Genomic DNA, 113623 nt, shown 5'->3' with positions numbered 1-113623 from the left:
AATTACCATTCGGGATCTTTGACTCTGATCCCAACAACGGTTTGATCGGCCCCGCGCAGAGGGCCGCGAACCAACGGGCGCTCGCCCATGGCGACGTACCTGCTGACTTCACTGGCAACGTCCCTCTGACCGCACAGCAACAACTTGGACGACCTGCAATGGCAGGTGGATCAGATGCGAGACCGCGGCTATACAGATTCCGAGATTGCAACTGTCTTGAGTAAAGGCAGCACCGCGCTCGGTGGCCCCGCCTCGGGCTTGCAATCTGCGGGCGCCCTTGCGAACACCGGTGTGCATCATGCTGGTTCGCTCCCGAGCGCTGCGCAGGCCGCTCGGTCGGCGGCAGTGGGTACTGTTTTAAGCAGATTATCGGTGGCAGTTGAGGTTGCCTCGGGTGTCATCAAGTGGCGCGAAGGCGCGCCACATGGCGAAACTGTGGGAAATTCCGGTGGCGCAATCGCATTGGGATGGGCAGGCGGCAAAGGTGGCGCCGCACTCGGCGGGTTTCTCGGCGGCCCGATAGGTGCCGCAGTCGGGGGCGGAATCGGTGCAATCGGAGGATCGCTACTCGGGGCATACTTGGGTACCCGGGCAGGCCGATCATTTGATTGAAGCCTTAGACAATGATCGATCGCTCCAAGAGAAGGGACTGAGACCGTGCATTACCTGCTGATCGCTGCCATTGCATTCTGCCTAGCCTCGGGGGTGCTGTCGGCGCTTGATGCCGCAGCAGGCAATCCGATGCGGGGCGCGATAACCTTGGCCGTTTCGTTGACGGCTGCGAGTGGGATGGTGTTCCTCGTGACTGACAATTCGACCACCCGGATCGGCGCTGTCGCGGGCACTGCGGCGGTCCTCGTTTTGCGTTTTCTCCCGAAGAGTTCCATATACCGACGACACACCGTTCCTCAAGCGGAACCGGCACCATGACCACCTTTTATGCGATTTGTGCGATTGCTGCAGGGGCTGTGGCGTTGATCGTATCTACGCCCTACGTGATGTACCGCAGTCATGCGAGAACGATTTACTGGAGTTCGTCGATCCTTACCATCGTTTTCGCTTGGCTCACCGCTCCACAGCGGTCGATTCTCGGACCTGTCCTCTTGTGCGGTTTCGCTGCTGTGTTCGTGGCGTGGTGGTGGACCCCCTTCCTCACGCGAAGGCATCCCACCGGATTCAACGATGTTTTCGGTGCTTGGCTGACACGGGCGCTCTACCGCGAGCAGAAGGATGCACCTCCGGTAAACAGGTACGACAAATTGCACTACAAAGACACTGACCGCCAAGCACGAGATACCGATTCTGACGGAAATCAGGTCAACACCTGAGCCGGCGCGTAGAGCGCTTTGTCCTTGATACCACCCTCGCGCGTACCCGAACAGCTTGTAGTGAGATGCCGTGGGAAACAGTACTTTCCACATGGCGGCGTACACCTGCCCGGTTTGCGCAAGCTGTACAGTAACCAGGATGATCGATGGCTCGAAGCTGCTCTTCGCGCAGCCCAATTCAGTAGCTGTCAGCGCCATCGCGAGCGGTAGTCCTCTTCCCCTAGTCCCTGCAGCTCATCCCATTTTTCGAGCATCCGCCTCGTCTGGATAGTTAATGATATCTAATATATTGAATGGAGTTCAGTAGTGGATCTGGTCAAGATTTCGCGGTGTGTCGACTCGCCCGTGCTTGCGGAGATTGACGACTTGACACCACTTGAACGTATGGCGCTTCCGAATTATTGGTTGGATGCACTAAATGGTGACGTTGCAGCTCGAATTTCTGGGATATTGGACCAATGGGACGTATTTGGGCGACCGATATTGGGCGACACTTACAGAAACATTAAAGATAATCTATCTGATGTGCGGTTGCTCAGGTCTGAAAATAGGTTCTTTCTTCTATATAAAATTAAAATGGCATACGGGGCCGATCTCTACTATTTGGGTACGCCACCGGTAGTGGATGGTGATGAACTTTCAGGGTATTGGAATAAATTCCCCTCCAGTCTAAAGAATTTCTATTCAAATTTGCACAACGGTTGGTACTATATTGCCGGTAAGACTGTCGGGCCACTGCCTCTTGAAGATATGTTTCGAATTGACAGCTTTGAATGGTCTATTCTGGACGGGCTGTCCCCTGAAGAGTACCCAGATCCGGCTCGTTGCATCGCGACATTCAGATCGGGCGGCGGCGGTTATCTTTGCTTGTACTTTGGTGAGGAATCGACAAGGGGTGTTGTGTGGTCATTGACGGAACCCCCTGAACTGGTCGATTACTCCACTTACCTTGATATCTGGACCAACGTCGGACTCGGTGCCTAGAGCCTGCGCCTTGGATAGCCAGACTGGAGACAGTCTAAGCAATTTGTGTGCGGTCTTGCCCCACGTGGCACGTGCCTCGGATCCAGTCTCCAAAGAGCAGATGATCAATTTGTCTGACCAAAAGGGATCTCGAGGTCATGATCGGTTTCGGGGGTACCTCACGCATCGACTCGTTTTCCTGCACCATTGCCGACGAATCGCTGATTGCGCTGGCGTTAAGGGTCGTACGGGGGCAGGCCGATATCTGGGCCTCTCGTGTCACCGTGCTCTACCACCGGACCGAATCATCGCCTCAGCGCAACGTACCCGGCGACGCGATCGTGGGCAGTTCGGGCTCGGTGGAGCATCGGCGACTACCGGCACCTTCAGAATCGGTCGAAAGGTGAGGTGGAGGTGGGATGGGAAACATACTTCCATTCAGGAGTTACGTTCGATCGCAGCAAACTCCCCCAATCTGCGGTGGTGGAGGAACTGCCCATTGGCACGTTGGTTCGGTTGGGGGACAAGCCAATGGAGGTCGCTGCCGCCGACATCGTGGCGGTGCGGGCGGCGATGGGTTACCCGGTGTAGCGCCAGAGCCTGTTCCAATTGGTCGATCGTCTTCGAACAGGAGTGACGTTGTCTGCCTTATCTTTACGTCGTGATCCGACCTCCGGGTTGACCTTGAAAGTCATGGCGCGAAAGGGACCGCCGGAAGCCGAATCGGTCACCGCGGCGCTGGCAGCGCGGTCACTGCAGTTCCTTCGAGAGCTTGACCCAGTCTTTGACGTCGACATGTACCGCGCCGTGAGGAATGACCTTCCCGACGGCGTTACGGTCGAGCAGGCTCTGGCATCGAATGGTGGACGGATCCTCACGCTTCAGGCAGAGGACTCCCTCGAGGCCGCAATGATCGAGAGCAGAAAGTCTCCTGATGCCGCAGGCGGGATTTACCCACTCTCATTCGGGCATCAACTCAGGTTGTTCACCGACAACGGAAACATCGAAATTCTCATCGGATTCGGGGGTACGGCAGGAGCAGGTTCCTTACTTTGCACCTTCATCTGGCCGTACCCAGGGGGCTTCGCCGATGAATCTCTGATCTCACTGTCATTGAAACTCGTCCAGGGCATGGCCGATATCTGGGACGCTCCCACGGCCGTGCTCTACCGGGATGCGGAGCTCACACCTCAGTACAACGTGCCCGGCGACGCAACGGTGGGCACGTTGCACCTACTTCGGCCCTGAGATGCCGATCAACGAAACGCAGATCCCACCCACTGTCGAAGCTTTTCCGTACAAGAAAGGAACGATCGTCATCCAGCGTGATCCACGCGCCCCGTTGGTTGCCGACGGAAGCCGAAGCATCCGTGCAGCAGTCGGCCTGCTGACCGAACGACCGGAGGTTCGCCTACCGAAAGGCTCGCGCCGGCTGTGACACCAGAAGTTACGGCCAAGCTCACGTCCGCAGGTGATGGTGTTCTTAAGAACAAGCTGCTCAGATAATGGAGGATGCGTTCGACGAGGTCATCGGGATGGAGAACATCAACATCATCGTATTTGGAGGGGAGTGAAAGTGCCTACGTCATCACTGCGCCGCAATCCTACGGCGGGCTTGACAGTGAAGGTCGTTCCACGAAAGGGTTCGCCTGAAAGCGAGGCCGTCACGGCCGCGCTCGTTGCACGTTCGCTACGATTGCTTCGCGACATCGATCCTGTCTTCGACGTCGACTTGTACCAAACAGTAGGCGATGCACTCCCCGACGGCGCCGGAGTCGAGCAGGCCTTGGCGTCGAATCTCCGTCAGATCCTTGTACCTCCGACGGAAAAATCGATCGAAGCCGCATTGATCGATTGCAGACGATCCCCCGATGCCACCGGCGGTATGTATCCCCTCTCATTGGGACGACATATGACCCTGTATTCACCCGCTGGAGACGTCAAAGTCGTTGTCAGTTTCGGGGGCACCTCAGGGTCCGGCGCATTCGCATGTGCCTTTGCCGACGAATCACTGATTTCGCTGGCATTGAAGCTCGTACAGGGACTAGCCGACATCTGGGACTCGCGTGTCACCGTGCTCTACCGCCGAACCGAATCATCGCCTCAGTTCAACGTACCGGGTGACGCGATCGTGGGCAGTTGCACCTACTTCGGTCCTGAGTTGCCGATCAAGGAAACGCAGCTCCCGCCCAGCGTGGAGGCGTTTCCCTACCAGGACGGCACAATCGTCATCCAGAAGAATCTGTCCACGCCGTTAACCGTCGAGGACATCCGAAGCATCCGCGCAGCAGCAGGACTGCCGACCGAACGACCGGAGATTCCTCTACCCAAAGGTTTCAGACGGCTGTGAGCCCTACGTTGGGCGCACTCGGGGCTGCCTGCAGGTAGGGATGGCGCGGACCGACCAGCCTGCCCGCAATTACCGCGCCGCGATCCCGATCCGGCTACGCACCAGCTGATCGACGCTCCGGGTGGAGTGCCACCGCGCGGCATACCCGCCATCGACGGCACAGTTCAACCTGCCGAGCATGATCAACCCTCTGTTCCGTCCGTGAATGAAACCTGCACGCCCGGATCCCGCGATTCCGGAACCCTCGCAACCCACTTTCCCGGCGTTCCCGATCGTGGCGAGTGGGAATCATTCTCGCCCGGTGGGATTGGCGATCCGGGGTCGAACCCGAGACCCGAGAACTCCACCCCGGAGGCTCCCTCGCCAGGTCGTGCCGAGGAACCGAGTGTGCCGACTCTGCCTGATGTCGGTCAGGTGCCGGTGAATCCGGATGCCCCCGGCGCTCCGCAGCAACCCGGACCACAACTGTTCAATGACAATGATTTGCCGAGAACGACTATGACGATCGCAGAGTTGCTGGAAAGGAAAGGTCGATGAATTCGGATCGTGGCGCGACAGTGATCGGGTATTGGGGCCCTCGGACGCAACCGGTAGAAGGCATTGCAGCGGAGGTGTTCTCGTTTCTTCATAGTCTGAGGAACATTGATCCAGCACTTGGACAAGCTTGGGTGTTTTCGCCCGAGACTGCCTTCGAGTCGACCGATCTAAGCGTGGAAGGCCTAGCGAAAATCTTCCGGGCAGCGAAGGATGTCGAAGGGCAATCCGTTGCTGCCTTCGACCTTGGCTACATCGTGAGTTTGTTGCACCCGGACAGATATCAGTTCTTGAGAATCCAATTCTCTCTCGGCCGGAATGTTCCGAGGGTTCCGAATCTCGTCAACGTCACCCTCCCCCCGGAGAAACAAGCAATCGGGGAGGCGTCGCAGTTGCTGACTGCACGCGTCGGGGACGCGATCATGAAAGCGATCATCGAGCATTGGTCGCCGGAGTCTGCGCGGTGGGGGACGCGGGAGTACCGCAATGCGCAGGGAAATGAGGTCAGCGAAATCGAAGTCGGTTGGGAGACATACATCCAGTCCGGGATCGATCTTGATCACAGCAAACTGCCCGTCGTCGCCGTACTGGAGGAACTCCCCAACGGAACGCTGATTCGGTTGGGCGAGAAACCGTTAGACGTCAACTTCGACGACATCCTGGCCGTGCGGGAAGCACTGGGTTACCCGGTCTAAGACGCCGCGTGACCGCCGACCCTTGCTCATGTCGCGACACGTAGTCGGACGGAGACTATTACGCAGTGGTTGGAAAGGACGGGGCGATGAGCATAGTCGGGCGATGGCCGACCGTGATCGGATATTGGGGCACGCGGGTGCAGTCGAGTCAGGAAGTGGCGCAGACGATGCGGGCCTTCCTCGACGATCTGGAAGAGATCGACCCGGAGTTGGCGTTGCCGTGGGTGTACACCAAAAAACTGGACAAAGGCCCCGCGGATCTCAGTGTGGACGGGTTGGTGAAAATCTTCGAGCATTCCCGCTCGAAGGAGATGGGGTATTCGGACACCCCCGGACCGGGGTACAGCATCGGTTTGTCGCCCGAGGACGGGACCGCGCGGCGGATTATCGCCGGGGTCGGCGGCTTAGAAACCAGCGCCCCCAACAGTGTCCGGGTGTCGTTGCCGACGGAGACGCAGCTCACCGACAGCACCCGGCAGCTGCTCGACCCGGATATCGGAGACGCGATCGTGAGAGTGATCGTCAAGCATTGGGATCCGGATCGGGCTCGGTGGAGCATCGGCGACTACCGGCACCTTCAGAATCGGTCGAAAGGTGAGGTGGAGGTGGGATGGGAAACATACTTCCATTCAGGAGTTACGTTCGATCGCAGCAAACTCCCCCAATCTGCGGTGGTGGAGGAACTGCCCATTGGCACGTTGGTTCGGTTGGGGGACAAGCCAATGGAGGTCGCTGCCGCCGACATCGTGGCGGTGCGGGCGGCGTTGGGTTACCCGGTGTAGGCCCCGCAACGGGTCTGGAATTCACCATTGCATCAGACGGCGAGAAATGTGTTAACCGGATGGCCTGCTTCGCCTTTCGATAGTATTGCCAGATGGCATCCCGAATCGACTTGCTCGCGTGGCTCCTCGATTCGGATCCAGCGATTCGGTGGCAGGTGGAGCGCGACCTGGTGAACGAAGCGCCCACTGTGTGGGCGGCGACGCGCGCGTCGATCGCCACCGAAGGATTTGGTGCACGCCTGCTTTCATTGCAGGACCGAGACGGCCAATGGGCGGGTGGGGCGTTCTTCCCGGCTGAATTCGACTTTGCGGGACCCGAAGCAGCAGAACAAAGTTCGCAACCCTGGACGGCAACAACCTGGACGCTCAACTCATTGCGTGAGTGGGGCCTCGACGCCAGTGTTCTGCGGGAGCGTCGTACTGCAGAACTGCTCGCGGAGAACTGTCGCTGGGAGTACGAGGGCCGGCCGTACTGGGACGGTGAGGTCGATTGCTGCATCAACGCCTGGACGGTGGCAAACGGTGTGTGGCTCGGCATGCCCGTTGATGAACTGGCTGATTGGTTTGTGCGGCATCAACTTCCGGATGGTGGGTGGAACTGTGAGTGGATCGAAGGTTCGACCCGATCGTCGTTCCATTCGACGCTTAATTCACTCAAAGGGCTTCTCGCGTACGAGATCGCGACCGGGGGAACAATTGAGACGCGCGCGGCTCGACGATCCGGTGAGGAATTCTTGCTGCAGCGCGGTCTGTTCCGGAGACTCTCGACCGGGGAACCGGTGGGGGACTGGATCGGCCGGTTCGCGTACCCGTTCCGGTGGCGTTACAACGTGCTCAACGCAGCCGACTACTTCCGCGAAGCGTCGTTGTCGGATGGAAATGAGCCTGATCCGCGAATGGCGGACGCGATCGAGATGATCCGGGCCGCTCGAGCCTCGGATGGGACGTGGCTCCAGGCCGGTCGCCAACCGGGGCGGGTGTGGTTCGAGGTCGACACAAAGGCGGGGGAGCCGTCGAGGTGGCTGACTTTATCCGGCATCCGAGTGCTCGCCTGGTGGGATCAATCCTCCCCTCTAGGTTCTGCATAACAAAAGAGTCACAGCGAAATTCATTCAACCTTAAAGGTTATCGAAAGGTGATCTTCGACCTTCCAGTCGAAATATCCAGTACAGATGAAGAACATATTAACGACAGGATTGCCCTCAGTGCGGTGAAGGTTAATCATCTGAACAGGTGAGAAGATGTTCGGTGAAATTACCTACCCGATTGGATAGGCGGGTCACCGACGTTGGTAATCGCATAAGGTGCTCGCGATTGTCTTGGTTAGGGAGCTAAGTCCCGAGCTGGAAACGGCATTTCTGCTCCGAAAGTGGCGCTCACCTGCGGCTACGTTCCCCATTTTGCAGGACTTAAACCACTTTCGGCGAGATTTAGTCTCGCAATTGTAGGTTGTGGAGCGTCCGCAATGTTTAGGCAAAGTCCCATCTTTTCCCAGAACAATGCTCTACTAAACGTGAAAACCGGATGTTCCCCCGATTTTGCTGAGAAGGTGCAACTATGGGGCGTAGCGTAACTGTCGCAGCGAACCGGAACATCGCGAATTGCTGCTCTAACCAATGACTTTGTTCAGGTCCGAATAATGCTCGGAGGTCGTCGATGTCGATGGAAATGGTGTTAGCCGAAGCAGTGATAGATAGTGGGGACACGGCGTGGGTGCTGATCTCCGCGGGTCTGGTTCTCTTCATGGTTCCCGGACTCGCCTTCTTCTACGCCGGTCTGGTGCGTGGTAGCAGTGCGCTCGTCATGTTGCAGCAGAACCTCGTCCCACTCGGACTCGTCTCGATTACCTGGGTCGTGTTCGGATACAGCTTCGCGTTCAGTGGAGACTGGGGTTCCGGCTTCCTCGGTGACCTCAAATTGTTCGGCTTGCAGGACATACACACAGCCGCCGCCCCGGGCTTCCACCTGATCGAAGGTGCAGTCGCGGTACCGACTCTGGCGTTCGTGGTCTATCAGATGATGTTCGCGATCATCACGCCCGCGCTGATCACCGGTGCGACCGCAAACCGGCTCAAGCCCTTGGGCTGGGCCGTTCTGCTCGTGCTGTGGTCGATCATCGTCTACCCCCCGATTGCGCACTGGCTCTTCAATCCCGAAGGCTGGTTGGCGCTCCGCGGAGCTCAGGACTGGGCCGGCGGAATTGTCGTCCACGCATCCGCCGGCGCCGCCGCCCTGGCAATCTTGCTGGTGGTCGGTAAACGTCCGGGATGGCCCAACGCCGAGGCAGTCCCGCACTCGGTGCCTCTGGCGTTGATCGGCGCAGGCATCCTGTGGTTCGGCTGGTTCGGATTCAACGCAGGCGACGGATTGGCCGCCGATGGTGTTGCGGCACAAGCCTTGATGAACACTCACATCGCCGCAGCGGGCGGTATGGTCGTCTGGCTCGTCATCGAAAGGTACACCGAGGGCAAGGCCACGGCGATCGGCGGAATCACCGGCGCGGTAGCCGGTCTCGCGACCGTCACCCCTTGCGCCGGCTTCGTCAGCACCTTCTCCGCGTTGGCGATCGGCGCGCTTGCCGGACTGGTCTGCCACTTCGCGCTCGCGCTCAAGTCGATCTTCAAGTTCGACGACGCGCTCGACGTCATCGCGGTCCACTTCATCGGCGGCATCCTCGGTTCACTCCTTCTCGGTTTGTTCGGCGAAAAAGCCATCAATTCGATCGGCCGCGACGGACTCTTCTTCGGCGGCGGGGCAGGACTACTCGGCGAGCAGGCGCTGGCGTTGATCGTCGTCATCGCTTTCTCGTTCGTGGTGACCTGGCTGATCGCCACGGGCATCGAGAAGACCATCGGTCTCAAGCTGGCCCCAAAAGACCAGGTGGACATCGACCGTCGTCAGCAAGGCATGGACGCATACCGCTACAACGCCGCATTCGTCGACGCAGGTGGTGCGCCGCAGACCAGCGGGTTCGACTCGGGGGTCCTGGTCGAGGGGGCAAAACTTGTTCCGAACCTCGGCGCCCCGAAGCACGAACTCATCACCGCGGTATTGCAGACCATCGAGTCCGAGAAGCTACGGGAGGCGCTGCTGGCCGCCGGAGCGGAGTCGATAGTCGTATCGGAAGCGCATGTCTCCGCGAGTGACTCGGCCTCGCTCAAGTTCCGCGGACAACGCAACGACGTCGTGTTCACCGAGCGGTTGCGTGTCGAGGTGCTGGTCGCCTCGGAACATGCACAGGCGGTTCTGGACGCGATCAACGAGTACTCGGGCGGCAGGAGGAGCGGTTTCGTCCAGCAAGCGGCCGAACCTCTCACCGAAGCGACGGAACAGGGGAGCTGACATGTATTCGACGACAGGGAGTTACCGCATGATCGACAAGGAGCGTTCAGAATGCATCTGACACCGCGAGAACTCGACAAGCTGACAATCCTCATGTTGGCGGATGTCGCACTGAGGCGAAAGGCAAAGGGGCTCAAACTCAATCACCCGGAGTCCGTCGCAGTTATCACTGCAGCCGCCCTGGAGGGAGCTCGGGAGGGCAAGACTCTCGAGGAGGTCATGGCCGACGCATCGCACGCCTTGACGGTCGACGACGTGATGGACGGTGTCGCGGAGATGATTCCACGTGTGCAGGTCGAGGCGGTGTTCCTCGACGGTAGCCGGCTCGTCACCGTGCACTCTCCGATCCAGTAGCCCGACCGAGATGTCAGGAGCACTCCAAGATGGCAAGCAAATCGACGAAGAAGGATTCCGGCGGCGAGAAGAAAGTGCCGGTCGGCGGATACGTGTTGCGGGACGAGCCGATCGAACTCAACGAGGGCCGTCCACGTTTGAAGTTGCGAGTCCGAAACACCGGTGACCGTCCCATCCAGGTGGGTTCGCACTACCACTTCATGGAAGTCAATCGCGCGTTGTCCTTCGATCGTGAACAGTCCTTCGGCTGGCGCCTCGACATTCCCGCGGGCACGGCGGTCAGGTTCGAGCCGGGCGACGAGAAGGAAGTGACGTTGGTGCCGTTCGGCGGCAAGCAACGAGTGCAAGGCTTCAACGGACTTGTCGACGGTTGGGCGCCGACCCACGCCGCCTACCGGCCTCGGCTTCCCGGAGCCGTCCAGCGTGCCGAAGAACTCGGCTTTCTGTCCGAACCTCAAACCGACTGATTCTCGTTCACGGCGGACGAAGGAGAGCAACACCCATGACAAGCATTTCGAGACAAGAGTATTCGGGTCTGTTCGGGGTCACCACGGGTGACCAGATCAGACTGGGCAATACCGACCTGTACATCGAGGTCGAGGAAGATCTTCGAACGATCGGCGACGAGTCGATCTACGGCGGCGGCAAGACGCTGCGCGACGGCATGGGCCAGGATCCGGAGTCATGCAGCATCGACGGTGCCCTCGACCTCGTGATCACCAACGTGGTCATCGTCGATGCAACCATCGGCGTCGTCAAGGCAGACGTGGGAATCAAGGACGGCAAGATCGTTGGCTGGGGCAAGGCGGGAAACTCCAGCACGATGGAAGGTGTCACTCCGGGGCTGACCACCGGTCCGGCGACCGACGCGATTTCCGGTGAGCAGATGATCCTCACTGCCGCCGGCATCGATCCACACGTTCACCTCGTGTCACCACAGCAGGCGTACCACGCACTCAGTGGGGGAGTGACGACGCTGATCGGTGGTGGTATCGGCCCGACCGACGGAACCAACGGCACCACCATCACTTCCGGTATCTGGAACATGGAGATGATGCTCAAGGCCAACGAGGGTTTGCCGGTCAACGTCTGCATGTTGGGCAAGGGGAACTCGTCCGGGCATCAGTCGCTGGTCGAACAGATCAAGGCCGGTGCGGCCGGTCTGAAGGTCCACGAGGACTGGGGCGCGACACCGGCCACAATTCGTGAGTCTCTGCGGGTGGCAGACGAAATGGACGTTCAGGTCGCCATTCACACGGATACCCTCAACGAGGCCGGATACGTCGAGGACACCATCGCGGCCTTCGAAGGCCGTACGATTCACACCTATCACAGCGAGGGTGCGGGCGGCGGTCACGCACCCGACATCCTGCGAGTGACGGGCGAGGACAACGTACTTCCGGCGTCGACCAATCCGACGTTGCCGTACGGCATCAACACTCAGGCCGAGCTCTTCGACATGATCATGGTCTGTCACAACCTCAATCCCAAAGTGCCCTCGGATGTTTCGTTTGCCGAGTCCCGCGTTCGCGCCGAGACGATCGGTGCCGAGAACGTACTGCAGGACATGGGCGTCATCTCGATGTTCTCGAGTGACTCACAGGCGATGGGCCGGGTTGGAGAAAACTGGCTACGCGCGATCCAAACAGCGGACTGCATGAAGCGGTCCCGCGGAAAGCTGCCCGAGGATTCACCGACGCACGACAACTTCCGCGTGTTGCGCTACGTCGCGAAGGTCACGATCAATCCCGCGTTGACGTTTGGTCTTTCGCATGTGGTCGGGTCGATCGGTGTCGGGAAGATGGCGGATCTTGTTCTCTGGGAGCCCGCATTTTTCGGTGCGAAGCCGAAGACGATCATCAAGAACGGTCTGATCAGTTGGCATGCCATGGGAGATCCGAATGCTTCACTCCCGACACCACAACCGGTGATCTACCGGCCGATGTTCGGTGGATTCGGCAAGGCGTTGCCGCAGAGTTCGGTCTCGTTCGTCTCGCGAGCGGCACTCGACGACGGCATCAAGGACCGGCTCGGTCTCGAACGTCAGGTTGTTGCTGTCGAGGGGACCAGAACAGTCACCAAGCGTGATCTGGTTCGCAACTCGGCCACTCCGGAAATCAAGGTGGACCCGGAGACCTTCGCGGTGACTGCGGACGGCGTCCACGCATACGTCGAACCTGCCGAATCCATTCGCTTGAACCAACTTTACTTCTTCAGTTAGGGGTCTCCAGTGTCGGGAACAATCACACACACGCACGGCGCCGATGCGACGCCACACACGCACGGCGAGATGACCGCGCCGAGCGGAAAGCCGACGCGAGTCGACGCGCTGCTCGGGAAGGAGACCGACGAGGAGTGGGCCGGTCGACTCGACAATGCGGTAGTCGACGTCTTGTCGCTCGATCAGTGGGAAGCGCAGAAGAGTCGGTTACGACGCACCACGATCGGTGGCCGTGAATTGGCCGTCTCGCTCGATCGGGGTATTCAGTTGCAGGACGGCGACATTCTGCTGTGGGACGAGCAGGCGAACACCGTCGTCGTGGCGAGGATCAACCTCAAGGACGTGTTGGAGATCGACCTGAGCGCACTGGTCGAGGTGACGCCCGAGAAGATGATTCAGACGTGCTTGGAGTTGGGACATGCCGTGGGTAACCAGCACTGGCCTGCGGTGGTGAAGGGAATGAAGGTCTACGTTCCGTTGACGGTCGACAAGGCGGTCATGGGCTCGGTGATGCGGACACATGCTTTCGAGGGCATCGAGTACACCTTCATCCCGGGCGCCGAGGTAATTCCCTACATCGCTCCACACGAGGCACGCCGTTTGTTCGGTGCGGCCGCGCGTGAGGGCGAGGGGCATACCCATGACCCTCTCGTCTGAGGGATCCGGGCTCAGCATCAACCGCGCGATGCGGATGATGCAGTTTTCCGATTCCATGTTCCCGGTCGGTTCCTTCTCGTTCTCCAACGGTTTGGAATCGGCCGTGGCGCAGGGAATTGTCACGGGTGGTCCGTCGCTGCGGGAGTTTGTGCTCTCGGCCGCCCATCAGGGCGCGACGTGCGACGGTATCGCCGTACTCGCGGCGCACCGGGGTGCGGCAGCCGGTGATTTCTCGGCGATCCTCGCCGCTGATCATGCAGTGATCGAACGCAAACTCAACGAAGAAGCACGCACGATGAGTACACGCATGGGTAAGAAGTTGGCCGAACTCGGCGGGCGCTTGGCCGGTGAGACCCTGTTCAACAAGTGGTTGGCCGCGATCGCATCGGGGGAGACACCGGGTACCTACCCCGTCGGCCTCGGAATTGCTTTCGCGGAGATGGGTTCTCCGGAAGAGGACGCTTTCACGGTCAATCAGTACGGTGTCGCGATGACGTTGCTCGGCGCTGCCCTTCGTATCGTCCGAGTCGATCACCTTGCGACGCAAGAGATTCTGTTCGAGGTCAATCAGACTGCCGGCCATGAGTACGCCGCAGTGCGTGATTACGGACTCGACGACATGTCCAATTTCGCCCCGATGATCGACATTCTGGCTGCGGTGCACGTCAAGGCGCACGTCCGAATGTTCATGAACTAGAAGGAGAACGATGAAGAAGACAACGCGCATCGGAATCGGCGGACCCGTGGGTTCGGGTAAGACCGCGCTCATCGAGGCGATCACACCGGAGTTCATCAAGCGGGGCACCAGCGTTCTGATCATCACCAACGACGTGGTCACCACCGAAGATGCCAAGCATGTGCGCAAGGCTCTCAAAGGTGTTCTCGTGGAAGAACGTATCGTCGGCGTCGAGACGGGTGCCTGCCCACACACCGCCGTCCGCGAAGACCCGAGTATGAATCTCGCGGCCGTCGAGGACATGGAGAAGACGTTCCCGGACACCGATGTGGTCTTCATCGAAAGTGGTGGCGACAACCTCACACTGACGTTCAGTCCGGCTCTGGTCGACTTCTTCATCTATGTCATCGATGTGGCCGCAGGCGACAAGATTCCGCGCAAGAACGGTCCGGGAATCTCGCAGTCCGACATCCTGGTCATCAACAAGACCGATCTCGCACCGTACGTCAACGCCGATCTCGGAGTCATGGATCGCGACTCCAAGGGGATGCGCGGCGACAAGCCGTTCGTCTTTACCAATTGCATGACCGGGGAAGGCATCAAGGAAGTGGTGGACCTCATCGTGCACGGAGTCCTCTTCGACGAAGAGGAAGTGGGAGCGAGCGCACCGTGAGCGCAACGTCCGTCCCGGGAGCATCGCGGTCGCTCCCGGGGCCGATCCCGACCATCCCGGAACTCGACCAGTACCAGGACCAGCCGGAGCAGGCCCCGGCCGGCAAGGTCGGGAAGACCGGCGTTCTCGAGATGCGATTTGTCGACCGTGGCGACAAGACGATTCTGCGGGACATGTACCGCAAGACACCGCTGCTCGTTCAGCAGGCGCTGTACTGGGACGAAGCGTTGCCGACCATGCCGTGCGTCTACATGATCTCGACGTCCGGCAGTGTGTTGCAAGGCGATCGACTGTTCCTGACCATCGAGATGGAACCGGGTTCCCTCGCGCACGTGACCACTCAGTCGGCCACCAAGGTTCACCGGATGGATGCCAATCACGCGTCGCAACTCCAGAAAGTGGTGCTCGCGGAGAATTCGTATCTCGAACTGATGCCCGGGGTGACGATCCCACACCGCAACGCGAGGTACTACGCGCGCACCGACATCACGGTGGATCCGACTGCAACGCTGTTGTTCTCGGAGATCGTGATGCCGGGTCGCAAGTATCACGACGGCGGAGAGATGTTCGTCTACGACCTGTACTCCACCTTGATCAAGGCGAAGCGCCCGGACGGGAAGAATCTCTTCACCGAGAAGTTGGTGATCGAACCGGCACGCTTCCCCGTGCGATACGGCGGAATCATGGGCGACCACGACGTCTTCGGCAATGTCATCCTACTGACACCGAAGGAGCACGCCGACGCCATTCTCGAGGAGATAGTTCCGGGCCGTGACGGCAAGGTCGTCTCCGGGGCGAGCCGGCTACCGAACGACGCCGGTCTCATCTTCAAAGTCCTCGGTCCGGAGAGCGAACCCGTCAAGGCGAAGGTCCGTGATTTCTGGTCTCTGGTACGAAAGGCAGTTCTGGACACCACCATTCCGCCCGTCCCGCTCTGGGGATGACGCGGATTGCCTGATAGGGATCGAGGAACGCGCGATGACCACCATCACCAAACCGTGGGACGACGTCGCGGACAAGAACGTCGTGCTCAGATTCATCGACACGAATCTCAAAGGCTCCGGGCAGGTGATGTTCCAGGGCAATGCGCTGACGGGCCTGCTGTTTCTGGTCGGTATCTTCTGGGGCGCGATAGGCGCGGACACGATCACCGTCGCGATCGGTGCCATGGTGGGTCTGGTGGTATCCACCGTCACCGGCATGATGCTGCACTCCGACGACGATTCGATGCGTATCGGCCTGTACGGATACAACGGAATTCTTGTGGGAGCTGCCTTTCCGACGTTCCTTGCCGGCGGCGTGATGCTGTGGATCTACCTCGTGGTGGGAGCTGCCGCGTCGACGATCGCGTTCCTGGCCGTTGCCAATGTCTTCAAGACGTGGGGCGTACCGGCGCTGACCTTTCCGTTCAACCTCGTCAACTGGTTCTTCCTTCTTGCGGCGTTCCAGTTCCTGCGGATCGAAACGTCAGACCTCAGCGCGGGTCAGTTTCCCCAGCACATCGGGGACGCGTCAGTTCATGCCGACATCACTTTCAGCTTCCTGTGGGACACGCTGTTCCGCAACGTCTCCCAGATCTTTCTGATCAACAACACCGTCACCGGCATTATCTTCGTGATCGCGCTGCTGGTCGCGTCGCGTTGGGCGGCGTTGTTCGCGCTCATCGGTTCCGCGATAGCGATGGGTTCGGTACTGGCGCTGGGCGCAAACACCGTCGACATCGGCAATGGTCTCTACGGGCTCAGTTCGGTGCTGACGGCAATTGCTCTCGGATCGGTGTTCTACAACCCGTCGTGGCGTGTGTTCGTCTACACCGTCTTCGGAGTACTGGTGACTGTTGTCATCCACGGCACGCTGGTGTCTGCCTTTGCTCCGATCAGCCTGCCGGCCGGAACGGGCCCGTTCGTCTTCGCGACGTGGCTGTTCCTGCTGCCGAAGAAGAAGTTCGTTCCCATCCAGCACGACACCATCGAGGGCGGAGCGGCCGAGGGCAAGGATTCGATCGCAAAGGCGAACGGATAGGGCTCGAACGCGCAGAAGTTCCTAGATCGTTCCGCTATGGCACCCTCGCGAACCGGTATCGCTCGAGTATTGTCTGGCCTTCGGTAGTCGGGCATGGTCGAAGCATGACCGTGCAGGTAGTTGTGATGGGTGTGGCCGGTGCGGGAAAGAGCACCGTGGCAGTGGGTCTCGCCACGTCTCTCGGAGCAGACTTCGTCGACGGTGACGATCTGCATCCCGAGTCCAATGTCGCCAAGATGCGTTCGGGGACACCGTTGACCGACGAAGATCGCGTGCCGTGGCTCGACGCGATCGCGGCCTGGTTGTCCGGGCGTGCCGATGCGGGACGAACAGGCGTCGTTGCCTGTTCGGCTCTGCGGAAGGACTATCGGGACCGGTTGCGCCCGGACGGTCTCGACGTGCAGTTCGTCCACCTGGACGGTGAATTCGAGACTATCTCCGCACGTATGCGTTCCCGCGCCGGGCACTTCATGCCGGAGAGTCTGCTCATCTCCCAGTTCGAGGTTCTCGAACCGCTTACGGACGACGAGCGCGGCATCACGCTGAATGTCGTCTCCGAACCGAGCACACTGGTGGGCGAGGCAGTCGACTACATCCATACATCTCAGAGGAGCGTCACAGCGTGAGTAGCACCGCAAGCCCCGGCCCGTTCGACATTTCCGGGAAGGTCGCGCTGGTGACGGGTTCGAGCCGAGGCATCGGCTCGGCCCTCGCGACTGGTCTCGCCGAGGCGGGTGCGGTGGTGGTGCTCAACAGCCGAAATTCCGACGTGCTCGAAGCCGAGCGTCGACGCATCGCCGACGCGACCGGCGCAACGGTGCACGCATACGCGTTCGACGTCACCGATTCGGCCGCCGTCCGGGATGCGGCGACACGCATCGAGGCGGAGGTCGGCCCGGTCGAGATCGTTGTCAACAACACCGGCGTGCAGCACCGCGCCCCGCTTCTCGAGTTCGGCGACGACGACTTCCGGCGTGTCATGGACACCAACCTGACCAGTGCGTTCTACGTCGGACGTGAATTCGCCCGCGGCATGGTCGAGCGCGGACACGGGAAGATCGTCAACATCTGCTCGGTGCAGAGCGAACTCGGCCGAGCGGGAATCGCACCGTACGCAGCCAGCAAGGGCGGGCTCAAGATGCTCACCCGCGGGATGTGCGCCGACTGGGCACCCTTCGGTTTGCAGATCAACGCGATCGCACCGGGATACTTCGACACCGAACTGACCTCTGCGCTGGTCAACGATCCGGAGTTCACCGCGTGGCTCGCCAAGCGGACACCCGCCGGACGTTGGGGCCGTACGGAGGAGCTGATCGGGTCGCTACTGTTCTTGGCCTCCCCGGCTTCGGATTTCGTCAACGGTCAGATCCTCTACGTCGACGGCGGAATGACGGCCGTCGTCTGATTGTCCGCTGTTAGATCGTCCGCTACTCGAACAGAAAGCACCCACATGACAGACGCCAGCGCCCCTCGCATCCACCTCGGTCCCGTCGAGGATCCTCACGTCGCCGACGGAATACGCCGAGCCGGTGGAGTTCTCGTTCCACTGGCAGACGCCGAGGGCGTCGTGTGGGTACACGGGCCGGAGACGTTCCCGTCGTCGCTACCCGATTCGGTTCGCTGGGTGCAGTTGCCGTTCGCCGGCATCGAGCCCTGGTTCGACGCCAAGGTGATCGACGACAAGCGGGTCTGGACGTCTGCTGCCGGAGCGTACGCGGGCAATGTTGCCGAACATACGATGATGCTTCTCCTCGCCGGAGTTCGTTCTCTCCCCGAACAATTGGCGGCGCAGTCGTGGCGCAAGGAAGAGTTCGACCCGCGGGTGGGCACTTTGCAGGGCTCGACAGTGGCGATCATCGGTTGCGGCGGAATCGGCCGTGCGTTGATCCCGTACCTCGCCGCGTCCAAAGTCAAGGTCATCGCGATCACCCGCTCCGGGACCCCTGTCGAGGGTGCTTCCGAAACGCTCTCGGCCGACCGCACCGGCGAAATCTGGTCCAAGGCAGATCACTTCGTGATCGCAGCACCGTCGACATCCGCGACGCGGCATCTGGTCGGCAAGGCCGAACTGGACCAGATGTCGGAGTCGAGCTGGATCGTGAACATCGCGCGTGGCACCCTCGTCGACACGGACGCATTGGTCGACGCACTGGAAGCCGGTTCGATCGGCGGGGCGGCACTGGACGTCACCGATCCCGAGCCGTTGCCGGACGGGCATCGGTTGTGGAAGCTGCCCAACGCGATCATCACTCCACACGTCGCCAACCCGGCTACGACGCTCACCCGCGTCCTGGCAGATCACGTTGCAGCCAACGTCGCCCGATTCGCCGCAGGTGAGGACCTCGCCGCCGTGATCGATCCGTCGGCGGGCTACTGACCGCTCGCGTTGGTTCCCTTCACGTAATCGGCAACGACGGTGCGCAGAACATCGCGCACCGCCTCGGCCGGTTTGGAGAGGGGCTGATTGGCCGGGGTGCCAAGGGAGACATGCACTTCGATGCCCGGCTCGATGCGTCGTAGCTCGAGCGCTTCGACGTCCATGACCCTGCGGGCCACCGACCACGGCAGAACCGTCGCGCCCAATCCGGTGCGTACGGCCTCGGACAGCGTCATCACCGATTCCACTTCGGCCACGACGTTCGGTTGCTGCTCTGCACGGTCGAAAGCCTGCTCCACCACCTTGCGGATGGTGTGCATCCGACCCGGAAGCAATAGTGGCAGTTCGGCGATCTCGGGCAGGGAGATGTCGGATCCCGATTCGCCTGCCAGTCCGGTACCGAACGGCGCAACCACCACCAGCTCCTCGGTGAGCAAGCGTTCGAACGTCACACCCTTGATCGGGCCGGCGTCGTACAACAACGCCAGATCCATGCGACCGGTCATCATCGCTTCGCTGAGCACGCCACCGAAGTTCTCGTTGATGTGCAACAAGATATTCGGGTGCTGCTCGCGCACACGGGCCAAGAGCGGCAAGGCGATTGCCGTCGCGGTGCTGTACGGGGCGAGGCCGACCGAGACGCCACCCGCCAGCGCCCGTCCGACCACGGACACCTCGGCCTGGGCACTCTCCACCTGACGCAGAATCACCTGAGCATGCCGATAGAGTGCGTGCCCCGCATCGGTCGGCTCGACACCCTGTTTGCTGCGGATCAGAAGTTGCTGACCGAACTGCGTTTCCAGCGACGTCATCTGTTGGCTCAGGGCGGGTTGTGCGATGTGCAGGATGTCGGCGGCTCGGGTGATGCTGCCGGCATCGACAATTCGTACGAACGAGTAGAGCCTTCTCGTGTCCATGCTGTGCAAACTACCAGCTCAACGGACATATCGAATTCCGATCACCCCAACGCGAAACGGTATTAACAACCCTTTGGCGTTCCTGAGTAGCGTCCCAGAAACACCGAAGTCGACACACAGAACTTCGACAGTCGGACCAACCACGGGCAACGGCGCCCGTACGAACAAGTAAACGAACCGGAAGGACCGAAATGGCAACCAGCATCGATCTTGTCGCCGATCTCGGCGAAGGTTTCGGCACGTGGACCATGGGCGCCGACGATGCTCTGCTCGACACGCTGACTTCGGCCAACATCGCTTGCGGATTCCATGCAGGCGATCCACGAACCATGGATGCGACCGTGCGGGGGTGCGTATCGCGCGGTATCGGCATCGGCGCGCATCCGAGTTTTCCGGACCTCGCCGGATTCGGACGTCGCGCGATGGATCTCAGTGAGAACGAGGTCCGAACCGACGTGCTGTTCCAACTCGGCGCCCTTCACGCCTTTGCGGTCGCGAGCGGAACGTCGTTGTCGCACATCGCTCCCCACGGCAAGCTCGGGAATCTTGTTGCCGTACGCCAGGATTACGCGCGCGCCGTCGTCGATGCGGTCGCGGCCTTCGATCCGTCGTTGATCGTGCTCGCCCAGGACGGGGCGTTGGCCGACGAGGCGACTGCCCGCGGATTGAGCGTCGGCATCGTCGGAATCGCGGATCGCGCATACAACTCCGACGGAACTCTCGTGCCCCGCAGCGAGCCGGGAGCGGGGATTCACGACGTCGACGTTCTGGTCGAGCGGACCGTTCGGATGGTGGTCGAGGAAGTCGTCGAAGCTGTGGACGGCACGTTGATCCCGGTTGTCGCCGATACGGTCCTCGTGCACGGTGACAACCCCGGTGCCGTCGCGAACGCGAAGGCGATTCGCGCCGCGCTCGAGGCCGCCGGTGTCACCATTGCGCCGCTGACCCGGGTCGTGGCGTCACGGCGGGCCCGTGATGTCGGGTGTTCCGCGTGAAGACCTACGTCGCCGACTGCGGTGACGCCGCCGTTCGCGTCAGTGTCAGCGGCGGGACCGCCGAGCAGAACTGGAACACCGTTCGATCGATCGCTGCACGTTTCGATCTCGGTGCCGACGGCATCGTCAGCGTCATCCCGACATACGACGCCCTGCTGGTCGAGTTCGACAACCTCCTCACGGACCACGACGCCGTCCGCGGCCTGGTTCGCGAAGCAACGACTATCCCCCGACCGCTGGAAGGTGAACCTAGGACGTTCGAGATCCCCGTCGTCTACGGGGGCGAACACGGCCCGGACCTGGGTGATACAGCGCGGTTTCTCGGCGTCACCGAAGCCGAAGTGGTGCGCCTTCACTCCGCAGCCCCGTTGGTCATGCGTTGCTACGGCTCACCCGGCGGCGCCCCGATGCTCGACGGCCCGGCGTTCGGCCTTCCCATCCCGCGCCGATCGAGCCCGCGACCGCACGTCGCGGCCGGTTCCGTTGCGGTGGCCGGACGTCAGGCAGTCGTTTCGGCCAGGCCTGCGCCCGGCGGTTGGGCAGTGATCGGCCGGACCCCGCTCATCTTGGTCGATCCGGCGTCGGAGCAGATTTCTGCCTACCGCCCGGGCGATCTGTTCGTCTTCCGTGCGATCGACGCCGATCGCTGGGACGACTTCGACGGACGCTCGCTCCTGCCCGTAGGGGGTGATCCCCATGGCTGAGACCGTCACCGTCCTGACTCCCGGAATCAGCTCCGTCCAGGATTTGGGGCGTGGATCGGCGTCACAGTTCGGTCAGGCGACGGGCGGCGCAGCCGACCAGATCAGCGCGGAGATCGCCAACGCGTTGGTGGGTAGTAGGCGCGAGGCCCCGCTACTGGAGTTGACGGCCCTCGACTTTTCAGCGTCGGCGTCCACGGATCTGCTGATCGCCGTCACGGGTGCACCCGCAACAGTGACGGTGGACGGACATCGGCAACCGCAGTGGGAACCGATCGTCTGGCGAGCCGGTCAGCGGCTTGCCGTCACCGGAATTCACGACGGATTGCGCGTCTACGTCGCCGTCCACGGAGAGCTGACGGCCGACTACCTCCTGGGCAGCTGCGCTCCCGACCAGGTCCTCGGATTCGGCCGTCACTTGACCGCGGGGGAGATGCTGGTCGTCGACACCGACTGCCCGCCGATCGACCACCCGGTCTTCCGGCTACCGCTGTTCCGGTTGTTGCCCGACCGACCGTCCTTCGGCAACGTGTGGACGCTCGACGTGACCGACGGCCCCGACATCGACGACTTCGGGGAGAGTCCAGCCGCGCTGTTCGGCACCGAATTCGTGGTGGGCGATCAGAGTAATCACATCGGGCTTCGGCTGGCATCTACCGATGAGCAGCCGCTCCCACAGCGCACCGGCACCGGCGAGGTCCTCTCGCGCGGCGTCCCCATCGGTGCCGTCGAAGTACCCGCTGGCAACGAACTTCTGGTCCTGCATCGAGGTAGAGGCGTCACCGCCGGTTATCCGGTGCTGGCAGTCGTCACCACCGTTTCACTCTCACAGCTGGGACAGGCCCAACCCGGGCACCGCGTCCGATTCCGGAACTGCAGCGTCGCAACGGCGGTTGCAGAGCACCGCGAACAGCAGCACCGCATCGCCTTGCTGAGGCGGCGTGTGGAGAACGTATTCACCACCCTCCGGATACCTCTTCACACCTCGGAAGCCCGAGTACCGAGCCACGTCGGCACCACACGCCCCGCGAGCGCTCCGCGCCGCGCGTCTATTTTGGAGACAGCATGACCAACACCATCGAAGCGGTAGACGGCCAGGTAGCCGACCCGCGCAAGGTCCGGAAAGTCGTCGCAGCGGGCTGCGTCGGCATCTTCGTCGAGCTCTACGACAACGGTGTCTTCGCGTTCATGGCGACGGCACTGGCCATCGTGTTCTTCGACGTATCAAAGTCGAGCGACGCGCTGATGCTGGTGTTCGCCGGTTACGCGGTCTCGTTCTTCGTTCGACCCCTCGGCGCGGTGGTCTGCGGCATCCTCGGCGACCGGATCGGTCGACAGAAGATGTTGGTGTTCGTCATCATGCTGATCAGCGTGGCGACCGCCGGTATCGGCTTGCTGCCCACCTACGCGGCCATCGGTATCGCGGCACCGGCACTGCTGATCTTTCTGCGGATCGTGCAGGGATTCTCCGTCGGTGGTGAAGCTGCCGGCGCCATGACGTTCCTCGCCGAACACGCCCCGGAAGGCAAGCGCGGCTTGATCACGAGCTACGCGCAGATCGCGTCGTTCCTCGCACTGCTGACCGGAACGATGATCGCGTTTGCCATGTCGCCGTGGCTCAACGCCGACGCGATCAACGGCGGCGGACTCGCATCGTGGGCGTGGCGCATCCCGTTCCTCATGGCCATTCCGATGGGAATCATCGGCTGGTACATCCGCCGCGCGATCTCCGATACCCCGAACTTCGAGCGGCTCAAGGAATCCGGCGGTTTGTCGCGCAATCCGCTCAAGGAAGCATTCTCCACTCCCGAACACCGTCGCGCCATGATCCTCGCCCTGTTCATCCCCTTGATGAATGGTTCCGGCTACTACGTTCTGTTCTCGTACATGCCCACGTTCCTCAAAGGCGATCAGATCGGATTCTCGACCGGGACAGCGCTTCTCGTCACCGCATCCAGCCTGGTCGCGATCTGCTTCGCGATTCCGTTCATGGGTGCTCTCTCCGACCGGATCGGTCGCAAGAAGGTCATCGCCGGTGCAGCTGCGGCAATGGCGATCGGAGCGATCCCCTGCTATGCCATGATCGTGACCGGCAACGTCGGCCTCGCCGTTCTCGGTGCCTGCCTCATGGCAGTGATCTTCGCCGGGCACACAGCCGTCATCCACATCCTGATCGTCGAACTGTTCCCCACGCGGGTTCGCTACTCCGCCTACGGTTTGGGTTACAACATCTCGTCCGCACTCTTCGGTGGTACCGCACCGTTGTTGATGACCTGGTTGATCCCCGAATTCGGTATCTACGTTCCCGCCTTCTACGCGGTCATCACTGCAATCGGCACGCTGATCGCGGTCAGCACCATCACCGATCGCGCCCACGTTCCGCTACGCGACACTCTGTGACTTCTCGCGTGAGTCACTCCTGATCCGGCCCGGTGGCCGCCTGCAGTCCGCGGCGGCCGCCGGGTCATACCAATTTCTTCCTGTAGGAGCACACAATGCCTTTCTCCGATTACCGCACAGCTCTCGTCACCGGCGCCAACACCGGAATGGGTGCCGCCGTCACCGAGATGTTCACCAAGCGCGGACTGACGGTCTACGGCGTCGCCCGCAATGCCGACAAGCTCGGTGAGGTTGCCGATCGCACCGGAATGATCCCTCTGCCCGTGGACATCACCGACACCGCCGCGCTCGCCGAAGCTGTCGGCGGACTGGAGATCGACATCCTCGTCAACAACGCGGGGGTGTCCGCAACCGGAAACATTCTCGACGCCGAAGAAGCATCGGTCGACGCGATGGTGGACGTGAATCTTCGTGCGGTGCTGCACCTGTGCCGCATTCTGCTGCCGGGAATGGTGGAGCGCGATCTAGGTCATGTCGTCAACATCAGCTCCATCGCCGGCCTGTACAACTTCTACGGCCACACTGCCTACCACGCGACCAAGGCTGCGGTGCACCAGATTTCGCGCCAGCTGCGAAACGACTGCATCGGCAAGCGGATTCGAGTGACCGAGATCTGCCCCGGCCGGGTCGAGACCGAGATCTTCGGTCGCAACCTCGGCGGCACGCCCGAAGCCATGAAGGAAGCGTGGGAGACCTTCTACGAAGGCTACGAATCCATCACTACCAAGGACATCGCGGATACCATCGAGTTCGCGATCGACGCCCCTGGTCACGTCAATCTTGGTCTCATCGAGGTGCTCCCCACCTTCCAGGTGCCCGGTGGCCTCGACTTCATCCGTCGCAACGACTGAGAGAGCGCATCATGAGTTTTGTACTACCGGAAACGACGCTCGGAGTGGTGGCCCATGCGGCAGGTGACCTGCGGGTCGAGCATGTTGCGTTGACTGCGCCGACCGCCGAGCAGGCAGTGATCGAGATCGCTTATGGCGGTGTGTGTGGATCAGATCTGCACTACTGGACGCACGGCGCGGCGGGGGAGTCGATTCTGAAGGCGCCGATGCTGCTCGGTCACGAGGTGGTCGGCACGGTCGTGACGGCCGCGGCGGACGGAACGGGGCCGGCAGTTGGAACTTCCGTGGCCGTACACCCCGCAACGCCCGGTGGGACCGCGCCTCGGTTCCCGAGCGATCGGCCCAACCTCTCGCCCTGCTGCACATACCTGGGAAGTGCAGCGCAGTACCCACACACCGAGGGCGCCTTCGTGAAATACGCAGTGCTCCCGACACGCATGCTCCGGGAACTGCCCGAGGGGTTGGACCTGCGGACTGCGTCGGTAGCCGAACCGGCAAGCGTTGCCTGGCACGCTGTTTCGCGAGCGGGAGACGTACGCGGGAAGAAGGCGCTGGTCGTCGGCTGCGGACCCATCGGCGCACTGGTCGTGGCTGTGCTCAAACGAGCAGGCGCGCAGTCGATCACCGCGGTCGACGTGCACGACGTTCCGCTGCAGATCGCGTCGACGCTCGGTGCGGATCGGGTTCTCGAGGCCACCGACGCCGAGGCAGTCGCCGCATCCGATGCCGACGTGGTCGTCGAGTGCACCGGCAATCATCGCGGGCTCGAATCCGCTATTCGCGGGGCGACGCGCGGTGGACGGGTGGTCATGCTCGGGCTTCTTCCGTCCGGACCTCAACCGGTACACATTTCGCTGGCGATCACGCGAGAGTTGGAGTTGGTGGGCTCATTCCGCTTCAACGACGAAATCGACGAGGTGCTGCTCGCCCTCGCCGACGGTTCGCTTGCTGTCGATGCTGTTCTCACACACGAATATCCGGTCGAGGAAGCTCTGGAAGCCTTCGCAGTCGCCAAGGATGCTTCGGTGTCGGGGAAGGTGCTGTTGCGGTTCTGAGTCCTTCGACCCTGTGCGCCTTTATTAACCGCGGGCGGTTAATAAAGGCGCACAGCAGGTTATTCGACCACCAGGCCCTTGGCTTCCAGCAGAGCAGTCAGATTGCTCACCTCGAGTGGGGTCCCTCCCCGCTTGTAACGCTCGATGTACCCGGCTTCGGCTTCGTCACGGGCACGCGAAAGTTCGATTGCCTCGGCAACCTCCTCGCGGCGGACCACGACAACGCCGTCGCAGTCACCCTTGACGACGTCACCGGGATAAATGACCTGTTCTCCGAAGACCAGGGGATGGTTGATCGGGCCGAGAGATTCCTTGACGGTTCCCTCGATGTACACGTGCTTGGAGAAGACGGGGAATCCGAGTTCGCGGATCTCCCGGGTATCGCGCACTCCGCCGTCGGTGACCAGTGCGGTAATGCCGCGCGCAACACAGGCATTGGCCAGAACATCGCCGAACTGGCCGGCGGCTTGATCACCTGAAGAGACGATCAGGACGTCACCCGGCTGTGCGTAGCTGATCGCAACCTGCAGCATGAGGTTGTCACGGGGATGGCACTTGACTGTGAAGGCGGAGCCGCAGAACTTCATGTCGCGGTCGATCGGTTTGATCGCCGGATGCAGCGACCCCTTACGTCCCTGTGCCTCGTGAATCGTGGCCGCGGAGAACGTCCCCAGTTCGGCAATCAGGTCCTTGTCCGCGCGATCAATTTTCGTCTTGACGTGAATCATCTTGTACTCCAGAAAGTATGAAAGATCAGGAAAGGCGTTCGACTGCCGCGGCGATCTGTGCCGCGGCCTTTTCGAGGACGGCCTCGGAGGTGGCGAAGGAGATACGGAAGTACGGCGATGCGCCGTAAGCCGAACCCTGAATGGTGGCAACCGACGCCTCGTCGAGGAGATAGAGGACGAGATCCTGGTCGGACTCGATCACGGTGCCATCCGGGGTCTGCTTGCCGATCAAGCCGGCACAGTTGACGAACAGGTAGAACGCACCCTGCGGCACGACGGGCTCGAGCCCGGGGACAACACTGAGGAGGTGAGCCGAGAGGTCGCGTCGTCGTCGGTAACTTCGTACGGATTCGGTGAGGAAACTCTGGTCGCCGGTAAGGGCTTCCACGGCTGCGGCCTGGCTGATCGAGGACGGGCAGGAAGAACTTTGACCCTGCAGTTTGTTGACGGCGCCGATCAATCCGGAATTTCCGAGTCCGTATCCGAGTCGCCACCCGGTCATGGCATGAGACTTGGAGACTCCGTTGGTGACCAGTACCTGATCACGGAGGTGCGGAGCGACCTGCAGCAGACTCGGGATCGGAGCGTCGCCGAAGTTGATCTCGTCGTATATCTCGTCGACCAACACACTGACATGGGAATTGGCCTCTATCACTTCGGCGAGGGCCTGCAGCTGCTCGCGGGTGTACACAGATCCGGTGGGGTTGCCCGGGGCATTGAGGATGACCCACTTGGTGTTCGAAGTGATTGCAGCGGATAGTGCTTCGGCTGTGAGAAGAAAGTTGTCGGACTCCTCGCACTGAACGATCACCGGAGTTCCGTCGTGAGCGAGGACCATATCCGGGTACGAAACCCAGTAAGGGGCGGGAACGATAACCTCGACGCCGGCTTCGACCGTCGCCATGAGAGCGAGGAAGATGACCTGTTTCGCGCCGCCGCCGACGGTGATCTGGTTGTCCGCGTACTGGATTCCGGTTCGCGAAGCCGCGCGTGCTGCGATTGCCTCGCGTAGAACCGGGATGCCGTTGACTGCGGTGTACTTGGTCTGACCCGTGTTGATCGCAGTGATCGCCGCAGACTTGATGTTGTCGGGTGTGTCGAAATCGGGCTCCCCGACGGTCAGGTCGAGTATTTCACGGCCCTGGGCCTTCAGCTCGCGCACTCGTTGTGCGGCAGCCACACTCGGCGACTCCCTGATTCTGTCGACGCGCGCAGCCGGAACGAAAGTCGCCATGATGGTCTGCTCCTGGGTCCGGGGTGAGCGTGGATTCCCGTCGTCGACGAGCCACAGTTCTCACTCGGTGATCCGTTCGACCATAGGGTCCTACCAGGGCATCTGACCAAGACCGAACCGTTGTGGCCCGATAAGCAAACGTGATGGAGCGGCGACGGAATCAGACCGACAGAACGCGCAGATCCTCGAGACCGTCCACGACGGGAACGCGCCACGACGCAAGCTCTTCCGGTCCCTGCTCGTCCCACAGCTCGAACAGTTCCGAATCGGTCGATGCGATGGTGCGCTCCACCATTTCGATCAGCCAGGTGAGCCGTTCACTGGTCAGAGCCGAGGTGAAGGAGTCGAGATCGAGGTCTTGGGTGGCAGGGTCACGCTTGCGGTCGGCACGCACGATCAGTACCAATTCGAGCAAGGCGACGGCGATTTGACCGCCGTCGACCTCGAGGTAGTCGTCTTCGAATGCCCACTTCACCGATTCGAAGGTGAAATCACCGTGCCCGATGGACGCGATCAAATCCCCTGCACCGTCGTTCTCGAACGGTCCCGATCCCCACGCGCCCACTGTCTACTCTTTTCCGATTGCCGTGTCAGCGCGCTTCGAGCGCGATCTTCGCTCCGAATCCTAGAAGAACTGTTCCGGTTATGCGCTCGAGTGCCTGTCGCACTCGGGGCTTTTCGAAGGTGCTACGCGCTCGCGAGAGAAGGACCACGTAGCCACTGAGCCACACGATGGTGATGGCTGCGTGGATGAGCACCAGCAATGCAAGCGACGGTCCCGTCGGCCACCCGGCCGGAACCAACTGCGGCAACAGTCCGGTGTAGAAGACGGCGATCTTGGGGTTGAGCAGGTTGGTGGTGAAGCCCGTCTTCCATGTCCCGGCCTTCTGCGATCGTGGAGCGTCGGCATTGTGTTGCATCCGCGACGTCCGGCTCTCCCACAGTGCTCGCACACCGAGATAGATCAGGTAAGCCGCGCCGGCGAGCTTGACGACGGTGTACGCCTCCGCCGACGCGGCCAGGATCGCCGACAGCCCGAGGACGGTCAACAGACCCCACACCAGAAGGCCCGAGACGATGCCGGCAGCTACCCGGAAACCGGCGGATCTGCCCGCGCCGAGAGCAGCCTGCGTCACGACGGCCATGTCGGGCCCGGGGACCAGAGTCAGTAGGGCGAGCACAGCTGTGGCGGCGAGCAGAGCGGTCAGCATGCAACAAGTATGAAGTCGGGGTGGGGAGCATTGTCGGCCGGTGGTGTCGGGCCTGTGAACAAAGAGTGGCGCGGCGGTGTGAACTGCATGGACACGCCCGGAAACCGGCGTCTCGCGAGCCCTGTTCGACAAAGTTATGCACACTGTGGGGAAACGAATCGTTGCAGGTAGAAGGAATAACTATGTTGTAATTCATCCTTTTGTCCACAGGTTATGCACAACTGGGAAGCGGATGTGAATGAAGTTATCCACACCTGTGTGTGCATCGGTGGAGAACGGTCCAACTCCATTGGATACCCGCGAGTAATAAATCCCAACCAGTGGGTTGACCCCGGGACGTTCGTCCTGTCCAATCGAGAGTCAGCGGTAGTCGTGCGATGCTCAGGGGGCGCTTGACGGATGCGGAGATTTGGGTTTGTCGGGATTGTGTTGGTCGTGCTCGCGCTTGTCGTGGGCGGAGTGGCGTATGCCGAACCGGCACCTGAAAACCCGCCAGGAGATTCGGCCGGTCAGGCCGGGGCTCATATCAATCGCATCGAGCAGTCGTCGCCCACACGCAGTGCCGTCTTCGTCGAGTCGCCGGCCATGCGGCGCGAGGTGCAAGTGCAGGTTCTGCATCCAGCGTCGAGTGCCGGTTCGCGTCCGTCCTTCTACCTACTCGACGGCGTCAGTGCCGGTTCGGAATCCGGATACTCCGAAAGCACCTGGACTCAAAAGACCGACATCGAAGCGTTTTTCGCCGACAAGAACGTCAACGTCGTTCTCCCTGTTGGCGGTACCGGCAGTTTCTACACCAACTGGAAGAACGACGATCCGAACCTCGGTGTGAACAAGTGGGAATCGTTTCTCGCTGAAGAGCTTCCGGCGTTGATCGATTCTGCGTTTTCCGGAAATGGGACGAATGTGGTCGGCGGGGTGTCCATGGGTGCGCTCGGCGCGGCCAACCTCATCACACATCACCCGAAGCTCTATACCGGATTGGCCTCGTACAGTGGCTGTCTCGACAACTCCGAATCGTCCTCGCAGGATTCCGTGCGGCTCACCGTGGCCAGCAAGGCGGGCGACGCCACCAACATGTGGGGCCCGGCGTCGGACCCCGACTGGCAAAAGCACGACCCGTCCACCAACGCGGAAACGCTGCGTGGGAAGACGATCTACGTGTCCTCCGGTACAGGTGCGCCCGGAGAATACGACAACGTCTTCACCCCGAGTGGACTGCAGACTGCCATCGAAGGCGGACCGCTCGAGGCGCTCGCTAATACGTGCACACAACTGTTCGAAGCGAGGTTGGGGGAGTTGTCGATTCCCGCAGTGTTCGCGTATCGGAACGACGGCACCCATTCGTGGCCGTACTGGCAAGACGCGCTTCACGATTCCTGGCCGACGGTGAAGACGGCGCTGGGAATGTGAGCTGAGAACTACTCGGCCAGTGCCAGTTCGAGCAATTGGAGGGCGCCGTCACGGGTCTGCGCAGCCGCGATGAACCCGGCCTTGTGGCAGAAGACCGAACTGTCGACGCCCGTCTGGGCGGCAAGATCCGAGCCGTTCAGGCCGCGCCACGGCTCCGGCAACAGCTTTCGTGAACCGAACTTGGAGTCAGCAGGCTTGACCGTCTGAATCGACCAGCCGCCGTTGGTGTTCGGGAAGATGGTGAACAGCAGCTCTGGCTGGGCCGACGCGGCGCGGCCGTGGGGAACGAAGCGTTCCAGCACGACGAAGCGCGGATCCGTTGCTTTTTCGTAGGTCTCGGTGAACTCGCGCTCGGCCGCCGCGTCGCCGGCATACTTGGCGCGCAGGCGAATCAAGACCTGGGTTGCGAGAACGACGGCCAGCTCGAACTGGGTGTCGAACTCCTCGTCGGTGGACGAGATCGGATTGAAAAGGTCCAGCACGGACGACAGATCAAAAGGCTTGGTGCCGTAGTCGTTGAGGGTGTAGATCTCTTGGCCGTTGTCGACGGCGTCGATGCCCTCGACCAGTCGGCTGTCGATACGGCGGAACACGGAGGCGTCGCCTTCACAGAACTGCAGGCCGTATTCCTGCCAGAGCAGACCGAAGGCGGAGTACAGGATGCCGTTGCTGCGCTCGCCGGCATCACGCTGGTGATGGTCGAAGCGCCCCTCAGCCGGGTTGTAGCGACCGCCGACGTCGAGCACGATGTCCGCGCTGTCGAGGACGGACTCGTCACGGCTGCGAACGACGGTGGCGTCGGGGTACAGCTGCTTGAGCAGCGATACGCCGAAGACGTCGTCTGCATGGAACTTGCCGTTATGGGTCGCGATGATCACCCGTCGAGACTAGGCAATCGAGCGCGGGGATGCCTAGTCAGCCGATGGTGCGGATGCGGTCGGTGGCAGGTGGCGAGACCGGCGACCCGGCTGCGAACAGGGCGGTCAAGGCGTCGAGGTCGTTGCCCGCACCGGTCATCTGGGTGGAGTTCTTCAGTGCGGTGAAACCGTCCCCGCCCTCGGCGAGGAACTTGTTCACCACGACGCTGTAGACGGCGTCGGGCGCGATGTCCTGCCCGTTCAGGCGCATTTCCGAGATCCGCTTACCCGGCGCTGCTCGCCGGTCCATGGCGTAGGTGAAGCCCGCGGACGGGGAGAGGATGCGCTCGGTAGCGGTGCCGTCGAGGTCGATCTGGAATTGCTGTTCGAGAGCGTCCTTCAACACCGCTCCTGTGACGGAGAGCACCTCGAGGCTGTTACCGAATGGCTGAACACCGTAGGCCTGGCGGTAGGTGACCTGGCCGGAAGTGCCGAAGTCCAAGTCCTCGCGCATGCCGCCGGGGTTCGTCAACGCTAGTTGGGCGCCTCGTGTCGATCCGGCGGCGAGTTGAGCGTCGGCGACCAGGTTGCCGAGTGTCGATTCGCCGCTGGGGACGCGGTCGCGTGTCAGATCGGCGGTAATGGTCCCCACCGGCCGCTGAGCGCTGTCCGACGCCTCCGACCAGGCCCGGTCGGCGAGAGCCTGAATATCGGGATCCGGCGAAATATCGTGTGTCACTATCTGATTGAACGCGGACGTCTGATCGCGAACAACCTCGCGTGTGTTGCGATCGATGGTGACGTCTGCGACGGACACGATCCGGCCGTGCGAAGCGCCCTGCATCACGACTCTGGGATTGCCTGCGGGATCAGGGAATTCGCAGTTGTACTGCTGGTGGCTGTCGGCGGTGAAGATGACGTCCACCTTCGGTGACGCACGGAGGGCGATGTCGCGGGCCGGCCCGGACTCGACGTTGCAGTCGTTGGGCCCACCTTCGACGGCCGGTTCGTCCCCACGGTGCAGGAGGACGGTGATGGCTTTGACGCCGAAGAAGTCGAGGACGTCGGCGGTGCGGTTGATCGCTTCGACCTCGTCGCCGAACTGCAGATCGGCGATTCCGCCTGGTGTCACGATCTGCGACGTGTTGGCGGGGGATATCGCGATGACTCCGAGCGGAATGCCGTCGACCATGTTCACGGTGAAGGGCAGCGTGGCCGGGGTGCCGTTGGTGTACGTCATGTTCGCGGCCATCAGTGGGAAGTTGGCGCCGTCGAAGGACGGACTGAACGTGCACGCATCGACGGCGGAGCAACCGCCGGACTGCATGCGTCGGAACTCGGCGAGTCCCTTGTCCAGTTCGTGGTTGCCGATCGCGGAGGCGTCGATCTTCATCCGGTTCAGGAGTTCGACCGTCGGTTCGTCGTTGAACATCGCCGACTCGAGCGCCGACGATCCCCAGTTGTCACCGACCGAATACAGCAGCGAGTTGGTGGCTTGGCTGCGAAGTTGCGTCACGTAGGCCGCGAGATACGCCGCGCCACCTGCGGGGGTGAGAGAGCCGTCGGCCTGCCTGATCTCGCTGCGAACACCTTCCGGCGGGCGGAGACTGCCGTGCAGATCGTTGAACGCCAACAGACGTACCGACACCGTGTCCTGGGACTCTGCGTTGGCGACGCCACTCAGGGAGGTCGCGGTGGTGGCGAGAAGGGTCGTTGCGAGCACGGCACACGTTCGTGTCATGCGTCGCGTCATGCGTCGTGCTCCCTCACTCGGACCGGCCTCGAACCTCCCTGAGTGTGCCCGTCTGCCGAAACGAATTCCAGTCCTCGGCGTAACAGTTATGTATCGAGTGTCACGCGGTGACGCCGATGCCCGCGGCCTGCTTCGCGACGTCGGTGTCAGCGAAAGCGAGGAATGCGTCGTTCTCGTGTGGATCGCCGATGGTCATCCGGACGCCCTCGACGCCGTACTGGCGGATCAGAATGCCCGCTTCGGTACTCGCCTCGGCAAAAGCGGGAGAGAGTTCTCCGAGGGGGAGATAGACGAAGTTCGCCGACGACTCGGGGACGGTGTACCCGGCTTCGATCAGAGCGGTTCGAACTCGCGTCCGCTCGGCGATGACACCTTCGGTGCGGGCAAGCAGTTCGTCTGCTGCAGCCAGGGAAGCGATTGCGGCGGCCTGCGCAACAGCGCTCACGGTGAACGGGGTGTGCACCTTGCCGAGGGCCACGATGATCTCCGGATCCGCGACCGCGTAACCCACGCGGATTCCCGCGAGGCCGTACGCCTTCGAGAAGGTGCGCAGAACAACCACGTTGGGGCGGCCGCGGAACAGCTCGATGCCGTCGGCGTCCGAGCGTGAGTATTCGAAGTACGCCTCGTCGAGTGCGACGACGACGTGCGCCGGGACCGCGTCGAGGAAGCTCTCGAGCTCTGCCTTCGACAGTGCATTGCCGGTCGGGTTGTTGGGGTTGCATACGAAGATCAACCGCGTGCGATCCGTGATCGCGGCCAGCATCGCGTCGAGGTCGTGGCCGAAGTCCTCGGTCAGCGGAACCTTGACCGAGACGGCATGGCCGACCTGGGTGACCACGGGGTACGCCTCGAACGAACGCCACGCGTAGATGACCTCGTCACCCTGATCGCACGTGATCTGCACGAGTTCCTGGCACAGCGTCACGGAGCCGCAACCAGCGGCGACGTTGGCCGGCTCGACTTTCAGGAAGGCGGCCAGCGCCTCGATGAGTGCAACCGCGGCATTGTCCGGGTAGCGGTTGGCATTGGCGACCGCGTCGGCGACGGCGTCACGCACACCGGGCAACGGCCCTACGGTCGTTTCGTTGCTCGCCAGCTTGATCGCACCCGGAAAATTGCGTCCGGGAACGTAGGCGGGGATGGAGGCGAGGTCAGGGCGAATGTGTGCGGTCACGAGTCGATTATGCGCGCACTGATTTGGTGCGTAGCGGCCGTCTGCGTGTCAGAGTTAGAAGATGTCGGAAATCTTCCGAGCCACCGCGTATCTGCGCGGAGCCGAAGGGGAGGTCGCCACGGCTGTTCCGCTGACCGTGGTGGAGCCGGACGGCCCGACGAGGGGCGGGATCGTCGTCCTGCATGAAGCCCGGAAGTTCAGCCCGGCTCTGCTGAATCTGATGTGCGCGCTTGCCGGCGAAGGGTGGGTGAGCGTCGCACCTCACCTGTTTCACCGCGAACCCGAACACATGCAGGGTGAGGTGTTCGGTGACAACCTCTTCGCCGACTTCGACGCGACCCTCGATTGGCTCGTCGGACGCGAAGTTCTCGCAGACACCATCGGGGTGCTCGGATTCGACGACGCCGGTACCGCCGCGATGCTCGTGGCCACCAGCCGTCCCGTCGGCGCCGCGGTGAGCGTCGCCGCCCGGGGAATCGTCGAAGCCTTGTCGGTGGATGCTCAGGCGCTTGTCGACGCGGCCACTTCCCTGCAGGCGCCGTGGCTGGCGCTGTACGGCGAGGACGATCCCAGCACGCCTCGCGAACACGTGACTCTGCTCCGGGAAGCGACCGCGAAGGCCGACGTCGCGACACTGGTGGTCAGCTACGCCGGACTGGCTCACCGGGCGGACGAGCCGCCACAGCTGTCCGAGGACGCTGACCTCGACGACCCTGATTCGGCCTCGATCATCGAAGCTCAGACCCGGATCTTCGACTGGTTCGACAGCCACCTGCGGTAAGTCCACAAAACAGTCCGCTGACCACACGTTTTGCCTTTGGTGGCGAAGGGTGTGTAATCTTTCGATCCGGCGGTCCGAAAGGATCGGAACCCCCAGGGAGGCGTGCCAGAGCGGCCGAATGGGACTCACTGCTAATGAGTTGTCCCTTTTACGAGGGACCGGAGGTTCAAATCCTCTCGCCTCCGCCAAGCCGGTGATTTTGACCGGCGGGTTAGAAATGATAGAAATTACGACGGTAAGACACGCAAGACCAGCAAGACAACAGAACATGCGCCCGTAGCTCAACGGATAGAGCACTTGACTACGGATCAAGAGGTTAGGGGTTCGAATCCCTTCGGGCGCACAAAAGGAAGCCCCTCACCAGTAGAGATGCCGGTGAGGGGCTTTCTTGTATGCAAGTGTCCTTTCATGGCGACGTTGGTCACATCTTGACCCGTTTGGCGGCTGACCAGACCTGACCTCCGAATTGACGTTCTCGATCCTCGTATCGCGCCGCGGTGTCTCGGGCGGGCGGCTCGCGACTCTCGGGACTGCGCCAAATCGCCATTTAGCGGTCCGATCGGTCTGGTATGCATTGCTGATGAATCGGACTATCTCGGTTGTGCTCGTGATTGGTGTTGCGGTCGGAGCTCTAGTTGGGTGTTCGGGTAAGTCCGACACTGTTGTAGTTTCATCGACGCAGTCGGCCTCGTCATCCGCAGCGACGACGATTGAGTCCGCACCGCAGCGTGGCGATCAAACGCAGGAGGGCTTGGAGGCCGCGCTGGACGAGCAGTGGGCACTCGCGCAGAGTGCGGACTGGGCTGGGATCTATGATTTCAGTTCGCCTCGTTGCCAGGTTCAATACTCGGTTGAAGAGTTTGTGGCAGCGCTCGACGACGCGTACGCGGATCGGGATTTCAGCGGGACGCCCGAGTATCTGATCAACATGAACGGTGACTCGGTAGCGACCGTTGTCATCAAGGCTCCGGACGGCAAGAGTCCGATGACGCCGGGGACATGGAGTTACATCAACGGTTCTTGGTACGACGACGACTGCTAGGCCGATCCTGCGGGCGAAGTTGTGGGATCTGTCGACGTGGCCGGCATCCGATGAGGTGCCGAGTCTGCGCGACATGATGGCCGAGCAACATAGCCTGCGCGTCGAGGACCTCGAACCTGCCAGACAAGAGGCGTACCGCAAGTACCTGTACTGAACGCAGATTTGTCACCTATGTCCGATAATGATCCGTGCCTTCAATTGCCTCATCGCTGTTCTGGATCGCGCTGATCGCGGCCATCGCGCCGATAGTCGCGGGCCTGATCCCGCGTCGACTGGTTCCCGAAGTGGTGTTGCTACTGGTCGCGGGCGCAGTGGTCGGGCCGTTCGCCCTCAACATCGCAGCTGACAGCGAAGCGATCGGCATCCTGCGCGAACTCGGCCTCGGCATGCTGTTCCTGCTCGCCGGCTACGAGATCGACCGACAGGAACTCAGTGGGCGCGGCGGACGTCGAGCGCTCTACACGTGGCTGTTCTGCCTCGCGCTGGCGTTCACGGTGGTCGCGCTGCTTGGCATGAGGAACGTGATCTCCGCCGAAGCCGCTGTTGCCATCGCGATGACGTCGACCGCTCTGGGCACGCTGCTGCCGATCCTCAAGGACAACAAACTCCTCGACACACGCTTGGGTAAGACCGTCCTCAACCACGGGGCCGTCGGCGAGCTCGGGCCGGTCGTCGCGATGGCGGTGCTGCTGAGTGCCCGTGGTGCCGTGCTGTCGCTGATCGTTCTTGCCGTCTTCGCCTTGATCGCTGTCATCGTTGCGGTGCTGCCCGGCAAGCTGATTCACGAAGGCTCGTGGACACATCGCCTGGTGCGGGCAGGGGCGGACACGACGGCGCAGACGACGGTCCGCCTCACCGTTCTGTTGTTGGTCAGCCTCGGAGTGCTGTCGGCCGTGTTCTCACTCGACGTCATTCTCGGTGCATTTGCCGCCGGCTTCATCCTGCGGCGACTGATGCCAGAGGGCGACGAGCGCCTCGAGATCAAGCTCGACGGGATCGCCTTCGGGTTCCTCATCCCGATTTTCTTCATCACTTCAGGCATGGCGATCGACGTCTCGGCGGTCGCCGCCAGTCCCGGCATACTGATTGCGTTTTTGATCCTGATCGTTGTAGTCCGCGGCGTGCCGGTGTTCTTCGTGACCAAGTTCGAGAAGGTCGAACCACCCTTCACCACGCGCGAAAGTGCGCAAGTCGCGTTGTACGGGGCTACCGGCCTGCCCATGATCGTGGCGGTCACGGGCGCGGCCGTCGACGCGCATCAGATGTCCTCGGACAACGCGTCGATTCTTGTCGCGGCCGGGGCGATCACGGTTCTGCTGTTGCCGATGATTGCCACTCTGTTGACGAAGAAAGAGAAAGTGTCCTGATTCAGAGATCCAACTGCTCGTCGAGCCAGTCGAACATCCGCTGATCAGTCAGACGCCTCGCTTGCTTCGATTATCAGGGGCCGGAGAAAAAGCCGTCGTCGACGTCGATACCGGTTTCCAGCGCCGATATCTCATGGCTGCCCGTTCGGTCCGCCCACCGCAGAGGGATCCCGGTTTCCGCGTCGAACGCCACCGTGGCATCACGGCCGGCCCAATCCGGTGGCATCGCGAATTCCCACGCTCTCCGCCCGTCGACCTCTACTTCCCGCCCTGTCGTGTCGGGTGGGCGTAGGTCGGCGAAAGGTGTGTACGGCCAGGTTCTGTGTATCTGGAGAAGTTGTTCGATATGGATGTCGAGACTGTATCCGCCGTTTCGTCGTTCGAGGACCCCGTCGGTGCGGAACCACGTCTGCTTCTGTCGGTTCTGCAGAAACAGCACTCCCTGCTCGTCTTCGAGACGGATGCAGGTGCGCGGCTTGAACCAGAATTCGAGTCGCACGGAGGGACGACCGCCGGGGGGTCGCCCGCGGAACATCACCCCATGTAGCGGAATCCGTTCCGCCGCTTTGTAACGTCGCGCTACCTCGCTCCACGCAGGGGGGCGACTTTCGCGGAGAAGCCTCAGATGGCACATCTGCCGAGGGGGACTGTCCTGACTTGGGGACAACGGCCACCATAAATTGGCCTTCCACGAATAGCGAGGCGGGGACTGCGACGCCGGTGATCTGCTCGGCGAGAGCAAAGGCGCCCTCCAACGCATGCTCACCTGCATAGCCTTGGGCGTCATCGTCGATTCCGATTCCGCCGACATCGAGAATCAAATCCACCATCCGATCGTCCCCGACCACCGGGCTGGATCCGAAGAGTTCGAATTCAGCCACGCGTGTGCCGTTCGACCACCAGATGAACTGGCTGTCGGCATTGACGCTGAGATAGTGCGAAGCCACCTCGCGATCGGATAGAAGGGGCCGCATCAATTCTTCGGAGATAGTGAAGGAACCGCCGTTGATCTGCATCAACAGTGTGCTGTCGTCGCCCACCGCCGCGACTGCGACTACCTGCCCAGCCCCGGCTGTCTCGAGCTGTTCAGTGAGATCGGACATCACCTCGCCGAGTTCGGCGATCCCGATTGCCTCCGATTGTGTGTTCTCGTCGGCGCCGAGGGCACTCAACACCTGTGCGGGAGTGGACCGAGGGATGAGTGCAGCGCAGTACCCGAGAGACAGGCTCGTGTTGAGGTACTGCTGAATCCACACATAGTCGTGATAGGTAGGCACACTCGCACGCTTCCACAGATCGATACCCGACGAATGCCGAACTCCATCGAGCGCACAGCAAATACGCCATCAATCGATCGTTGATTCGAGGGCCTGATTCAGAGATCCAACTGCTCGTCGAGCCAGTCGAACATCCGCTGATCAGTCAGACGCCTCGCCATGGGCTGGCAGTGGAAGTTCGCGCCCTCGGCAGCGGTGAAGGGAACCGCCGACGTCGGTCCGCCGGATAGGGCGGCAAGCCGCTTGGATTGACCGGGCCAGAATTGCTCGCCTTCCGGATCGGTGATGAGCAGGGGAGTGGAGATCGAGCCGGCGACGTGTTCGAGGTGGTACTTCCGAACCTCGGCGAGAGTGTTGTAGTAACCGTCGGCGAGGTACGGACGCGCTCGGAAACGCCAGATCCGGGCGCTGTCCTTCGAGAATTTCATCCCCATCGCCATGTCGCGGTCGAAGGCCTCCGACTTTCCCTCGTCGAGTAGCTTCTGCATGTTCTTGGGGATATGGGCGAGCCACGACGCGGCCACGTCCACGACCCCCGGATCGGCGATCGCTGCCGCGATCCGATGCTCGAACGCCAACGACTGGGGCACCCAGTACCCGCCCTGACTGATCCCGTACATCGCCAGCTTCGACGCATCGACGTCCGGCCGGTCCACGAGATAGTCGACAACGGGCGTGATGACGGCTTCCCAGTCGTGACGGAACGGGATGTTGCGCTCGAAGAGCATCGACTGCTGACCGGGACCGTCGAACATCAACACGTTGTAGCCCCGCTCGAGCGCCCCGGCACCGCCGCTGCCCCACAGCCCGCTGATCGGGCCGTCGCTACCGTTCACCATGATCAAAGTCGGCCGTCGCACGTCGCCGGGCGGCCGGAAGAAGTACCCGGGAAGGTAGGTGTCCTCGTAAGGGATCCGGACGCGTTCGACGGGCTGGGCGGTGGTGTCGACGAAGCGGTCCCACGCCTGTCGGTGACGTTTGAAAGTGGGGACCAGAACCGAATCGTCGCTGAGACCGTCGACGGCGTTGATCGCCACACCGAAGTACGACGCCGCCCGCAGGTACGCGTTGGACGCGCTTCGCGAATGCCCGGCCTCGGCTGCCTCATCGGCCTGCCCGAATACCCGTGTGCCGAGGTCGAACCAGGCCTCGTACCAGCCTTCGAGGTCCTTCTCGCCGACGTGAGCGATGGCCGAGAGCACTTCGCCGGTATCTGCCGCGCCGAAGGTGGCTTGCCCGAGAACGACTCGTAGCTCGAAGTCGAAGGATTCGTTGCGATAGAAACCAGCAGTGAACGCCTGGTGCGGATGGGCGAAGAACGACGACGCGAGAGACATGGGCACACCTTCGCTAGTTCGGGGCAGCCATTTTCAGTTGTAGTTCCAGGATCGCCCGAATCGCTTGCCGGAAAACCTGTCAGCGCGGCGACGCCGGGAGCCCGGTGGATGGCGGCCTCGACATCGCAAATGCCAGGGTGCACAACCACAACGACATTCCCAGCACCTGCGCACGTTGAGCGATACCCAGTCCGAGATTACCGCCGCCGGAGACTTCGATGCTGTTGGTCGTCAACATCCACACCGTCGCAAGGGAAGTCAGGATCAGAATGGTCAGACCCGTCGTCCGCAAAGAAGGGTGCTCGCGATACCTGAACGCTCCCACGGTGAATGCGATCATCGCGGTGAAGATCGCGAAGACCGCCACGCTGCTCGTCAACGCGTGAACATGGTGGAGCTGCGGAAGTAGACCGTCGGGTGCGCTCGACGGGCAACCCTCGCCCGAGCATTCGAGGGGGAACGACGCGTCGGCGATGGTCGCGATGCCGAACACCGCCAGCGCAATCCAGCCCGTGACGTAGAGCCTTCGCCGGGGCGTGATCAGCAGACCCAGCGCTCCGGAGATCAACATCAAGATCGCGGACAGGACATCGGCGTTACCGAAGACATCGCGGTATTTCTGGTTCTCGGCATCGAGTTCGCTGAGGAACGATGTCACCGGGTCGAGGCCGGTGTCCAGGAAGAATTCGAGAATCCACGACGAGTAGACGATTCCGCCCAGAGCCAGCGCAGCCACCAAACCCCACCGCGCAACGTTGCGTTCCTTCACGAAATCGAGCTTACGGACCGAGCAGGGCTTTCTGGACGCGTTCGGCCGCTACCAGCGGATCTTCGTGCTCCCAGATGCGGATGACGGTCCAACCCTGCTCTGCCAGACGTGCATCGGTGTCGCGGTCTCGAACCACGTTGGCGGCCAACTTGTCCGTCCACCACTGCGCGTTGTTCTTGGGAAACGTCGCATGCTGCGGGCAGCTGTGCCAGAAGCATCCGTCCACGAACACCGCGACTTTGCGGCGTGGAAATACCAGATCGGCCCGTCGGCGAACACCTTTGATCGGCGCCCGATCCACGAAGTACCGGAGTCCGCGCCGATGAAGCTCGCGTCGAAGTGCGATTTCGGGTTTGGTGTCGCGCCGACGCTGAGCGCTCATCCGAGCGCTGGTGGCAGGATCCGTCGCAGGCACCGAGGTTCCCTCAGCCGTCGGAATCGTCGCTGTCTTCGGGATCGGACCAGGTAGGCGCAAACCTGTTGCGACGCTCCACTTCACCGTGCACGACGGTCACGAAGTCGGTGAACGAGAGAGTCTGGCTCTCGGTGGGGCGGCCGTTGCGCGGCGGTGGTTCGTCGACGTCGAAGAACCGGACTGCACCATCGGGTTCGTAGAGTCCGATGTAGACCTTCTCGAAGAGGTCGTAGCGCGTGTCTTCGGCGCCGAGATCCACCCAGGCCTTTCCCGGAACGCCGACCACCGCGCGCTTGCCCCGACCCGAGCGCTTCGAGAGCGTCGTGACGTGGTGTGCAAAAGAGGATTTGCCGGTATCGCTGGTCTTGGTCGGGTCGCCGTCGTCGCAGGTGGCGTACGGCTCGAACATGACGGCCACCAACACGCTGTACGGCTGCCGCTGATGCAGAACCATTGCCTCGCCACGCAATTCGTGGTCGTTGCGGACGATGTTCTTGGTCCAGCGGCCCAGCTTGCCGCTGCGGGGACTGTAGTCCTGGAAGTTGTACGTCTTGATGGAGACGCAGAGGATCAGGCCGAGGGTGGGGTCGAGTGCCTTGACGTCCAAGCGCTTTCGTCCCTTGGCGACATCGACCGTTGCCTCCTGGCCTTCGCCGGATGCCGTCGGGGTGATGTTGGGATACAGCGGACGCAGAGCATCGGCCACCGTCTGTGCCAGTTGATTGGACAGTCGCTGCGCGTAGTTCTTCTTCTCGCCGCGATCGGCGTCGGCCGGGGGCTTGTCGCCCGCGAGTTGCAGTGCACTCCACAGTGGTTCGTGTTCCGGCTCGGAAAACAGCGTTTCAGGTTCGGGGAACAGCGAGTCCGTCATGCTGCGGCCTCGGGGTATCCGCCCATCCGCTCGAGGTGACTTTCGACGTCCTCGATGAAACCGGGGATGAACCGAAGATTACCCATGCGTGCGCGCTTGAGGAAGCCGGCGGTGGCCCGAGCCGACAGCAACCGCGTGTCTTCGAGGAAGCCGCTCAGATCCTCGTAGTCGTACTGGACCGGCCAGGTCGAGGTATGGACGCGGAAGGCCTGGCGGTTACGGCCCCAGGCCGCACTCGGCCAGGCGTCGCCCGGTTCGAGTGGCGTCTCGCCAGCGGCGTCGTATTCGATGGGATCGCTCAACCGGCCACCGACCCACGACGCCATCCGCACGCTCACGGCATTGCCGACGAGCTTCCAGCGATGGCTGTGGCGTAGGCCGGGAACCTCGACGGACGGCAGCGTCCAGTCGGGATCGAAACCCTGCAGTCGCTCGGCATCGACTAGACCGGGAGTGACGATCTCACCTGACGGCAACCGGACTGCCGGCTGACTGGGGATGCCGACGGACGAGCCGCCCTTGAGCGTCGGCACGGCATTGACGGCCCACCCGAGACCGCGAGTGCCTTCGGTCCAGTAGAAGCCGCAGGGGTAGTCCGCGGGATCGCCACCCAGGCGCTCGCCGGCGTCCTGGCCGAACAGGATTTCGCGGGGATCATCTGTGCGCGAGGCAAGCATGATGACTCGCTGGCGACGCTGGGGGAGTCCGAAGGCGCGGGCGTCGACCACCCGGTACGCCCAGGTGTATCCGAGGTCTTCGAGGGCGTCGGTGATGTGCCGCATGGCGGCGCCCTTGCCGAGCTGGAGCATGAACGGAACGTTCTCGATCAACAGCCAGCGCGGGCCCTTCTTACGCTTGACCAGACGGAACACCTCGTCCACCAGGCCTGAGCGTGCGCCGGTGATGCCTGCCGTTTTGCCGGCCTGAGAGAGGTCCTGGCAGGGGAAACCGGCGGCCACCAATTCGATGTCACTGGGCAGCGCGCGAAGTTTGGTGACGTCACCGTGCAACGGCACGTCGGCGAAACGCGAACGGAGAACTGCCTGCGCGCCCGGATCGATTTCGCACAGCAGTTCGGTGTTCCACCCATGTTCCGAGAGCCCCAACTCGAGACCACCGATACCGGCAAACAAACCCACCATGCTCCGCGACGACGTCACAGCACCCTTCCTCACGAACCGACCTAGAAGCACGGTACTCGAGAACTCCGACACCGTTTGCCAACTATTCGGTCCGCGGCGTGCTCCTTACGGAAGAACCGTTGTGAAACGCCTTACATCGAGATCTTCGGGGCCGATCGAAGTCCCTAAAAGGTCCCTGATCGAAGCAATAACCCGAACCAGCGGTGCTCCGTGCCCGTTCGTCCATTACCGTGGTCGGGTGAGCATCCAACCTTCCGGTGACGCGTCCTGGCCCGCGGTATTGACCTGGCAGGCCCACAACGCTCCTCGTATGGAGTCTGTTCGTGTGCAGCTGAACGGAAATCGCATCAAGGCTTCCGGCCGGATCATCGGTGGAGCCTGCAGTGAGCACCCGGCATTCAGCGCGTCGTACGACCTGGTCACCGACGAGGCCGGCATCACCCGCCGGTTGTCCGTGCGGACCGCCCTGGCCGCCGGTGAGCGTCAGATGTCGATCAGCCGGGACGAAGAAGGCACCTGGATGGTCGAGAACGGCGCCAGTCACCAGCGCTCTGCGTTCGATGGCGCACTCGATGTCGACGTGATCCTCAGCCCGTTCTTCAACACGCTGCCCATCCGCCGCGTCGGCTTGCAGAACGACATCGAAGACGCCGAGGTCCCGGTCGTCTACGTCAATCTCCTCGACCTGCGCGTCGAGGGTGCGACCATCACCTACAGCTCCGGCGCCGACGGAATCAGTGTGCTGTCCCCGGTGTCCAGCTCGACGCTGTCCGTCGACACCGAAGGTTTTGTCCTCGACTACCCGGGTCTGGCAACTCGTATCTAGGTTTCGTATCTCCAGGTTGCGTAGTTCTAGGTTGCGGATCGCCGGATGACGCCGCCGCGTCGACCGGCGTCTCGCATCCGGTTGATCCAGTCGGGTTCTCCGGCCTGAACGTCTTCGATGTCCCACCGCTCGTGCGACTCGTAGGCGGCGCGCGCCGCGAACCCTGCGTCCACCAATCGTGCCGTCGAGCCGTTGTCGAGCAGATCGGTACGTGCGCCCTGCAAAAGGTCGAGCGCCTCGTCCAGCGCGACCAGCAGGGCGTCGCGGTTGCCCTCGCACATCGCCCGCACCAGGCCAGGAGCGCTCCCGGCCACGCGAGTGCCGTCGCGAAATGATCCGGCAGCCAGCCCGAGAGCCAGTTCGCCTCCGGCAGCTCCGGTGATCGCAAGCGTTTCCGCGAGCAGGTGAGGCAGATGCGAGATTCGCGCGACTGCTCGATCGTGTTCCAGAGATTCGGCCGGCACGACGACCGAGCCGCAGTCGAGTGCAAGGTCGGCGACCTGCGACCACACATCTGCGTCGACGCCGCTGTCGGTGGCAACAACCCATACCGCGTCGACGAACAGATCGGCATCCCCGACCGCCCAACCCGAAGCTGACGTCCCCGCCATCGGATGACCGCCCACGAACTTGGCGCTCAAGCCCGCTCGTTCGACCGCGGCCTTCACTTCACCCTTGACGCTGACGACGTCCGTGATCGGATTGTCGGGCGCATGCGCGGCGATTGCCTCCAAGGTGGCGTCGACGGCAGGCATCGGCACGGCGATCACAATGATCGCGCCGCTTTCGTTTGCTCTCTGCAGCACTGAAACCAGATCGGTGTCGGCGTCGAAACCGTCGGCTCGGGCCGCGTCGGCGGACTCGCTGGAACGGTTGTAACCCCACGCCCGGCGGCCGGATCGGACGGCGGCGCGAAGTAGCGAACCGCCGATCAATCCGAGGCCGAGAACGCAGACTGGTGGGGCGGAATCGATCGCAGACACGAGTTCAGGTTGGCACATCGATGCTCGGACTTCACTCACTGGCACCAGGCGGGCTACCGTTGCGCCATGGGTGCACAGCGCGCGGGTAACAAGAGCGCCTCTTCGAACCAGTCGGAGGAGCTTGAAGGCTTCGGTGTCGCGGTGGTCCGTGAAGAGGGGCGTTGGACGGTCAAGGCACTGACGCCCGACGCGTTGACCTCGCTCTCGGCCGCCGAAACGCAGCTGCGTGAGCTGCGAAGTTCGGGTGCCGTCTTCGGTCTTCTCGACGTCGACGACGAGTTCTTCATCGTGTTGCGTCCGGCGCCGTCGGGCACGCAGTTGCTGATTTCCGACGCGACCGCCGCCATCGACTACGACATCGCAGCCGACGTCCTCGATGCCTTGCACATCGAGATCCCCGACATCGACCCGGACGACCTCGACGATGTCGAACCCTGGGAAGAGGGCGATCTGTCCGTGCTGGCCGATCTGGGCCTGCCGGAACCCGTGCTCGCCGTCATCGCGGCCGAGACCGATCTCTATCCGGACGAGCAGTTGGGGATGATCGCGCAGCGACTCGGGTTCGCATCCGAGTTCGGCGCAGCGCTCGACAAGCTCCCGCGCTAGATGACTCTCGCTGACGATCAGCGCATGATCCGTGCGGCCATCGTGGCCGCACGTTCCGCCTCCGACGCAGACGTCCCGGTCGGGGCAGTGGTGTTCGACGCAGACGGCGTCGAAGTTGCTCGGGCCTCCAATGCCAGGGAAGCGTCGTCCGATCCGACCGCGCACGCCGAAATCCTCGCGTTGCGTGCTGCCGCAAAAACCTACGGTGACGGCTGGCGCCTGGAAGGTGCGACGCTTGCCGTGACCCTCGAGCCATGCACGATGTGTGCGGGCGCTCTGGTCCTCGCCCGGGTTTCTCGGGTCGTTTTCGGGGCGTGGGAGCCGAAAACCGGAGCCGTCGGATCATTATGGGACGTAGTTCGAGATAAAAGATTGACCTATCGGCCGCAGGTGCGCGGCGGGGTCCTCGAGGACGAATGCGCTGGGCTTTTGGAAGATTTCTTCCGCGAGCAGCGGGCCTGAATTCGGTATTCCCCATCGAGAGTGATCGCACACTCGGGTAGCCGGATCCATCAATCGAGGGCATGGTGGAGGCAGATGCCGTCAGGGCATCGGCGGATCGTCGGAAGGCGATTCGTTCGCGTTCACAGAGGAGTACTCATGGGAATCGCAGACAAGGCTCAGAACAAGGCCGAAGACCTCGGGGGCAAGGCCAAGGAAGCTGCTGGCAGCGCTACCGGTGACCGGGACCTCGAAAACGAAGGCAAGGGCGACCAGGTGAAATCGGCCGTCAAGGATGCAGGCGAGAAGGTCAAGGACGCCGCGTCCAGCATCAAGGACAAGCTCACGTAATACCGCTCCACCTGGCGATTTCAGCCACGGGCACTCCATCCGGTAAAGTCACCAACGGTGGCGTGTCCGAGCGGCCTAAGGAGCACGCCTCGAAAGCGTGTGACGGGTAACCCCCGTCCGAGGGTTCAAATCCCTCCGCCACCGCCAAAGCTCCCCACCTGTTCACGCAGGTGGGGAGCTTTTTTGTGCTTGGTGGCGCCTATAGTCCCGTTGCTCGGACGACGTCAGGGAATCGGTAGGTTTCATCGAGGACTGATTTGTCGGGGACATAGCTGCGAATGATCAGTCGAAATTCGTCGTGCGGAGCGGGTAGCCAGTTGGCACGAGCATCCGGATCGGTCGGCTCGTCGTGAGACAGGTGCAAGGTGAGCTTCCCGTCACGAAAGACGAGATCGCCCGCGTCGAGATTGACGGTGCCGAGGTTGACGCGGTTACCCGGTGCGTCGGCGAGCATAAATGCGTCCTTGTCGTACATGGTCAGAGACCAGAAGCCGCCGCGACTGCGGTCGACGGGTGGGAGTGCGTCTTCTGTGAAGGTCATGGTGTACCGCTCGCGGCCGTGGAGTAACGCTCCGTCGTGGTCGGTACCCCGGATGAGGTAGACAGCCTCGTGAAAGTCGTTGACGTAAATGTAGATGACGGCCGCGAGCGCCCGTCCGAACCAGTCGGTGCCCCACAGGCCACTGTTGCGTTGCCGTTGCCATCCGTTGCCTGCGTCGACCCCGGTTTGGACGTAGCTCGCCGATTGATGGAGGGCGACGTCGGCGCGGAGCGCGGCGCGGTCGAGCAGCGCTCGGTACGACTTGTCCGAACGATACAGTGCGACAAGCGTCTTGGCTTGATCAGCCATCGGGGTGTCTGCTGCGCCCATGGTCGGGTTGAAATCGAGCATTGCTGCAAGATCGGTCCAGAAAGATTCCGGCTTCACCCATTGAGGTCGACTGGCGTCGGGATCGACCGCCAACATTTCGGCGGTGACGCCCTGAGGGTAGATCGAGTTCGCGGCGTGGGCCTCGTAGCCGAAGGACCGCGGGCCGGGTCGATCCTCGCTGAAGGGGTACATGCCGATCTGGTCGAGTACCGACCGCGCCTGCTGCTTGGACGCCTCGGAACGTGCTGCGAAACTGCGAGGGAAGACACCAGCCACGTTCGTCGGTGATCGAAGCACATCGAGGAAGTCTTCCGGCAACTCGCCATCCCAATCAGGTCCGACCAGAAGGAACTTTCCGCCGGGAGTGCCTGTCGCCGAACCAAGTTGGTGAGTCACATTGGTCAGCACGTCGACGATCTGGATAGTCCAGTAATGGCCGTCGGGTACCTCGGTCGTGGTCTGTATCACTGCGGTTTCGTCGGTGAGATCGGCGAATCCTGCGCCGTAGATCGTGTCGTTGTTGGGTGAGACGACCCACCGCTGCGCCGGGCTCATGTAGTCGGTGAGGGCACCTGTGTAATTCTTGGCGGCGCCTGGCAGAAGACCGAGTTGGAGTCCGGTCTTGCCATCCATGATCTCCCACATGTTTGTACGGCCGAAGGTGTCCACAGCTGGATAGCCCCAGTAATAGACGATCCGGGCGAGGGCTTCCACGTAACTCTCAGCGGCGAGCGTTGCTGGAACTCCGGCCGATCTCGCCAGTTGAGCGTGTGCCGGCGTGAAACCTTGTGCGATTGAGTCGGTCGGGGAGTCCATGAAGTCATGGTGCCGGTGACCGTCCGCTGCATCATCACCCTTGCGGGGTGAACCGGTGAGGAAATCGAAAACCGGTTCTGTGTGCGCAATTCGAACGTTCAGGAGCGGCGGGCGATCCACTCTGCAGCGGCGGCATCGATGTCCTGCTTCAGCTTCTCGAAGAACGAGGGTGGCGGGGTGGGGATCAAATCTGCTGCGGTAGTGAGGGATCGACTGAGGGCGATCCGACGCTCGCGTAACTCGTCGTCGGTCAGGAGCGTCAGGTCCGCCATCGCGAGCTCCCTCGATCGGTGTGATTCGTGTTTCGGGCAGACCGTGCGCATCGGGATCGATGCATGATTCGATGCGCACGGCCCAGGCATTCCAGGCTGGGGGCCGGAATGCACAGTCGACTTTACCAAATGATTACTAATGGCTGTAGACGCGGCTCACCCTTCGGTGTTCGTGGAGCACTTTCACAGGGTTCTCCCAGGTCGTAAGTCCTGACAACTGTTGAAGCTGCAACTATCGTCGAGCCCATGAAAAAGATCTGGTGGATCGGCGGAGCAGTAGTTGTGGTCGTACTCGCCCTGCTCGTGGGGCCGTGGGCGTACGGGAAGTTCATCGCTGAAGACGATGCACCGGCGGCCGTGGTGTCCACTGAGGGCGCGGAGGCGGCGTCCGGATCGATCGACGGGCAATGGACCGTCGTCGCCGGGCAGGGGGACAACCAGACGGCAGCTGGGTACACCGTGCACGAGATTCTCAACGGATCGAGTGTGACCGTCGTCGGAACCACTGGCGAGGTGAGCGGAAACGCGGTTGTCGAGGGTGAAAAGCTCACTTCCGGCGAAGTAACGGTGCAGGTGGCAAGCATCAAGACCGACTCGGATCGGCGCGACGGCCAGTTCACGGGCAATGTGATGGATACCAGCACGTATCAGACGGCGACGTTCACGATCGACTCGCCGGTGGACTTGTCTGCTGTACCGACGGACGGAACAACGGCGACGGTCACGGTGTCAGGAACGCTGACGCTCAAGGGTCAGTCCAAGCCGGTGTCGGTCGACATGACCGTGCTGCATTCGGGTGATTCGCTGATCGCATCGGGCTCGATTCCGGTCACCTGGACCGATTTCGGAGTCGAGCCTCCGTCCCTCGGTTTCGTCACCGTCGACGGCAGCGGCTCGGTGGACTTCCTGGTCTCACTCGCCGCGAGCTGAATTACGTCCACCCGATTCGCACTGCTTCGGGGCGGGCAGGGAAGATTAAGGACATGACCTTCCTTTCTTCTTGTCCGTTCCGAAGGCAGTGTGCGATCTCTGCCCGGACGGAATGAACAGGTGATGCCCCGGTGGAGACCGTTCCGAACGGGCGAAGACCCCGATCCACGGTTCACGCTCGCCAATGAGCGGACATATCTGGCTTGGATCCGCACTGCAACGGCCTTCGTCGCGTCGGGCGTCGGACTCGAAGCGTTCGGCGGCGACATTCTCAACCCGACGGTTCGTTCCGGCTTGGCCGCGTTGTTGCTCGTCGGCGGTGCTCTGATCGCCATCACTTCCTTTGTCCACTGGATCAGCGCCGAGCGTGCACTGCGAACTGAGCGCTCGTTGCCGGTGCCGCTCATGGCGCCGGTCGTCGGCATCGTGCTGGTGATCTGCGCGACCGTCCTGGTGGTCGAGGTCGTGAACTGATTGACCGCGCTGGAACCGTCGGAAGGTGTCAAGCCTCCGGACAAGGGCTTGCAGTCCGAGCGCACATCGCTCTCGTTCGTGCGTACGAGTCTGTCGATCCTCGGCTTGTCTGCCGCCTGTCTGAGATGGTTGCCGCAGTTCGGGTCGGTGGCCCTGATCGGCCCGTCCGTCGCTGCCGTGCTCGTCGTCGCGGTGACGGTCTACGAACGTCGGTCGCGGCCCAGGCGGTTGGCCCAGTTTTCGGCCGAAAAGGCAACGCCCGCTTTGGGTATGGGAGCAACTCTCGCGGTCGCTCTGCTCCTGCTCAGTGCGACGGGGCTGTGGATTCTGCTGAAGTGACCTCGGCTTTCGGCGCCCAGCCGGGCGGGCCGAACACGTAGCCGGCTCGCTGCCGCCACGATGTCGACGCCTTCCAATCGCGAGCAATGGCAGCATATTCGCGCGTTTGGAGCTTCCAGATGTTGTACGTTCCGACCGGCGTCGTGAGTCCGTAGGTGGGGCGGTGGGTTTCGGCTGCGAAGGTTCCGAACATCCGGTCCCAGATGATGAGGATTCCGGCGTAGTTGCGGTCGAGGTACTCGGCGTCGGAGCCGTGGTGGACGCGATGGTGTGACGGCGTGTTGAAGATGAATTCGATGGGCCGCCAGAGTTTTCCGACACGTTCGGTGTGGACGAAGAACTGGTAGACGAGGCTGACGGAGAAGCCGACGAACACCATCCACGGCGGGATCCCGAGGAACGGCAACGGCAACCACATGATGATCTCACCGCTGTTGTTCCACTTCTGCCGCAGTGCGGTGCTGAAATTGAAGTACTCGCTCGAATGGTGAGCCTGGTGTGTGGCCCAGATGACTCGAACTCGGTGTGCGATGCGGTGATACGCGTAATAGAGGACGTCGATTCCGAGCAGCAGGATCACCCAGGTGTACCAGGCAGTCGGCGAGAGGTGCCACGGAGCGAGATACACCCAGATTGCGGAATAGCCGATCAGCGCCAGCACTTTCCAGAAGGTGCTCGTTGCGATCGACACGAGTCCGAGTAGAACGCTGGTTCTGGCGTCGGCGCTTCGGTAGCCGCCCTGTGCCGGCCGTGCGCGTCCGTCGGCGTCGTCGGGATGATCTTCGAGCGCACGGGCCGCGAACCATTCGATTGCGAGGAAGATGACAAACGCGGGGATTGCGAGCGTAACGGGATCATGGAGCGGTTCGAGCAGTGACTTCCATGATTCGAGAAGGGTTTCCCACACGCGATTTGTCCTGTCCTCTAGCTCTGATCGTTACATTATGCATCAAAATGTAACGTCAGGGAACCCTTTGCGGCGAAGAACTCGCAGGTTTGTTGCGACTATTCATAGAACGATGGTAGGAATTGCCGGTGCATATCACCGCGAAGGTGGACTACGCCGTGCGGACTCTGGTCGAGCTCGCGGCAGTTGGTCCTGACCCGGCCAAGGCCGAGTTTCTCGCCAAATCCCAGGTAATACCCCACAAGTTCCTGGAAGCGGTGCTCTCGGACCTGCGGCGCGGCGGCTTGGTCAACAGCCGTCGAGGCCCGGACGGGGGATACTGGCTCGCTCGGTCCGCGGACGAGATCACGATTGCCGACGTCATACGAGCTGTCGAGGGACCGCTGGCTTCGATTCGGGGTCAGCGACCGGAAGACGTCGACTACGGGGGACCGGCAACGCCCCTCAAGGAGGTGTGGATTGCAGTGCGAGTCAACCTCCGTGCTGTGCTCGAAAATGTCACACTCACCGATGTTGCAGGTGGAGAGTTGCCCGAGTTCATTCACGAACTGACGGCAGATCCCGAGGCGTGGAATCGGCGCTGATACAGCCCGGTTTCAGTGTGCCCGTCGACGCGGAACTGCCATAGGAGCAGTGTTCGCGGTGTTGCCTCCCGCGGATTTTGCGTCGTACATCAGATGATCGGCCGCAACGATTGCTCGGGAGAACTCGTTGTAGTCGAACTCTTCCTGATGTGGGATGAAAGGTAGCGTCGCTGCGCCGACGCTGACCGTGGCCAGGGGGTCGTCGGAGGCGTTCACCACGGCTTTGGGGAGCGTCGCGATTCGTTTGCGAAGTCCGTACGGAGTACCGATCATCACAACGGTGAACTCCTCGCCGCCGGTGCGCGCGGCGTAACCGAAACCGTTCACATGCGCCTGCAGGCGCGTTCCGGTCCGGATGATGACGGCGTCACCGACTTCGTGGCCGAACGTGTCGTTCACCGCCTTGAACTTGTCGATGTCGACGACGGCAACAGCAATGTCGGCACGATTTGCCGACGCGACCGACCAGATGCGCTCCGACATGTCCCACAGTCCTCGTCGGTTCAACAGGCCGGTAAGCGCATCCACTTTGGATCCCGTTGCGCGCGCGAGTAATTGCCGCCAAGTGAACTGAATCGTGGCCGGAATGAAGATCACGGCACACAGGACGACGTCCGTGCGTGCGATCACGCTGGTTGTCGAGTAGTCGCCGTTCGTCAGGCCGAGCACCGTCAGGGCGATGACAAATGTCGTGGCAAAGGCGAGATGGAAGGCCAACCAGCGGTAATCGAGAAAATAGGTGAAGTAGGCGCCGGTGGCGACAAAGAGTGCCGCGCCGAAGAGGGCGGCGTTATGGCTGGTGAAGGTGATGAGAACCGAGGCAGTTCCGAGATCCGCCCACAGTCCGTAGAGCTTGAGCATGCGTGAACCTCTGATTCGGCCGACAAACCAGAGAATCGTAGGGATCAGGTTGACGGCCGCAATGCCGACGAGCCAACTGCGCGCAAACGGTCCGTCCGGGCCCTCTCCGCTGAGGAGAAACAGGAACGCCACGATCGAGAAATTGAGTGAGCAGAACCCGATGGTGAGACGGACGAGACGTAGTACGGAGCCTCGTCCGGACTTCGATCCCCACAGCATCACCGTGGACGAAACCGGCCAGGTGTGCAGGAGCGGGTCCATCAGATTCCTTCGCCGAGCAAATTACGGTTAATTCACCGCAAAGTATGTCAGGCCATGTTGATTCACGCGTCAACTTGGCAGGGGGCGTCAGGCGGTGGAGTTGCTCGCAACTCTCTCTGTCGCGCTGTTCAGGCATTTGCCGTGCGTGAGTGTGAGGTACGCCTCGAGTTTCCGTGCCGTGTGTTCGATCGCACAATATTGCAGACCTCTGCAAAGTTGCAGAGCTCTGCAAGTTCGGTACCGTGTTGGGGTGATCATCGAACAAGGCCTTCGTGACCGCAAGAAGGCAGCAACCCGTGCCGCACTCAGCGGCGCGGCAGCACGGCTCGCTCGTGCGCTGGGGATCGAATGCGTCACCGCTGACGCAATCGCCTCCGAGGCCGGAGTGTCGACGAGGACGTTCCACAACTACTTCTCCAGCAAGGAGGAGGCAGTGCTCGCCAGTTTCGAGGAATCGGTGACTTTGTGGATCGAGGCGCTTGCGTCACGGCCCGCGGACGAACCAATTCTCGACGTCCTCGAAGAACTTGTGGTCGAAATCGTGAACGACTCAGGTCCGAGTGGGAGTGAGAAGGCAAGTATCTGGCTGCTGTCGGATTCGAGTCCCGCGCTCTACCGGGATGCCGCAGACATGCATCAGCGGATCAACCGTGCAGTAGTTCAGGCATTGGCGGAACGCACCGGTACCGACGCCGAGAAGGACCTGTACCCGACGCTCCTCCTGGGAGCGGTGGGCGGAGCCGCTAAATCGGTGATCGACGTCTGGACTGGCGGAAAGTCGGAGGCTTCCAGTCCGGAAGAGTTGGTTCACGACGCTTTTCGGCAGATTCGTGCCGGGTTGCCCGCGCCGCCGCCTGTCCCTGAGATGTCGCGTCCCTGAGATGCCTCGTCTCTGAGCCCCACACGTAATACCTGTCCACGTACACGCACCGAAACAGCAAGGAGCCCGTCGTGGCCACCTATCTTTATCGGATCGGCAAGTTCGCCTACCGGCGAAAAGGCGCGGTCCTCAGCGTTTGGCTGATAATCCTGGTCCTGATGGGCGTCGGGGCAGCGACTCTGTCCGGCCCCACCAAGGATTCGTTCTCCATTCCGGGAACCCCGGCGCAGCAGGCGCAAGACCTGATGGCGGAGCGTTTTCCCGACGCGCCCAATCCTATGGATTCGCTGAGCGCGCGATACGTAGTGCAAGCTCCGGCAGGCACGACGCTGGCCGATCCGGCGAACGTCAAGGCCATGGACGACATGCTCGCGAGTATTCGTGGCATCGACAAGGTCGCCGACTCTGCCAAGGTGGACCCGGCGACTGCCACTTCGGAACAGGCCGCGAAGGCGTTGGTCAATCCGGTTACCGGCAACGACTCCATGGTTGCGATGTTCAAGGAAAAGGCTGCTGCGGCTGGAACTTCCGAGACACAGGCCGTGGACGACGCGCGTGCGTTGTCGCCGCTCAGTGCCGACGGCACAGTCGGGTACGTCGAGGTTCCGTTCAGCGGCGACTTCGCCGATCTCGATCAGGCATTGCGTGATTCGATCAACTCCGCAGCCGATGTCGGTCGGGCCGAGGGACTCAACGTCCAGGTCAGTGGTTCTGCTGCTCAGGAAGCGGAGATGCCCGGTGGTGTCACCGAGCTGATCGGTATCGCCGTTGCCGCTGTCGTTCTGGCCATCACGTTCGGTTCGCTTGTGGCCGCGGGGCTTCCGCTCCTCACCGCGATCATCGGTATCGCTATCGGCAGCCTCGGAATCACGGTTGCCACCGGATTCATGGATCTCAGTTCGATGACTCCGACGTTGGCGATCATGATCGGTCTGGCCGTGGCGATCGACTACTCGCTGTTCATCATGTCCAGGTTCAGGCATGAGCTCACCCTTACCGACAACCGTGCCGAAGCAGCAGGTCGCGCCGTCGGAACCGCCGGTTCCGCAGTGGTATTCGCTGGTTTGACGGTCATCATCGCGCTGGTTGCATTGCGCGTCGTCGGCATCCCGTTCCTCTCCGATATGGGTGCGGCAGCGGCCTTTACCGTGCTGATCGCGGTTCTGATCGCCTTGACCTTGCTGCCTGCGATCCTGGGTATGTTCGGACGCAAGGCTTTTGCCGGCAAGATTCCCTTCCTCAGCAAGCGCGCTGAGGAGTCCGAAGACGAAGATTCGGGCAAGCCGAAGTTGGCTCTGCGCTTCATCAGTGCCGTCGTCCGTCGTCCGCTCGTGCCGCTGATCGGTGGAGTAGTGCTTCTGGGCGCATTGGCTCTGCCCGCAACGGGATTGAGCCTGGCACTGCCGTCGGAGGCCACCGGTGACCCGGCGACCAGTGCGCGTCAGGCATACGACCTGATCGACGAGGGCTTCGGTGACGGTCGCAACGGACCGCTTATCGCCGTTGTCGACGCGAAGGGGGCCAGCGTTCCCGCCGGGGAGGCCTTTGCGGAGGTCGTCTCGACCATCTCGGGCTTCGATGACGTCCAGAACGCACAGGTCGTCGGGGTCAACGAGGCCGGCGACACCGCGCAGGTACTGATCACTCCGAAGAGTGGTCCGACCGACCCCGCCACGATGGATCTGGTGTCCAGCCTTCGTGGAGCCGAAGGCGGACTCAACGATTCGATCGGCGTCAGCTACGGCATCACCGGTCAGACCGCACTCGAAGGCGACGTCTCGGACACGCTGAAGGATGCATTGGTGCCCTACCTGGCCGTCGTCGTCGGCCTTGCATTCATCTTGTTGCTCTTGGTGTTCCGTTCGATCCTGGTTCCGCTGACGGCGACGCTCGGCTTCCTGCTCAGCGTGCTCGCGACATTCGGTGCGACGGTGGCGATCTTCCAGCACGGTTGGTTGGGCATCATCTCGAACCCGCAACCACTCGTGAGTTTCATGCCGATCTTCCTGATCGGTGTGGTGTTCGGACTCGCGATGGACTACCAGGTGTTCCTCGTGACGCGTATGCGTGAGGAGTACGTCCACGGCGCGAGCGCGAAGGAGGCCGTGACCATCGGCTTCAACCATGGCGCCCGGGTCGTCAGTGCGGCCGCGGTCATCATGATCTCCGTGTTCGGTGCCTTCATCGCGGAACCGAACTCGTTCATCAAGTCGATCGGCTTCGCGCTTGCCGCGGCGGTGTTCTTCGACGCCTTCATCGTGCGCATGGTGATCATCCCGTCCGTCATGGCACTGCTCGGCGACAAGGCGTGGTGGCTGCCGAAGTGGCTGGACAAGATTCTGCCGAACGTCGACATCGAGGGTGAGAAGCTCAGCAAGGCCCTCCGTGAAGAAAAGGAAGCGGAGCTTCAGTCCGCATCTGCTTGATCTCTGCTGTGCGCCTTTATTAACCCCCCGCGGTTAATAAAGGCGCACAGCAGTTTTTGTGTATCGAAATATCCAGCGGCACATGTCGGCCAGGATTGGTAACCTTCGCTCACTATGCTGATCAGGCTGCTGCGCACTTATCTGATGCCGTACCGGGGTGAACTCACGGGCGTTGTCGTCCTGCAGTTTATTTCGACTATGGCGGCCCTTTACCTTCCGAGTCTCAACGCCGACATCATCGACAACGGCGTGACGAAAGGCGACACCGGCTACATCCTCTCCACCGGCGGGATGATGCTGATGGTCACGCTCACGCAGATCCTGTGCTCGGTGGGGGCCGTCTTCTTCGGTGCGCGAGTTGCCATGGGCGTCGGACGCGATCTCCGGGCTTCGGTGCTGCATCAGGTCGGGACGTTTTCGGCCCGAGAGGTCGGGCACTTCGGTGCGCCTTCGCTGATCACCCGCAACACCAACGACGTCCAGCAAGTGCAGATGATGGTCGTGATGAGTTGCACCATCCTCGTCATGGCGCCGATCATGTGCGTCGGCGGCATCATCATGGCTCTGCGCCAGGACCTGAATCTGTCCTGGATCCTGGGGATCAGCGTCCCGCTTCTCGTAGTCTCGATGGGTTTCCTGATTGCCCGGATGGTCCCCGGATTCAGGGTCATGCAGGGCCGCCTCGACGCCGTCAACCGTGTTCTTCGCGAACAGATCACGGGCATCCGTGTCGTCCGAGCGTTTGTACGGGAACCGTACGAGGTAGAGCGTTTCGGCGATGCCAACCGTGAGCTGACGGAGACTGCACTCGGCGTCGGCCGCCTCATGGCACTGATGTTCCCGCTCGTGATGCTGATCAGCAATGTCACCAGCGTCGCGGTCATCTGGTTCGGTGGCCATCAGATCAACGAGGGCTCGATGCAGATCGGCTCGCTCACCGCGATGCTCAGCTACATCATGCAGATCCTGATGGCCGTCATGATGGCCACTTTCATGGCGGTGATGCTGCCGCGTGCGTCGGTGTGCGCCGAACGTATCTCCGAGGTGCTCGACACGGATTCGTCGGTGATTCCGCCCGAGAATCCGGTCCGAGAACTGAAGGACCCGGGAGTCGTCGAACTTCGTGGCGCTCAGTTCCAGTTCCCCGGAGCCGAGGAACCTGTATTGCGCGACATCACGTTCCGTGCCGAACCCGGCAAGACGACGGCGATCATCGGCGGCACCGGATCGGGAAAGACCACTCTGCTTAACCTGATTCCACGATTGATCGACTCCACCTCCGGATCGGTATCGGTGGGAGGAGTCGACGTCCGCGACATCGACACGGAACTGCTCTGCTCGGTGATCGGTCTGGTTCCGCAGAAGCCGTATCTGTTCTCGGGCACTGTCGCCACCAATCTCCGCTACGGAAACCCCGAAGCTACCGACGAATGGCTGTGGGAGTGCCTCGAGATCGCCCAAGCCGCCGACTTCGTCCGCGCCATGCCCGAAGGCCTGGACACACCGGTGGCACAAGGCGGTACGACGGTATCGGGTGGCCAGCGTCAGAGACTCGCCATCGCGAGAGCGTTGGTGCGTAAGCCACAGATCTATCTGTTCGACGATTCCTTCTCGGCACTCGACCTCACTACTGATGCGAGGCTGCGTGCGGCGCTCCGGCCGGTCACGCAAGACGCCTGCATCGTCGTTGTCGCGCAGCGCATTTCCACCATCGTGGAAGCCGATCAGATCATCGTGCTCGACGACGGCGCCATCGTGGGGATCGGCACGCACGACGAACTCGTGGTCAGTTGTCCCACCTACGGCGAAATCGTCGCCTCTCAGCTAGCCGTACAGGACGCATCATGAGCAATCGACCGACTTCCTCGCCTCCCATCGGCCCGCCCGGCGGCGGCGATCCCACAAAGAAGGCCATGAACTTCGGCCCTTCGCTCAAACGTCTCCTCGGTCGCTTGAGCCCCGACAAGCCGATCGTCGTCCTGATCTTCGCTTTGGTGACCGCAAGCGTCGTACTCTCCTCGATCGCTCCGAAGATCCTGGGAAACGCCACCAACCTGATCTTCGACGGAATCGTCAGCAAGCAACTCCAGCCGGGGACGACAAAGGAACAGGCTGTTGAAGGATTGCGCGCTTCGGGGCAGGGTCAGCTCGCCGACATGGTGTCCGGCATGGCAGTTGTGCCTGGAACCGGAATCGATTTCGACGCAGTCGGCAAGGTCTTGATGATCGTGCTGCTGCTGTTCGTCTGCGCGTCGCTGTTCAGTTGGCTGCAGGCGTATCTGCTCAACATCGTGGTCCAGCGAACCGTTCGTCGTCTGCGTGAGGACGTCGAGCAGAAGATTCACCGACTTCCCTTGCGGTACTTCGATACCCATGCCCGCGGTGATGTTCTCTCACGCGTGACCAATGACATCGACAACGTCGCGCAGAGCTTGCAGCAGACGCTCAGCCAGTTGGTCATGTCGGTGATGACCGTCCTGGGCATTCTGGTGATGATGCTGTGGATCTCACCGCTGCTCGCCTTGATCGCGGTGGCAACTGTTCCGCTGTCGATCATGGTGACGGCGTTTATCGCGAAGCGTTCACAGAAGCACTTCGTGGCGCAGTGGAAGAGCACCGGCGGAATCAACGCGCAGGTCGAGGAAGCATTCAGCGGCCACGAGTTGGTCAAGGTGTTCGGTCGCCAGCAGGAGGTCGAGGAGCGCTTCCGCAAGCAGAACGAGGATCTGTACGAGTCCAGCTTCAAGGCGCAGTTCATTTCCGGTCTGGTCATGCCGGCCGTGATGTTCCTGGGCAACCTCAACTACGTCGCCATCGCAGTGGTGGGTGGCATGCGCGTCGCATCCGGAACGATGACGCTCGGCGATGTGCAAGCGTTCATCCAGTACTCGCGGCAGTTCACCCAGCCGCTCACGCAGATAGCGTCGATGACCAATCTGCTGCAGTCCGGCGTCGCTTCGGCCGAGCGGGTCTTCGCGCTGCTCGACCAAGACGAGCAGTCGGAGGACCCGAAGAGCGCGAAGTCGCCCACGGTCGACAAGGGTCGCGTCAAGTTCGAGAACGTCACCTTCAGTTACAAGCCGGAACAGCCGCTGATCGAGGACCTGTCCCTGACTGCCGAGCCGGGCCAGATGGTTGCGATCGTCGGACCCACCGGCGCAGGCAAGACCACCCTCGTCAACCTCATCCTGCGGTTCTACGAACTCAATTCGGGCCGAATCACTTTGGACGGCATCGACATCGCCGACATGACGCGAGACGATCTGCGCTCACGGATCGGCATGGTTCTGCAGGACGCATGGCTGTTCGGTGGAACCATCCGCGAGAACATCGCCTACGGCAAGCCTGGTGCCACCGACGAGGAGATTCGTCGTGCGGCCGAGATGAGCTACGTCGACAAGTTCGTGCACTCTCTGCCTGAGGGTTACGACACGGTCATCGACGAGGAAGGCAGCAACGTCAGTGCGGGCGAGAAGCAGCTCATCACTATCGCCCGCGCCTTCATCTCGCAGCCGTCCATCCTGATCCTCGACGAGGCGACCAGTTCGGTGGACACGCGCACCGAACTGCTGGTCCAGAGCGCCACCGCGGTTCTGCGCAACGACCGAACCAGCTTTGTCATCGCGCACCGTCTTTCGACAATTCGTGATGCGAACCTGATCGTGGTGATGGATGAAGGCCGGATCGTGGAGCAGGGGAGCCATGAGGCTCTGCTCGAATCCCGCGGCGCGTACTTCCGTCTGTACAACAGCCAATTCGTGGGCGCGGAGATCTGATGCCTCAGTAGACTGGAGCAGACTTGGTCCGCTGGGTGGACCACATTCTGTGTACTGGAGGCGCTCGGCGATGCATTCGTTGCTGGGGAAAGCGCGCCTGATACTCGATTCCTTCGATGCGGATTCGGGTGCGCTGTCGCTGACCGAACTTGCGAATCGGAGTGGTGTTGCGAAGGCGACGGTGCATCGAATAGCCGGTGAACTGGTGTCTCTTGGTCTACTGGAACGGGTCGGAACCAAGTACAGGTTGGGGTTACGGCTCTTCGAACTGGGGCAGTTGGTTCCTCGTCAACGTATTCTGCGCGAGGTGTCCTTGACGTATGTGCAGGATCTTCACGCGGCGACCCGGGAGACGGTTCACCTCGCGATTCGCGACGGCCTCGATGTTCTGTACATCGACAAGATCTCCGGTCATCACGGGGTGGACCTGCCGTCGCGGGTGGCTGGCCGGCTGCCGATGTATGCCACGGCAACCGGCAAAGCGATACTCGCGTACTCACCGGATTCCGTTTTTCGAGCGGTAACAGGCAACGGATTTGTCGAGTTCACCGATCGGACGGTGAACTCGGAAGACGGGTTACGTAGGCAACTCGACGCTGTTCGTTCGCAGCAGTTGGCGGTCGAGACCGAGGAGGTTCGCCTGGGAACATCGAGTATCGCTGCCCCGATCTTCGGTGGACTTGGTGAAGCAGTTGCCGCGATCGGTGTGTCGAGTCCGCGGTATCGAATGGACACCGAGCGTTTTGCCGAACCGTTGCGCGCGGCGGCCGAAGGGATCAGCCGGAAGGTATCGGTTCTCGAACGCTCGGCATAACCGTTTTATCGACGCACGCAGAGCAGCGCGATGACGCCGAGAACCGAAGCCCCGGTCATGGAGATGGCCACGGCAAGACTGGTGTTGCCGAGAAGGCCGACGATGGGCGCAACCACAGCGGCAGCGCCGAACTGCGCAAATCCGATCAGCGCGGCTGCTGAGCCTGCGGCTTCTCCGTGACGGGACAGTGCAACCGCCGGTGCGTTGGGCATGACAAAACCCGTTGCGCAGAGCATCAGCAGGATGGGGACGGCAAACCCGACGAATCCCCACGAGTTGGTGGCGGCAACAACAACAAATGCAGCGCCGACGGCACTACTGCCCCACATTGCCCAGATCGTGATGGAATTCGGCGACCACCGGCCGAGAAGCACGACGTTGAGCTGGGACGAACCGATCAGAACGACGGCGCCGCCGGCAAAGGCAAATCCGTATGCGGTGGGGCTCAGTCCGAACTGTTCCTGCATCACGTAGGACGACGCGGCGATGTACGACCACAAAACGCCGCGGCCGAGACCGCACACGAGCACCAACACCATGAAGTGGGCATCCTTGCCGAGCGCAATGTAGTTTCGCGCGATGGCGCCGATGCCCTTGCCCGACCGATTCTCGGGTGGAAGTGTTTCCGGCAGCGATACTGCCGCGAGTGCGATCATCGCGATGCCCAGGATGAAGAGAGCGAGAAAGACTCCGCGCCACTGTGTTACGGACATCAGTGCCCCGCCGATGGAGGGGGCCAGGATGGGCGCTACGCCCATGACCAACATCAGCCGCGAAAGTACAACTGCCGCATCGTGTCCGGTGAATAGATCACGAACGATTGCCATCGCGATCACGCCTGTCGCGGCGGCGCCGAAACCTTGAAGGGTTCGCAGCGCAGTGAGGACTTCGATGGACGGAGCAAAGAAGCAGGCCAACGACGCGCCGACGTGAATTACTGTGCCCACGAGCAGGGGACGTCGACGTCCGTAGATGTCGGACAGTGGGCCGATGAGCAACTGGCCGAAAGCCAGACCCAGCAGTGTGCCCGTCAGGGTCAGCTGAACCATCGTGTCCGACGTGCCGAATTCCTGCGTGATCTGTGGCAGCGCAGGAAGATACATGTCGACGGTGAACGGCCCGAGGGCGGTGAGAATTCCGAGAAGCAGTACCAATCGGATCCGTGCACCGCCCGTCGGGGTGATCACCGTTCGTTCAGTTGTGCTGTTGGTCAAGGAAACCCGAAACTACACTGTAGTAGTCGTATGGTCGTTCTTCCTGAAGATGATGCGACGCCTTGTCCATGATGTAGAGATGGCCATGGGGAATCATCCGCGCAAGCATGAGCGGGTAGTCCGGGGTGAGGAATGCGTCGTGCATGCCCCAGGCGAAGAGCGTCGGCGCCTGGATCTGGCCGAGTTCAGCTGTGAGATCCTGCCAATCGCCACGAGGTGAGTCCGCCGAGGCAGCCAGGGCCATTTCTTCGGGGTCGAGACTTTGCTCGTATCGCATCTGGAGGGTTTCGGCGGGCAACTTCGATCCGTCGAACCATTCGAGACTGGTGATCAAGGTGCGGAGTTTTTCGAGGGTGGGGCCGGTGCCGCCGTAGTAGACGTCGCGGGCGTTGCGGCCACGACGGCCATCCTCGGGGAGCGGCGCGAGTGGACCGTAGAAGACGGGCATGCTGCCCGTGATCACCAGGGAGCGAACGCGTTCCGGGTACTTTGCCGCAAGATTGAGCGCTATGGTGCCGCCCCACGAGTTGCAGACGAAGTCTGCGCGTTCGATTCCGAGTTCGTCGAGCAGGGCAACCACCTTGGCGGCGTGGAAGTCCCACATTGGGCCGGCGATGGTGCACTTGTCGGACCGACCGTATTGCAGCAGATCAACGAGAATCGCTCGTCGATCCGAGGCGAAGAGCGGTGCCACTGGCCCGAAGTCGGACCACGCAGTGCAGCCGGGGCCGCCTCCGTGCAGGAAAATCGTGGGGTCGCCCTCGCCGAGGTCGTAGTAATGGAATGTGACGCCATCTGCTTTGGCGTACAAGCTCTTCGGTTGATCAGCCATGGCTATACCTGACCTTGAGGTGAGCGGTATGGGAAGTATCGCGGTCCGGCAGGCGAACCCGGTTCGTGGCTGTGAGACTTCCGAATGCCTAGCGTGCTGGCATGAGAACAGAACTCGAGCACGCGCGTGATCGCGCGGAGGCGATGATCGGTACGCGGGAAACGCGAGAGTTGGGAACGGTGCGTCCGGCGGAGTCGGTTGCGTTTGCGGTTGCCACCGCCGAGACGGACCCCCGGTTTCTCGACCCGGAGCACCCGGCATTTGCCGTCCATCCGATGTATCTGCCTTCGCTTTTGCGAGGACCGCAAGGTGGCTCCGATCGAGAGTATCGAGCAGACGGCATGTTCCGTGACGAAGTGCCGGGCACAGACGGTATCGACGTGCGCTTGATGGCCGGCGGGCAGAGTGTGACTTTCTTGCGACCGGCCCCGCTGGGTGAGGCTGTCGTCGTAGGGCGAGTACTCGATACCGTGACGACCAAGGGCCGGGCTCCGGACGAGTTTCTGCTGCTCTCGGTCACCAAGACTTACCGGGGTGCGCAGTCCGGCGCATTCGCCGAGGTCGTCGAGAAGTTCATCGTCCGATGACCGAAACAGTAGTCGTGGGCACGCCGATCGAATCGGTGACCTTGGTCTGCGATCCGGTTCGGATCCTTCGATTCGGGGCGTCGACGCACAATTCGCACCGTATTCACTACGACGCCTCATATGCGCAGACGGAGGGGTTGTCCGCACCGGTGGTCATGGCCCAGTTGCAGGGCACGCTGTTCTTTCGTGCCGCGTCACACTTTGCCGGTGGATACGAAGGAGTTGTGTCCGTCTCCTGGCAGAATCGTGCGCCCGCGCCCGTCGGAACCACACTCGAGGTGTCGGGTGAAGTGTCCCAAATCGACAGTGACCAACTAACTTTGGCATTGCGGGAGCATTCGGACAATGGCGTGCTGTGTGCCGTCGGAACCGCTGTGGTGGTCCGGGTCTGCTGAGCGAACCGAATCCATTGGCGTAGACCGCAATCTCACCCAAGATCTGTTTCATTCAAACGTTCAGTGTCGAGAGGACTTCACATGACTGGTGTCGAGGCGTCGGAAGCCACGTTCGCGCTGCCCGAGCGGCCACGAGCGGCCGGTCGGCAGGATTGGACGGCATGGCCGGGTTACAACGCAGCCGGCAGCGGATACCGCGGTTACTGGTACCCGGTCACGTGGTCGAACCACATCACCAAAGACCCCAAGAGCTTCACCATCTGTGGTGAAAAGCTGGCGATCATCCGCGACGCAGGCAAGGCATATGCCCTGCACGATCGGTGCCCGCACCGCGGCGTTCCGTTGTCCGAGGGCGATCAGCAGTTCCCGGGAACTGTCAGCTGCCCGTACCACGGCTGGACGTACCGGCTCACTGACGGCAAGCTGGCCGCGGTCATCACCGACGGTCCGGATTCCAAGATCTGCGGCAAGCTGAACGTCCAGACCTATGCGATCGAGGAGCGACTCGGTCTGGTGTGGGTGTACATCCCGATCGCCAACGAGCCGGCGCCGTCCATCGACGACCAGTTGCCGCGTGAGCTGGTGGAGAACAAGGGTATCGTCGGTGGTCGGATTCAGCCCCGAGAAGGCAACTGGCGCTTCGCATGTGAGAACGGTTTCGACGAGGGACATGCGAAGTACCTGCACCGCACCGCATTGTGGCGTCTGTTCAAGCCGATGCCGACGTGGAACATCACGAGCATCGTTCCGGAGGGACGCTGGATCTACCGCGTGCAGGAAGAGGTGTACTGGGAGGCGGAATTCCCGGGCGTGGGAACCTGGACGAACAAGCGGTGGTGGAAGAAGAAGCCGGACGAGACCCAGATTTCGCAGATCGGAAACGTCGGCGCCGGTCTGGACGTCAATCCTGTGATCGCAGCTCAGAACTTCCCCGGTTTTGCTTCACTGTCCATGCCGGGTGTCCTGCGCATCGCGTACCCCAAGTTCATTCACTACGAGTTCTACGTCCCGGTGGACGAAGACAACCACAAGTACGTCGGCCTCATGGTCAACTTCGTCTCCGGCGCAGCAAAATTGGGCTTCTACGCCAAGTACCTCGGCGCGATCCGCTGGCTGTTCCACGGTCAGTTCTCGGGTCAGGATGCGTGGATGGTCGAGGTCACCGACGCACCGCCGGAGAAGCTGTACCGACCGGACGTGTCGCTGACGACGTGGCGAAATCTGGCAGAGGAAGAGTACGCCGAGAAGATCGCCGACGCGGCCAAGCACACCCCCAAGGCGCCGGTCAGGCCCACCCGAGAGCGCCGGACGCCAACGCCCCGCTCGGCCCCTGTCGCCGACGCTCAGATTCCCACCGGCACCAGCGAATAGGAGAGATACATGTTCAAGATTCTGACGGCTGTCGCAATCGGTGCCGCTGTTGCAGTGGCAGTTCCCAAGCTGTGGCAGCTGGCCGGCGAGCGCAGCAATACTCAGGTACATCAGGTCAATCCATGACCACTGCGAGGGCCGATGCTCTCGCAGGCCTAGGCGACGAGCGCCGGGAATGGGTCGAGCGAGCCTACGCCCATGTAGATCGTGCGCGATTGCGGGATCTCGCCACTTCGGTGGTCAACATTCCCAGTCCGACGGGTGACGAAGCACCGCTGGCCCGCCACATCACGGCGGTCCTGGCAGCGTCGGGCATCGAGGCCCACACAATGGATCTCGATGATCGGCAAGCGAACTCGTGGGGAAGGCTCCGCGGTGACGGGTCCGGACCGGACCTGTTGCTGTATGCGCCGATCGACACCGTCACGACCGGCGATCCGGCGGAAGACCTGCCGTGGGTGGGAAATGAGCTGCGAGCGGATCTGACGCCGCACGCCCAGTTCGACGAGAACTACGTGATCGGATTGGGTGCGTCGAACCCCAAAGGCCACGCCGTCTGCATTGTCGCGGCGGCCGAAGCAATTGCCGCAGCCGGTATTCCGCTCCGCGGTGACCTGGTGCTCGGATTCGGCGCCGGTGGTATGCCGACCAATGCCCGCCCCGGTGTCGGAAACCCCCGACGCAACACCGGCCAGGGCGTCGGCTGCTCGTTCCTCCTGGAACAGGGAGTGTGGGCGGACTGCGCGTTGATCGCCAAGCCCGGCTGGACGGTCTCCTGGGAAGAAGTGGGACTGGCCTGGTTCGAGATCACGGTGCACGGTCTGCACACCTACGTCGGCTCGCGCCACCGGTTGCCGTACCGCAACGCGATTACCGCAGCCGGCGAGGTGGTCGCCAAGTTGGAGGAATGGTTCCCGAAGTACTCGGCGGCGCATCAGGACGGTTTGGTTGCGCCTCAGGGGATCGTTGCCAACATCCGCGGCGGGTGGGAGCGAACAGCGTCGTTCACCCCCGAGCAGGTGCGCCTTACCGTTGATCTACGGCTCAGCCCGCGGACGACGCCCACCGCGGCCAAGCGCGAACTCAAAGCCGTCGTTGCGGAGATCGCACAATCGCTGGATCTGCAGATCGACGTCGAACAGGTTCTTGCCATCCCCGGTGAGGGTTCCGACCCTCGAATGTGGTTGCGCCGCGCCGCAGTCCACGCGTGGGAAGCTGCCGAAGGAGAGCCGCATCAGGACTTCTTCGACGCGAGTGGAGCCACCGACGCAAACATCCTGCGCAGCCGCGGCATCCCGACGATTCGGGTGGGTATGCCCAAGGTGGTCGACGCACCGTTCGAGGTGGACTTCGCGATGGGGATGAACACTGTGGACCTGGCTGCGGCGGAGAGATTTACGAAGTATCTGATCCGAGTGGCCCTCGACACCGTCACCCGCTCGCTCGAGGAAGTAGGAATCGACTGATGGCGAAGATAGTTCTGGGTATCGGTGCCTCCCACAGCACCTTGATGAACACCCATTGGGAAGAGACGACGCACAAGGCGGAGGCCGAACGCTTCCGGGACGCGCTGTATCTGAGCCGGGAGAAGATCGCGGCGTCGAAACCCGATGTTGTCTTGATTTTCGGCTCCAACCACTTTCGCGGTTTCTGGCTGGATCTGATTCCGGCGTTCACTCTCGGCGTCGGAGAGTGCATTTCCAGTGGCGAGTCAGGAACACCCAAGGGGCCGCAACGGGTCGACGTGGAGTTCGCCAGGCACCTTGCAAACGAGCTGATCGAAGGTGGCCGGTTCGATCTTGCCTACTCGGCGCGATTGCAGATCGATCATGGTCAGTCTCACGCGATTCAGTACCTTCTCGACGGAATCGATGTTCCGATAGTTCCGTTGGTGGTCAACGTATTCGCGCCGCCCCTCCCGACGTTCAAGCGATGTGAGGAAGTGGCGAAGGCCCTGCGGGATGCCGTTGCGTCGTATCCGGCGGATACCCGGGTCGTGGTGATCGCGTCCGGTGGATTGTCTCATCGTCTGCCCTGGCCGGACTGGCGGGATCCGCACGGTGAGGACGAGGATTTCATGGTTCAAGCCTGGCTGGACGGCCGGGAGAACTGGTCCGACTACGACGTCCGGCGACGCCAGATCATCCGCGCAGCCGATGCCGCGATCACTCCGGAGTTCGATGACCGAATTCTTGATCTGTTTGCCAGCGGCAAGGCAAGTGAGCTTGCCGAGTTCACGACGCAGCAGATCGAAGACGAGGCGGGCAACGGTGCGCAGGAGTTGCGGACCTGGCTCATGATGGCCGCGATGCTCGACTACGTTCCGGGTGAACGCCTTGCCTACGAAGCGATTCCCGAGTGGCTCACCGGTATGGGTGTCACGATTCTCGATCCAGCTGGAACAGACAGCGCAACAACATAATCTGCACCTTCAGTAAAGGAAGTTTCTCTGATGACAATCTGGAACGAACTTGCCGGGCTCGATTTCGAGTTGACGACCGTCGACGCCGGCGGTGTGCCCACGCGCTCTCTGCAGGCAGGATCCGGTGACGAGGCCGTGATCTTCCTGCACGGCACCAGCGGACACCTCGAGGCATTTGCACGCAATATTGCACCGCACGCCGAGTCTTACCGGGTTCACGCGATCGACATGCTCGGCCATGGTTACACCGGCAAGCCTGACTACCCGTACGAGATTCCGCGCTACGTCGAGCATTTGGTGAACTACCTCGACGCGGTCGGACTGGACCGTGTGCACTTGGTGGGTGAAAGCCTCGGTGGTTGGGTCGCTGCCTACCTGGCCAGCGAGCAGCCCGAACGTGTTCTGTCGCTGCAGTTGCTGGCAGCAGGCGGAACAGTCGCGAACCCGGTAGTCATGGAGCGCATCAAGACGTCGACCGCGAAGGCCGTCCAGAGTGACGACATCGAATTGACCCGCGCACGTATGCAGTTGCTCATGCATGATCCCGCCGATGCAACCGAGGAATTGGTTCAGGCTCGTCACCGGATCTACCATCAGCCTGACTTTGTCGCCAACATCCACAACCTCCTTTCCCTGCAGGAGATGGAGGTTCGCCAGCGGAACCTGCTGCGCCCGGATCGAATGGCACTCATCAAGGCGCCGACTCTTGTGGTCTGGGGTCAGGAAAATCCGTTCGGTGATGTTCCGGAAGCGAAGAAGATGGCCGAGGATATTCCGGGCGCTCAGCTCGAACTCTACTCGGAGTGCGGTCACTGGCCGCAGCACGAGCAGGCAGCGAAGTACAACCCGCTGAGCCTCGAGTTCTTGGCAAAGGCATCAGCCAGCGCGAAGGCAGCTATCTGAGAAGTTCCTGCCAAATATGCTGCTGCGTAATGGAGCCGGTCTCTCGATTGGGAGGCCGGCTTCCGCGTTTTCGAAGGTACAGTCATCGTCTTACAGCGAAGGAGTTCTCGTGAAGAAAGTACTTCTGCTGACGGCCGACGCCGACAACGGACTCGGTACCGCAATCCGTGACGCCGTCAGGGGTGAGGCGGAGGTAGTTCGATTACCTGAGCGCACCACGGGGGCGCTCCGTGCGGAGTTGCCGACATGCGACGTCGTGGTGGGGGACTGGAGTGGTGATCTGCCACTGGGCAAGGAGGAAGCAGAGCTCGGCCGGAATGTGCTCCTCGTCCAACAGCCTGGTGCCGGAACCAATTTCATCGATGCCGAAGCCTGGCGCGCCGCCGGAGTTCCGGTGGCGAATACTCCCGGTGCAAACGCGAACTCGGTTGCGGAGTGGGCAGTGCTCGCGGCAGGTGTGTTGTGCCGCTCCATGTTCTGGGCGCACAACGAGGTTACCGATGGTCGATGGCCACAGGAATCCATCCTGACGCGCGATTGCCGCGATCTGGCGCAGCGCCGGGTCGGCGTCGTAGGTGTTGGTTCGATCGGCCGCCGGTGTGCAGAATTGTTTGCCGCCTTCGGTTGCGACGTCTATGTCACCGCGCGTTCGAGACCGCGTGACACTGTGGCTGCGACGTTTGTGTCACTCGACGAGTTACTGCCTCTCGCGGATGTCCTGGTGCTGGCCGTCCCGCTTACGGAATCAACTCGGGGACTGATCAATTCCCATCGAGTTGCGCAGTTGCCCACCGGAGCGATCGTGGTCAATGTGGCGCGCGGCGCTGTCGTCGACGACGCGGCATTGGCGCGTGCCTTGCGTTCCAGGCATGTCGGCGGCGCTGCCCTCGATGTGTTCGACGTTGAACCACTACCGATTTCGAGCCCGCTCCGTGGATTCGATTCGACCCTCCTGAGCCCGCACGTCGCCGGCGGCAGCGCCGGAGCGCGTGCGTCGATCTATTCGATGACGGCGCAGAATGTCGCCAGTGCGCTGCGCTCGCAGACAATTCGGTGGACATTGTGATTCGGTGGACATTGTGATCGAGGGCCGTGTTACCGAAGTATTTCGGTCCGCACGTTCCTCCAGGTGCAGTGTTTCGCCGAGGTAAGTTCCTGTCCCCGGTCCGCACGGTGGACCCGGTTGGTTCTCGGGTGTAGGTACACACAGCTAGGTTTGCTCTCCACGACCCGCAACTGCGGCACAGATCACAAACAAAGGTGTGAGTAGATGGCCTCGCTGTCAAAGTTTGGAAGGACTGCTCTTGTTTCGGCTGCGCTGCTGCTGACCGTTGCAACCGGCGCATGCAGCCGCCCGGCGACGCAAAGCACAGCTGATTCTGCCGGAAGTGGACCACTGCGTATCGCAGTCGGAATCGATGCTTCCTACGCTCCGTTCTTCGTAGCGGATCAGGAAGGCATGTTCGACGCTGCCGGTTTGGACGTCGAACTCGTCCAGTTCGGTCGTGGTGGCGAGGCCGTCGACGCACTCTCGACCGGGCAGGTCCAGATCGCCGGTAGCTCCGATACGACAACGATCGCCCAGTTGCGTCAGAATCCGTCGTTGCGCGCGATGTACTCGTACGAGGCGTCGGGTGACTACATCAAGGTCGTGCTGCGTAACGGTGTCGACTCACCGGCTGCGATCAAGAAGATGGGCATCGTCCCGGGTCTCAGCCAGATTTCGACGGACAAGTACCTCGCTGCCAATTCCATTGCCCCCGGTTCGGTCGAGATGATCTCGGCGACCCCGACGGACATGCCCGCACTGCTCAGTCGCGGCGACATCGACGGGTTTGTCCTGTGGGAGCCGTGGCCGGCCACCGCCCTGGATCAGGGAACCGGCCACGTGGTGGCAGTAACCGGAGACTACGGCTGGTTCTATCATCATTGGGCGATCACGACGGCTCCGTGGTTGTCGGCCAACGAAGAGACAGCGCGAACCGTCGCGAAGGTGCTCGACGAGGCAACGCGCAAGGTCGAGTCGGATCCGGGCGTGGCAGCGTCCGCGACCAAGGCGGCTGTGAACGTCAGCGAGGATCAGACTATTGCCGCGGTGGACGAGATCGACTTCGCCGTGGTGAATCTCGAAGCTGCGGATGTCGAGTCGGCTCAATCGATCGTAGATTTCTACAAGTCGATCGGTGTTCTCAGCGACCAGCCGGATCTCGAATCGGCAATGCTTCTGGATTGGTACAAGGATGGTGCACAGTGAGTATCGCAACAAGTGGTTCAACGACCAGCTCGACGAATAGCGCGGGGACAGCCGGCCCCGGCAAGAAGAACACCGGTGTTGCCATCGACGTGGTCGACCTCGGAATCAGCTTCGGCGCGGCGGAGATCGTCGCCGGAATCGACATGCACGTGCAGCCAGGTGAATTCGTCTGTCTGCTCGGTCCGAGTGGCTGCGGCAAGTCGACGCTGCTGTCGTCCATGGCCGGCTTCGTGGAACCCAGCGCCGGCGAGATCGTGTGCGACGGAGATGTCGTCGCCGGCAGTAACCGCCACGCCGGCATGGTGTTTCAGAGCTCCGAAGCGTTGTTCGAATGGATGACCGTGAGCCAGAACGTGGCCTACGGCCCCAGGATGCGTGGAGCGAACCGCAGCGAGCAGGCGAGTATCGCGGCCGAGTACCTCGCGATGGTCGGCTTGCCCCACGCGGGTGCGAAGTTCCCCTCGCAGCTGTCCGGCGGTATGCGGCAACGTGTTCAGATCGCACGAGTTCTTGCCAACCAGCCGTCGTTGGTTCTCATGGACGAGCCGTTCGGTGCGTTGGACGCTCAGACTCGTCAGGTTCTGCAGACCGAACTCGACCGTATCTGGCGGCACACCCGCTGCACCGTGGTATTCGTGACTCACGATATCGACGAGGCACTGACGTTGGCTGACCGTGTGATCGTGATGTCGGCCGGCCCGCGGGCCCGGATCAAGAGCGTCTACGAGGTCAATGCGGCTCGTCCGCGAGACCGCAACGATCCCGAGGTGATCGAGCTCTACGAGAAGCTGCGGGACGACATTCGGGCAGAAGTGGTTGCGTCGCTGCGGAACCAAGGCATTGAGGAGGACGAGCTGTGACGGCTGTAGTGACCGGTGGTTCAGCCGGTGTGAGAACAGCGAAGGTGGCGGAGACAAAAAAGCGTTCGTCGGCGCGGCGATCCAAGATTGTCAAAGCGACGCTGATGTATGCAGCCTCAGCGGCAATCGGTTTGGGCATCTGGTCGTTCCTGGCGTGGTGGTACGGGCCGACCACCATTGCATCACCGGCCGAAGTATGGTCGGCGGCACAGGAACTGTGGGAGAGCGGCGTTCTGTGGTCGTCGATCACCGCATCGGGTCAGCGAATTCTCATCGGCTGGTTCCTGGGTGTCGTGATCGGTGCTCCCGTCGGAATTCTGATGGGCCGCATTTCCATCGTGCGACAGCTCCTCGATCCGTACATCGAGTTCTTCCGGTTCATTCCGCCTATTGCGTTTGTCACTCTCGCCGTCGTCTGGTTCGGCATCGGTGAGACGTCGAAGGTTGTTCTGATCTTCTACACCTCGGTATTCATCGTCACGGTCAGCACGATTGCCGCGACTGTAGCGATCAGCGAGAACAAACTGCAGGCAGCGGCAAATCTTGGTGCCAACAAACTTCAGATCATGAAGACGGTGGTCTTGCCGTCGTCGATCCCCGGCATCGTCACGGGCGCTCGCCTGGCGATGGGCAACAGCTTCCTCACCATCGTGTCGGCGGAGATCGTCGCCGCCGACCAGGGTATCGGTTCGATGATCTGGCAGGCTCGAAACTACGGCCGGATCGACTGGACGTTCGTCGGCATCATCGTCCTGGGCATCATGGGCTTCATCTTCGACCGGATTCTCCGCATTCTGTCCTCGCGGTACCTCGCCCGTTACGGCGTCAAATAGTCAGGAGCGCAGCATGAATCACCCGCTGAGCATTGCCGAGCAGGCCGGAATTCCGGGACCGCCCGAGTTCACCGATATCGAGAGTGAGCGGCGTCGTCGCAAGACCGCTGTCATCGGCGGGTATCGGATTTTGTCGAAATTCGGTTTGGACGAGGGAATCTCGGGACATATCACCGCCCGAGACCCAGAAGATCCGGAGACTTTCTGGACTGCGCCGTTCGGGCGGCACTTCTCCCAGGTTCAGCCGGAGGAATTGTTGCATGTGGCGTCGGACGGCGCGGTCATTTCCGGAGACGGACCGCTCAACCGAGCAGCGTTTGTCATCCACAGCAAGGTTCACGAGGCTCGTCCCGACATCATCGGAGCTGTTCACGCTCACGGTTTGAACGGTAAGGCGTTCTCCTCGCTGCACACCCGCCTAACGCCGATCACTCAGGACGCGTGCGCCTTTCACGAGGATCACTCGATCTACGAGGAGTATCACGGGGTGGCGCTGGACGAAGAGGAGGGGATTCGCATCGCGGATGCCCTCGGATCGAACAAGGCCGTGATCCTCACCAACCACGGTCATCTGACCGTCGGAACTTCCGTGGAGAGCGCAGTGTGGTGGTATGTGTCGATGGAGCGGTCGATGCAGGCGGAGTTGACGGCGCGAGCCGCCGGTGATCCGGTTGTCCTGCACGAGAAGATCGCGGCGCAGACCTACGAAGCAGTCGGCACCGAGAAGGTGGGGTGGTTTGCGTACTCGACCATCATCCAGAAGATCGCAGCAGACGAACCCGAGGTATTCGCGCACTGAATTCTTCGCGCACTGAATTCCTGCGAGCATTGGGCCCGTCGACCGAGAGGTCGGCGGGCCCTTTTCGTGCTGTCCCGCAACTGTTACCGAGGTCTGTTGAGCGGACCGGTTTCATTTGCGTGAGTCCGTCGGCGCAATACCGTATCGAGTGTGAACAAAACGTCTTCCACGGCGACCGACAACGAGATCGGCGTCGATATTCTGATCATTGGTGCCGGCCCCGCCGGGCTGTACGGCGCGTACTACGCAGGCTTCCGCGGCCTCTCGGTTGCCGTGATCGATGCCCTTGCGGAACCGGGGGGACAGGTCAGTGCGATGTACCCGGAGAAGGCGATCCTCGACATCGCGGGATTCCCTTCGGTCAAGGGACGCAACCTCATCGAGGGTTTGATGGCGCAGGCTGCCCCGTTCGATCCGGTGTACCTTCTGGGCATGCAGGCTCGTGAGCTGTCGCATGACGACGACGGCCGGGTGCGGATCACCACCAGCACGGGCCAGGTCGTGGTGGCCGGCGCGGTTGTCATCACCGGCGGCATCGGAACCTTCACCCCGCGTCCGTTGGCGAAGGGTTCGGAGTTCATGGATCGGGGGCTGAGTTACTTCGTCCCGGATTTGTCGGCGCACACCGGGAAAGACGTTGTCATCGTCGGTGGCGGCGACAGCGCGTTCGACTGGGCCGTTCACCTGGAACCGATTGCCAAGTCCGTCACCCTGGTTCACCGGCGAGATCGTTTCCGCGCGCACAAATCCACAGTCGCCAAGGTGCAGGAAAGCAGTGTCCAGGTTCTCGTCAACGCCGATGTCTCGGCGGTACGTGGAAACGGGTGGATCGGCGAGGTCGACATCACCCACAAACAAGACAAGAGCACGTCCACGCTGCCCGCTCAATCCGTCATCGCTGCATTGGGATTCACGGCCGACCTCGGTCCGATGATGGAGTGGGGAATCGAGATCGACAATCGCCACATCGCGGTGAACACACGGATGGAGACGAATGTTCCGCGTGTGTATGCCGCCGGGGACATCACGGACTATCCCGGCAAGGTCCGCTTGATCGCCGTCGGTTTCGGCGAGGCCGCGACTGCGGTGAACAACGCTGCGGCAGTGCTGGATCCGGAAGCAGAAATCTTCCCTGGACACTCCACCGAACAGGAGAGCTAGGCAATGGCATTTGTCATCGGTGAAGCATGCATCGACTACACGGACCGATCGTGCATGGAAGAATGCCCCGTGGATTGCATCTACGAGGGTGATCGCAAGCTCTACATCAACCCGAACGAATGCATCGATTGCGGCGCTTGCGAATTGGCCTGCCCGGTGGAGGCGATCACCGTCGACCGGAAAGCAGACCCGGATTTCAAGGAAGACAACAAGCGCTTCTTCCTCGAGGTCTTGCCTACCCGTAGCGAGCCCGTCGGAAATCCGGGTGGTTCGGCAAAGATCGACATCGTCGGCGTCGATACCCCGATGGTTGCGGCGTTCTGATGGCTGGCGGCCTGCAACTCGGATACGTTGATTCGTCTTTCGGGCAATTGCATTACGCGCAGCAAGGTTCGGGTGAGGCGATTCTCCTGCTTCATCAGGCGCCCCGGTCGTGGGACGAGTTCCGCGAGTTCATTCCACTCCTTGCCGACGACTTCCGCGTTGTCGCGATGGACATGCCGGGGTACGGCAACAGTGCTCCGGTGCCCGGCCCGCAGACCATCGAGACCTATGCGCGAGGCGCGTGGGAATTGCTCGACACCCTGGGCGTCGATCGAGTCACGGTCATCGGTCACCACACCGGTGCGGCAGTGGCGCTCGAGATGGCGGCATCACGCCCCGAGAGGGTGCACGCTGCCGTGCTCTCGTCGTGCCCGTGGACCGACCGCAACTACCGCGAGGGGCACTCGGGACCCGGTGGGATCGACTGCGTCGACCGGGCCGCAGACGGTAGCCATCTCACCAGGCTGTGGGAGATGCGTCGCCCCTACTACCCCGAACCAGGCACCGCACTGCTCGACAGGTTCATCCGAGACGCGCTTGCCTACCGGGTAGATCCGGCGGAGGGGCACAAAGCCTGCGCCCGCTACGTCATGGAGGCGAGAGTCGGTTCGGTGACTGCGCCGGTTTTGCTGATCGGCGCGCAGAAGGATCCCTTCTCGATGCCTAACATTGCGCCGTTGCGTGCACACCTGACGGGTGCGGCAGTGGTGGAAACGGAGATCGTCGAATCGGGGACCGTCGCACTCGTCGAGGAGCACGCTCCGCAGATTGCATCCGCCGTCCGCATGTTTCTGGAGAATTACGCAGGTAGGCGCCCCGTGTAAACTCTGCGGGACGGGTTCACTGAGCGGACCGTGTGGCGTGCGTCTCATCGTGTCGTCACCATAGTGTCAGTCTCGAAGCACCTGCACCTAACGAGGACCCCGACCGATCTCGGTCGTTGTGGCACTCGGTCTCGGCAGGCTGTCACAGATCGTTCAGGAGGACACTCATGGCCGCTCCACAACAATCCGTCGGGTTCGGATCCGTACTACCCATCGCGTCGGAAACGACCGCTGCATCGCAGCCTGCAGGTGAACTGTCCTCGGTCCTGGGCAAGGCTCGAATGATCTTGGACGCTTTCGACACCGACCACAGTGACCTGTCTCTGACGGAGCTCACCCGGCGCAGTGGGGTCGCGAAAGCGACGGTTCACCGGTTGGCCGGCGAGCTGGTCGAGTGGGGATTGCTCGAGCGCGCGGGTACCAAGTACCGGCTCGGCCTGCGATTGTTCGAGCTGGGCCAATTGGTGCCGCGTCAGCGGATTCTGCGCGACGCGGCGCTGCCGTACATGGAGGACCTACTGCTGGCGACGCAGGAGACGGTTCACTTTGCGGTTCGTGACGGCATCGACGTCCTCTACATCGAGAAGATCATCGGACACCGCGGGCTCAATCAGCAGTCGCGGGTGGCCGGTCGGCTCCCGCTGTATTGCACCGCCACCGGCAAGATCATCCTAGCCTTCTCCCCGCAATCGGTCTTCGACGAGGTAGTCGAGCAGGGTTTCACCGCCTTGACCAGTCGAACGACGATGTCCGTCAGCGTGCTGCGCCAGCAAACCGAGCGGATGCGTAAGGAACAACTCGCGGTGGAGGTCGAGGAGACACGGCTCGGGTACATGAGCGTCGCAGTGCCGGTGTTCAGCGGCCCGCGCACTCTGGCCGGCGCGTTGTCTGTGACAGCGCCGACGGCTCGCCTCAACGTCAGCCGCATCACCGGGGCCCTGCGCACTGCCGGCGCCGGAATCACCCGAAAACTTCATGCCATGAAGTGCACACATTCGCCGAGCGACCCGCTGGCTCTGCGCACGATCTGCAGTCCGGTGATGTGTTCGTTCAACGGTTGCGGCAAGTAGCGAGGCGCGGTCTATCGCCGGGCGCGGAACACGCTCTTCTCGCAGTCCCAGGTGTGTGGGCCGACGCCCCTCTCACGTAGCACTGCTTTCTGTACCTTGCCGGTTTCGGTGAGTGGCAACGTGTCCACGACGTCGATGTACCGGGGAAGTGCAAAGTACGGCAGCTGTTGCTGGGAGAACTCCAGAATCGAAATGGGGTCGAAAGATACTCCGGGGCGCAGTATTACAGTTGCCATGACGTCGTCCTCGGCCAGATCCGACGGTACCGGGAAGACGGCAACCTGACCGACCGACGGATGCAACGCCAGAACGGTTTCCACTTCGGCCCCGGAAATATTTTCACCGCGGCGCCGAATCACGTCTTTGATGCGATCGACAAATCGGAACCAGCCGTCTGCTTCCCGAATCACCCTGTCACCGGTCTGTATCCAACTCTCCGTCGCCGGAATCTCCTCGCCCAGATAGCCCAGTGAACAGGCGCCGGGGATCGTGCTGCGGACCACCAGTTCGCCGGGCTCCCCGTCTGCGGCCGCAGTACCGTCGTTGACGACTGCGGCGTCGTAGCCACTCATCACCCGCCCCATGTACCCGGCCCGCCGATCTCCCGGAAGTGTGCCGATCACGAGATTGGTTTCGGTACTTCCGAATCCGTCCACGAGTTCTACACCGAATCTCTGGGCAAACGGTTCGATCAGATGAGCCGGTGTTGCGGGGGCAAGTGCCACGTGGACGCTGTGCTGTCGGTCTTGCGGCGATGGGTCCGCGTTCATCAACATGGCCACCATCGCACCCAGTAGGTAGTCGACAGTTGCGCCGATCTCGCGAACTTCGCGCCAATGATTGCGGACCGAAAAGCGTTGTCCCAGGAAAAAAGTAGACCCGGCCCAAAGGGACTGAACAAAGGCATTGAGAGCATTGGTGTGAAACAGCGGCAGGCAGTTGTACAGCACATCGTCCCCGGTGAGCCCGAGTGAGGCGCCGACGCCTTTGCCCCACTGCAGGAACTGCGCGTGCGGGCATCGGACGCCTCGGGGCAGACCGGTGGTGCCGGAGGTGAAGAGTATCGCGGCCAGGTCGAGCGGATCGAGGGTCTCGGGCTCACAGCCCGGATGCGAACCGGCAGTGGGGACGCACTGTTCACCCATGACCCACACGGTGCCGTCGAATCCGGCTACAGCGCCTGAGTATTCGGGTGAAACCAGGATCCGTTGTACACCAGCCTGTTCGAGTGCGCTGGCAACACTGTCGGCTCGGAGGGCCGTATTGAGTGGGACGACAACCGCACCGATCCACGCGCATCCGAGAACAAGGTCTGCCAGTTCGATCCTGTTGCCGGACAGTGCCGCCACGCGCTCCCCACGGCCGACACCGTGATTACGGAGATCCGCCCCCATCGACGCTGCACGATCCCGCAATTCGCGGTAGGTGACCGTGATCCCGTCGACGACGAGCGCCGGGTGCTCCGGACGCTCCAAAGCTCGCCTCCGGATCAAATCCGGAAGCGAGCGCGGAATGGCATGTGCGTCGTGGGGCATGGGTAATTGTATCCCTCAGGGTACGACGACGGCCCGGCCGGCAACCTTGCCCTCACCCATCAACTGCAGTGCTGTTGCGATGTCATCCAGCGGAAACTCCTGCACTGCAACGGAAATCTTGCCTTCGATGAGCAGCCGGATCATTTCAGGTGCCAGTTCGGCTTGCCGGGCAGTCTTGCGAATCATGTTGACGGGCAGGATCCGGACATCGCTGAGCAACCAGTTCGGCAAGTCCAGGGTGAGGCTCTTACCCAAGGTATATCCGATCAGGGCAGCCCGGCCACCGGGGACAACACTCGCCAGAAGGTGCGGCAAGCCGTCGCCGCCAAGCGTGTCGATCACGGCGTCGACGGAAGGCTCGGATCCCACCACTCCGGCAAGTTCGTCGCCTTGCCCGACGACGGGACGCACACCCTCCGGAAGCAAGGCAGCCTGATCTTCGCGCGGTACAACACCGATTACCTCGGACGCTCCGGCAAGCAGAGCGAACTGTGCTGCCATCGATCCGACAGCGCCGGATGCTCCGGCGACAACAACTCGTTCGCCGGGAGCGACGGCTGCAATGTCGTTGACGGCAACATAGCCGGTTGTGCTGGGCAGGAAGAAGGTTGCGGCGACGGCCGGCGACAGTGCGGGATCAAAGGGTGTGAACGCCTTGTCTGCCGCTACCAGATACTCAGCCCAGCAACCGTTCTTGAACAGGCCGACTCCGCCGCCTCGGACCAGAAGGCGGGTGCCAGGCTCATAGGTGTCGGATTCGATTACCGTCGCCGCTCCGTCTGTTCCACCGATATGTGGCAGGTTCGGCTTGACTCCGAAGTTTCCGCTCGCGACGGTGATGTCGAGATGGCCGAGCGCGGCAGCGTCGATGCGCACGAGCGTCTGACCGGATTCACGTGTGGGAATGTCGATGTCGTCGATGACCGGTGAAGTGCCGAACTGATGGAGTCGGGCCGCGCGCATTGTGTCTCCTAGTAGCGATCTGTGAATGGATGTACTGAATATGAGTGCGGTCAGGACAGGATCGACTGGTCGCGAAGTCCGGCGATCAGTTCGTCGCTGTATCCGAGCACCGACTCGAGGACGTCGTCGGTGTCCGCGCCCAGCACCGGCGCAGCGCGTCGGATCGAGCCGGGTTCGGAGTTCCGGCGAACAGGGATGCCTTCGTGGAGGAATGTTCCGGCGAGGGGATGTTCCTGTGCCGAATAGAAACTGCGTGCCCGAAGATGTGGATCGCTCTCGACCAGGTCGCGTCCGTCCTGGACGGTGCCGGCCGCGATACCCGCTGATTGCAAGCGTTCCATGACGGTTTCGGGTGACAGAGTCCTGGTCCAGTCGGCGATGGCGTCGTCGATACGTTCGTGATCGGCTTGGCGGCTTTCTGCACTCGCGAAGTCAGGATTGCCGATCCATTTCTCTGCTTCGATGATGCGGCACAATGCATTCCATTCCGTGGTATCGCGAACGGCAATCGAGCACCACCGGTCGCTGCCGAGGCACGGGTACACGCCGTGTGGTGCCAGTTCGTGATGGCTGTTGCCGATCGGATCGGGGGACTGTGACCGGGCGGCTCGGAGAACGCTGGTACCCATGTGCGCTGCCATGGCTTCGAGTTGTGACAGGTCTACGTGCTGTCCCCGGCCGGTCCGGTCGCGGTAGTCGAGGGCTGCCAGCATCGCGACGCCGGCTTGCAGTCCGGCGACGATGTCGCCATGGCCGTAGATGACTCCGACAACGTCATCGGCGTTCCAGCCGGTCAGTGCGGTCAAACCGGTACTTGCCGAAACGATGTCGGCATACGACACCCAGTCCTTGCGAGGACCGGTGTGACCCATCCCGGACATCGACACGTAGATGATGTCCGGGTTGAGCTCCCGGAGTTGTTCGTAGCCGAGCCCCATCTTGTCCATGACCGACGAGCTGAAATTCTCGACCACGACGTCGGAGTTCCTGATCAGGTCGCGCAGTACCGAAAGGCCCTCTGCGGATCGGGTATCGAGTGTGATGCTGCGCTTGTTTCGGTTGACGTCGTTGAAGTACCCGCTGGTGTTCGGATTGTCGTGCGGTCCTCGCGAGAGATGCATGAACGGTGCAAAGCGAGTCGGGTCCGGGCGTCCGATCGATTCGACCTTGATGACATCGGCACCGTGGTCGGCAAGGATTCTGGTGCCGTACGGGCCCGCCAACACCCACGTGAGATCCAGGACGCGGACACCTTCGAGGCTGGGCGTGCTGCCACCGCTGAACTCGTGGGTTTCGTTCACTGCCACAGGCGAGGTGGCCTTCAAGAGTTCCTGATGCTGGCCCAACCGGGCAGCCTCGAGCGTTCCGATGCGCCGGCCTTCGGGGAAAGCGAAGCCGAACCCGAGATCGCGGTAGGTACCGTGATCTCCGGTCACGTCGGTGAAGAAGTCCCGGTCGTTGAGTTGCGGGTTACGCAGCAGTTCTTCGGGCCGGTCGACCGCTGCCCACGGCAACTTGCGTGACTGCGCGCTGACCGCGAATTCTTCCTTCGGCCACTTCGCGATGAAGACGGACAGAACGTCGAAAATGTGTTCCTGATGCGTCTTTCGGTAGACCGCGTCGGACCACTCCGGTTGATCGAGATCGTCCTGAGCATCGTTGTCGATCAGCCAGGCCAACATGCCGTCCCACATGCGGGGGCTACCGCCGAGGCCGCCACCGACATAACCGTCGGCGGCCTGGAACAGTCCGTGCGGAACGAGCGGATGTACCCGGCCCGGACGCGGTGGTACGCGGTCCTCGTGAATGTAGGCAAGAGTGCCCGCTTCCAGCGCGGCGGCAACACATTCCTGAGCGCTGATCTCCAGCAACGGGTTGTGGCCCTTGGATCGCGAACGCAGTCCGAGAAGCACGCCGATTGCGGCATTGATTCCGGCGAGCTGCTCAGCCTGGAGTTCGGGGAGCAGCAGTGGAGGGTGCTCGGGATCGCCGACCTGGGCCATCATCCCGCCGAGTGCCGCGACGGTCAGATTTGTTGCCTTCCAGTCACTTCGCGGTCCGGTTGTGCCGAAGGGTGTCACTCGTACGTGAACGAGAGATCCTCGGTTGTCGCGTAGAGCGCCGGTCGCGCTGCCGTCGAGCAGGACGTCGGCACTGCGCAGTAGTGCTTCGAAAGCGATGCGATCGTTGCTGTCGTCGATATCGAGGACAACGGACTTCTTGCCCGCATGCCAATGCAAGTACGAATCACCCTGGGACTCGGTGCGACTGGGGTCACCGGTGGGTGGTTCTACCAGAATGACCTCGAAACCCAGCCCGACCAGGATGCGCCCGGCGAATCGCGCAAACGGACTGGAAATCTCTACGACCCGTACCGGGGGATGCACCACAACTACTCCGTTTCAATCGAAAGATATCGCCGAACCGACTGGAGTCGAACGTAGTTCTGCGGGCCGGTGGGCGACATGATTTCGGTCTGCCCACCGGACCCGTTCTCACTCTCCGCTCAGGCGGCGTTCTGCTCGAACCATCCCGAGAGGAGGACAGCGGACGGATCGATGTCCGCGGAGATCTTGCCCTGCTCGCGGAAGAATGCAACAAGTTCGTTTGCGCGCTCCACGTCGTCCTCGGTGAATCCGCGTCCACCGAAATCGATTTGGGTCACCCGGTCTGCGGCCTCGGCCGGGTCCATCTGGATAGACGCGGCAATTGCGGTTGCAGCCCGATCCGGATCCGAGTTCACGATTGCCGACGCTTCCGAGATCACCTTGAACACCTTGCCTGCGGTTTCTTCGTTCGCGGACAACCAGTTGTCCGAAGCGATGATCCATTGGGCGTACTTGGCGCCGAAGTCGCCGGTCGTGGCAACAACGCGCCCGCCGGTATTGACACTCTGCGTCACCCAGGGGTCGAAGGACAGGAAGCCGTCGATGTCACCGCGCGCCAGCAAAGCAGGCTGTTCGGGCGGGCTTGTGCTCACGAGTGTGACCGTCGTGGGGTCGATGCCGAGACTGGCCAGGTACTGGTTCGTGAAGTAGAGGCCGATGCCGGGGAAGACGCCCATGGTCTTGATCGACTTCGGCTCGACGCCATTCCTCAGTACAACCTGGAAGTATCGGTCGGATTCCTGAAATACGCCCAGCGCCCGCAGGCTCGGATTGGCGGCCATGACGGACAGTGCCGTCGAGTCGGCATTGCCGGAGAGTTCCGAAGTTCCGGCTACGACGTTCTGGGCGCCTGCTGCCCCGCCTTCGGTCTGGATGACCTGGACGTCGAGGCCGGCGGCCTCGAACATGCCCTCGTGGTCGGCGAGGAAAATCGGGGCGTACGACGGGTCTACACCTACCGCGATCCGTACCAGGCCACCACTTTCGGCGGAGTTGTCGGTAGCGGGGCGGGTGCATCCGCTGACGGCGATCGTCAGGGCGGCGAGAGAAGCGACTGCGCCCACCCATTTCTTCTGAAATTTGTTGAGCATGATGGCCTCTCGGTAAATGGGAGCTGTCAGCGTCCCGTGAAGGTGGGGGACCGCTTGTCGAGGAATGACTGAAGTCCCTCAGCAGCGTCGTCCGTCTTGATCAGGTCGAGCACTGCCTCGAATTCGAGATCCAGCGCTTGATCGAGCGGCAACGACATGCCCTCGTCGACAATGCGTTTGATCATTCCGATGGTGGCAGTGGGTTTCGTCGCGAGTTCGCGTGCGAGGTCAGCGCAATGCGCATCGAGGTCGGCGTCCGCAACGACGGTGTCGACCAGGCCGATATCGAGTGCATGCTCGGCGCTGAGGCGCTTGCCTTCGATCATGAGCACTTTGGCTCGGTGAGCCCCGATGAGGCGTGGAAGTCGCTGGCTGCCACCGGCACCCGGAAAAAGCCCAAGTCCGATCTCGGGGAAGCCGATGGTCGCCGACTGCGCCATGATGCGGAAGTCGCAGGCCAACGTCAGTTCTGCTCCGCCGCCGAGTGCGTGCCCGTTGATCTTCGCGACGACTGGTTTGGGAGCCGACTCGAGGATCCGCTGTACGTCGACCCACGGGCGCATCGCGCGCTGAGTTTCTTCCGTCAGCTCGCGCATCACGGTGATGTCCGCACCGGCGACGAAGAACCGTCCAGTGCCCGTCACGACAATGACGCGGACGGTCTGGTCCGACGCGAGTACCGGCAGTATCTCCAGAAGCTCGGCGATCATGCTGGGGTTGAATGCGTTGGCTGGAGGTTTGTCGATAGTCACGGTGGCAATCGAGTCTGTGACGTCGACGGTGACGAAGTTGTAGGTCTGGCCGGTCTGTCTCGTCAAGTGAGCTCCTGTCAGCGGGTTGGCGGGGTAAACCGGTCGAGCCGGGGGATGTGTAGTGGGAAGTATGGTGGGGACCCTCACGCGGCGGTACCGCTCGGGTTCGGTCAGTAGACCAATGCGGATGCTGATCGCGTAGGAACTTTCTTCGCTGTGATCACGGCGATATTTGCTCCTGTGACAGGATTGAGCCCGTGACTTCTGCAGTACCGACACCGCCCGAGCCCGTCGTCGACAAGCGTCCCGAGTCGATTTTCACGATAGGGACCAGGCTCGAGGACCGGCTCGGACGAACCGGAACCATCCACACACCGCACGGCGATATCGCGACGCCGTCGTTCGTGGCCGTCGGAACCAAGGCCACGGTCAAGGCCGTGCTGCCCGAGTCCATGAAGGAACTCGGTGCGCAGTCGTTGCTCGCCAATGCGTACCACCTGTACTTGCAGCCGGGACCCGACATCGTCGACGAGGCCGGCGGGCTGGGCAAGTTCATGAACTGGGACGGGCCCACCTTCACCGACAGCGGTGGCTTCCAAGTCATGTCGCTTGGTGTCGGGTTCAAGAAGGTGCTCGCGATGGAGGCCGTCGGTGTGCAGTCCGACGACGTCATCGCGAAGGGCAAGGAGCGTCTCGCGACAGTCGACGACGAGGGCGTGACGTTCAAATCGCACCTCGACGGCAGTAAGCATCGCTTCACCCCCGAGGTGTCGATGCAGATCCAGCATCAGCTCGGCGCCGACATCATGTTCGCGTTCGACGAGCTCACAACGCTGCTCAACACCCGCGGCTACCAGGAGCGATCGGTCGAGCGCACGCAGGCGTGGGCGATCCGCTGTATCAATGAACACGAGAAGCTCACCGCCGAACGCGCTGACAAGCCCTATCAGGCTCTCTTCGGCGTGATCCAAGGCGCGCAGTACGAAGATCTGCGACGTCAAGCCTGCCGCGGACTCGAGTCGATCGAAGGCGAGAACGGATACGGCTTCGACGGCTACGGCATCGGCGGCGCCCTCGAGAAGCAGAACCTCGGAACGATCGTGCGTTGGTGTAACGAGGAACTACCCGAGAACAAGCCGCGTCATATGCTCGGCATCAGTGAACCGGACGACTTCTTCGTCGCAATCGAGAACGGTGCGGACACCTTCGACTGCGTCAACCCGTCGCGTGTTGCTCGCAATGCTGCGATTTACGTCCGCTCCGGCAGGTTCAACATCAACACCAGCCGATTCCGTCGTGACTTCACGCCTATCGACGACGAGTGCGACTGCTACACGTGCGCCAATTACACCCGCGCGTACATCCATCACCTGTTCAAGGCGAAGGAAATGCTCGCGTCGACGCTCTGCACCATCCACAACGAGCGATTCACCGTGAAGTTGGTCGACGATATCCGAGCCAGCATCGAAGGTGGGTATTTCCACGACTTCAAGGCGGACATGCTCGGAAAGTTCTACGCGGCGAAGACGCCTGCACCTCAGGCGTAGGTCGGTTCGCGCTTCTTCACGTATGCGATGACGCGGTAGGTGATCGGCATGACCAGAACCTCGACAAGCGTCTTCCACAGGAAGCCGACCAGCACGTAGTTGATGAAGTCTTCCCATGTGCTGATGCCGATGACACCGGCCGCGATGGAACAGAAGATGAGGGTATCGGCGAATTCGCCGACGACGGTCGAGCCGATCAGCCGCGCCCACAGATGCTTCTCCTGCATGCGCTTTTTCATCATGACCAGAACCAGTGAGTTCAGTAGCTGTCCGACGAGGTAGGCGGCCAAGCCCGCGACCAGTAGCCGGGGAATGACACCGACCACGGTTTCGAGGGCGGCCTGGTTCTCGTAGAACTCTGCCGACGGGAGTTGCACTGCAATCCAGAAGCACGCAGCGGCAAGAATCAGTGCGCCGAAGCCCAGGTAGATCGCGCGTCGGGTCGCTTTGAAGCCGTAGACCTCGCTGAGCACGTCACCGAGGACGTAGGCGAGCGGGAACAAGAAGAATCCACCATCGGTGATGATGGGCAGAATCTGCAAGGGACCGAGCGAGAAGTCGGAATCCGCAAAGAAGGCGACCCCCTTGGTCGCCGCCACGTTCGAGATCAGCAGCGTTGCGGTGAAGAGCGCGACGATCGTCGGGTAATAACCCCGGCTGACGTGCGCAAATTTGGTTTCGTGGGTCGATTCGTCTTGCTGATCCTGAGCTGTCACGTCCGTCATCCAAGCACCACAAGGCGCTCGGATGCGAGTTGGCGACCGTCCAGTTGCGCAGAACACACCGAAGGCCCTGCGGTTTCACGTGGAACCGCAGGGCCTTCGGTGATGCAAACGAACGGATCAGGCAGCTACATGGCCGCCGGTCAGCACGCGGTATGCGTAGGTGCTGGCGATCAACGCGACGGGCGCCGTCACCAGAAGACCGATTCCACACAGCAGCGCACCGACGATGTTGATACCGATCAGAGCGAGCGCCAGCAGGACCAACGTTCCGACGTTCGACGAGGTCAACGCGTAACTCGATTTGATGCCCGAAATCGCATCCTGATTCTTGTCCACGATGAAGGTCAGCGTGTAGTAGAGCAGGAACGCCGCGATGATGCCGGGAATGATGCAGAGAGCCAAACCGACGTAAGTTGCCACTGCTACCAGGAAACCGCCGAGAACAACTGCGCCGATGTTGGTGAATTGGAAGAAGGTGCCGAAAGCCGGCTTGATTCCATCCAATTCGCTCAACGCTCCACGAAGGAATGCGGCTTGGATGATGTAGCCGACGATAGCGGTGACCAATCCACCCACAATGGACAGCGCGCTGAACTCTGTGTTGGTGTAGTCGAAGCCGTTGAAAGCGCCCTGGATCAGTCCGGCGATCAAGAACGCGATGATCGAGATTCCGATCCAAACCAATGCGTTGTCTTTGAACTTGTTCCAGCCGTAGGTAATTGCCGCACCCACAGAAAGCTGCGGTCCACCGAATCCTGCGCCGTAGTCGTTGGCGGGCGGCGGTGGGAAGTTACCGCCTCCGGGAGGTGGCGGGTATCCACCGGGCGGTGGGTAGTTGCCTCCGGGAGGGGGATAGCTTCCACCCTGCGGAGGCGGCGGATATCCACCTGGCGGCGGGTAATTGCCACCTTGAGGAGGTGGGGGGTATCCACCAGGCGGCGGGTAGCTTCCGCCCTGCGGAGGCCCCGCCGGCGGGGGATAGCTCCCAGGAGGAGGCGTTCCCTGCTGGCCGTAGGGATCCTGGGGCGGGAATTGCTTTCCGTCCTCGGGATTCTGGTTGGGGTCGTGCCCACCGGTTGTCATATGCGCACCTAACCCTTGACTACCTGAGTTCCACCAGCGAGCTCGTCATGCTTGCCCTGCTTGGTGGGGCTGTTGTTGATCGTGACCGCGATGACGATGTAGGCGACCAACGCGAGGATTCCGCCGATGATCGGAATGATCGAGAGCAACGTGAAGGCGTTGCGAATCGCAGACTGCTGGACGGAGGGGCGAGGTGCGCCACCCGGACCGTGTACTGAAAGGCCCAGAATCATCTTTCCCAAAGTCCGACCCTGCGTTACTTCCATTGCGATGAAGTAAGCGAAGGTCAGAATTCCCGAGAACAGTCCCGAGACCAGAATCAAGCTGTCGGAGTCACTGACCAATAGAGCCAGAATCGCGGCGATGACGCCGACGATGATGCCGTCGATGATGCGGGCACCGAGTCGAATCCATAGATCGCCCGGCTGAGCACCCGAAGGCAGCCGGTTTCCTCCGCCGTACGCACCTTGGTCGTTGAACTGCGGAGGCGGCGGGAAGTTTCCGCCCTGGGGCGGCGGCGGGTATCCACCGGGAGGCGGGTAGTTGCTACCCTGAGGGGGCGGGAAGTTTCCGCCCTGCGGGGGCGGGTAGCTTCCGCCTTGCGGGGGGCCTGCGGGAGGGGGGTAACTTCCGGGAGGAGGTGTTCCCTGCTGGCCATATGGATCCTGGGGTGGGAATTGCTTCCCGCCTTCTGGATTCTGGTTGGGGTCGTACCCACCGGTTGTCATGTGTTCCCCTCAGTCGTAAATATCGCGCTCGAGTGTGACAGTGGATATGACCCTACTGGGATCAAAGAGCGATGTGGATGACATCTGCTCACTTGGATTCGGAGGTCACCTGTGGTTTAGGCTGCGTTGTATGACGAGTTCCGGGGGCAACAACGACGATTCTTCGAGCGATTACCAGGCAAAACCTGGGTACGGAGAATTTCCGAGCCTGCCTCCTGAGGGGTACGGCGTGTCCCCGTCCGAAACGCAGTCTTCACCTGAAGTTCCCGGATATACCACTCCCAACGAGCAGTACCCGGGTTATCCACCGCCGTCGTACAACCCGCCCGGTAATAACCCCCAGCCGGGCGGAATCGGTGAACCGAACCCGTACCTGCCGCCGCAGAATTTCGGACCGCAGAATCAGTATCAGCAGAATCAATATCAGCAATCCGGACAATACGGACAAGCTCAATACGGACAGCCTCAGTACGGCCAACCTCCGAACCCGTACGGTCAACCGAATCAATTCGCGGGTGGGTACGCACCGCCGATGCAGCCAGTCGGCACCAATGGTCTCGCAATTGCATCGCTGGTTGTATCGCTTGCGGGTGGTTGCTTCTACAGTCTCGGCGGAATCGTCGGAATCATTCTGGGAATTGTCGCGCTCAATCAGATCAAGCAGACAGGTCAACAGGGGCGCGGGCTTGCGATAGCCGGAATTGCGGTCGGCGCGGCCTTCTTGGCAATTTTTGCCGTGATTCTCGTGGTCGCACTCATAGCGAGTGCATCGTCGTCGTACTGAAGTGTCGTCGTGCTGAAGTGGCGAGCGCTCACACGGGAGTGACGACGGACGACGCAGGAAGTGGCTTGCCGAAGTAATAGCCCTGGCCCATGTCGCAGCCGGCCCGCAAGACGTTGGCTGCGTGTTCCGCGGTTTCGACGCCCTCGGCGATCGAATCAAGCCCGAGCTTCCGAGCGATGTCGGCGATGGACTCCATGACCATAAAGGCACGGTCTCCAGCACGACCCGCTGCGCTGACGGCCCAGGTCAAGGATTGGTCGATCTTGAGAATGTCGAGCGGCAATTCCGACAATGCGGAGAAAGACGCGAAGCCCGCCCCGAAATCATCCAGCGCGATTCGAATTCCCTCGTTGTGCAAGACGTGGAGTGTCTCGGCGGCATGCCGGCCTACGACGCCGAGTTCGGTGACTTCCACGATTATTCTGCTCAGTGGCGTTTGTGAACTGTCGAGCGCTCCGAGGATCTCGTGAGCGGCGTGCGGGGTAGCGAGTTGGCGAGGCGAAAAGTTGACCGCGACCATCATGTGCTCAGGCCACGACGCTGTTTGGGCACAAATCATTTCCAGAGCTTGTAGCCCGATGGGAATGATGAGCCCAGAGGATTCGGCGGAGCGCATGAAATCTTGAGGTTCGATCAACCCTCGCAGCGGATGGCGCCAACGCAAAAGAGCTTCATAGCTGATAATTGCTGACGAGTTCAGATTGACCTGGGGTTGATACAACACCTCGAATTGATGGTCGTCGAGTGCCTCGCGAAGCTCGCGGACCATGCGTATTCCTTTTCGTCCTGAGTCGCCCGTGCCGCACGTGCGTGTCAGCGTGGATGCTGCAAGTGGGTACTGTGGTCGGATTCCAGGTTCAGATCCCGGGCGTGGTTTTGCAGGAACAACTCGCCCGGAATTTCCTTCGCCAGTCTCGACCGTACTTCACTATTCGAGAATTGCCAACGAATAGCTATTGCGGACGGCTTTGTCATATCGGACAATCGTAGTTTTGTTCCGACGAGGCACCGATTGATACGTCACTTACTTCGCCGGGAAAATCCACGGGGTCCGGGGGATCTTGCGAGAGTCGAATCGATCCGCCAATTGGGGTGGTGTGACAACCTCGCCGGGTTCGGCGAGACCGATGCTCGACGCGATCATCGTCAGAACCTGCTCGGCACTGCGTCCGGCCTCGAGTTGATCTGCCAGAGTCACTGCGCCGTCGCGCTTCGCGAGTCGCTTGCCTTCACTGTTCAAGGCAAGAGGAACGTGGGCGTACGACGGTGGTTCGATGTCGAGCAGCTGGGCAAGGTATGCCTGACGTGGAGCCGAGGTCAGGAGGTCGTCGCCGCGAACCACCTGGTCGATGTCCTGTGCACCGTCGTCGACGACAACGGCAAGGTTGTAAGCGGGCACCCCGTCTCCGCGGAGCAGGACGACGTCGTCGACTGGTCCCGTCACCTCGCCGAACAGTTCGTCATGGACGGTGAACGAGTCGATGCCGGCCCGTAGCCTCAGCGCGGGAGATCGGCCACTTGCCGATTTCTCGGCGCGTTCGGCCTCCGAAAGGTTCCGACACGTGCCGGGGTAGGCGCCGTCTGGAGCATGGGGCGCTGACGGTGCCTGCAGGATCTCCTTGCGTGTGCAGAAGCAGGGATAGGTCAGGTCACGCTCGCGCAATTGGTCGATAGCCTTGTGGTACAAGGGAAGACGGTGTGACTGCAATACGACTGGGCTGTCCCACGTGAGGCCGAGCCTGCGCAGATCGTCGAGTTGTCGTTCCATCGCGCCGGGGCGGACACGGTCGAGATCCTCTACCCGAATGAGGAAGTCGCGCCCGCTGGTGCGGGCGAACAGCCAGGCCAGGAGGGCAGTCCGGAGGTTTCCCAGATGGAGATCGCCGGACGGACTCGGCGCGAAGCGTCCTGCTCCTTCCACGTCAGCTGGCGAGCCCGACGGAGGCGAGCGGGTTCTCGGCGTCGTGCAGGGTGAGGCGGATCTGGGTTTCCAAAGCGTGATCGAGGTACTGCGGCGGATACATGGCGGGGCTTCCGAGTGCGTCGAGTGCCAATCCATTGACGGTTGAAAGCAGAAGTGCCGCTCTGGTTTCCGCTTCCGGAGTTCCGATGCCGATCAGAACTGTCGAGATGCCGGTGCGGATTGTGAACAGGGTTGTCCGGCGAATTTCGGAGAGTGACTCACTGGTTGCGGCGCGCACGGCAAACGCGGCGAGCACATGCGCCTCACGCGTGCGTTGCTCGTCGAGGGGCAGGAGTTGCGAGAGCGCCTGGAACAGGGCGGTATGCGGGTCTGCGTCGGCGGACGATTCGGCCAGTCGCGTCAACAATCGATCGACGAGTGTTCGCAGTGCGAATGCGAACATCTCGTCCTTGGTCGAGAAATGATGTTGCACTGCGCCGATCGAGACACCCGCCCGTTTTGCGACCTCGCGAACGCTGGCATTTTCCAGTCCGGATTCCGCGGCGACATCGAACAATGCCGCCGCAAGCAGGTCTGGACTCGTGGAGGATTTTCGGCGTTCCGGCATACCGCGACATTACATGCGTATGGAAGTAATGCCCACGTCAGGGGTGCTTTTTCACGCCTTCCGGCCGAGGAAGGCAAGGAGTTTCGTCGCTTTGTCAGCGTTGTCCGGAACCTGTATTTCCGGGCCACACACACCGCTCATGCGGATCGACTCGCCCAGGCCCGCGGCGATCTCCGACACCCACTCCACGTCCGCGTCTCGCATCGTCGTATCGGTGCCGGTTGCGGCCGCGAGGTCCCAACCGTGGATGACCAGATCGAAACACAAGAACCCCTCGACCGTGGCCCCGAGGTTGGTCCTGCCGAAGTGTCCGTCGTATTCCAGGGTGGACTTTGCCGGATCGTCCAGAATTTCCTGCATCGAATTGCGGACGGCCGCCCAGGCTGCCGACGGGTCGTCGTCGACCGACGGACCGGGTGCCAATTCCAGGCCGACTACCTTGACCATGTCTCGTTCGCTGTCGAGCACGTGTCTCACCACGTCGCGGGCGGTCCAGCCCTCGCAGGGGGAATCGTCGTCCCAGCGGTCGGCGGGTACGGCGTCGATCCGGGCCGTGAATCCGGCAGCCAGATCCCGATAACGCTGGGCGGGGGAGATCTCTGTTGAAGTCATGACAACAATCCTTCACCGCCACAGCGCATCGTGATTGATTATTTCGGACATTCACTCGATCTCCGGGGCTTCCGCCCAGATGTCCATCGGTACGACCCCGGCACTCTTGCCCTCGTCGTCGAGAAGTCGGCCCACCCTCTTCATCGATCGCAGCACCACTGACCTGTTCAGCACCACCAGGCCCGGTGCCTCTTGTGCGAGTTGTACTTCGGTAATGGGAGTTTCGCGAAGGGAGTGTGCGGCGATCGCGAGCAGTGTGTTGGCGCGTCCACCGGATATCCGCATGCACACCCGCGTTCCCGGCACTCGCTCCACCAGGGCACGAATCGTCGACCGGTCCGTGGGATCGACATATCCCCACACCCAGGTCACGAGGGGCCAGCCGGACAGTGGCAGAGACACGTCGCAGCGGAACACGATCTGGTTGCGCGACGTCAATTCGGCAAGTCGCCGCCTGACCGTACTTTCGCTGAGGCCGGTACCGACCGTGAGCTCGGCAATCGAGGATCGACCGTCCTCACCCAGTTTCAATATCAATTGGCGGTCGACAGCGTCGAACGTCTTCCCGTGATGGCGCTGATCCGTCGGCGCGTATTTGTATCGCACAGGCCGGTCTGTCATCGTCGCTCGCTGCGCGGCATCGAGTACCTGCAATTTCCAGTCGTCTCCGATCGCGAAGACCTCGGTGACGAGGTGTGCACGCGAACTGACGATCCCGGGTACCGACGCGAGCGACCGAAGCAGGAAGCGCGACAGGAAAGCCATGTCTCTGACCTCGACGAGAAGTGTCAAGTCGCCTGGGCCGCTTGTGTGTTCGACGCTCAGTACGTGCGGCCAGCGGGCAAGTCGTTCTGCAATCGTCAACGCGTTCGAAGTCGTGCAGTCGACTTCGACGAAAGCCAGACACGACTCCGGACGGCCATGGCCGGTTGCCCTGGCAGAGACCCAGGCGGTGCCGGAATCCTGTAACCGCTGCCAGCGGCGAGCTACGGTAACCGGATCCACTTTGAGCGCGTCGCCAACCGTGCGCCACGACGCTCGCGGGTCGAGTTGCAGGCAATTGATCAGGGCGAGGTCGACGTCGTCCAGTACGGCGGAATCCTGCGTTTCTTCGATCATGGTGCAAGTATCGTGCATCTTCACTGTGTCTGGGATCACTTCACTCATGCTCGAAGGGCAGAACGCGGTGGCGAGTGCCCACCGCGTTCATGCTGTGAAGGGAGAAACCAGATGTCATCGACCACGTTGCCCGCTGTTCCGACAGAGAGAAGCCTCGAGTGGGTGCAACGCCTCATCGGAATCGATACGACGAGTGCCGTGAGCAATCGACCGTTGATCGATCTCATTGCGGCGGAACTACGTCGCCATGGGGTCGAGCCGGTACTTGTTGCCGATGACGAGGGAACGAAGCTCAACTTGTTGGCAACGTTCACTCCTCCTGACGGAAGTACTGCCGGCGGTGTGATGTTCTCCGGCCATACAGACGTAGTGCCGGTTGACGATCAAGACTGGAGTAGCGAGCCTTTCACGCCCGACGTTCGCGACGGAAGCCTGTACGGACGTGGCACGTGCGACATGAAGTCGTTCATCGGGATCGTCGTCGCTGCGATCCCCGACATCGTTGCTCGGCCGCTGGCGAAGCCGATTCACTTTGCATTCTCCTACGACGAGGAAGTCGGCTGCATCGGTGCGGCCGGGTTGGTCGAGGAGGTTGTTTCCCGGAACCTGCGCCCTGATGTGTGCGTCGTCGGAGAGCCGTCGGAGATGCGGGTCATTCGCGCACACAAGTCGATGAACGTCATACGTGTTGATCTGCATGGTGTTTCGGCGCACTCGTCGCTTACTCCGCAAGGAGTCAACGCGATCGAATACGGCGCGGAGTTGATTCGATTCGTCAGAAGCGCGGCCGACGAGCTCCGTGCGTCCGGCCCGTACGACGACGCATTCGACGTGGCCTGGACGACGTGTTCGGTCAATCTCGTATCCGGCGGGATCGCAGTGAACACTGTCCCCGAGGATTGCTCCATCACTTTCGAATTCAGGAGCATCAGCTCAGCTGGCGCCGCAGATTTGCTCGAACGCTTTGCCGCCGAGGCGAATCGGATCGAAAACCTGATGCAGGAAGAAAACCCGTCAGCCTCCCTGACGATGCACGTGTCGGCCTCGGTTCCTCCCCTGGAGACGGATGCGAATGCTTCGGCGGCCGCACTGGTCGAACAATGGGGTGGTCGGGCCTCGGACGAAAAGGTCGCGTACGCCACCGAGGCCGGGATGTTCGCGACTATCGGTATCCCCACTGTCGTGTGTGGGCCGGGAAGCATCACTCAGGCGCATGCACCTGACGAGTACGTGACACTTGACCAATTGGCACAGTGCGAGCAGTTCGTTCGGAACGTCATCGCTCACGCCCGCGCCTGACCCACCCTGACCCCCTAAGGAAAACCATGTCCACGGCAACTACGCCAACCTCCGGAACAGTCACCCCGGAACGCCTGGCCGCTGCTCGCAAGGCGGTGATCAGCAGTTCGCTCGGCGCCGCGCTCGAATGGTTCGACGTCATCGTCTACGCATCATTCGCAGTGGTGATCGCCCATAATTTCTTTCCCGGCGGCGACAACACGCTCGGTTTGATACTGACGTTCGCGACGTTTGCGATCTCGTACGTCATCCGGCCGCTTGGCGGGATGGTTCTCGGTAGCTACGCCGATCGTCGCGGGCGCAAGAACGCCTTGACGTTGACGATGATGCTGATGATGATCGGCACGCTCATCATGGCCGTGGCGCCGACGACCTCGATGATCGGACCGTGGGCCGGCGTCGTCATCCTTGTCTCGCGTCTCATTCAAGGATTCTCCGCCGGCGGTGAATTCGGTACTGCTACAACCTTCCTCGTGGAGACTGCGCCACACAAGAAGGCGTTCTACTCTTCCTGGCAAGTTGCCAGCCAGGGTGCCTCGGTTTTCCTGGCATCGCTGTTCGGATACGTGCTCAACACCCACCTTTCGCATGAAGCGCTCTACTCGTGGGGCTGGCGCGTTCCGTTCTTCTTCGGCATCATCGTCGGGCCGGTCGGACTCTACATCCGTGCCAAGCTTGACGAAACGGACGATTTCAAGACGAGCGTCCCGGAAAAGGCTCCGCTGAAGACGACGCTGACCAGGCATCTCGGCCGGGTGCTGACCGGGGCCGCCGTAGTGGGCGTCGCGACGATCTCGATCTATCTCATCTTGTACATGCCGACGTTTGCCGTGAAGAACCTCGGAGTATCCGCCTCGGCCGGCTATCTCGGCGGCATCGTCGCCGGACTGGTCACCTTGTTCACCGTGCCGTTGATCGGTCATCTAGCAGACCGGGTCGGACCGGCGAGAGTTATGACCTGGGCCGCCGTTGCGGCAATCGTCTTGGCCTGGCCGCTTTTCAAATTGATGGTCGATCACCCGTCGACTCTGACCCTCGTCCTGGTTGTTTCGGTCCTGGGTGTCATCATGGCGTTTGCCTTCGGTCCCTTGCCCGCCCTGATGAGTTCGCTGTTCCCGGCAGAGATCCGGGCTACCGGAATGTCATTGTCGTACAACCTCGGAGTGACTTTGCTCGGCGGAATCGCGCCGTTGGTCTTGACCTGGTTGATCAGTACAACAGGCTCGCTCGACGCCCCGAGTTACTACTACATGACCGTCGCAGTTCTTTCCCTCGGTGGGCTGTGGTCGGCAAGGACGCTTTTCAGCCAGAAGTGACGGCGGGGGAGCGCGGTCGGGATTACGCGACCGCGTCTCCCTCCGCCAGCGCGACAACGGTATCCGACCCGTGCCAGTCGGGGGCTTGGGTGCGGAGTAGAGCCGCCGGGGTCAGCGACGAGATCCGGCGGCATTCACGGGTCAAGTGGGCCTGATCGCTGAATCCGCAGTGCGCTGCGGATTCAGCGAGTCCCAGCGCGGGTCGACTGCGAGCGAGCGCCATGAAGCGCTGGAGGCGCAGGATCGAGCGCAGCGTTGCCGGGCCGTATCCGAAGGCGTCGTTGCATCGACGTTGGAGTTGGCGCGAAGTCAGTGCCGCCGCGTCGGCGAGAGAGCTGACATTCCACGAATGTTCGGACAGTGCGGTGCGAACGTGGTTGATCACCGGATCGTGACGGAAACTCGAACTTACCCAACTCCGAACAGCGCTTTCGAGGATGGAGACCTGTTCGTGGTCTTCGGAATTTTCCAAGCGGTTCAACAGTATTCGTTCCGTGCGTGCGTCGGTTACATCGCTGAGATCGGCGCGAGAATCCCGAAGCTCGGACGCCGAGGTTCGCAACATCGGCGATGCCGATCCAGGGCGGAATCGAACACCCACGGAGCGTGTTCCGGGCGGAAGAGTGAATGACCATGCAGCGGTTTCGGGGCCACAGACGCGTATGCCGACGCCGCGTATCCACAGCACGTCCATGCAAGCATCGGGCACGAGGAGGTGTTCTCCTTCTGCGCACGCCGTCCAGCCACACACCAGGATGTCGGAGAGATCCGGGGCGACCGATTGTGGTGTGTACCAACCCATGACAAGAGCTTATCGAGCGGCACCGACACGAAGGCGACTTCAGTCGACCGGGCCGAAGCGGTATCCGAATCCCCTGATGGTTTTGATGTACTTCGGTTTCGCGGGATCGGATTCGAGTTTGGACCGCAGGCTGAGAATGGTTGCATCGACTACACGCGTCCTTTCGTGGTCGGAACCCCACACGTTTCGGATCAGGTGATCACGTGAGTACACGCGCCCAGGCTCGGTCGACAGCTCCAGGAGCACCCGCCATTCTGTCCGGCTGAGGACCAGCAGCTTTCCGCCCATCGTCGCCGTCATCGCACGTCGATCGAGGAGCAGGTCACCGTGACGTTGGTGTTTGCCGGGGGCGGGATGTGCGGTTTCACGAAGGATTGCGGTGACCCGAAGATCGAGCGCGTGAGAATCGATCGGGTTCAGCACAAAGTCCGAGACAGCGCGATGTGGTGCTTCGTCGATGTCCTCGTAGGTATCCACCAGCATCATGATCGGCATCGAACTACGCAAGCGGATCTGCCGTGCGATCTCGTAGCCGTCGATGTCCGGCAACAGGAGATCGATCACGGCGATATCGAAACTGTCGGTGTCCAGGTCATCGAGTAGGCGGCGCCCGGTGCGGACGAGCTGTATCTGGTGCCCGAAATGTATTAATTCGGTACCGAGTGTCTGGGCAAGCTCCGAACGGTCGGTAGCTGCAAGTATCAAGCTCATGTGAAATCCTCCCCCCGAAGGTGTTACTAGTCGTAACAGCTTGCATTCTGGCAGATCATCGACCGCGGGACCAGACATAGGGCGGCCGATCGGAAGTCGAGGGGACCGGGGGCGTTCGTCGCTAGACTTCTTTCATGGGCACTCTGTTCGCGTTGACGCTGCCAGGCTTGCTCGTGCTGCTGGTCCTGTTCGCTTTCGCCGAGACTCTCTGGAACCGGCTCACCGGCGGCCGGGCACTGCCGTGGACTCGGGGACGTACGACTCGTCCGGTCTCGGCCGCGGGCTTCGAAGAGGTTGCTGCCCTGTTTCAGGGGTCCAAGCATCATGAATTCGAACAGCGTCAGAGCGCATTGATGCATCGTGAGGACGGAACGGACGGTGACCCGCCGTGGGTGTCTGTCGATCCGGAAGCTAACAAGGTCGTTCTCCGTCGACGGAGTTGACAGTCGGGTTCAGGCCCAGTGGCTGGGGTGGGTCAGTGAATCGGGAAGTGTGGTAGCCGAATCGCCGATCGCCCCGTTGATCTGGAACTGAGTGAGAAAGATACTGCCGCGGAGTTTTGCGCCGCGAATGTCGGTGCCGCGTAAGTCTGCACCGATCAGATCGGCTCGATCGAGTTCGCAGTCGCGGAGGTCTGCACCGATCAGGTAACTCCCGCGAAAGTTGGCCCCACGTAGATCGGAACCACGAAATTTGGCGCCGATGAGGTCTGCGCCGCGATGGTCGAGTTTTCGGCCCTTCTTGCCTGAGATCGGTGAGCGCACAAGGTTACTCGTCTGCAAGAGCAGTGTGTTGACTGCCGCTCGGTGTGCTGAGACGTCGACGGCTTGAATCTGCGAAGGCGTGCCGTTGGTCAGGCTTTCCGTCTCCGCGAGTGCAGCGTCGAGTTCCTTTCGTATCGAGTGGGTTTGCTTCAGCGAGCGGGCTTCGGCGAGATACCAGAGCAGTTCGTGCAACTGGCGTACGACAGGGAAGGTTTCGAACATGTCCGACGCGGTCTCCGGGACATCACGCCAGCTGATGCCGTCGTAGGTCTGCTGTGAAACCTTCTGTCCCGCACCGAAACAGTCGTAGACGGTGCAACCGGTGAAGCCCTTCTTTCGCAATCCGGTGTGAATGCCGCAACCGAAATCCTCCTGCAGGTTCTTGCAGGGGTCGCCGGCATTCTTGTTGGTCGCGAAGTCGGACGACTTGGAAAAGGGGAGTGCGACGCAGCATAGACCGAAGCAACTGCTGCAATCTGCGAGCAGATTGGTCTGGCCGGCAATCACGCGTACTCCCGATGGTTGGGTTGGACGGAAAGTCTGTCCTCGGGTTTGTGAGTCTGTCAAACGAAATTGCGTGGTTCGGCAGCAAGAAGTCCAGCGGCTCCGAGGTCGTATCCCGCGCAAATTGCGGGGTACCAATCCGGCAGACGTGATTCTGGACCACGCTCGTGAAGTAGGTCGAAAATCGGGTGGACGGCCCAGCTCGCCTAGCCCATCTGCGACCTGGCGAAAATCACTCCCCATCCAGATCGAGGAGCGATACCCCCCGTGCCGTGAGCCGGAAGCGCAGCGGTCTCTTCGTAACCGTCTCAATGATCCCGGCATCGTCCAGGCGCTGAAGTCGCGGGCGGGCGAACTGGCTGGATCGACCCACCACCTCGACCAGGGTGTTCAACTTGATGGCGCGGTTCGCCTCGAAGCAGTGGGCCTGACCCAGGGTGAACAGGACTGCGCCGATGTGGTTGCTATCAACCGGCGGCGTCGACTCGCGATCGAGTCCCAAGTTCAGCGGAAATTCCTCATCCTCCACCAGAACGCGGATACGCGCCTCGAGTGTGTCGATCTTATGCCGCCTCTCGGAGAGGTCGAGCAGCAGTCGATGTTGCCCCTCGGCGATGATCTCCAGCATATCGATCAGGTAGGGCGTCAGATCTCCGCGGTTCAATGGATTCTCCGCGTCAGAGAATGCTTTGTAGTAACGATCCTTGTTGTCGGCGACGGTCGCCGACAATGCCAGGCTCGCATACGGAGCCAACACCTGTCGAAGGTCCAGCGCGAGAAGGTAGCGTCCGGTTCGGCCGTTGCCGTCGTAGAACGGGTGCGTGTACTCGAAGATGAAGTGCGCGACCACTGCCCTGATCAGTCGTGGAATCGAGTCGTCGCCCCCCTGGCTCAGCATGAGGGTCAGCGCGTCGTCGATCGCTGACTCGGGTACCACACCGGTGTGCACGACCTTGATTCCTGACGTGATCGATACTGGCCCTTGCCGGAACCGCTTCCCATCGGGGGCGTCCTCGTCGCGAATCTCGCCCCGAGTTACCGCGTCGTAGACGTCTCGGATGTCGTCGAGCGTCTGCGGACTCTCGGCCTGGTCGTTGCCGATATTGAGATAGAGCCGCACCATCTCGGCGAACCGCTTGTTCGCGAGGGGTTGCTCCGCCCACACCATCTCGATTGCCTCGCTGATCTCCTTCCGGGTTGAGCGGACCTGTTCGATCTCGTTCGTTGCCTGGATCTCGTCGATCACCATGCGATGCAGGTAGTGGGTGCGCGCGAGGGCAGGCAGCCCGTTCCACTCAGCCCGGATCTTCGGCTCGAAGCTCATGATCCGTTCGATCAGCGCTGCGACTTCGGGTGTCATCAGTGCGAACGTCGAGTGTTCGCCGATCAGTAGGTCCCAGTGGACGGCGGCGGGAGAATCGCGTCGCGCTCGCTCCTCAGCATCGGCACCAGCACGATCTCGTTGGTGAAAGATCGATTTCAACGTCCTGTACGCCATCTGGTCTCTCCCTGTATCCACGCTATATTGCCGCCTTGCTTTCCATGCCTATCTTATCCAGAATGGGATCTGGATAAATAAGACTTGCGGCGCGGGTGTCATTTCATGACCAACGCGGGCTGCAGGAGCAGATGTGGCCATAGCTTCCCGAATCGGGTTCGGGCCATCGGCGGGCCACTCGAAATCACGCAGCAGCATTCCGATTCGGCGCGCTGCGGGATCGAAACCACCACGAGTCGGCAGACCGTCTGAGCTCGCAGAACATCGAGCTGAACCGAGACCCTGTTGCATTACTCGTTGCATGAGGACAGAAAAGAACCCCTGTGAACCGCTTCTCAGCAGTTCACAGGGGTTCCTTTGGCGGAGGATAGGGGATTTGAACCCCTGAGGGCGTTAACCCAACCCGCGTTCCAGGCGAGCGCCATAGGCCACTAGGCGAATCCTCCGTGGAGCAGCATACCCAATTGCGGGCGCGAAGCGTTAAACGGGTACCTGACCTGCGAAGAACCGGTGGAACTCGAGGTTTGCATCTCGGCCCCGGTAGGTGGTGTGCAGCGGCCGGCGAAAGCCGTCTACACTGTTCATTGGATCCCGCGCGGCGCGCATCCTGTGAACTCCCCCAGGGCCGGAAGGCAGCAAGGGTCAACGGGCTCTGCCGGGTGCGCGGGGTCCTCTATTTTTTCACATACCCGACCCCGCCTCGTCGGTGAAAGGCCGCTCCGGATGCCTATCCAAACCCAGATCGGGTTGATGAGCCATGAAGAACTCACCTCCGAGCATGAGAGCCAGAGCGCGAAGTACACGCAGCTCCAGGCGCAGAAGCTCGCACTCGATCTGACCCGCGGTAAGCCTTCCCCGGAACAACTCGACCTTTCCGCAGAGCTGCTGACGCTGCCCGGCGACGGTGATTTCCGTGACGGAAGCGGCACCGACTGCCGTAACTACGGCGGACTCACCGGTCTGCCGGAACTGCGCGCCATCTTCGGCGAGCTGCTGGGTATCCCCGTTGCGAACCTTCTCGCCGGAAACAACGCGAGCCTCGAGATCATGCACGACAACGTCGTGTTCTCACTGCTTCATGGCACACCGGATTCGGCCCGGCCGTGGGCACAGGAAGAGAAGATCAAGTTTCTCTGCCCGGCACCGGGCTACGACCGCCACTTCGCGATCACCGAGTCCCTCGGCATCGAGATGATCGCGGTGCCGATGAACCACGACGGCCCGGATGTCGTCAAGATCGCCGAACTTGTTGCGTCAGATCCGCAGATCAAGGGCATGTGGGCGGTTCCGGTTTACGCGAACCCCACCGGTGCCGTGTACTCCGAAGAAATTGTCCGTACGCTCGCGTCGATGCCGACGGCCGCGCCCGACTTCCGCCTGTACTGGGACAACGCGTACGCCGTACATCCGCTTGTCGGCGAGACTGCGCCTTCCTACGACATTCTCTCGATGGCAGCGGAGGCCGGACACCCCAACCGTCCGCTCGTGTTCGCGTCGACGTCCAAGATCACTTTCGCCGGCGCTGGTGTGAGCTTCTTCGGTAGCTCGGCGGAAAACCTTGCCTGGTACCAGAAGTTCCTGGGCAAGAAGAGCATCGGACCGGACAAGGTCAATCAGCTTCGCCACCTGCGTTTCTTCGGCAATGCCGACGGCGTTCGTGCGCACATGGAGAAGCATCGCGCGTTCCTCGCGCCCAAGTTCGAGCTCGTACTGCGGATCCTCGAGGATCGTCTCGGTGCATCGAAGGTCGCGTCTTGGACCGAGCCGAAGGGCGGATACTTCATCAGCCTCGACGTGGTCGACGGCACGGCCAAGCGGGTCATCGAACTGGCGAAGAACGCGGGTATCGCGCTCACCGCTGCCGGGTCGGCTTTCCCGTACAGCACGGATCCGGATGACCGGAACATCCGGTTGGCCCCGAGCTTCCCGTCCAAGGCTGAACTCGAAGTTGCCATGGACGGCGTGGCTACGTGTGTTCTGCTCGCAGCTACCGAATCGCGTCTCTCCGAGATCTGAGTTCTCGAAGCGGCGTGCCCGGTCGGTACTTTTCGGTCTCGTCTTGTACCGTTCGGAGCATCAATTCCCGACATAGGGTGTAAATCCCGGAGGTTGTAGTGACGGGCGCGATCAACGCTTCGGATGGGCCTTCTTTCGAGGCGCACACCGCGAAATCAGAGTCGGTCATCGAAGCTGACATACCGCGACGCACCCTCCGTGTCGGTGTTCTCGGATTCTCTGCACTCGGTGTTCTGGCAGTCGCGTCCGTGCTGATGGTTCTTTTCGCCGTGCCGATGAATACGCGGTACTGGGGGATCTTCGAAAATTTCCTCGATCTCGACGTCTACCGCCACGGCGGCAGCGTTGTGGTTCAGGGCCTTCCATTGTACGACGGGCCAGTCCTGGACGGAATGATGTTCACGTACACCCCGTTTGCGGCTTTGCTGTTCACGGTGTGGGCGGTGCTCTCGTTCAAACAGGCGATTGTCGTGTGGACGGGTTTGAACATCGCTGCGTTGTTCGCAGTGATCGTGTTGTGCTGGAAGTATCTCGGTTATCGGCTCGACGTGAAGGCGTACGCCGTGAGTGCGTTGGCGACGACGATCTTTCTGTTCATGGAACCGATACGTACGACGCTCTGGCTCGGGCAGATCAACATCTTCCTGCTGCTCTTGATCGTGTGGGACCTCGGTCGGGACGAGAAGAGTCGGCTCCGAGGAATCGGGGCAGGCATCGCCGCCGGCGTGAAGCTCACTCCGGCCTTCTTCTGGGCGTACCTCTTCATCACTCGTCAATGGCGTGCGTTGGTGACGGCCGTCGTGACGTTCGCTGCGACCGTTGCGATCGGCTTCGTCGTGATCTACAACGATGCGTACAAGTACTGGACCGGCACTCTTGTCGACAGCGAACGCGTCGGACCGACGGATGCTCCGAGCAACCAGTCCGTGTCCGGTCTGATCGCTCAGCTCACTCACACTCCGACGCCGTCGCGGGTCCTGGTCCTAGTCTTCAGTGCGCTGGCGGTATGCCTCGGACTCGGTGCCGCGTGGATTGCTCACCGGCACGGCCAGAAATTGCTCGGCCTCACCATGACGGGGTTGACTGCGACCACTGTCTCGCCGTTCTCGTGGGGCCATCACTGGGTGTGGTTCGTCCCGCTGGTCGTCCTCGCCGCGCACTACGCGATGGTGTCGAAGAAGCGCTGGGCGTGGGTGGCGCCGTTCGTTTTCCTGCTCCCGGTCTTGAACTGGTCTCACACCTGGTGGGACCCGTCGGTCATTCCGGGTACGGATCGCTTCATCGGAATGGGCCTGTTCATGTTCGTGCCGCCCGAGTATCTGCGGATTCCGACCGTCGGCGTCTACCTCTGGGTCTTCACGCTTGCCGCGGTCTCGACGGTGGTTCTGTTCGGCTGGAAGAAGTGGAAGATTCCGGCCCCGGATGCGTCGGCGCCGGTCACAACTGCCGCCTGACGTGGCAGTATCGGACTCATGGCACTTCAACTGAACCTTGTCGGTGACCCCGAAGCTGATGCCCTCCTGGCCGAGGACCCGTTGGCGTTGTTGATCGGAATGCTTCTCGATCAACAGGTTCCGATGGAAACGGCCTTCCTCGGTCCGAAGAAGCTGGCGGATCGGCTCAGCGGTATCGACGTCAGGCGTATCGCCGACATGGACACCGACGAGTTCATCGCCGTCTGTGCCGAGCCTCCGGCTGTGCACCGATTCCCCAAGTCGATGGGCGAGCGTATCCAGCTCATGTGCCAGTTCATCGTCGAGAACTACGACGGCGACACCGCGGCGATCTGGACTTCGGGAAATCCCGACGGCAAGGAAGTACTGAAGCGGCTCAAAGCCCTACCCGGTTACGGGGATCAGAAAGCCCGGATCTTCCTGGCGTTGCTCGGAAAACAGATCGGCGTCGAGCCGAAAGGTTGGCGCCAAGCGGCCGGCGACTACGGGCTCGAAGGTTCGAGGCGCTCGATTGCAGACGTGGTCGACGAACAGTCTTTGCTCGAGGTCCGCGAGTTCAAGAAGGCCGCAAAGGCAGCAGCGAAGGCCGACAAGAAGTAAGCCGCTTTCAGGATTTCCGGGACCCGCTCGCACGCACTACTTTCATCAGGTCTCCTGCGGGACCCTCGAGCTGACGCGGGGGACGCCACACTGCGCGCAGGGATCGGTCGAGTTCCAAGCCTTCGACGGCTACCACCCGAAGTTCTCCCTGCTTCACCTGGTCCTCGACGGCCAGCGTGCTCAGTACCGCCGGGCCGACGCCACCGAGCACGCTGGTTCGAATCGCGGCCGAACTACCCAGTTCCAACAACGGTGCACCGCGCTCGTATTCGTGTAACGCCAGGTCGAGAGTCGTTCTGGTTCCCGATCCGGGCTCGCGCACCAGCAGCGGCGTCGCTGCCAGTTCGGCGACGGTCAGCGGCTTTCGTCGACGCGCCCATGGATGATCCGGATGAACGACCACGACCAGCGAGTCACGCGCGACGGTGACGCTGGACAGGCTCTTCGGAACGGTCGGTGACTCGACGAATCCGAGGTCGCACATTCCCACCTCGACAGCCTCGAGGACGCGGGTCGAGTTGTAGACCTGAAGGTGGACGGTGACACCAGGATGTAGTGACCGAAAGATACCGAGCCAGGCCGGAATCAGATGTTCGGCGACGGTCATGCTGGCACACACGGTCAATTCCGCGGATCGTTCGGTCCGCATCCCTTCGGCGACGTCGAGAAGCTGCCTCGAGTTGGCGAGGACGCGGCGCGCCCAGTGGACGATGACGGTCCCCTGCGGAGTCAAAGTCGCCCCCGTCGACCTTCGGTGTATGAGGGGCATCCCGAGCTGCCGCTCGAGGGCTTTGACGGCGCGGCTGGCATTCGGCTGCGCAATGTTTGCTGAACGGCTTGCCGCACTGAGACTTCCGTGATCATCGATGCCGATGAGTAGCTCGAGAGTGGTGAGGTCGGGCCACCGTCTGGTCATGCAAACAGGCTATACCGAACTTCACGTTCATATCGATTTGATATGCCGTGATGGTAGAAATCGCCCTACCGGAGCGATGGTGGCTCAAGGACGCTGGATGAGTGAACCGTGATGTGAAGTCCGTGGCCGAGAAACCCGCAGTCGCACCTTCGTCAGAAGTACGACGGTGGTCCAGTGTGGCTGCATTGGTGCCCGGAGTTGCGTTGTGCGCCTTGGGGGCCACGGTCGCGCTGATAGCCGGTCAGTTCACCTCCGCCGTGAGTCCGTTGCTGATTGCGATCGTGGCGGGTGCGGTGTTGGCGAATACCGTCTCTTTGCCGGCGAAATTCCAACCTGGCCTGGCATTCTCGGCGAAACGGCTACTTCGGGTGGGTATCGCTCTGCTCGGGCTGCAATTGATGTTCTCCGACATCGTCGGTTTGGGCTGGGGAGTGATCGCTGTTGTGGTGGCGATTGTGTTCCTCGGTATCGCCGGGACCATGTATGCCGGAAAACTTCTCGGATTGAGTTGGTCGCAGAGAATTCTGATTGCCTGCGGCTTCTCGATCTGTGGCGCTGCCGCCGTGGCTGCTGCGGACGGTGTGGTGAATGCACGAGAGGAAGAGTTGCTCACCGCTGTTGCGTTGGTGGTGATTTTCGGAACTCTGATGATTCCGACAATCCCACTGTTGGCCAACGCTTTCGGTATGAACGAGGTCGGTGCAGGCATGTGGGCCGGTGGGTCGATCCACGAAGTGGCGCAAGTGGTGGCTGCCGGCAGCGCTCTCGGCGCCACCGCGTTGGGCGTCGCGACCGTGGTTAAACTTGCGCGCGTGTTGATGTTGGCGCCGGTCATGGCGTTTCTGGGTATCCGGCAACGCAGGATGGTCGACAGCACTGCCGCCAAGCGTCCCCCGCTGATTCCGTTGTTCGTCGTGGCATTCATCGGCTGCATGAGCTTGCGCTCCACGGGCATCTTGCCGGATGAGCTTCTGGGGCTGGCGAAGACGGTGCAGACGGCGCTGTTGGCCGCCGCGATGTTCGCACTCGGGCTGGGGGTGCGGTTGAGCGTCATTCGTGGAGTTGGCGCCCGGCCATTCGTGCTGGCCGCGATTTCCACTGTGTGGGTGGCAACGATCGCCTACGTCGGAGTCGTGCTGGTCAGCTGATCGAGCGCTGAGTCCGCCACGCGCTCGGGCTCATCGAGAACTGAGTGCGAAACCAGCGCGAGAAACTACCCTGCGTCGAAAACCCGAGGTGCACAGCCACTTCGGTCAACGAATAGCGAGGGTTGGAGACAAATCGTTCCGCGAGGGAGCTTCGAACCGAATTGAGAACGGCCGTGAACGTATCTCCGGATTCGGCGAGATGACGGTGCAGTGTCCGCCGGTCGAATCCGAGACTGCGTGCCACCTGCTCGACAGAGCAGCGGCCGGTCGGAAGCAGAACTTCGATCAATTCCTTGGTGCGGCTGAGGGTATCGGAGGTTTCCGAGGCGGGAAGCGAGTCGAGGAACTGGCGAGCGTACGGCCGGAGTAACTCGTCGGAAAGTTGGTTAGCCGCATCCAGGTCGGCGGCGAAGAAAACGATACCGGTGAACTCGTGATCGAATTCCACCGTCTCGCCGAGGATTCGCCGATGCGTGCTCGTGTCTTTCGGGGCATTGTGCGTGAATCCCACGCTGACCGGTTGCCATCGAGAACCCAGGAAACTCCGCAGGATCTGCAGTGTCGCGCCGACTGCGAGTTCGACGCCCTGTCTGGTGTCGACCGGTTCGCCGACCTCGAGCGAGATTCGCAGGGTGGCGAGTCCGTTGACCTCGTTCAATCGAATGCGTAATGACTCGTTGTACGTGTGCTCGTATCGCATCAATACGTCGAGTGCGCTCCTGACGTCTGGTTCTTCCCTGATGACCAAGCTGAGGGGGCCGAGATTGGACAGTCGACGCAGGCCGGCGAGTAGAAGCCCGAAGTCTTCGTGTCCGGACTCCGCTGCCGATCGCTCCAGGAGCGATGCGATGGAGGCGGCCGGTACCCATTGGTCGGGGTTCGCCAGGCTTGCCGGGCTCAGGCCGACACTTCTCATGAGGGCCACAGCGTCCACGTCCACTGTTCGGCACAGGTCGACGTATCGGTTCAGTGACGCGTAGCGGGCGAGTGGCTTCATAGGGCCCCCTTTACTCGATGTCCCGAAATGTTGTGTTGTGTGTCTCGTCAAGTTAAGCATGTGAGCCGGATCTCACATAGTTTTGTTCACATCAGTTCGGCACGACCACGAAGTCGAGCACCGACTTCTGGAAGTTGTTGCGTACGAATACAGCTCGACCGCAATCGAGTCGAGCCCGCCCACAGAATTGGAGAGCATTGATGGCAAACGCCATTCGGTTCCACGAGATCGGCACACCGTCCGTCATGCGTTGGGAAGAGATCGAGGTAGGACGACCGGGCGCCGGAGAGGTTCGGGTTCGTCATGAAGCGGTGGGGTTGAACTTCGCCGACACCTACTTTCGAAGTGGCCTCTATCCTGCGCAATTGCCTGCCGGGATGGGCGTCGAGGGCGCCGGTGTGGTCGAAGAGATCGGCGAGGGAGTAGTCGATTTTGCAGTGGGGGACCGTGTGACCTACACCGGCAGTCCGCTGGGTGCGTACGCCACCGAGCGGATCATGGCGTCGTCCGACCTGATCGCGCTACCCGACGGCATCGCCTTCGACACCGCGGCCGCCATGACCATGCGAGGACTGACTGCCGCCTACCTTCTGCGTCGCATCTACCCGTTGAAAGCGGGAGACACCGTGTTGCTACATGCTGCGGCGGGCGGGGTTGGACTGATCTTCACCCAGTGGGCAAAACTGTTGGGAATCAAAGTGATCGGAACGGTGTCGAGCGACGAGAAGGCGAGCGTTGCCCGAGCTCACGGTTGCGATGAAGTCGTCATCTACACCCGCGAGGACGTCGTCGCGCGTGTCAAGGAGATCACCGGGGGCGTCGGCGTGCCGGTTGTCTACGACAGTATCGGGCAATCCACGTTCGACATCTCTCTCGATTGCCTTGCCAGGCGGGGGCTGCTGGTGTGCTTCGGAACGGCGTCCGGACCGACTCCGCCGATTCAGGCAATGCAGTTGGCAGTCAAGGGATCACTCTTCCTCACACGTCCGGCTCTCGCCGATTACATCGCGGATCCCGAAGAACGTGCCGAACTGGCGGGCGAACTGTTCTCACACGTCGAGTCCGGGCGAATGAAGATCGAGATCAACCAGCGATACCCCCTCGAAGATGCGGTGCGTGCGCACCACGACATGGAGTCCGGTCGCAGTATCGGTTCCTCCGTCTTCTCCGTCTGAACCGAAACAGCACTTCCCAGAGGAATTGTCATGACCAACACCGCAACGCTCACAGAAAACCTTCCCTCGTCGAGGAATACGATCCGCGTCGAGAAATTGACCTGTTCGATCGGGGCAGAGTTGTCCGGGGTGGATCTCGGCGAGGTCGCGCGAGATGATGCACTCTTCGCCGAAATCAAGGCATTGTTGCTCGAACACAAGGTTCTGTTCTTTCGCGACCAGACCTTCTCCAAAGCCGAGCACGTAGAACTTGCCCAGCGATTCGGTGAACTCGAGGATCATCCGGCTCTGGGCAGCGACCCCGACCACCCGGGCCTGGTCCGCATCTACAAGGATCTGGACAGCCCGCCGGAGCATTTCGAGAATGCATATCACTGCGACGCCACCTGGCGCGTTAACCCGCCCATGGGATGTGTATTGCGTTGTGTGGAAACACCTCCTGTCGGCGGCGACACGATTTGGGTGAACATGGCACTCGCCTACGAAAATCTGCCGGCGCGGGTCAAGGAGCAGATCAAGGATCTGCGTGCCAGGCACAGTATCGAGTCGACCTTCGGCGCTCGGATGCCGATCGAACAGCGGCACCAGCTGAAGGAACGCTTTCCCGACGCCGAACATCCCGTGGTACGAACACATCCGGAGACCGGCGAGAAGATTCTCTTCGTCAATTCGTTCGCCACACACCTCGTGAACTATCACACGCCCGAGAACGTCCGCTATGGAATCGATTACGCCCCCGGCGCCGGGAATCTGCTCACTTACCTGGCGAGCCAGGCTCAGATTCCCGAGTACCAGGTTCGGTGGCGCTGGACCGAAAACAGCGTCGCGATCTGGGACAACCGTTCGACACAGCATTACGCGGTGCAGGACTACTGGCCCGCGGTTCGAAAGATGGAGCGCGCCGGAATCATCGGCGACGCACCGTTCTGATCTCTCTTCCCAGCCCCGAAGATAAATTCATTCACTCGATCGGAGTCACGCTATGCATTTCCACGACGATTCACTGTTCCCCGAAACCCAGGACAAGCTTGTCATCACCGTTGCTCCCTACGGACCGGAGTGGGAGCCGGACGATTTTGCAGAAGACCTCCCTCTGTCGATGGACGAGCACGTCCAGCAAGCCGTCGACTGTTTCAACGCCGGTGCCACAGTTCTCCACATCCACGTGCGTGAACTCGACGGCAAGGGCTCGAAGCGTCTGTCGAAGTTCAACGAGCTTCTCGGTCGCTTGCGTGAGGCCGTTCCCGAGATGATTCTGCAGGTCGGCGGGTCGATTTCGTTTGCCCCGGAGGGGGAAGGTGCCGATGCGAAGTGGTTGTCCGACGACGTGCGTCACATGCTGGCGGAATTGGACCCGGCTCCCGATCAGGTGACGATCGCGATCAACACCAGCCAGATGAACATCATGGAACTGATGACCGACGACGACATCGCGGGTACGTCGATGCAGCGTCCGGAATTGGCCGATACGTATCGGGAAATGACTGTGCCCGCCGGTCCGGAGTGGGTGGCAGAGCACCTGCGCCGGTTGCAGGCCGCTGGAATCCAGCCGCATTTCCAGTTGTCCAGTATTCCGCAGCTCGAAACGGTGGAGCGGTTGATCCGACGCGGCATCTACACGGGTCCGGTCAACCTCACGTGGGTCGCAATCGGCGGCGGTTTCGACGGCCCCAACCCGTACAACATGATGAACTTCGTCCAGCGTGTTCCCGACGGTGCGTGCCTGACGCTGGAAACGCTGATGCGTAGCGTCCTGCCGGTGAACACGATGGCCATCGCGATGGGCTTGCACGCTCGTTGCGGCAACGAGGACACCATCTGGGGCCGCAAGGGCGAGAAGATGACGTCGGTGCAGCAGATCGAGCAGTTGGTGCGCATTGCAGGCGAATTGGGCCGCGAGGTGGCTACCGCGAAGGAAGCTCGGGACATCTACCGGATCGGCGAGACGTATGCCGACACCGACGAGACGTTGGCGAAGCTGGGTTACGCGCCCAACCGCCGGATCGGCCAGCTGGGATTCACGCAGCACGCCTGAGTTCACACCCTCTCGTACAACAGTTCCGGGGGTACGAACCGCGACGGTTCGTACCCCCGAATCCCCCCGTCTACCTCGAGTACTTCCTAGGAGAGTCATGGGACTGCAAGCTCCCGCCACGCCACGTGTGGACACCGCGCTCGGAATCGGCGGACGACGAAAGTTATACCCGTGGATCGTTTTCGCCCTGGCTTTCGGTCTTCTGCTCTCGGACTACATGTCGAGGCAGGTGCTCAGTGCAGTCTTCCCGATCCTGAAAGCGGACTGGGATCTCTCCGATTCGCACCTCGCCTCCCTGAGCAGCGTGGTGGCATTGATGGTCGGGCTGTTGACGTTCCCGTTGTCGCTGCTCGCGGACCGCTGGGGCCGCGTCAAGAGCTTGATCTTGATGGCGGTGTTGTGGAGTGTCGCGACGTTGCTGTGCGCAATCGCTCAGACCTACGAACAGATGTTGGGCGCCCGGTTCCTGGTCGGTGTCGGTGAAGCGGCGTACGGCAGCGTGGGTATCGCCGTGGTCCTCAGTGTGTTTGCGCCCCGCGTGCACGCAGCTCTTGCAGGTGCCTTCATGGCCGGTGGATCGTTCGGTTCGGTCATCGGTGTGGCAATCGGTGGGTTCATCGCAGTCCAGTTCAGTTGGCGGTGGTCTTTTGCCGCCATGGCGATCTTCGGTCTGATTCTGGTCGCGCTCTTCCGTGCCCTCGTCACCGAGAAGAAGCTCACCGCTTACGCCGTCGAGGCCGCGCCGGATGCCGCCGGGGAAGCGGTGAGACACGACGGTTTTCGTGCGCCGGTGTCCTCGCTGTTCACCAATCCAGCCGTGTTGTTCGCCTACATCGGTGGTGGTCTCCAGATGTTCACCGCCGCAGTACTTCTGGCGTGGTTGCCGAGCTTCTTCAATCGTTACTACGATCTGGCCCCGGACAAGGCCGGCGTCACGGCTTCCGTGTTCGTCCTCCTTGTCGGAAGCGGGATGGTGGTCTGCGGTTTCATCACAGACAGATTCAGCCGCGACGATTCGGCGCGAAAATGGACCACTGCCATCGTCTACTGCGCCATCTCGTTGGTGGCGCTGAGCATCGGGCTCCGGTTGGGCACGGGGACAGCGCAACTCGTGTTGCTCGGTATCGGTGCATTCTTCTCCGCCGGTTCGTCGGGACCGACGGCAGCGATGGTCGCGAACCTTACCCATCACTCGATTCGAGCCTCGGCCATGGGAACGCTCACCGTTGCCAACAACCTTCTGGGGCTGGCGCTCGGTCCCTTCGTTGTCGGCATCCTCGCCGATCACCTGGGTCTTCTCGGCGCTCTACAGCTTTCGCCCTTCGTCTATGTCGTCGCGGCCCTCGGGTTGGTAGCCGGCAAGCGTGCCTATCCCGCCGGGATGAGGCGGCTGGCGACGTTGCAGAATCGGCCCGAGATCCCCGACGCCACTGAAGTAGCAGATGTTCGGAGTGCCTGATGGATGAATCACCCACGGTAGTAATAATTCCCGGTCTGCGCGATCATGTCGAAGATCATTGGCAGACTCACCTCGCGCGCAGGCTCGACAACGTTCTGACGGTTCCTCCCCTCGAGACCGACAAGCTCAGTCGCGATGCCAGGGTTGCGGCATTGGACGAGGTGTTGACAAGTGTTTCCAGCCCGGTGGTCCTGGTCGCGCACAGCGCCGGAGTCATGACAGTTGCTCACTGGGCGAGGGCGCATCATCGAGAGGTTGCGGGCGCACTTCTGGTCACGCCGGCGGATCTCGAACTTCCGCTGCCCGAGTCTTATCCGTCTCTCGAAGATCTCGACCGACACGGGTGGCTACCGATACCGCGTCAGCGTCTGCCGTTTCCGAGCACGGTCGCGGCGAGTCGGAACGATCCGCTGGCCGGGTATCGCCGAGTTGTGGGTTTGGCTGAAGGATGGGGGAGTCGGTTACTGGATCTGGGCGAGGTCGGACACCTCAATCCGGCGTCCGGATACGGGTATTGGCCGCGGGCGGAATCGTTGGTGCGGGAACTGCTCGAGTCGGTGTCGCGCGCTGCCTCGTCTCATGCCACGGATTCCGAGGCGCAGGAGGAACACAGTCGTGCTTGATCTTGCTGCTCTGCTGGAAGATTCGGCCCGGCGATACCCGGAACGGGATGCGCTGGTTCTCGGGGAAGCGAGGCTGACGTATGCGCAGTTCGACGCCTACGCGAATCGCATCGCCCATCTGCTCGTCTCGCGGGGTGTCGAGCCAGGTGACAAGGTGGCGTTGTCCTGCCCGAACGTTCTCGAGTTCCCGATCGTCTACTACGGCATTCTCAAGGCCGGCGGCGTCGTCGTTCCTCTGAACATTCTGCTCAAGGGGCGCGAAATCGCCTATCACCTGGCTGATTCGGAAGCAAAGCTGTACTTCTGTTTCGAGGGAAGTCCCGAATTGCCGATCGCTGAGTACGCCATCGCCGGGTTCGAGCAGAGCGAGACCTGTTCGGCCCTGATCGTGATCAGCGCCGAGTCGGGTGCACCGTCGTCGATCCTCGGAGTCGAGACTCTAGGCGAAGCACTGGCATCCGTGTCCGGCACGGAAACGCCTGCAGTCGCGGTTGTTCGTGAACCGACGGACACCGCGGTCATTCTCTACACCAGCGGCACGACCGGAAAGCCCAAGGGTGCCGAACTCACTCACTGCAACATGGTCTTGAATGCACTGTCGACCAACCGGTTGTTCGAGAGCGTTCCGTCCATGCATGAGCGTTATCTCCTGACTTTGCCGTTGTTCCACTCGTTCGGCCAGACAGTGACCATGAATGCGGGAATCTGCGTCGGTGCCACCTTGGTGTTGATGCCGCGCTTCGATGCGACCGCGGCACTCGAGATCATGGAACGCGAAAAGATCTCGGTCTTCGCGGGCGTCCCGACCATGTATTGGGGACTGCTCGGCGTGCTGGAGGAGGTAGTGAAATCCGGGGTGGATATCGAGACCGTTGCACAGAACATGCGGTGCGCGATCTCCGGTGGCGCAGCGCTTCCCGTGGAAATATTGACACAGTTCAGGGAACGCTTCGGTGTTCAGATCCTCGAAGGGTACGGGTTGTCCGAGACCTCTCCGCTGGCCTTGTTCAGTGACCCGGAGAGCGACCCCCGGCCCGGTTCGATCGGCGTGCCGATCTGGGGCGTCGAAGCGCGGCTTGTCGACGACTCTTGGCACACGATCGCCGGCCCCGATGAAGTGGGAGAGTTGGCCATTCGCGGGCACAACGTCATGAAGGGCTATTTCAACCGACCAGAGGCGACGGCGGAAGTCATGTGCGACGGATGGTTTCGCACCGGGGATTTGGCACGGGTCGATACCGACGGAAATTACTACATCGTCGATCGCGCGAAGGACATGATCGTGCGGGGCGGATTCAACGTCTACCCACGCGAAATCGAAGAGGTTCTGCTCACTCACCCAGCCGTCTCACTCGTCGCTGTCGTCGGGGTGCCGGACACGAGCCTCGGCGAAGAAGTTGTCGCCTACGTGATCCTAGAGCCGAGTGAAGAGATCTCCGAATCGGATCTCGTGGAATGGTCGCGGGAACAGATGGCCGCCTACAAATATCCGCGCCGCATCGAGTTCGTGCCGTCGCTGCCGATGACGGCAACCGGAAAGATTCTCAAACGTGAACTGAATCAAGCATTTTCGATGGTCTGAGGAGATCGATGACTGACGTTCGAGCAAGTGAAGCTTTTCCCGTGACCCAGGCCATGAAGGATTCGGGTGGCTGGAATCCGTTGTGGGACGGACTTTCGGAGCTGGATCCCGAGTGGACCGAGCTGTACATGAAGACAGCAATGCAGCCCTGGAACAGTGGGGTGCTGTCACCTCAGGTGATCCAGTTGCTGTGCATAGCCGTCGATGCGGCGAGCACACACATGTACGCACCCGGCGTACGACGCCATATTCGCGCCGCGCTCGACATGGGAGTGACCCCGAAGGAGATTCTCGAGGTGCTGAAACTGACCACCGTCGTCGGGATTCATTCCTGCA

At 61.6% G+C, this 113623-nt stretch carries 117 protein-coding genes, 4 tRNA genes, 1 other RNA gene and 1 pseudogene (2 of these 123 only partly in view); 81 read left to right on the top strand and 42 right to left on the bottom strand.

Going from position 1 to position 113623, the window contains the following annotated elements; translation table 11 throughout:
• The 23 genes from QRN54_RS15255 to QRN54_RS15145 all read left to right on the top strand — a co-directional run.
• A protein-coding gene (locus QRN54_RS15255) for a hypothetical protein (protein ID WP_285182361.1) crosses the window boundary here: on the top strand, positions 1-224 show its 3' portion. It extends 1423 nt beyond the left edge of the window; 224 of the gene's 1647 nt are visible here — the last part of the coding sequence; its start codon lies off the left edge, out of view; the stop codon is at positions 222-224.
• A gap of 148 nt (positions 225-372) precedes the next feature.
• Positions 373-612: a hypothetical protein gene (locus tag QRN54_RS15250; RefSeq protein WP_285182360.1), complete on the top strand. Its 240-nt coding sequence runs from the start codon at positions 373-375 to the stop codon at positions 610-612.
• Between the two features lie 314 nt (positions 613-926).
• The gene (locus QRN54_RS15245; RefSeq protein ID WP_007731740.1) at positions 927-1328 is read left to right on the top strand and encodes a hypothetical protein; all 402 of its coding nucleotides are present in this window, start codon (positions 927-929) and stop codon (positions 1326-1328) included.
• Between the two features lie 306 nt (positions 1329-1634).
• Positions 1635-2312, top strand: a complete 678-nt coding sequence (locus tag QRN54_RS15240; RefSeq protein ID WP_285182359.1) for an SMI1/KNR4 family protein — start codon at positions 1635-1637, stop codon at positions 2310-2312.
• Between the two features lie 393 nt (positions 2313-2705).
• Complete coding sequence (locus QRN54_RS15235; protein WP_228401677.1) at positions 2706-2882, top strand: hypothetical protein; 177 nt, start codon at positions 2706-2708, stop codon at positions 2880-2882.
• 102 nt (positions 2883-2984) lie between these two features.
• Positions 2985-3539 carry a hypothetical protein gene (locus tag QRN54_RS15230; RefSeq protein ID WP_007731734.1) on the top strand — a complete coding sequence of 185 codons (555 nt, stop codon included), beginning with the start codon at positions 2985-2987 and terminating at the stop codon, positions 3537-3539.
• A gap of 1 nt (position 3540) precedes the next feature.
• Positions 3541-3729, top strand: a complete 189-nt coding sequence (locus QRN54_RS15225; protein WP_007731733.1) for a hypothetical protein — start codon at positions 3541-3543, stop codon at positions 3727-3729.
• Positions 3730-3867: 138 nt separating this feature from the next.
• A complete protein-coding gene (locus tag QRN54_RS15220) occupies positions 3868-4641 on the top strand; it encodes a hypothetical protein (RefSeq protein WP_285182358.1) in 774 nt (257 codons plus the stop codon).
• Between the two features lie 533 nt (positions 4642-5174).
• On the top strand, positions 5175-5870 hold the full coding sequence (locus QRN54_RS15215) for an Imm52 family immunity protein (protein ID WP_338012658.1): 696 nt from the start codon (positions 5175-5177) through the stop codon (positions 5868-5870).
• Between the two features lie 86 nt (positions 5871-5956).
• Positions 5957-6652, top strand: a complete 696-nt coding sequence (locus tag QRN54_RS15210) for an Imm52 family immunity protein (protein ID WP_285182357.1) — start codon at positions 5957-5959, stop codon at positions 6650-6652.
• Positions 6653-6744: 92 nt separating this feature from the next.
• The gene (locus QRN54_RS15205; protein WP_285182356.1) at positions 6745-7740 is read left to right on the top strand and encodes a prenyltransferase/squalene oxidase repeat-containing protein; all 996 of its coding nucleotides are present in this window, start codon (positions 6745-6747) and stop codon (positions 7738-7740) included.
• 568 nt (positions 7741-8308) lie between these two features.
• Positions 8309-9994 carry an ammonium transporter gene (gene amt, locus QRN54_RS15200; protein WP_007731720.1) on the top strand — a complete coding sequence of 562 codons (1686 nt, stop codon included), beginning with the start codon at positions 8309-8311 and terminating at the stop codon, positions 9992-9994.
• A gap of 51 nt (positions 9995-10045) precedes the next feature.
• Positions 10046-10348, top strand: coding sequence for an urease subunit gamma (locus QRN54_RS15195; RefSeq protein ID WP_007731718.1), 303 nt, complete (start codon positions 10046-10048; stop codon positions 10346-10348).
• A gap of 29 nt (positions 10349-10377) precedes the next feature.
• Entirely contained in the window at positions 10378-10815 is a 438-nt protein-coding gene (locus QRN54_RS15190; protein ID WP_003943812.1) for an urease subunit beta, read from the top strand.
• 35 nt (positions 10816-10850) lie between these two features.
• On the top strand, positions 10851-12569 hold the full coding sequence (locus QRN54_RS15185) for an urease subunit alpha (protein ID WP_003943847.1): 1719 nt from the start codon (positions 10851-10853) through the stop codon (positions 12567-12569).
• A 9-nt stretch (positions 12570-12578) separates the two neighbouring features.
• Positions 12579-13226, top strand: coding sequence for an urease accessory protein UreE (locus QRN54_RS15180; protein ID WP_050655600.1), 648 nt, complete (start codon positions 12579-12581; stop codon positions 13224-13226).
• The gene (locus tag QRN54_RS15175) at positions 13210-13923 is read left to right on the top strand and encodes an urease accessory protein UreF (RefSeq protein ID WP_042921156.1); all 714 of its coding nucleotides are present in this window, start codon (positions 13210-13212) and stop codon (positions 13921-13923) included. The genes QRN54_RS15180 and QRN54_RS15175 overlap by 17 nt, the downstream gene beginning before the upstream one ends.
• Before the next feature lie 10 nt (positions 13924-13933).
• Complete coding sequence (gene ureG / locus QRN54_RS15170) at positions 13934-14575, top strand: urease accessory protein UreG (protein WP_007731713.1); 642 nt, start codon at positions 13934-13936, stop codon at positions 14573-14575.
• Complete coding sequence (locus tag QRN54_RS15165; protein ID WP_285182355.1) at positions 14572-15519, top strand: urease accessory protein UreD; 948 nt, start codon at positions 14572-14574, stop codon at positions 15517-15519. The genes ureG and QRN54_RS15165 overlap by 4 nt, the downstream gene beginning before the upstream one ends.
• A 34-nt stretch (positions 15520-15553) precedes the next feature.
• On the top strand, positions 15554-16597 hold the full coding sequence (gene yut / locus QRN54_RS15160) for an urea transporter (RefSeq protein ID WP_285182354.1): 1044 nt from the start codon (positions 15554-15556) through the stop codon (positions 16595-16597).
• 104 nt (positions 16598-16701) lie between these two features.
• Positions 16702-17223, top strand: coding sequence for a gluconokinase (locus QRN54_RS15155; protein WP_172403471.1), 522 nt, complete (start codon positions 16702-16704; stop codon positions 17221-17223).
• Positions 17220-18002 (top strand): SDR family oxidoreductase, encoded by a 783-nt coding sequence (locus tag QRN54_RS15150; protein ID WP_007731708.1) that lies wholly within the window; start codon positions 17220-17222, stop codon positions 18000-18002. Before QRN54_RS15155 ends, QRN54_RS15150 begins: the two co-directional genes overlap by 4 nt.
• A gap of 45 nt (positions 18003-18047) precedes the next feature.
• A complete protein-coding gene (locus QRN54_RS15145) occupies positions 18048-18974 on the top strand; it encodes a D-isomer specific 2-hydroxyacid dehydrogenase family protein (RefSeq protein ID WP_030535781.1) in 927 nt (308 codons plus the stop codon).
• On the opposite strand, the gene nac is transcribed toward QRN54_RS15145, so the two are convergent.
• The gene (gene nac / locus QRN54_RS15140; RefSeq protein ID WP_030535780.1) at positions 18968-19891 is read right to left on the bottom strand and encodes a nitrogen assimilation transcriptional regulator NAC; all 924 of its coding nucleotides are present in this window, start codon (positions 19889-19891) and stop codon (positions 18968-18970) included. The two genes, QRN54_RS15145 and nac, sit on opposite strands and share 7 nt — an antisense overlap.
• 191 nt (positions 19892-20082) lie before the next feature.
• Between nac and QRN54_RS15135 the strand changes: the two genes are divergently transcribed.
• From QRN54_RS15135 to QRN54_RS15110, 6 genes are all read left to right on the top strand, one after another.
• Positions 20083-20886 carry a LamB/YcsF family protein gene (locus QRN54_RS15135; protein WP_285182352.1) on the top strand — a complete coding sequence of 268 codons (804 nt, stop codon included), beginning with the start codon at positions 20083-20085 and terminating at the stop codon, positions 20884-20886.
• The gene (locus QRN54_RS15130; RefSeq protein WP_172403470.1) at positions 20883-21590 is read left to right on the top strand and encodes a 5-oxoprolinase subunit B family protein; all 708 of its coding nucleotides are present in this window, start codon (positions 20883-20885) and stop codon (positions 21588-21590) included. Before QRN54_RS15135 ends, QRN54_RS15130 begins: the two co-directional genes overlap by 4 nt.
• Complete coding sequence (locus tag QRN54_RS15125) at positions 21583-22656, top strand: 5-oxoprolinase subunit C family protein (protein ID WP_285182351.1); 1074 nt, start codon at positions 21583-21585, stop codon at positions 22654-22656. Before QRN54_RS15130 ends, QRN54_RS15125 begins: the two co-directional genes overlap by 8 nt.
• Positions 22653-23987, top strand: a complete 1335-nt coding sequence (locus QRN54_RS15120) for an MFS transporter (RefSeq protein ID WP_047271513.1) — start codon at positions 22653-22655, stop codon at positions 23985-23987. The genes QRN54_RS15125 and QRN54_RS15120 overlap by 4 nt, the downstream gene beginning before the upstream one ends.
• Before the next feature lie 95 nt (positions 23988-24082).
• Positions 24083-24838, top strand: coding sequence for an SDR family oxidoreductase (locus QRN54_RS15115; protein WP_007731698.1), 756 nt, complete (start codon positions 24083-24085; stop codon positions 24836-24838).
• A gap of 11 nt (positions 24839-24849) precedes the next feature.
• Entirely contained in the window at positions 24850-25893 is a 1044-nt protein-coding gene (locus QRN54_RS15110) for an L-idonate 5-dehydrogenase (protein ID WP_054827404.1), read from the top strand.
• Positions 25894-25952: 59 nt separating this feature from the next.
• Here QRN54_RS15110 and QRN54_RS15105 read toward each other — a convergent pair whose 3' ends face one another.
• The 4 genes from QRN54_RS15105 to QRN54_RS15090 all read right to left on the bottom strand — a co-directional run bounded on the left by QRN54_RS15105 (position 25953) and on the right by QRN54_RS15090 (position 29066).
• Positions 25953-26621 carry a 4-carboxy-4-hydroxy-2-oxoadipate aldolase/oxaloacetate decarboxylase gene (locus QRN54_RS15105; RefSeq protein WP_285182350.1) on the bottom strand — a complete coding sequence of 223 codons (669 nt, stop codon included), beginning with the start codon at positions 26619-26621 and terminating at the stop codon, positions 25953-25955.
• A gap of 25 nt (positions 26622-26646) precedes the next feature.
• Positions 26647-27855 carry an aspartate transaminase gene (locus tag QRN54_RS15100; RefSeq protein WP_285182349.1) on the bottom strand — a complete coding sequence of 403 codons (1209 nt, stop codon included), beginning with the start codon at positions 27853-27855 and terminating at the stop codon, positions 26647-26649.
• A gap of 160 nt (positions 27856-28015) precedes the next feature.
• The gene (locus QRN54_RS15095) at positions 28016-28420 is read right to left on the bottom strand and encodes a DUF4259 domain-containing protein (protein ID WP_042447698.1); all 405 of its coding nucleotides are present in this window, start codon (positions 28418-28420) and stop codon (positions 28016-28018) included.
• A 25-nt stretch (positions 28421-28445) separates the two neighbouring features.
• Positions 28446-29066 (bottom strand): LysE family translocator, encoded by a 621-nt coding sequence (locus QRN54_RS15090; protein WP_007731691.1) that lies wholly within the window; start codon positions 29064-29066, stop codon positions 28446-28448.
• A 399-nt stretch (positions 29067-29465) separates the two neighbouring features.
• Between QRN54_RS15090 and QRN54_RS15085 the strand changes: the two genes are divergently transcribed.
• Entirely contained in the window at positions 29466-30476 is a 1011-nt protein-coding gene (locus QRN54_RS15085) for an alpha/beta hydrolase (RefSeq protein ID WP_502944053.1), read from the top strand.
• 8 nt (positions 30477-30484) lie between these two features.
• Here QRN54_RS15085 and QRN54_RS15080 read toward each other — a convergent pair whose 3' ends face one another.
• The 3 genes from QRN54_RS15080 to hisC form a co-directional block, all read right to left on the bottom strand.
• On the bottom strand, positions 30485-31354 hold the full coding sequence (locus tag QRN54_RS15080; RefSeq protein WP_003943978.1) for an MYG1 family protein: 870 nt from the start codon (positions 31352-31354) through the stop codon (positions 30485-30487).
• 37 nt (positions 31355-31391) lie between these two features.
• On the bottom strand, positions 31392-33086 hold the full coding sequence (locus QRN54_RS15075; protein WP_285182348.1) for a bifunctional metallophosphatase/5'-nucleotidase: 1695 nt from the start codon (positions 33084-33086) through the stop codon (positions 31392-31394).
• Positions 33087-33186: 100 nt separating this feature from the next.
• Positions 33187-34263 (bottom strand): histidinol-phosphate transaminase, encoded by a 1077-nt coding sequence (gene hisC / locus QRN54_RS15070; protein ID WP_285182347.1) that lies wholly within the window; start codon positions 34261-34263, stop codon positions 33187-33189.
• A gap of 61 nt (positions 34264-34324) precedes the next feature.
• Here hisC and QRN54_RS15065 point away from each other — a divergent pair, with 61 nt between their 5' ends.
• From QRN54_RS15065 to QRN54_RS15045, 5 genes are all read left to right on the top strand, one after another.
• Positions 34325-35044, top strand: coding sequence for a dienelactone hydrolase family protein (locus tag QRN54_RS15065; RefSeq protein ID WP_003943860.1), 720 nt, complete (start codon positions 34325-34327; stop codon positions 35042-35044).
• A 96-nt stretch (positions 35045-35140) separates the two neighbouring features.
• A tRNA-Ser gene (locus QRN54_RS15060) sits at positions 35141-35232 on the top strand.
• Between the two features lie 82 nt (positions 35233-35314).
• Positions 35315-35387, top strand: a tRNA-Arg gene (locus QRN54_RS15055).
• Between the two features lie 237 nt (positions 35388-35624).
• Positions 35625-36086, top strand: coding sequence for a hypothetical protein (locus QRN54_RS15050; protein ID WP_285182346.1), 462 nt, complete (start codon positions 35625-35627; stop codon positions 36084-36086).
• A 188-nt stretch (positions 36087-36274) separates the two neighbouring features.
• Complete coding sequence (locus QRN54_RS15045; protein WP_047271529.1) at positions 36275-37453, top strand: cation:proton antiporter; 1179 nt, start codon at positions 36275-36277, stop codon at positions 37451-37453.
• A gap of 73 nt (positions 37454-37526) precedes the next feature.
• Here QRN54_RS15045 and QRN54_RS15040 read toward each other — a convergent pair whose 3' ends face one another.
• From QRN54_RS15040 to QRN54_RS15015, 7 genes and pseudogenes are all read right to left on the bottom strand, one after another.
• Positions 37527-37952 (bottom strand): hypothetical protein, encoded by a 426-nt coding sequence (locus tag QRN54_RS15040; RefSeq protein WP_285182345.1) that lies wholly within the window; start codon positions 37950-37952, stop codon positions 37527-37529.
• 169 nt (positions 37953-38121) lie between these two features.
• Positions 38122-38730: pseudogene (locus tag QRN54_RS33610) on the bottom strand (DUF6461 domain-containing protein); the annotation flags it as partial.
• A gap of 98 nt (positions 38731-38828) precedes the next feature.
• A complete protein-coding gene (locus QRN54_RS15035; protein ID WP_285182344.1) occupies positions 38829-40067 on the bottom strand; it encodes an alpha/beta hydrolase family protein in 1239 nt (412 codons plus the stop codon).
• Positions 40068-40146: 79 nt separating this feature from the next.
• A complete protein-coding gene (locus QRN54_RS15030; RefSeq protein WP_007731663.1) occupies positions 40147-40836 on the bottom strand; it encodes a DUF998 domain-containing protein in 690 nt (229 codons plus the stop codon).
• Between the two features lie 10 nt (positions 40837-40846).
• Positions 40847-41251: a very short patch repair endonuclease gene (locus QRN54_RS15025; RefSeq protein WP_030535751.1), complete on the bottom strand. Its 405-nt coding sequence runs from the start codon at positions 41249-41251 to the stop codon at positions 40847-40849.
• Positions 41252-41261: 10 nt separating this feature from the next.
• Complete coding sequence (locus tag QRN54_RS15020; protein ID WP_116057427.1) at positions 41262-42122, bottom strand: hypothetical protein; 861 nt, start codon at positions 42120-42122, stop codon at positions 41262-41264.
• Complete coding sequence (locus tag QRN54_RS15015) at positions 42119-43264, bottom strand: DNA cytosine methyltransferase (protein WP_030535749.1); 1146 nt, start codon at positions 43262-43264, stop codon at positions 42119-42121. Before QRN54_RS15015 ends, QRN54_RS15020 begins: the two co-directional genes overlap by 4 nt.
• 238 nt (positions 43265-43502) lie before the next feature.
• Here QRN54_RS15015 and QRN54_RS15010 point away from each other — a divergent pair, with 238 nt between their 5' ends.
• The gene (locus QRN54_RS15010; RefSeq protein WP_073512852.1) at positions 43503-44090 is read left to right on the top strand and encodes a putative glycolipid-binding domain-containing protein; all 588 of its coding nucleotides are present in this window, start codon (positions 43503-43505) and stop codon (positions 44088-44090) included.
• Positions 44091-44116: 26 nt separating this feature from the next.
• On the opposite strand, the gene QRN54_RS15005 is transcribed toward QRN54_RS15010, so the two are convergent.
• A complete protein-coding gene (locus QRN54_RS15005) occupies positions 44117-45091 on the bottom strand; it encodes a prephenate dehydrogenase (RefSeq protein ID WP_285182388.1) in 975 nt (324 codons plus the stop codon).
• Positions 45092-45139: 48 nt separating this feature from the next.
• Between QRN54_RS15005 and QRN54_RS15000 the strand changes: the two genes are divergently transcribed.
• The 4 genes from QRN54_RS15000 to QRN54_RS14985 all read left to right on the top strand — a co-directional run bounded on the left by QRN54_RS15000 (position 45140) and on the right by QRN54_RS14985 (position 46618).
• Entirely contained in the window at positions 45140-45679 is a 540-nt protein-coding gene (locus QRN54_RS15000) for a tRNA adenosine deaminase-associated protein (RefSeq protein ID WP_003943823.1), read from the top strand.
• Positions 45680-46141, top strand: coding sequence for a nucleoside deaminase (locus QRN54_RS14995; RefSeq protein WP_003943976.1), 462 nt, complete (start codon positions 45680-45682; stop codon positions 46139-46141).
• Positions 46142-46279: 138 nt separating this feature from the next.
• A complete protein-coding gene (locus QRN54_RS14990; protein ID WP_003943869.1) occupies positions 46280-46471 on the top strand; it encodes a CsbD family protein in 192 nt (63 codons plus the stop codon).
• A 56-nt stretch (positions 46472-46527) separates the two neighbouring features.
• Positions 46528-46618, top strand: a tRNA-Ser gene (locus QRN54_RS14985).
• Positions 46619-46670: 52 nt separating this feature from the next.
• Here the strand turns inward: QRN54_RS14985 and QRN54_RS14980 are convergent.
• Positions 46671-48158: a DUF1254 domain-containing protein gene (locus tag QRN54_RS14980; RefSeq protein ID WP_285182343.1), complete on the bottom strand. Its 1488-nt coding sequence runs from the start codon at positions 48156-48158 to the stop codon at positions 46671-46673.
• Between the two features lie 98 nt (positions 48159-48256).
• Complete coding sequence (locus tag QRN54_RS14975; RefSeq protein ID WP_003943953.1) at positions 48257-48430, bottom strand: hypothetical protein; 174 nt, start codon at positions 48428-48430, stop codon at positions 48257-48259.
• Positions 48431-48676: 246 nt separating this feature from the next.
• On the opposite strand from QRN54_RS14975, the gene QRN54_RS14970 reads away from it, so the two are divergent.
• From QRN54_RS14970 to QRN54_RS14960, 3 genes are all read left to right on the top strand, one after another.
• Positions 48677-49360 carry a YceI family protein gene (locus QRN54_RS14970; RefSeq protein WP_064073560.1) on the top strand — a complete coding sequence of 228 codons (684 nt, stop codon included), beginning with the start codon at positions 48677-48679 and terminating at the stop codon, positions 49358-49360.
• A 123-nt stretch (positions 49361-49483) separates the two neighbouring features.
• The gene (locus QRN54_RS14965; RefSeq protein ID WP_003943804.1) at positions 49484-49834 is read left to right on the top strand and encodes a YidH family protein; all 351 of its coding nucleotides are present in this window, start codon (positions 49484-49486) and stop codon (positions 49832-49834) included.
• Positions 49835-50173 (top strand): DUF202 domain-containing protein, encoded by a 339-nt coding sequence (locus tag QRN54_RS14960; RefSeq protein ID WP_050655588.1) that lies wholly within the window; start codon positions 49835-49837, stop codon positions 50171-50173.
• Here QRN54_RS14960 and QRN54_RS14955 read toward each other — a convergent pair.
• On the bottom strand, positions 50139-51080 hold the full coding sequence (locus tag QRN54_RS14955) for a sterol desaturase family protein (RefSeq protein WP_047271543.1): 942 nt from the start codon (positions 51078-51080) through the stop codon (positions 50139-50141). The two genes, QRN54_RS14960 and QRN54_RS14955, sit on opposite strands and share 35 nt — an antisense overlap.
• A 128-nt stretch (positions 51081-51208) precedes the next feature.
• Between QRN54_RS14955 and QRN54_RS14950 the strand changes: the two genes are divergently transcribed.
• Positions 51209-51664: an RrF2 family transcriptional regulator gene (locus tag QRN54_RS14950; RefSeq protein WP_003943908.1), complete on the top strand. Its 456-nt coding sequence runs from the start codon at positions 51209-51211 to the stop codon at positions 51662-51664.
• Between the two features lie 12 nt (positions 51665-51676).
• Here the strand turns inward: QRN54_RS14950 and QRN54_RS14945 are convergent, their stop codons facing one another.
• Positions 51677-52786, bottom strand: a complete 1110-nt coding sequence (locus QRN54_RS14945) for a GGDEF domain-containing protein (protein WP_020968182.1) — start codon at positions 52784-52786, stop codon at positions 51677-51679.
• A 250-nt stretch (positions 52787-53036) separates the two neighbouring features.
• On the opposite strand from QRN54_RS14945, the gene QRN54_RS14940 reads away from it, so the two are divergent.
• From QRN54_RS14940 to QRN54_RS14920, 5 genes are all read left to right on the top strand, one after another.
• The gene (locus tag QRN54_RS14940; protein ID WP_050655587.1) at positions 53037-53666 is read left to right on the top strand and encodes a TetR/AcrR family transcriptional regulator; all 630 of its coding nucleotides are present in this window, start codon (positions 53037-53039) and stop codon (positions 53664-53666) included.
• A gap of 71 nt (positions 53667-53737) precedes the next feature.
• Entirely contained in the window at positions 53738-56092 is a 2355-nt protein-coding gene (locus tag QRN54_RS14935) for an MMPL family transporter (protein ID WP_050655586.1), read from the top strand.
• Positions 56093-56206: 114 nt separating this feature from the next.
• Positions 56207-57940 (top strand): ABC transporter ATP-binding protein, encoded by a 1734-nt coding sequence (locus tag QRN54_RS14930; RefSeq protein ID WP_054188631.1) that lies wholly within the window; start codon positions 56207-56209, stop codon positions 57938-57940.
• Positions 57937-59868 carry an ABC transporter ATP-binding protein gene (locus tag QRN54_RS14925; protein ID WP_083471246.1) on the top strand — a complete coding sequence of 644 codons (1932 nt, stop codon included), beginning with the start codon at positions 57937-57939 and terminating at the stop codon, positions 59866-59868. The genes QRN54_RS14930 and QRN54_RS14925 overlap by 4 nt, the downstream gene beginning before the upstream one ends.
• Before the next feature lie 70 nt (positions 59869-59938).
• Positions 59939-60682 carry an IclR family transcriptional regulator gene (locus tag QRN54_RS14920; RefSeq protein WP_007731643.1) on the top strand — a complete coding sequence of 248 codons (744 nt, stop codon included), beginning with the start codon at positions 59939-59941 and terminating at the stop codon, positions 60680-60682.
• Between the two features lie 5 nt (positions 60683-60687).
• Here the strand turns inward: QRN54_RS14920 and QRN54_RS14915 are convergent, their stop codons facing one another.
• On the bottom strand, positions 60688-61869 hold the full coding sequence (locus tag QRN54_RS14915; RefSeq protein WP_054188630.1) for a multidrug effflux MFS transporter: 1182 nt from the start codon (positions 61867-61869) through the stop codon (positions 60688-60690).
• 7 nt (positions 61870-61876) lie between these two features.
• A complete protein-coding gene (locus QRN54_RS14910) occupies positions 61877-62728 on the bottom strand; it encodes an alpha/beta fold hydrolase (RefSeq protein ID WP_007731641.1) in 852 nt (283 codons plus the stop codon).
• Positions 62729-62829: 101 nt separating this feature from the next.
• Here QRN54_RS14910 and QRN54_RS14905 point away from each other — a divergent pair, with 101 nt between their 5' ends.
• The 15 genes from QRN54_RS14905 to QRN54_RS14835 all read left to right on the top strand — a co-directional run bounded on the left by QRN54_RS14905 (position 62830) and on the right by QRN54_RS14835 (position 76531).
• Complete coding sequence (locus QRN54_RS14905) at positions 62830-63315, top strand: FAS1-like dehydratase domain-containing protein (protein WP_007731639.1); 486 nt, start codon at positions 62830-62832, stop codon at positions 63313-63315.
• On the top strand, positions 63312-63710 hold the full coding sequence (locus QRN54_RS14900; protein WP_021332874.1) for a hotdog family protein: 399 nt from the start codon (positions 63312-63314) through the stop codon (positions 63708-63710). The genes QRN54_RS14905 and QRN54_RS14900 overlap by 4 nt, the downstream gene beginning before the upstream one ends.
• A gap of 81 nt (positions 63711-63791) precedes the next feature.
• Entirely contained in the window at positions 63792-65081 is a 1290-nt protein-coding gene (locus QRN54_RS14895) for an aromatic ring-hydroxylating oxygenase subunit alpha (RefSeq protein WP_007731634.1), read from the top strand.
• Positions 65082-65203: 122 nt separating this feature from the next.
• On the top strand, positions 65204-66547 hold the full coding sequence (locus QRN54_RS14890) for a M20 family metallopeptidase (RefSeq protein ID WP_007731632.1): 1344 nt from the start codon (positions 65204-65206) through the stop codon (positions 66545-66547).
• Entirely contained in the window at positions 66547-67503 is a 957-nt protein-coding gene (locus QRN54_RS14885) for a DODA-type extradiol aromatic ring-opening family dioxygenase (protein ID WP_054188629.1), read from the top strand. The genes QRN54_RS14890 and QRN54_RS14885 overlap by 1 nt, the downstream gene beginning before the upstream one ends.
• Before the next feature lie 30 nt (positions 67504-67533).
• Positions 67534-68406 carry an alpha/beta fold hydrolase gene (locus QRN54_RS14880; protein WP_019746500.1) on the top strand — a complete coding sequence of 291 codons (873 nt, stop codon included), beginning with the start codon at positions 67534-67536 and terminating at the stop codon, positions 68404-68406.
• Positions 68407-68515: 109 nt separating this feature from the next.
• On the top strand, positions 68516-69472 hold the full coding sequence (locus QRN54_RS14875) for an NAD(P)-dependent oxidoreductase (RefSeq protein WP_019746501.1): 957 nt from the start codon (positions 68516-68518) through the stop codon (positions 69470-69472).
• A 204-nt stretch (positions 69473-69676) separates the two neighbouring features.
• A complete protein-coding gene (locus QRN54_RS14870; RefSeq protein ID WP_007731624.1) occupies positions 69677-70660 on the top strand; it encodes an ABC transporter substrate-binding protein in 984 nt (327 codons plus the stop codon).
• The gene (locus QRN54_RS14865) at positions 70657-71520 is read left to right on the top strand and encodes an ABC transporter ATP-binding protein (protein ID WP_007731623.1); all 864 of its coding nucleotides are present in this window, start codon (positions 70657-70659) and stop codon (positions 71518-71520) included. The genes QRN54_RS14870 and QRN54_RS14865 overlap by 4 nt, the downstream gene beginning before the upstream one ends.
• A complete protein-coding gene (locus QRN54_RS14860) occupies positions 71517-72353 on the top strand; it encodes an ABC transporter permease (RefSeq protein ID WP_019746502.1) in 837 nt (278 codons plus the stop codon). The genes QRN54_RS14865 and QRN54_RS14860 overlap by 4 nt, the downstream gene beginning before the upstream one ends.
• Before the next feature lie 13 nt (positions 72354-72366).
• Positions 72367-73152: a class II aldolase/adducin family protein gene (locus QRN54_RS14855; RefSeq protein ID WP_285182341.1), complete on the top strand. Its 786-nt coding sequence runs from the start codon at positions 72367-72369 to the stop codon at positions 73150-73152.
• Between the two features lie 150 nt (positions 73153-73302).
• Positions 73303-74313 (top strand): NAD(P)/FAD-dependent oxidoreductase, encoded by a 1011-nt coding sequence (locus QRN54_RS14850; RefSeq protein WP_050655582.1) that lies wholly within the window; start codon positions 73303-73305, stop codon positions 74311-74313.
• 3 nt (positions 74314-74316) lie between these two features.
• On the top strand, positions 74317-74637 hold the full coding sequence (locus QRN54_RS14845; protein WP_007731605.1) for a DUF362 domain-containing protein: 321 nt from the start codon (positions 74317-74319) through the stop codon (positions 74635-74637).
• Complete coding sequence (locus QRN54_RS14840; protein WP_007731603.1) at positions 74637-75461, top strand: alpha/beta fold hydrolase; 825 nt, start codon at positions 74637-74639, stop codon at positions 75459-75461. The genes QRN54_RS14845 and QRN54_RS14840 overlap by 1 nt, the downstream gene beginning before the upstream one ends.
• Positions 75462-75628: 167 nt before the next feature.
• A complete protein-coding gene (locus tag QRN54_RS14835; RefSeq protein ID WP_007731601.1) occupies positions 75629-76531 on the top strand; it encodes an IclR family transcriptional regulator in 903 nt (300 codons plus the stop codon).
• A gap of 11 nt (positions 76532-76542) precedes the next feature.
• Here the strand turns inward: QRN54_RS14835 and QRN54_RS14830 are convergent, their stop codons facing one another.
• The 5 genes from QRN54_RS14830 to QRN54_RS14810 all read right to left on the bottom strand — a co-directional run bounded on the left by QRN54_RS14830 (position 76543) and on the right by QRN54_RS14810 (position 83325).
• Positions 76543-78066 (bottom strand): AMP-binding protein, encoded by a 1524-nt coding sequence (locus QRN54_RS14830; protein WP_021342542.1) that lies wholly within the window; start codon positions 78064-78066, stop codon positions 76543-76545.
• Between the two features lie 15 nt (positions 78067-78081).
• Positions 78082-79029 (bottom strand): quinone oxidoreductase family protein, encoded by a 948-nt coding sequence (locus QRN54_RS14825; protein ID WP_007731598.1) that lies wholly within the window; start codon positions 79027-79029, stop codon positions 78082-78084.
• Positions 79030-79079: 50 nt separating this feature from the next.
• A complete protein-coding gene (locus QRN54_RS14820) occupies positions 79080-81419 on the bottom strand; it encodes a CaiB/BaiF CoA-transferase family protein (protein WP_054780785.1) in 2340 nt (779 codons plus the stop codon).
• A 116-nt stretch (positions 81420-81535) separates the two neighbouring features.
• Complete coding sequence (locus QRN54_RS14815) at positions 81536-82507, bottom strand: ABC transporter substrate-binding protein (RefSeq protein WP_007731596.1); 972 nt, start codon at positions 82505-82507, stop codon at positions 81536-81538.
• Between the two features lie 26 nt (positions 82508-82533).
• Positions 82534-83325, bottom strand: a complete 792-nt coding sequence (locus QRN54_RS14810) for an enoyl-CoA hydratase/isomerase family protein (protein ID WP_020723626.1) — start codon at positions 83323-83325, stop codon at positions 82534-82536.
• Positions 83326-83516: 191 nt separating this feature from the next.
• On the opposite strand from QRN54_RS14810, the gene tgt reads away from it, so the two are divergent.
• A complete protein-coding gene (tgt, locus tag QRN54_RS14805; RefSeq protein WP_030535742.1) occupies positions 83517-84806 on the top strand; it encodes a tRNA guanosine(34) transglycosylase Tgt in 1290 nt (429 codons plus the stop codon).
• On the opposite strand, the gene QRN54_RS14800 is transcribed toward tgt, so the two are convergent.
• The 3 genes from QRN54_RS14800 to QRN54_RS33605 form a co-directional block, all read right to left on the bottom strand.
• A complete protein-coding gene (locus QRN54_RS14800) occupies positions 84797-85531 on the bottom strand; it encodes a queuosine precursor transporter (RefSeq protein WP_030535741.1) in 735 nt (244 codons plus the stop codon). The two genes, tgt and QRN54_RS14800, sit on opposite strands and share 10 nt — an antisense overlap.
• A gap of 117 nt (positions 85532-85648) precedes the next feature.
• A complete protein-coding gene (locus QRN54_RS14795; protein WP_223304518.1) occupies positions 85649-86614 on the bottom strand; it encodes a DUF2189 domain-containing protein in 966 nt (321 codons plus the stop codon).
• Positions 86615-86622: 8 nt separating this feature from the next.
• Positions 86623-87342: an RDD family protein gene (locus tag QRN54_RS33605; protein WP_350318874.1), complete on the bottom strand. Its 720-nt coding sequence runs from the start codon at positions 87340-87342 to the stop codon at positions 86623-86625.
• Between the two features lie 130 nt (positions 87343-87472).
• Here QRN54_RS33605 and QRN54_RS14785 point away from each other — a divergent pair, with 130 nt between their 5' ends.
• Complete coding sequence (locus tag QRN54_RS14785; RefSeq protein ID WP_047271551.1) at positions 87473-88126, top strand: DUF4190 domain-containing protein; 654 nt, start codon at positions 87473-87475, stop codon at positions 88124-88126.
• 28 nt (positions 88127-88154) lie between these two features.
• Here the strand turns inward: QRN54_RS14785 and QRN54_RS14780 are convergent, their stop codons facing one another.
• The 5 genes from QRN54_RS14780 to QRN54_RS14760 all read right to left on the bottom strand — a co-directional run bounded on the left by QRN54_RS14780 (position 88155) and on the right by QRN54_RS14760 (position 92388).
• Positions 88155-88895: an EAL domain-containing protein gene (locus QRN54_RS14780; protein WP_003943863.1), complete on the bottom strand. Its 741-nt coding sequence runs from the start codon at positions 88893-88895 to the stop codon at positions 88155-88157.
• Between the two features lie 255 nt (positions 88896-89150).
• On the bottom strand, positions 89151-90047 hold the full coding sequence (gene gluQRS / locus QRN54_RS14775) for a tRNA glutamyl-Q(34) synthetase GluQRS (protein WP_285182340.1): 897 nt from the start codon (positions 90045-90047) through the stop codon (positions 89151-89153).
• A gap of 1 nt (position 90048) precedes the next feature.
• Positions 90049-90657 carry a TetR/AcrR family transcriptional regulator gene (locus QRN54_RS14770; RefSeq protein ID WP_019746515.1) on the bottom strand — a complete coding sequence of 203 codons (609 nt, stop codon included), beginning with the start codon at positions 90655-90657 and terminating at the stop codon, positions 90049-90051.
• 51 nt (positions 90658-90708) lie between these two features.
• The gene (locus QRN54_RS14765) at positions 90709-91269 is read right to left on the bottom strand and encodes a TIGR03086 family metal-binding protein (protein ID WP_050656464.1); all 561 of its coding nucleotides are present in this window, start codon (positions 91267-91269) and stop codon (positions 90709-90711) included.
• Between the two features lie 51 nt (positions 91270-91320).
• Positions 91321-92388: an Lrp/AsnC family transcriptional regulator gene (locus tag QRN54_RS14760; protein ID WP_064073653.1), complete on the bottom strand. Its 1068-nt coding sequence runs from the start codon at positions 92386-92388 to the stop codon at positions 91321-91323.
• Positions 92389-92499: 111 nt separating this feature from the next.
• Here QRN54_RS14760 and argE point away from each other — a divergent pair, with 111 nt between their 5' ends.
• A complete protein-coding gene (gene argE / locus QRN54_RS14755) occupies positions 92500-93687 on the top strand; it encodes an acetylornithine deacetylase (protein WP_285182339.1) in 1188 nt (395 codons plus the stop codon).
• Between the two features lie 26 nt (positions 93688-93713).
• Positions 93714-95003 carry an MFS transporter gene (locus tag QRN54_RS14750; RefSeq protein WP_054188622.1) on the top strand — a complete coding sequence of 430 codons (1290 nt, stop codon included), beginning with the start codon at positions 93714-93716 and terminating at the stop codon, positions 95001-95003.
• 22 nt (positions 95004-95025) lie between these two features.
• On the opposite strand, the gene QRN54_RS14745 is transcribed toward QRN54_RS14750, so the two are convergent.
• Together QRN54_RS14745 and QRN54_RS14740 are read right to left on the bottom strand one after the other, a co-directional pair.
• Complete coding sequence (locus QRN54_RS14745) at positions 95026-95805, bottom strand: helix-turn-helix domain-containing protein (RefSeq protein ID WP_003943809.1); 780 nt, start codon at positions 95803-95805, stop codon at positions 95026-95028.
• 39 nt (positions 95806-95844) lie between these two features.
• The gene (locus QRN54_RS14740; RefSeq protein WP_007731581.1) at positions 95845-96516 is read right to left on the bottom strand and encodes a response regulator transcription factor; all 672 of its coding nucleotides are present in this window, start codon (positions 96514-96516) and stop codon (positions 95845-95847) included.
• 134 nt (positions 96517-96650) lie between these two features.
• Between QRN54_RS14740 and QRN54_RS14735 the strand changes: the two genes are divergently transcribed.
• Positions 96651-96959, top strand: a complete 309-nt coding sequence (locus QRN54_RS14735; protein ID WP_007731580.1) for a DUF6191 domain-containing protein — start codon at positions 96651-96653, stop codon at positions 96957-96959.
• 9 nt (positions 96960-96968) lie between these two features.
• Here QRN54_RS14735 and QRN54_RS14730 read toward each other — a convergent pair whose 3' ends face one another.
• From QRN54_RS14730 to QRN54_RS14720, 3 genes are all read right to left on the bottom strand, one after another.
• Positions 96969-97787, bottom strand: coding sequence for a pentapeptide repeat-containing protein (locus QRN54_RS14730; RefSeq protein ID WP_054188621.1), 819 nt, complete (start codon positions 97785-97787; stop codon positions 96969-96971).
• Between the two features lie 229 nt (positions 97788-98016).
• Positions 98017-99282 carry a Fic family protein gene (locus QRN54_RS14725; protein WP_054188620.1) on the bottom strand — a complete coding sequence of 422 codons (1266 nt, stop codon included), beginning with the start codon at positions 99280-99282 and terminating at the stop codon, positions 98017-98019.
• 358 nt (positions 99283-99640) lie between these two features.
• Positions 99641-99728 (bottom strand) — tRNA-Ser (locus QRN54_RS14720).
• A gap of 136 nt (positions 99729-99864) precedes the next feature.
• Here QRN54_RS14720 and ffs point away from each other — a divergent pair.
• From ffs to QRN54_RS14700, 4 genes are all read left to right on the top strand, one after another.
• An RNA gene (gene ffs / locus QRN54_RS14715) (signal recognition particle sRNA small type) lies at positions 99865-99964 on the top strand.
• A 41-nt stretch (positions 99965-100005) separates the two neighbouring features.
• Positions 100006-101298 (top strand): aspartate aminotransferase type Ic, encoded by a 1293-nt coding sequence (locus QRN54_RS14710; RefSeq protein WP_003943985.1) that lies wholly within the window; start codon positions 100006-100008, stop codon positions 101296-101298.
• Between the two features lie 98 nt (positions 101299-101396).
• Entirely contained in the window at positions 101397-102752 is a 1356-nt protein-coding gene (locus QRN54_RS14705) for a glycosyltransferase 87 family protein (protein WP_285182338.1), read from the top strand.
• Between the two features lie 18 nt (positions 102753-102770).
• Positions 102771-103352: an HhH-GPD-type base excision DNA repair protein gene (locus QRN54_RS14700; protein ID WP_003943868.1), complete on the top strand. Its 582-nt coding sequence runs from the start codon at positions 102771-102773 to the stop codon at positions 103350-103352.
• Between the two features lie 7 nt (positions 103353-103359).
• Here QRN54_RS14700 and QRN54_RS14695 read toward each other — a convergent pair whose 3' ends face one another.
• The gene (locus QRN54_RS14695) at positions 103360-104268 is read right to left on the bottom strand and encodes a LysR family transcriptional regulator (RefSeq protein WP_003943906.1); all 909 of its coding nucleotides are present in this window, start codon (positions 104266-104268) and stop codon (positions 103360-103362) included.
• Positions 104269-104369: 101 nt separating this feature from the next.
• Here QRN54_RS14695 and QRN54_RS14690 point away from each other — a divergent pair, with 101 nt between their 5' ends.
• A complete protein-coding gene (locus QRN54_RS14690; RefSeq protein WP_285182337.1) occupies positions 104370-105416 on the top strand; it encodes a YeiH family protein in 1047 nt (348 codons plus the stop codon).
• On the opposite strand, the gene QRN54_RS14685 is transcribed toward QRN54_RS14690, so the two are convergent.
• A complete protein-coding gene (locus QRN54_RS14685; RefSeq protein WP_073512843.1) occupies positions 105409-106413 on the bottom strand; it encodes an AraC family transcriptional regulator in 1005 nt (334 codons plus the stop codon). The two genes, QRN54_RS14690 and QRN54_RS14685, sit on opposite strands and share 8 nt — an antisense overlap.
• Before the next feature lie 200 nt (positions 106414-106613).
• On the opposite strand from QRN54_RS14685, the gene QRN54_RS14680 reads away from it, so the two are divergent.
• From QRN54_RS14680 to QRN54_RS14650, 7 genes are all read left to right on the top strand, one after another.
• Complete coding sequence (locus QRN54_RS14680; RefSeq protein WP_285182336.1) at positions 106614-107588, top strand: quinone oxidoreductase family protein; 975 nt, start codon at positions 106614-106616, stop codon at positions 107586-107588.
• Between the two features lie 30 nt (positions 107589-107618).
• Entirely contained in the window at positions 107619-108518 is a 900-nt protein-coding gene (locus QRN54_RS14675; RefSeq protein ID WP_007731564.1) for a TauD/TfdA dioxygenase family protein, read from the top strand.
• A 52-nt stretch (positions 108519-108570) separates the two neighbouring features.
• On the top strand, positions 108571-109623 hold the full coding sequence (locus QRN54_RS14670) for a beta-keto acid cleavage family enzyme (RefSeq protein WP_042447742.1): 1053 nt from the start codon (positions 108571-108573) through the stop codon (positions 109621-109623).
• A gap of 97 nt (positions 109624-109720) precedes the next feature.
• Positions 109721-111082, top strand: coding sequence for an MFS transporter (locus tag QRN54_RS14665; protein WP_285182335.1), 1362 nt, complete (start codon positions 109721-109723; stop codon positions 111080-111082).
• Positions 111082-111705, top strand: a complete 624-nt coding sequence (locus tag QRN54_RS14660) for an RBBP9/YdeN family alpha/beta hydrolase (protein WP_285182334.1) — start codon at positions 111082-111084, stop codon at positions 111703-111705. The genes QRN54_RS14665 and QRN54_RS14660 overlap by 1 nt, the downstream gene beginning before the upstream one ends.
• On the top strand, positions 111698-113287 hold the full coding sequence (locus QRN54_RS14655) for a long-chain-fatty-acid--CoA ligase (RefSeq protein WP_065455099.1): 1590 nt from the start codon (positions 111698-111700) through the stop codon (positions 113285-113287). Before QRN54_RS14660 ends, QRN54_RS14655 begins: the two co-directional genes overlap by 8 nt.
• A gap of 8 nt (positions 113288-113295) precedes the next feature.
• Positions 113296-113623: the 5' portion of a carboxymuconolactone decarboxylase family protein gene (locus QRN54_RS14650; RefSeq protein ID WP_020905896.1), read on the top strand. 44 nt of this gene lie beyond the right edge of the window; only the first 328 of its 372 coding nucleotides appear in the window; its start codon is at positions 113296-113298; its stop codon lies beyond the right edge, outside the window.

Source organism: Rhodococcus sp. MEB032, from assembly GCF_030208925.1.
GTDB classification, from domain to species: Bacteria; Actinomycetota; Actinomycetes; order Mycobacteriales; family Mycobacteriaceae; genus Rhodococcus_F; species Rhodococcus_F qingshengii.
This window is presented reverse-complemented; position numbering and strand designations above follow the sequence as displayed.

What these genes read in the sequence shown, in the direction of transcription:
- QRN54_RS15245 (WP_007731740.1), top strand. Translation starts at nt 927, where the DNA reads ATGACCACCTTTTATGCGATTTGTGCGATTGCTGCAGGGGCTGTGGCG.
- QRN54_RS15230 (WP_007731734.1), top strand. Translation starts at nt 2,985, where the DNA reads ATGGCGCGAAAGGGACCGCCGGAAGCCGAATCGGTCACCGCGGCGCTG.
- QRN54_RS15225 (WP_007731733.1), top strand. Translation starts at nt 3,541, where the DNA reads ATGCCGATCAACGAAACGCAGATCCCACCCACTGTCGAAGCTTTTCCG.
- QRN54_RS15215 (WP_338012658.1), top strand. Translation starts at nt 5,175, where the DNA reads ATGAATTCGGATCGTGGCGCGACAGTGATCGGGTATTGGGGCCCTCGG.
- QRN54_RS15210 (WP_285182357.1), top strand. Translation starts at nt 5,957, where the DNA reads ATGAGCATAGTCGGGCGATGGCCGACCGTGATCGGATATTGGGGCACG.
- QRN54_RS15205 (WP_285182356.1), top strand. Translation starts at nt 6,745, where the DNA reads ATGGCATCCCGAATCGACTTGCTCGCGTGGCTCCTCGATTCGGATCCA.
- amt (WP_007731720.1), top strand. Translation starts at nt 8,309, where the DNA reads ATGTCGATGGAAATGGTGTTAGCCGAAGCAGTGATAGATAGTGGGGAC.
- QRN54_RS15195 (WP_007731718.1), top strand. Translation starts at nt 10,046, where the DNA reads ATGCATCTGACACCGCGAGAACTCGACAAGCTGACAATCCTCATGTTG.
- QRN54_RS15190 (WP_003943812.1), top strand. Translation starts at nt 10,378, where the DNA reads ATGGCAAGCAAATCGACGAAGAAGGATTCCGGCGGCGAGAAGAAAGTG.
- QRN54_RS15185 (WP_003943847.1), top strand. Translation starts at nt 10,851, where the DNA reads ATGACAAGCATTTCGAGACAAGAGTATTCGGGTCTGTTCGGGGTCACC.
- QRN54_RS15175 (WP_042921156.1), top strand. Translation starts at nt 13,210, where the DNA reads ATGACCCTCTCGTCTGAGGGATCCGGGCTCAGCATCAACCGCGCGATG.
- ureG (WP_007731713.1), top strand. Translation starts at nt 13,934, where the DNA reads ATGAAGAAGACAACGCGCATCGGAATCGGCGGACCCGTGGGTTCGGGT.
- yut (WP_285182354.1), top strand. Translation starts at nt 15,554, where the DNA reads ATGACCACCATCACCAAACCGTGGGACGACGTCGCGGACAAGAACGTC.
- QRN54_RS15155 (WP_172403471.1), top strand. Translation starts at nt 16,702, where the DNA reads ATGACCGTGCAGGTAGTTGTGATGGGTGTGGCCGGTGCGGGAAAGAGC.
- QRN54_RS15145 (WP_030535781.1), top strand. Translation starts at nt 18,048, where the DNA reads ATGACAGACGCCAGCGCCCCTCGCATCCACCTCGGTCCCGTCGAGGAT.
- nac (WP_030535780.1), bottom strand. Translation starts at nt 19,891, where the DNA reads ATGGACACGAGAAGGCTCTACTCGTTCGTACGAATTGTCGATGCCGGC.
- QRN54_RS15135 (WP_285182352.1), top strand. Translation starts at nt 20,083, where the DNA reads ATGGCAACCAGCATCGATCTTGTCGCCGATCTCGGCGAAGGTTTCGGC.
- QRN54_RS15125 (WP_285182351.1), top strand. Translation starts at nt 21,583, where the DNA reads ATGGCTGAGACCGTCACCGTCCTGACTCCCGGAATCAGCTCCGTCCAG.
- QRN54_RS15120 (WP_047271513.1), top strand. Translation starts at nt 22,653, where the DNA reads ATGACCAACACCATCGAAGCGGTAGACGGCCAGGTAGCCGACCCGCGC.
- QRN54_RS15115 (WP_007731698.1), top strand. Translation starts at nt 24,083, where the DNA reads ATGCCTTTCTCCGATTACCGCACAGCTCTCGTCACCGGCGCCAACACC.
- QRN54_RS15110 (WP_054827404.1), top strand. Translation starts at nt 24,850, where the DNA reads ATGAGTTTTGTACTACCGGAAACGACGCTCGGAGTGGTGGCCCATGCG.
- QRN54_RS15105 (WP_285182350.1), bottom strand. Translation starts at nt 26,621, where the DNA reads ATGATTCACGTCAAGACGAAAATTGATCGCGCGGACAAGGACCTGATT.
- QRN54_RS15100 (WP_285182349.1), bottom strand. Translation starts at nt 27,855, where the DNA reads ATGGCGACTTTCGTTCCGGCTGCGCGCGTCGACAGAATCAGGGAGTCG.
- QRN54_RS15090 (WP_007731691.1), bottom strand. Translation starts at nt 29,066, where the DNA reads ATGCTGACCGCTCTGCTCGCCGCCACAGCTGTGCTCGCCCTACTGACT.
- QRN54_RS15085 (WP_502944053.1), top strand. Translation starts at nt 29,466, where the DNA reads ATGCGGAGATTTGGGTTTGTCGGGATTGTGTTGGTCGTGCTCGCGCTT.
- QRN54_RS15075 (WP_285182348.1), bottom strand. Translation starts at nt 33,086, where the DNA reads ATGACGCGACGCATGACACGAACGTGTGCCGTGCTCGCAACGACCCTT.
- QRN54_RS15065 (WP_003943860.1), top strand. Translation starts at nt 34,325, where the DNA reads ATGTCGGAAATCTTCCGAGCCACCGCGTATCTGCGCGGAGCCGAAGGG.
- QRN54_RS15050 (WP_285182346.1), top strand. Translation starts at nt 35,625, where the DNA reads ATGAATCGGACTATCTCGGTTGTGCTCGTGATTGGTGTTGCGGTCGGA.
- QRN54_RS15035 (WP_285182344.1), bottom strand. Translation starts at nt 40,067, where the DNA reads ATGTCTCTCGCGTCGTCGTTCTTCGCCCATCCGCACCAGGCGTTCACT.
- QRN54_RS15020 (WP_116057427.1), bottom strand. Translation starts at nt 42,122, where the DNA reads ATGACGGACTCGCTGTTCCCCGAACCTGAAACGCTGTTTTCCGAGCCG.
- QRN54_RS15015 (WP_030535749.1), bottom strand. Translation starts at nt 43,264, where the DNA reads ATGGTGGGTTTGTTTGCCGGTATCGGTGGTCTCGAGTTGGGGCTCTCG.
- QRN54_RS15005 (WP_285182388.1), bottom strand. Translation starts at nt 45,091, where the DNA reads ATGTGCCAACCTGAACTCGTGTCTGCGATCGATTCCGCCCCACCAGTC.
- QRN54_RS15000 (WP_003943823.1), top strand. Translation starts at nt 45,140, where the DNA reads ATGGGTGCACAGCGCGCGGGTAACAAGAGCGCCTCTTCGAACCAGTCG.
- QRN54_RS14995 (WP_003943976.1), top strand. Translation starts at nt 45,680, where the DNA reads ATGACTCTCGCTGACGATCAGCGCATGATCCGTGCGGCCATCGTGGCC.
- QRN54_RS14990 (WP_003943869.1), top strand. Translation starts at nt 46,280, where the DNA reads ATGGGAATCGCAGACAAGGCTCAGAACAAGGCCGAAGACCTCGGGGGC.
- QRN54_RS14980 (WP_285182343.1), bottom strand. Translation starts at nt 48,158, where the DNA reads ATGGACTCCCCGACCGACTCAATCGCACAAGGTTTCACGCCGGCACAC.
- QRN54_RS14975 (WP_003943953.1), bottom strand. Translation starts at nt 48,430, where the DNA reads ATGGCGGACCTGACGCTCCTGACCGACGACGAGTTACGCGAGCGTCGG.
- QRN54_RS14970 (WP_064073560.1), top strand. Translation starts at nt 48,677, where the DNA reads ATGAAAAAGATCTGGTGGATCGGCGGAGCAGTAGTTGTGGTCGTACTC.
- QRN54_RS14965 (WP_003943804.1), top strand. Translation starts at nt 49,484, where the DNA reads ATGCCCCGGTGGAGACCGTTCCGAACGGGCGAAGACCCCGATCCACGG.
- QRN54_RS14945 (WP_020968182.1), bottom strand. Translation starts at nt 52,786, where the DNA reads ATGGACCCGCTCCTGCACACCTGGCCGGTTTCGTCCACGGTGATGCTG.
- QRN54_RS14930 (WP_054188631.1), top strand. Translation starts at nt 56,207, where the DNA reads ATGCTGATCAGGCTGCTGCGCACTTATCTGATGCCGTACCGGGGTGAA.
- QRN54_RS14925 (WP_083471246.1), top strand. Translation starts at nt 57,937, where the DNA reads ATGAGCAATCGACCGACTTCCTCGCCTCCCATCGGCCCGCCCGGCGGC.
- QRN54_RS14920 (WP_007731643.1), top strand. Translation starts at nt 59,939, where the DNA reads ATGCATTCGTTGCTGGGGAAAGCGCGCCTGATACTCGATTCCTTCGAT.
- QRN54_RS14910 (WP_007731641.1), bottom strand. Translation starts at nt 62,728, where the DNA reads ATGGCTGATCAACCGAAGAGCTTGTACGCCAAAGCAGATGGCGTCACA.
- QRN54_RS14905 (WP_007731639.1), top strand. Translation starts at nt 62,830, where the DNA reads ATGAGAACAGAACTCGAGCACGCGCGTGATCGCGCGGAGGCGATGATC.
- QRN54_RS14900 (WP_021332874.1), top strand. Translation starts at nt 63,312, where the DNA reads ATGACCGAAACAGTAGTCGTGGGCACGCCGATCGAATCGGTGACCTTG.
- QRN54_RS14895 (WP_007731634.1), top strand. Translation starts at nt 63,792, where the DNA reads ATGACTGGTGTCGAGGCGTCGGAAGCCACGTTCGCGCTGCCCGAGCGG.
- QRN54_RS14890 (WP_007731632.1), top strand. Translation starts at nt 65,204, where the DNA reads ATGACCACTGCGAGGGCCGATGCTCTCGCAGGCCTAGGCGACGAGCGC.
- QRN54_RS14885 (WP_054188629.1), top strand. Translation starts at nt 66,547, where the DNA reads ATGGCGAAGATAGTTCTGGGTATCGGTGCCTCCCACAGCACCTTGATG.
- QRN54_RS14880 (WP_019746500.1), top strand. Translation starts at nt 67,534, where the DNA reads ATGACAATCTGGAACGAACTTGCCGGGCTCGATTTCGAGTTGACGACC.
- QRN54_RS14870 (WP_007731624.1), top strand. Translation starts at nt 69,677, where the DNA reads ATGGCCTCGCTGTCAAAGTTTGGAAGGACTGCTCTTGTTTCGGCTGCG.
- QRN54_RS14855 (WP_285182341.1), top strand. Translation starts at nt 72,367, where the DNA reads ATGAATCACCCGCTGAGCATTGCCGAGCAGGCCGGAATTCCGGGACCG.
- QRN54_RS14845 (WP_007731605.1), top strand. Translation starts at nt 74,317, where the DNA reads ATGGCATTTGTCATCGGTGAAGCATGCATCGACTACACGGACCGATCG.
- QRN54_RS14840 (WP_007731603.1), top strand. Translation starts at nt 74,637, where the DNA reads ATGGCTGGCGGCCTGCAACTCGGATACGTTGATTCGTCTTTCGGGCAA.
- QRN54_RS14835 (WP_007731601.1), top strand. Translation starts at nt 75,629, where the DNA reads ATGGCCGCTCCACAACAATCCGTCGGGTTCGGATCCGTACTACCCATC.
- QRN54_RS14830 (WP_021342542.1), bottom strand. Translation starts at nt 78,066, where the DNA reads ATGCCCCACGACGCACATGCCATTCCGCGCTCGCTTCCGGATTTGATC.
- QRN54_RS14825 (WP_007731598.1), bottom strand. Translation starts at nt 79,029, where the DNA reads ATGCGCGCGGCCCGACTCCATCAGTTCGGCACTTCACCGGTCATCGAC.
- QRN54_RS14815 (WP_007731596.1), bottom strand. Translation starts at nt 82,507, where the DNA reads ATGCTCAACAAATTTCAGAAGAAATGGGTGGGCGCAGTCGCTTCTCTC.
- QRN54_RS14800 (WP_030535741.1), bottom strand. Translation starts at nt 85,531, where the DNA reads ATGACGGACGTGACAGCTCAGGATCAGCAAGACGAATCGACCCACGAA.
- QRN54_RS14795 (WP_223304518.1), bottom strand. Translation starts at nt 86,614, where the DNA reads ATGACAACCGGTGGGCACGACCCCAACCAGAATCCCGAGGACGGAAAG.
- QRN54_RS33605 (WP_350318874.1), bottom strand. Translation starts at nt 87,342, where the DNA reads ATGACAACCGGTGGGTACGACCCCAACCAGAATCCAGAAGGCGGGAAG.
- QRN54_RS14785 (WP_047271551.1), top strand. Translation starts at nt 87,473, where the DNA reads ATGACGAGTTCCGGGGGCAACAACGACGATTCTTCGAGCGATTACCAG.
- QRN54_RS14780 (WP_003943863.1), bottom strand. Translation starts at nt 88,895, where the DNA reads ATGGTCCGCGAGCTTCGCGAGGCACTCGACGACCATCAATTCGAGGTG.
- QRN54_RS14770 (WP_019746515.1), bottom strand. Translation starts at nt 90,657, where the DNA reads ATGCCGGAACGCCGAAAATCCTCCACGAGTCCAGACCTGCTTGCGGCG.
- QRN54_RS14765 (WP_050656464.1), bottom strand. Translation starts at nt 91,269, where the DNA reads ATGACTTCAACAGAGATCTCCCCCGCCCAGCGTTATCGGGATCTGGCT.
- QRN54_RS14760 (WP_064073653.1), bottom strand. Translation starts at nt 92,388, where the DNA reads ATGATCGAAGAAACGCAGGATTCCGCCGTACTGGACGACGTCGACCTC.
- argE (WP_285182339.1), top strand. Translation starts at nt 92,500, where the DNA reads ATGTCATCGACCACGTTGCCCGCTGTTCCGACAGAGAGAAGCCTCGAG.
- QRN54_RS14750 (WP_054188622.1), top strand. Translation starts at nt 93,714, where the DNA reads ATGTCCACGGCAACTACGCCAACCTCCGGAACAGTCACCCCGGAACGC.
- QRN54_RS14745 (WP_003943809.1), bottom strand. Translation starts at nt 95,805, where the DNA reads ATGGGTTGGTACACACCACAATCGGTCGCCCCGGATCTCTCCGACATC.
- QRN54_RS14740 (WP_007731581.1), bottom strand. Translation starts at nt 96,516, where the DNA reads ATGAGCTTGATACTTGCAGCTACCGACCGTTCGGAGCTTGCCCAGACA.
- QRN54_RS14735 (WP_007731580.1), top strand. Translation starts at nt 96,651, where the DNA reads ATGGGCACTCTGTTCGCGTTGACGCTGCCAGGCTTGCTCGTGCTGCTG.
- QRN54_RS14725 (WP_054188620.1), bottom strand. Translation starts at nt 99,282, where the DNA reads ATGGCGTACAGGACGTTGAAATCGATCTTTCACCAACGAGATCGTGCT.
- QRN54_RS14710 (WP_003943985.1), top strand. Translation starts at nt 100,006, where the DNA reads ATGCCTATCCAAACCCAGATCGGGTTGATGAGCCATGAAGAACTCACC.
- QRN54_RS14700 (WP_003943868.1), top strand. Translation starts at nt 102,771, where the DNA reads ATGGCACTTCAACTGAACCTTGTCGGTGACCCCGAAGCTGATGCCCTC.
- QRN54_RS14695 (WP_003943906.1), bottom strand. Translation starts at nt 104,268, where the DNA reads ATGACCAGACGGTGGCCCGACCTCACCACTCTCGAGCTACTCATCGGC.
- QRN54_RS14685 (WP_073512843.1), bottom strand. Translation starts at nt 106,413, where the DNA reads ATGAAGCCACTCGCCCGCTACGCGTCACTGAACCGATACGTCGACCTG.
- QRN54_RS14680 (WP_285182336.1), top strand. Translation starts at nt 106,614, where the DNA reads ATGGCAAACGCCATTCGGTTCCACGAGATCGGCACACCGTCCGTCATG.
- QRN54_RS14675 (WP_007731564.1), top strand. Translation starts at nt 107,619, where the DNA reads ATGACCAACACCGCAACGCTCACAGAAAACCTTCCCTCGTCGAGGAAT.
- QRN54_RS14670 (WP_042447742.1), top strand. Translation starts at nt 108,571, where the DNA reads ATGCATTTCCACGACGATTCACTGTTCCCCGAAACCCAGGACAAGCTT.
- QRN54_RS14665 (WP_285182335.1), top strand. Translation starts at nt 109,721, where the DNA reads ATGGGACTGCAAGCTCCCGCCACGCCACGTGTGGACACCGCGCTCGGA.
- QRN54_RS14660 (WP_285182334.1), top strand. Translation starts at nt 111,082, where the DNA reads ATGGATGAATCACCCACGGTAGTAATAATTCCCGGTCTGCGCGATCAT.